At 70.4% G+C, this 109626-nt stretch carries 84 protein-coding genes; 27 read left to right on the forward strand and 57 right to left on the reverse strand.

Annotated features, from left to right (window positions below; translation table 11 throughout):
* Window positions 1-204: 204 nt before the first annotated feature.
* Both J2851_RS29115 and J2851_RS29120 read left to right on the forward strand, forming a co-directional pair.
* The gene (locus tag J2851_RS29115) at window positions 205-1017 is read left to right on the forward strand and encodes a CbbQ/NirQ/NorQ/GpvN family protein (RefSeq protein ID WP_209770782.1); all 813 of its coding nucleotides are present in this window, start codon (window positions 205-207) and stop codon (window positions 1015-1017) included.
* Window positions 1018-1036: 19 nt separating this feature from the next.
* Window positions 1037-2947 carry a nitric oxide reductase activation protein NorD gene (locus tag J2851_RS29120; RefSeq protein WP_246501005.1) on the forward strand — a complete coding sequence of 637 codons (1911 nt, stop codon included), beginning with the start codon at window positions 1037-1039 and terminating at the stop codon, window positions 2945-2947.
* 81 nt (window positions 2948-3028) lie between these two features.
* On the opposite strand, the gene J2851_RS29125 is transcribed toward J2851_RS29120, so the two are convergent.
* The 26 genes from J2851_RS29125 to J2851_RS29250 all read right to left on the reverse strand — a co-directional run bounded on the left by J2851_RS29125 (window position 3029) and on the right by J2851_RS29250 (window position 39719).
* Window positions 3029-3337, reverse strand: a complete 309-nt coding sequence (locus tag J2851_RS29125; protein ID WP_209770784.1) for a DUF2249 domain-containing protein — start codon at window positions 3335-3337, stop codon at window positions 3029-3031.
* Between the two features lie 256 nt (window positions 3338-3593).
* The gene (locus J2851_RS29130; protein WP_209770786.1) at window positions 3594-3749 is read right to left on the reverse strand and encodes a hypothetical protein; all 156 of its coding nucleotides are present in this window, start codon (window positions 3747-3749) and stop codon (window positions 3594-3596) included.
* 85 nt (window positions 3750-3834) lie between these two features.
* Window positions 3835-5034 (reverse strand): MFS transporter, encoded by a 1200-nt coding sequence (locus tag J2851_RS29135; protein ID WP_307420951.1) that lies wholly within the window; start codon window positions 5032-5034, stop codon window positions 3835-3837.
* Window positions 5035-5357: 323 nt separating this feature from the next.
* Window positions 5358-6530 carry a porin gene (locus J2851_RS29140; RefSeq protein WP_209770788.1) on the reverse strand — a complete coding sequence of 391 codons (1173 nt, stop codon included), beginning with the start codon at window positions 6528-6530 and terminating at the stop codon, window positions 5358-5360.
* A 35-nt stretch (window positions 6531-6565) separates the two neighbouring features.
* Window positions 6566-7300: a hypothetical protein gene (locus J2851_RS29145; RefSeq protein ID WP_209770790.1), complete on the reverse strand. Its 735-nt coding sequence runs from the start codon at window positions 7298-7300 to the stop codon at window positions 6566-6568.
* Window positions 7297-7710: an SET domain-containing protein gene (locus tag J2851_RS29150; RefSeq protein ID WP_209770792.1), complete on the reverse strand. Its 414-nt coding sequence runs from the start codon at window positions 7708-7710 to the stop codon at window positions 7297-7299. The genes J2851_RS29145 and J2851_RS29150 overlap by 4 nt, the downstream gene beginning before the upstream one ends.
* A complete protein-coding gene (locus J2851_RS29155; protein WP_209770794.1) occupies window positions 7710-8876 on the reverse strand; it encodes an SDR family oxidoreductase in 1167 nt (388 codons plus the stop codon). Before J2851_RS29155 ends, J2851_RS29150 begins: the two co-directional genes overlap by 1 nt.
* Window positions 8877-8929: 53 nt before the next feature.
* Window positions 8930-10591, reverse strand: a complete 1662-nt coding sequence (locus tag J2851_RS29160; protein WP_209770796.1) for an ATP-binding cassette domain-containing protein — start codon at window positions 10589-10591, stop codon at window positions 8930-8932.
* Window positions 10592-10598: 7 nt separating this feature from the next.
* Complete coding sequence (locus J2851_RS29165; protein WP_209770798.1) at window positions 10599-11945, reverse strand: prohibitin family protein; 1347 nt, start codon at window positions 11943-11945, stop codon at window positions 10599-10601.
* A gap of 1 nt (window position 11946) precedes the next feature.
* A complete protein-coding gene (locus J2851_RS29170; RefSeq protein WP_209770800.1) occupies window positions 11947-13680 on the reverse strand; it encodes an ATP-binding cassette domain-containing protein in 1734 nt (577 codons plus the stop codon).
* Window positions 13677-14435 (reverse strand): substrate-binding periplasmic protein, encoded by a 759-nt coding sequence (locus J2851_RS29175; protein WP_211114476.1) that lies wholly within the window; start codon window positions 14433-14435, stop codon window positions 13677-13679. The genes J2851_RS29170 and J2851_RS29175 overlap by 4 nt, the downstream gene beginning before the upstream one ends.
* An 8-nt stretch (window positions 14436-14443) precedes the next feature.
* Window positions 14444-14629 (reverse strand): hypothetical protein, encoded by a 186-nt coding sequence (locus J2851_RS29180; RefSeq protein ID WP_209770804.1) that lies wholly within the window; start codon window positions 14627-14629, stop codon window positions 14444-14446.
* Window positions 14630-14671: 42 nt separating this feature from the next.
* Window positions 14672-15172 carry a YcjF family protein gene (locus J2851_RS29185; protein ID WP_209770807.1) on the reverse strand — a complete coding sequence of 167 codons (501 nt, stop codon included), beginning with the start codon at window positions 15170-15172 and terminating at the stop codon, window positions 14672-14674.
* 389 nt (window positions 15173-15561) lie between these two features.
* Entirely contained in the window at window positions 15562-18801 is a 3240-nt protein-coding gene (locus J2851_RS29190; RefSeq protein WP_246501006.1) for a type VI secretion protein IcmF/TssM N-terminal domain-containing protein, read from the reverse strand.
* Window positions 18789-19514 carry a DotU family type IV/VI secretion system protein gene (locus J2851_RS29195; protein WP_209770809.1) on the reverse strand — a complete coding sequence of 242 codons (726 nt, stop codon included), beginning with the start codon at window positions 19512-19514 and terminating at the stop codon, window positions 18789-18791. The genes J2851_RS29190 and J2851_RS29195 overlap by 13 nt, the downstream gene beginning before the upstream one ends.
* Window positions 19511-19981 carry a hypothetical protein gene (locus J2851_RS29200; protein WP_209770811.1) on the reverse strand — a complete coding sequence of 157 codons (471 nt, stop codon included), beginning with the start codon at window positions 19979-19981 and terminating at the stop codon, window positions 19511-19513. Before J2851_RS29200 ends, J2851_RS29195 begins: the two co-directional genes overlap by 4 nt.
* A 2-nt stretch (window positions 19982-19983) precedes the next feature.
* On the reverse strand, window positions 19984-20352 hold the full coding sequence (locus tag J2851_RS29205; RefSeq protein WP_209770813.1) for a hypothetical protein: 369 nt from the start codon (window positions 20350-20352) through the stop codon (window positions 19984-19986).
* A gap of 14 nt (window positions 20353-20366) precedes the next feature.
* Window positions 20367-23450: an ABC transporter substrate-binding protein gene (locus tag J2851_RS29210; protein ID WP_209770815.1), complete on the reverse strand. Its 3084-nt coding sequence runs from the start codon at window positions 23448-23450 to the stop codon at window positions 20367-20369.
* Between the two features lie 196 nt (window positions 23451-23646).
* Window positions 23647-25002 (reverse strand): HlyD family type I secretion periplasmic adaptor subunit, encoded by a 1356-nt coding sequence (locus tag J2851_RS29215; protein ID WP_209770817.1) that lies wholly within the window; start codon window positions 25000-25002, stop codon window positions 23647-23649.
* Complete coding sequence (locus tag J2851_RS29220) at window positions 24999-26675, reverse strand: ATP-binding cassette domain-containing protein (protein WP_209770819.1); 1677 nt, start codon at window positions 26673-26675, stop codon at window positions 24999-25001. The genes J2851_RS29215 and J2851_RS29220 overlap by 4 nt, the downstream gene beginning before the upstream one ends.
* Window positions 26672-28018: a TolC family protein gene (locus J2851_RS29225; RefSeq protein ID WP_246501007.1), complete on the reverse strand. Its 1347-nt coding sequence runs from the start codon at window positions 28016-28018 to the stop codon at window positions 26672-26674. Before J2851_RS29225 ends, J2851_RS29220 begins: the two co-directional genes overlap by 4 nt.
* Window positions 28019-28217: 199 nt before the next feature.
* Window positions 28218-36986, reverse strand: a complete 8769-nt coding sequence (locus J2851_RS29230) for a hypothetical protein (RefSeq protein WP_209770821.1) — start codon at window positions 36984-36986, stop codon at window positions 28218-28220.
* Between the two features lie 227 nt (window positions 36987-37213).
* Window positions 37214-37714 carry a DoxX family protein gene (locus J2851_RS29235; protein WP_209770823.1) on the reverse strand — a complete coding sequence of 167 codons (501 nt, stop codon included), beginning with the start codon at window positions 37712-37714 and terminating at the stop codon, window positions 37214-37216.
* The gene (locus tag J2851_RS29240; RefSeq protein WP_209770824.1) at window positions 37624-38478 is read right to left on the reverse strand and encodes an HvfC/BufC N-terminal domain-containing protein; all 855 of its coding nucleotides are present in this window, start codon (window positions 38476-38478) and stop codon (window positions 37624-37626) included. The genes J2851_RS29235 and J2851_RS29240 overlap by 91 nt, the downstream gene beginning before the upstream one ends.
* Entirely contained in the window at window positions 38468-39349 is an 882-nt protein-coding gene (gene bufB / locus J2851_RS29245) for an MNIO family bufferin maturase (RefSeq protein ID WP_209770825.1), read from the reverse strand. The genes J2851_RS29240 and bufB overlap by 11 nt, the downstream gene beginning before the upstream one ends.
* 34 nt (window positions 39350-39383) lie before the next feature.
* Window positions 39384-39719, reverse strand: a complete 336-nt coding sequence (locus J2851_RS29250; protein WP_209770826.1) for a BufA1 family periplasmic bufferin-type metallophore — start codon at window positions 39717-39719, stop codon at window positions 39384-39386.
* 146 nt (window positions 39720-39865) lie between these two features.
* On the opposite strand from J2851_RS29250, the gene J2851_RS29255 reads away from it, so the two are divergent.
* Window positions 39866-40789: a LysR family transcriptional regulator gene (locus J2851_RS29255; RefSeq protein ID WP_209770827.1), complete on the forward strand. Its 924-nt coding sequence runs from the start codon at window positions 39866-39868 to the stop codon at window positions 40787-40789.
* A 122-nt stretch (window positions 40790-40911) separates the two neighbouring features.
* On the opposite strand, the gene J2851_RS29260 is transcribed toward J2851_RS29255, so the two are convergent.
* The 4 genes from J2851_RS29260 to J2851_RS29275 all read right to left on the reverse strand — a co-directional run bounded on the left by J2851_RS29260 (window position 40912) and on the right by J2851_RS29275 (window position 48220).
* Window positions 40912-43602, reverse strand: a complete 2691-nt coding sequence (locus tag J2851_RS29260) for an MGH1-like glycoside hydrolase domain-containing protein (RefSeq protein ID WP_209770828.1) — start codon at window positions 43600-43602, stop codon at window positions 40912-40914.
* Between the two features lie 71 nt (window positions 43603-43673).
* The gene (locus tag J2851_RS29265; RefSeq protein WP_209770830.1) at window positions 43674-45764 is read right to left on the reverse strand and encodes an FAD-dependent oxidoreductase; all 2091 of its coding nucleotides are present in this window, start codon (window positions 45762-45764) and stop codon (window positions 43674-43676) included.
* Window positions 45761-47323 (reverse strand): GMC oxidoreductase, encoded by a 1563-nt coding sequence (locus J2851_RS29270; RefSeq protein ID WP_209770831.1) that lies wholly within the window; start codon window positions 47321-47323, stop codon window positions 45761-45763. Before J2851_RS29270 ends, J2851_RS29265 begins: the two co-directional genes overlap by 4 nt.
* A 48-nt stretch (window positions 47324-47371) precedes the next feature.
* A complete protein-coding gene (locus J2851_RS29275) occupies window positions 47372-48220 on the reverse strand; it encodes an SDR family oxidoreductase (RefSeq protein ID WP_209770832.1) in 849 nt (282 codons plus the stop codon).
* Window positions 48221-48622: 402 nt separating this feature from the next.
* Between J2851_RS29275 and J2851_RS29280 the strand changes: the two genes are divergently transcribed.
* Window positions 48623-50182 (forward strand): gamma-glutamyltransferase family protein, encoded by a 1560-nt coding sequence (locus tag J2851_RS29280; protein ID WP_425514329.1) that lies wholly within the window; start codon window positions 48623-48625, stop codon window positions 50180-50182.
* A gap of 19 nt (window positions 50183-50201) precedes the next feature.
* Here J2851_RS29280 and J2851_RS29285 read toward each other — a convergent pair whose 3' ends face one another.
* On the reverse strand, window positions 50202-51128 hold the full coding sequence (locus J2851_RS29285) for a LysR family transcriptional regulator (protein WP_209770834.1): 927 nt from the start codon (window positions 51126-51128) through the stop codon (window positions 50202-50204).
* A 120-nt stretch (window positions 51129-51248) separates the two neighbouring features.
* Here J2851_RS29285 and aptA point away from each other — a divergent pair, with 120 nt between their 5' ends.
* Together aptA and J2851_RS29295 are read left to right on the forward strand one after the other, a co-directional pair.
* Window positions 51249-52610 carry an omega-aminotransferase AptA gene (aptA, locus tag J2851_RS29290; protein ID WP_209770835.1) on the forward strand — a complete coding sequence of 454 codons (1362 nt, stop codon included), beginning with the start codon at window positions 51249-51251 and terminating at the stop codon, window positions 52608-52610.
* Between the two features lie 26 nt (window positions 52611-52636).
* Window positions 52637-54136: a CoA-acylating methylmalonate-semialdehyde dehydrogenase gene (locus J2851_RS29295; RefSeq protein ID WP_209770836.1), complete on the forward strand. Its 1500-nt coding sequence runs from the start codon at window positions 52637-52639 to the stop codon at window positions 54134-54136.
* A 15-nt stretch (window positions 54137-54151) separates the two neighbouring features.
* Here J2851_RS29295 and J2851_RS29300 read toward each other — a convergent pair whose 3' ends face one another.
* The 13 genes from J2851_RS29300 to J2851_RS29360 all read right to left on the reverse strand — a co-directional run bounded on the left by J2851_RS29300 (window position 54152) and on the right by J2851_RS29360 (window position 67433).
* The gene (locus tag J2851_RS29300; RefSeq protein ID WP_209770837.1) at window positions 54152-55972 is read right to left on the reverse strand and encodes a helix-turn-helix domain-containing protein; all 1821 of its coding nucleotides are present in this window, start codon (window positions 55970-55972) and stop codon (window positions 54152-54154) included.
* A 322-nt stretch (window positions 55973-56294) separates the two neighbouring features.
* Window positions 56295-57524, reverse strand: a complete 1230-nt coding sequence (locus J2851_RS29305) for an MFS transporter (RefSeq protein WP_209770839.1) — start codon at window positions 57522-57524, stop codon at window positions 56295-56297.
* Window positions 57524-58450, reverse strand: coding sequence for a 2-hydroxyacid dehydrogenase (locus J2851_RS29310; RefSeq protein ID WP_209770840.1), 927 nt, complete (start codon window positions 58448-58450; stop codon window positions 57524-57526). The genes J2851_RS29305 and J2851_RS29310 overlap by 1 nt, the downstream gene beginning before the upstream one ends.
* A gap of 7 nt (window positions 58451-58457) precedes the next feature.
* Complete coding sequence (locus J2851_RS29315; protein WP_209770841.1) at window positions 58458-59054, reverse strand: amino acid synthesis family protein; 597 nt, start codon at window positions 59052-59054, stop codon at window positions 58458-58460.
* Between the two features lie 241 nt (window positions 59055-59295).
* The gene (gene proX, locus J2851_RS29320) at window positions 59296-60336 is read right to left on the reverse strand and encodes a glycine betaine/L-proline ABC transporter substrate-binding protein ProX (protein ID WP_209770843.1); all 1041 of its coding nucleotides are present in this window, start codon (window positions 60334-60336) and stop codon (window positions 59296-59298) included.
* 45 nt (window positions 60337-60381) lie between these two features.
* Window positions 60382-61344, reverse strand: a complete 963-nt coding sequence (locus J2851_RS29325) for an ABC transporter permease (protein ID WP_209770845.1) — start codon at window positions 61342-61344, stop codon at window positions 60382-60384.
* Complete coding sequence (locus tag J2851_RS29330) at window positions 61337-62458, reverse strand: quaternary amine ABC transporter ATP-binding protein (RefSeq protein WP_209770915.1); 1122 nt, start codon at window positions 62456-62458, stop codon at window positions 61337-61339. The genes J2851_RS29325 and J2851_RS29330 overlap by 8 nt, the downstream gene beginning before the upstream one ends.
* A 219-nt stretch (window positions 62459-62677) precedes the next feature.
* Window positions 62678-62992 carry an NIPSNAP family protein gene (locus J2851_RS29335; protein ID WP_209770847.1) on the reverse strand — a complete coding sequence of 105 codons (315 nt, stop codon included), beginning with the start codon at window positions 62990-62992 and terminating at the stop codon, window positions 62678-62680.
* Window positions 62989-63384, reverse strand: coding sequence for a carboxymuconolactone decarboxylase family protein (locus J2851_RS29340; RefSeq protein ID WP_209770849.1), 396 nt, complete (start codon window positions 63382-63384; stop codon window positions 62989-62991). The genes J2851_RS29335 and J2851_RS29340 overlap by 4 nt, the downstream gene beginning before the upstream one ends.
* The gene (locus tag J2851_RS29345) at window positions 63377-64204 is read right to left on the reverse strand and encodes an alpha/beta fold hydrolase (RefSeq protein WP_209770851.1); all 828 of its coding nucleotides are present in this window, start codon (window positions 64202-64204) and stop codon (window positions 63377-63379) included. The genes J2851_RS29340 and J2851_RS29345 overlap by 8 nt, the downstream gene beginning before the upstream one ends.
* Window positions 64205-64206: 2 nt before the next feature.
* A complete protein-coding gene (locus J2851_RS29350) occupies window positions 64207-65322 on the reverse strand; it encodes an LLM class flavin-dependent oxidoreductase (protein ID WP_209770852.1) in 1116 nt (371 codons plus the stop codon).
* Between the two features lie 24 nt (window positions 65323-65346).
* Window positions 65347-66858: an aldehyde dehydrogenase gene (locus J2851_RS29355; RefSeq protein ID WP_209770853.1), complete on the reverse strand. Its 1512-nt coding sequence runs from the start codon at window positions 66856-66858 to the stop codon at window positions 65347-65349.
* A 44-nt stretch (window positions 66859-66902) separates the two neighbouring features.
* A complete protein-coding gene (locus tag J2851_RS29360) occupies window positions 66903-67433 on the reverse strand; it encodes a flavin reductase family protein (RefSeq protein WP_209770854.1) in 531 nt (176 codons plus the stop codon).
* 379 nt (window positions 67434-67812) lie between these two features.
* On the opposite strand from J2851_RS29360, the gene J2851_RS29365 reads away from it, so the two are divergent.
* The 11 genes from J2851_RS29365 (at window position 67813) to J2851_RS29415 (ending at window position 81404) form a co-directional block, all read left to right on the forward strand.
* On the forward strand, window positions 67813-69024 hold the full coding sequence (locus J2851_RS29365) for a putative DNA modification/repair radical SAM protein (RefSeq protein WP_209770855.1): 1212 nt from the start codon (window positions 67813-67815) through the stop codon (window positions 69022-69024).
* Window positions 69024-70448 carry a UdgX family uracil-DNA binding protein gene (locus J2851_RS29370; RefSeq protein WP_209770856.1) on the forward strand — a complete coding sequence of 475 codons (1425 nt, stop codon included), beginning with the start codon at window positions 69024-69026 and terminating at the stop codon, window positions 70446-70448. Before J2851_RS29365 ends, J2851_RS29370 begins: the two co-directional genes overlap by 1 nt.
* A 388-nt stretch (window positions 70449-70836) precedes the next feature.
* Window positions 70837-73092, forward strand: coding sequence for a NosR/NirI family protein (locus tag J2851_RS29375; RefSeq protein ID WP_246501009.1), 2256 nt, complete (start codon window positions 70837-70839; stop codon window positions 73090-73092).
* Window positions 73093-73140: 48 nt separating this feature from the next.
* Window positions 73141-75069 carry a TAT-dependent nitrous-oxide reductase gene (gene nosZ, locus J2851_RS29380; RefSeq protein WP_209770857.1) on the forward strand — a complete coding sequence of 643 codons (1929 nt, stop codon included), beginning with the start codon at window positions 73141-73143 and terminating at the stop codon, window positions 75067-75069.
* A 112-nt stretch (window positions 75070-75181) separates the two neighbouring features.
* Window positions 75182-76549 carry a nitrous oxide reductase family maturation protein NosD gene (locus J2851_RS29385; RefSeq protein ID WP_209770859.1) on the forward strand — a complete coding sequence of 456 codons (1368 nt, stop codon included), beginning with the start codon at window positions 75182-75184 and terminating at the stop codon, window positions 76547-76549.
* Window positions 76546-77445, forward strand: a complete 900-nt coding sequence (locus J2851_RS29390) for an ABC transporter ATP-binding protein (RefSeq protein ID WP_209770860.1) — start codon at window positions 76546-76548, stop codon at window positions 77443-77445. The genes J2851_RS29385 and J2851_RS29390 overlap by 4 nt, the downstream gene beginning before the upstream one ends.
* Entirely contained in the window at window positions 77442-78272 is an 831-nt protein-coding gene (locus J2851_RS29395) for an ABC transporter permease subunit (RefSeq protein ID WP_209770861.1), read from the forward strand. Before J2851_RS29390 ends, J2851_RS29395 begins: the two co-directional genes overlap by 4 nt.
* Window positions 78272-78850 (forward strand): nitrous oxide reductase accessory protein NosL, encoded by a 579-nt coding sequence (locus tag J2851_RS29400; protein ID WP_209770862.1) that lies wholly within the window; start codon window positions 78272-78274, stop codon window positions 78848-78850. Before J2851_RS29395 ends, J2851_RS29400 begins: the two co-directional genes overlap by 1 nt.
* A 199-nt stretch (window positions 78851-79049) precedes the next feature.
* Window positions 79050-80033 carry an FAD:protein FMN transferase gene (locus tag J2851_RS29405; protein WP_307420972.1) on the forward strand — a complete coding sequence of 328 codons (984 nt, stop codon included), beginning with the start codon at window positions 79050-79052 and terminating at the stop codon, window positions 80031-80033.
* Between the two features lie 24 nt (window positions 80034-80057).
* A complete protein-coding gene (locus tag J2851_RS29410) occupies window positions 80058-80240 on the forward strand; it encodes a twin-arginine translocase TatA/TatE family subunit (protein ID WP_209770864.1) in 183 nt (60 codons plus the stop codon).
* Window positions 80241-80339: 99 nt separating this feature from the next.
* Window positions 80340-81404, forward strand: coding sequence for a serine hydrolase domain-containing protein (locus tag J2851_RS29415; RefSeq protein WP_209770865.1), 1065 nt, complete (start codon window positions 80340-80342; stop codon window positions 81402-81404).
* 4 nt (window positions 81405-81408) lie between these two features.
* Here the strand turns inward: J2851_RS29415 and egtB are convergent, their stop codons facing one another.
* From egtB to J2851_RS29430, 3 genes are read right to left on the reverse strand one after another with little or no spacing between them, the layout of a single operon-like run.
* The gene (gene egtB, locus J2851_RS29420) at window positions 81409-82632 is read right to left on the reverse strand and encodes an ergothioneine biosynthesis protein EgtB (protein ID WP_209770867.1); all 1224 of its coding nucleotides are present in this window, start codon (window positions 82630-82632) and stop codon (window positions 81409-81411) included.
* Between the two features lie 46 nt (window positions 82633-82678).
* Window positions 82679-83650, reverse strand: coding sequence for an L-histidine N(alpha)-methyltransferase (gene egtD / locus J2851_RS29425; RefSeq protein ID WP_246501010.1), 972 nt, complete (start codon window positions 83648-83650; stop codon window positions 82679-82681).
* On the reverse strand, window positions 83586-85361 hold the full coding sequence (locus tag J2851_RS29430) for a lysylphosphatidylglycerol synthase domain-containing protein (protein ID WP_209770869.1): 1776 nt from the start codon (window positions 85359-85361) through the stop codon (window positions 83586-83588). The genes egtD and J2851_RS29430 overlap by 65 nt, the downstream gene beginning before the upstream one ends.
* A 175-nt stretch (window positions 85362-85536) precedes the next feature.
* On the opposite strand from J2851_RS29430, the gene J2851_RS29435 reads away from it, so the two are divergent.
* Entirely contained in the window at window positions 85537-86544 is a 1008-nt protein-coding gene (locus J2851_RS29435; RefSeq protein ID WP_209770871.1) for a zinc-dependent alcohol dehydrogenase family protein, read from the forward strand.
* Window positions 86545-86556: 12 nt separating this feature from the next.
* On the opposite strand, the gene J2851_RS29440 is transcribed toward J2851_RS29435, so the two are convergent.
* Entirely contained in the window at window positions 86557-87378 is an 822-nt protein-coding gene (locus J2851_RS29440) for a cytochrome c oxidase assembly protein (protein WP_209770873.1), read from the reverse strand.
* A 325-nt stretch (window positions 87379-87703) separates the two neighbouring features.
* Window positions 87704-88732: an SDR family oxidoreductase gene (locus tag J2851_RS29445; protein ID WP_209770874.1), complete on the reverse strand. Its 1029-nt coding sequence runs from the start codon at window positions 88730-88732 to the stop codon at window positions 87704-87706.
* A gap of 164 nt (window positions 88733-88896) precedes the next feature.
* Here J2851_RS29445 and J2851_RS29450 point away from each other — a divergent pair, with 164 nt between their 5' ends.
* Window positions 88897-89664, forward strand: a complete 768-nt coding sequence (locus J2851_RS29450; RefSeq protein ID WP_209770875.1) for a glucose 1-dehydrogenase — start codon at window positions 88897-88899, stop codon at window positions 89662-89664.
* A 173-nt stretch (window positions 89665-89837) separates the two neighbouring features.
* Window positions 89838-92021: an O-linked N-acetylglucosamine transferase family protein gene (locus J2851_RS29455; protein ID WP_209770876.1), complete on the forward strand. Its 2184-nt coding sequence runs from the start codon at window positions 89838-89840 to the stop codon at window positions 92019-92021.
* 4 nt (window positions 92022-92025) lie between these two features.
* Here J2851_RS29455 and kce read toward each other — a convergent pair whose 3' ends face one another.
* The 6 genes from kce to J2851_RS29485 all read right to left on the reverse strand — a co-directional run bounded on the left by kce (window position 92026) and on the right by J2851_RS29485 (window position 100071).
* A complete protein-coding gene (kce, locus tag J2851_RS29460; RefSeq protein WP_209770877.1) occupies window positions 92026-92964 on the reverse strand; it encodes a 3,5-dioxohexanoate:acetyl-CoA acetone transferase in 939 nt (312 codons plus the stop codon).
* Window positions 92965-93170: 206 nt separating this feature from the next.
* On the reverse strand, window positions 93171-93944 hold the full coding sequence (locus J2851_RS29465) for an SDR family oxidoreductase (RefSeq protein WP_209770878.1): 774 nt from the start codon (window positions 93942-93944) through the stop codon (window positions 93171-93173).
* A 160-nt stretch (window positions 93945-94104) separates the two neighbouring features.
* Complete coding sequence (locus J2851_RS29470; RefSeq protein ID WP_209770879.1) at window positions 94105-95046, reverse strand: 3-hydroxyacyl-CoA dehydrogenase; 942 nt, start codon at window positions 95044-95046, stop codon at window positions 94105-94107.
* Between the two features lie 25 nt (window positions 95047-95071).
* Window positions 95072-97711: a branched-chain amino acid ABC transporter ATP-binding protein/permease gene (locus J2851_RS29475; protein ID WP_246501011.1), complete on the reverse strand. Its 2640-nt coding sequence runs from the start codon at window positions 97709-97711 to the stop codon at window positions 95072-95074.
* Between the two features lie 10 nt (window positions 97712-97721).
* On the reverse strand, window positions 97722-98597 hold the full coding sequence (locus J2851_RS29480) for a branched-chain amino acid ABC transporter permease (protein WP_209770881.1): 876 nt from the start codon (window positions 98595-98597) through the stop codon (window positions 97722-97724).
* A gap of 193 nt (window positions 98598-98790) precedes the next feature.
* Window positions 98791-100071, reverse strand: coding sequence for an ABC transporter substrate-binding protein (locus J2851_RS29485; RefSeq protein ID WP_209770882.1), 1281 nt, complete (start codon window positions 100069-100071; stop codon window positions 98791-98793).
* Between the two features lie 202 nt (window positions 100072-100273).
* On the opposite strand from J2851_RS29485, the gene J2851_RS29490 reads away from it, so the two are divergent.
* Window positions 100274-100981: a GntR family transcriptional regulator gene (locus tag J2851_RS29490; RefSeq protein WP_209770883.1), complete on the forward strand. Its 708-nt coding sequence runs from the start codon at window positions 100274-100276 to the stop codon at window positions 100979-100981.
* Here the strand turns inward: J2851_RS29490 and J2851_RS29495 are convergent.
* Complete coding sequence (locus J2851_RS29495; RefSeq protein ID WP_209770884.1) at window positions 100953-101210, reverse strand: tautomerase family protein; 258 nt, start codon at window positions 101208-101210, stop codon at window positions 100953-100955. The two genes, J2851_RS29490 and J2851_RS29495, sit on opposite strands and share 29 nt — an antisense overlap.
* A 40-nt stretch (window positions 101211-101250) precedes the next feature.
* On the reverse strand, window positions 101251-101961 hold the full coding sequence (locus tag J2851_RS29500) for an SDR family NAD(P)-dependent oxidoreductase (RefSeq protein ID WP_209770885.1): 711 nt from the start codon (window positions 101959-101961) through the stop codon (window positions 101251-101253).
* 169 nt (window positions 101962-102130) lie between these two features.
* Between J2851_RS29500 and gcvA the strand changes: the two genes are divergently transcribed.
* The 6 genes from gcvA (at window position 102131) to J2851_RS29530 (ending at window position 109495) form a co-directional block, all read left to right on the forward strand.
* Window positions 102131-103036: a transcriptional regulator GcvA gene (gene gcvA / locus J2851_RS29505; protein ID WP_209770888.1), complete on the forward strand. Its 906-nt coding sequence runs from the start codon at window positions 102131-102133 to the stop codon at window positions 103034-103036.
* An 86-nt stretch (window positions 103037-103122) separates the two neighbouring features.
* Window positions 103123-104274, forward strand: a complete 1152-nt coding sequence (locus tag J2851_RS29510; RefSeq protein WP_209770891.1) for a winged helix-turn-helix domain-containing protein — start codon at window positions 103123-103125, stop codon at window positions 104272-104274.
* A 185-nt stretch (window positions 104275-104459) separates the two neighbouring features.
* On the forward strand, window positions 104460-105497 hold the full coding sequence (locus tag J2851_RS29515) for a TRAP transporter substrate-binding protein (RefSeq protein ID WP_209770895.1): 1038 nt from the start codon (window positions 104460-104462) through the stop codon (window positions 105495-105497).
* A gap of 98 nt (window positions 105498-105595) precedes the next feature.
* Entirely contained in the window at window positions 105596-107533 is a 1938-nt protein-coding gene (locus tag J2851_RS29520; RefSeq protein WP_209770898.1) for a TRAP transporter large permease, read from the forward strand.
* A 33-nt stretch (window positions 107534-107566) separates the two neighbouring features.
* Window positions 107567-108610 carry a LacI family DNA-binding transcriptional regulator gene (locus tag J2851_RS29525; protein WP_209770901.1) on the forward strand — a complete coding sequence of 348 codons (1044 nt, stop codon included), beginning with the start codon at window positions 107567-107569 and terminating at the stop codon, window positions 108608-108610.
* Window positions 108611-108733: 123 nt separating this feature from the next.
* On the forward strand, window positions 108734-109495 hold the full coding sequence (locus J2851_RS29530) for an SDR family NAD(P)-dependent oxidoreductase (RefSeq protein WP_209770904.1): 762 nt from the start codon (window positions 108734-108736) through the stop codon (window positions 109493-109495).
* Window positions 109496-109626 lie beyond the last annotated feature (131 nt).

Here is a 109626-nt window from a genome sequence, read left to right on the forward strand (position 1 = left end):
GGGGGCCCGGGTGGCCCCCCGGCCGGGGGGGGGCCCCCCCCCCCCCCCGGGGCGCGCCCCCCCAAATACGCCCCCCCCCCCCGGGGGGGGGGGGGGGGGGGGGGGCCCATGCCCGTGGGCCGGACGTCCGGCAAATGCGGGACCCCCTCACCCCAACCCTCTCCCCAGGGGGGAGAGGGGGATCGATCCGTACAGGAGATTCCCATGCCTCTCAGCGCCTTGAAGGCCGTCGCGGACGACCTCGACATCCCCTACTATCAGGCGGTCGGCGACGAGTGCGAGCTGTTCGAGCACGCCTTCCGCCACCGCCTGCCGCTTTTGCTGAAGGGCCCGACGGGTTGCGGCAAGACCCGTTTCGTGTCGCACATGGCGGCCCGGCTGGGGCGGCCGCTCTACACCGTGTCGTGCCACGACGACCTGACCGCCGCCGACCTGACCGGCCGCTACCTGCTGAAGGGCGGCGACACGGTGTGGGTGGACGGCCCGCTGACCCGCGCGGTGCGCGAGGGCGCCATCTGCTACCTGGACGAGGTGGTGGAGGCGCGCAAGGACGTGACCGTCGTGCTGCACCCGCTGACCGACGACCGCCGCCTGCTGCCGCTGGACCGCACGGGCGAGCTGCTGGAGGCGCCGGAGGGCTTCATGCTGGTGGTGTCCTACAACCCCGGCTACCAGAATGTCCTGAAGGCGCTGAAGCCCAGCACCCGCCAGCGCTTCCTGGCGGTCGAGTTCGATTTCCCGGCACCGGAGGCCGAGATCGCCATCGTCGCCCGCGAGAGCGGCCTGCCGGAAGGCCGCATCGCCCCGCTGGTCCGTCTGGCCGGCGCGCTGCGCGACCTGAAGGGCCAGGACCTGGAGGAGGGCGTCTCGACCCGCCTGCTCGTCTACTGCGCCACGCTGATCCGCTCCGGCATTCGGCCGGAACGCGCCATCCGCACCGCGCTGATCGAGCCGCTGACCGACGATGCCGACGTGCGCCAGGCGCTGCTGCGCGTCGCCGACATCGCGTTGGGCTGAGAAGCCGAAAGGATCCGCCATGCTGCTGTCGCTGTTCGAACCCGAGGAGACCATCGGCCGCCACTGGCACCGCCTGATGGGCGGCCGGGCGAGCTACCCGCGCCATCCCGACGCCGCCGTGGCGCTGGAGACGATCCGGCCCCGGCTGGGCGTGTTCTTCCGCGGGCTGGGCGGCGACCGCGGCGTGCGGCTGGCCGCCGCGGCGCGGACCAGCTCCGGCCACCGGCTGGCCCTGCTGGAGCGCATCGGGCTCGGCGCCGAGGCGATGGAACGGCCGACGCTGGACGGCGACGTCCTGGCGCTGCCCGCGGTGTTGGACGTCTTTCCCGACGCCGCGCTGAACGAACGGCTCTACGAGTGGCTGGCTGCCTACTTCGCCCACGCGGAGTCCGCGGGCGAGCCGCCGCCCGATCCCTTGCAGGCCGATGTCCGGGCGCTGCGGCAGGCGCAGGCAACGACGGCGCGCGTGCTGGCGCGCTGGCCGGGGCTGGCGCGCCTCCATGATGAGCTGTGCGCGGCGCTGCTGATCGTGCGGCCGAAGCGCGCCCTGCCGAAGGACGAGGCCGCCGTGGAAGCCGCCGTTCTGGCGCTGCTGGGCGCCGGGGAGGGCGGAGCCATCCTGGACCCGACGGTGCCGCTGGAGCGCTTCACGGCGCCGGTCGGCTACAAGCCGTTCCTGCCCGTGCCGCTGTGGGGCGAGGTCGCCGGACCCGCGCCGGCCGGCTCCGCCGCCGCAGCGGGGGACGGCCCCGAGGGGGACGCCGCTGAAGCGGCCGAAGGGGACGGCCAGCGCCGCAAGGCCAAGCGGCGCGACAGCGACCAGACGCAGCGGGAGGATCCGCTGATCCTGAACCGGTTCGAGAAGCTGCTTGGCCTTGCGGAGATGATGAACATCCCACGCTCGGTCGAGGACGACGACGAGGGCGGCGCCAAGCAGGCCGCCGACGACATGGAGGAGATCGCGCTGGCCGAGCACCAGCGCAAACCCTCCACCCGCCTGAAGATGGACCTGGACCTCGCCCCCGCGGCGGTGGACGCGACGCCGCTGGTGGCCGAGCACAGCTACCCGGAATGGGACCACCGCCGCCGCGCCTATCATCAGGCCCACTGCCGCGTGATCGCGGAGCCGGCGCCCGATGACGGCGAGGACTGGGTGCCCGACGAGGCGGCGCTGCGCCGCATCCGCCAAGTGCGCCGCCAGTTCGAGGCGTTGCGGCCGAAGCGCACGCTGTTCACCGCCCAGCCCGACGGCGACGAGCTGGACCTGTCCGCCCTGGTGCGCAGCCGCGCCGACCACAGCGCGGGTGGGGCCGGCAGCGACCGCGTCTACCAAGCGGTGCGCACGGCGGCCCGCGACCTCGCCGTCGCGGTGCTGGTCGATGCCTCGCTGTCCACGGACGGCTGGGTTGACGGCCGCCGCGTGCTGGACGTGGAGAAGGAAGCGCTGCTCGCCCTGTCCAACGGGCTGAACGCCTGCGGCGACGACCACGCGATCTTCGCCTTCACCTCCAACAAGCGCAGCTGGGTCCGGGTGCAGACCGTGAAGGACTTCGACGAGCCGCTGTCGTCCAAGGTGCAGCGCCGCGTTCAGGCGCTGAAGCCCGGCCACTACACCCGCATGGGCGCGGCGATCCGCCACGCGACCGCGCGGCTGGCCGAGCGGCCGAACCGCCACCGGCTGCTGATCCTGCTGTCCGACGGGAAGCCCAACGACGTCGACCATTACGAAGGGCGCTACGGCATCGAGGACACCCGCGTCGCCATCCAGGAGGCCCGCCGGCAGGGGCTGGCGCTGTTCGGCATCACCGTGGACGCCGAGGCGCGCGACTATTTCCCCTACCTGTTCGGCCGCGGCGGCTACGCCATCTTCCCGCATGTCGCGCACCTGACCAAGGCGCTGCCCGCGCTGTACCGGCAGGTGGTGGGGTAAGCCGAAACACGAAAACCCAAACACGAAAAGGGGGACCGGCGCCGGCCGGTCCCCGTGCTTTTTGCGCGTCTGCCTTGCGGCTCAGCCGCCGCACATGCCGCCGCAGCAGGAGCCGCTGCGGTCCTCCACGGGTGCCGCCTGCGCCGACTTTACGATCCGGACGCGCCACGTTTCCGGCCCTTGCTCCAGATACTCCCAGGTGAAGGCGTTCCCGAAGAGCGTGCGCAGTTGCAGGTGCAGGGGGCGCGGGTCGTGGTCGTTGACCAGCGTGAAGGAATCCCCCGGAGGGAGGCCGTGCACCGCCTCGATGATGATCTGGTGGCGCTGGTAGGGCGCGATGGCCTGGATGTCGATGACGGGCTCGGTCCGCTCGGCGGAAGTGGTCGGCATGGCTTCGGGATCCTCTGTCAGGGATGGAAGGATTGAGGGAAGTGCGAAGGGAGCGGTGGCTCAGCGGAGGAGGCCGGCGGCGTAGGCACCCAGCACCGCCCAGGTCCAGGTGCAGGCGCTGTCTGCCGCTGACATGGTCTTGGTCCCGATGGTCCGTTCGCTGTCCTTGCCCGTCAAAAGTTGACTGATTTGGTCTGGCTATCCTTGACGGCGGTCAAGCCGGTGCGTCCGGCCGGCCTGAAGGACAGGCGATGTCCTATTGGGTGAAGAACATCCAGGCGGCGGCACCCAGCGACGCCAGCGAGGCGAGCACCACGCCGCCACGCGACATCACGCCCTGGCGGTGCAGCAGAAACGCCACCCCGACCAGCATCGGGGTGACGATCAGCAATCCGACTTGAGCCTGGTTCATGGCGCCCGCCTCCCGTGTGGCCTGTGCCGGGAAAGTCGGCGCAGGCCGGCCGGGCGTCCTTGACCGTGGTCAAAAGGTTCCGGCGTCACGCCACAGCCGCGCGCGCCATCCGGTGCACCGACACCGCCATTCCCAGCCCGAGGGTCGCGGCGAGGCCGCCGATCAGGAACACCGCCGCGTAGCCCGAAGAGTCGGCCAGCAGGCCGACCAGGGGGCCCGTCGCTCCGTAGGCGAGGTCCTGGAAGGCGGCGAACCCGCCGACCGCCGTGCCGCGCAGATGCGGCGGCACCCGCTTGACGATGTCGGAACCCATGGCCGGAAACACCATCGAGCAGCCGAGCCCCGTCAGCAAGGCGCCGGCCAGCGCCCACCCGGGACCGGGCGCCAGCCACAGCAGGTACTGCCCGCAGGCCTCCACGGCGAGCGAGACGATGGCCACGGGCGTCCCGCCGATCCGGTCGGGCAGGTGGCCGCAGAGCAGCCGGACCAGGACGAACCCGACGCCGAAGAAGGTCAGGCCCAACCCCGCATAGGGCCAGCCGCGGCTGAGGAAGTAGAGGGAAAAGAAGGCGCCGAGGGCGGCGAAGCCGACCCCCTGGAGCCCGACGGCGGCCCCGGCCCGCCAAATTCGGCCGATGATCCGCCAGAAGGACTCGCGCTGGCCGGCGTGGGGCGTCACGGCCGGGATCGGGTGGATGGCGGCCAGTCCCAGCAACGGCAACAGCGTGCACACACCCATGAGACCGGCGAAGCCCACCCAATCCAGCAGCGCGAGGCCGAGCGGGCCGCCGGCCGCGAAGGCCCCGTACATCCCCGCACCGACCAGCGACATCACCTTGCCGGACCGCGCGTGGCCCATCAGCCCGATGGCCCAACTGATCATCCCCACCATGGCGAGGCTTTCGCCCAGGCCGAGGAGCAGCCGCCCGACGATCAGCACGGCGTAGGCACCCGCCACGGGCAGCTGCGGCCAGCTCGCCAGAAGGCAGATCAGCCCGGCCGCCGCGTAGACGACCAAGCCCTGCCGCATGCAGACCTTGCCGCCGATCCGGTCGGCGCGCGCGCCGGCGAGGTTGCGCGTCAGGATCGTCGACAGGAAGGCGATGCCGACCGTCAGCCCGCCGAAGGCGTTGCTGAGACCCAGCCCCTGCACGACATGCACCGGCACAGCCGGCAACGCCATCGCGACCGCGAGATAGGAGAGGAACAGCGTCCCCGTCAGGGCGACCACGCGACGGTAGGCCGGATCGGGCCGGTCCGTGACAGGGATATTGGGGGCAGGCACGTTCACGCACTCCGCATGAGGACCGTCGCTCGATCGGATGCGGGATGTGCGGACAAACGCACCCGCTCCGCCCGGACGGCGGTCGATGGGTGCGTTGGTTGACGTGAACGCTTACGGCCGGAACGCTTCGGAGAGCGTCATCCGGCGATGAAGAACCTTAGCCGAAGCGTCGCGGCAGCGTCAACATGGGCGACCGTTCGACCCTCTCCCCTCTGGGGAGAGGGCAGGGTGAGGGGGGCCCGCCACCTTGGTACGTCCGGCAAACGCGCAACCCCCTCACCCTAACCCTCTCCCCAGAGGGGAGAGGGGATTTTGGCCGCCGGTCAGAACGCGATGCGCGTGTCGAGCATCAGGATGTGGGCGCGGTCCGTCAGGTCGCCGCCGCCCACCGCTCCGCCGGACAGGGTGGAGCGGACATAGTCGTACTCCAGGCCGGTCGTCAGGCCGGGGGCGACGGTCCAGGTGATGCCGCCCTGCCAGATGTCGGCCTTGGCCGGGGTTGTCATGGTCGCGCTGTCGTTGCCGAGCGCCCGCAGATAGTTCGCGGCGAACAGCAGCGGTCCATAGGAATACTGCGCGCCGACAATCAGGTTCTGCTGCGCGCGGGACTGGGCGAGGCCTTTGGCGTAGCCGCTGTCGCCGCTGTAGGCGTAGCTGGCGCCCACCTTCACGGGGCCGTAGCCGACGTTGGCCCCGACGTGTACGGACCGCAGATCCTCGAATTCCTGGCTGAGGACGCCGTCGGTCTGCCCGTTGGCCTGGCCGGTCTGGTAGAAGGCGCTGGCCTCGATGGTCAGGTCGTCGACGTTGCGCAGGTAGGCGGCGCCGAACTCCACGATGTCGTGGAAGGACGGGGCGTTGCCCAGCGGATCCCGCTTCAGGCGGTTGACGGTGTTGTTGGCGTCGCCGAGGCGCGGCGTGTAGGACACCGCCGCCGACAGGCCGGCGAAGGACGGGGTGATGTAGATGAACTTGGTGCCGGTGTCGTAGGCCACGAGCGTGCGCAGGCTGGTCGCCGGAAGCGGCAGGGCGCCCAGCGTGGAGGAGCCGTTGAGGAACAGGATCCCGTTGCTGTCGGGGCTGCCCGCCACGCCTTCGACGTTGGGGCCGATCATGCCGTATTCGTCAGACAGGCCGTTGATCATGCCCGCCTGCACCGTGCCGAACCCGCCGTTGACGAAGAGGAAGGCACGGTCGTTCTCCAGACTTGTGCTCGACACCGCCGGGTTGCCGTTGCCGGCCACGATGCGCACGCGCGCGCCGTAGGTCAGCCCGTTGTCGGCGGTGGCCGACGGCGTGACGACCAGCCGGAAGCGGTTGGCGAACTCGGTCGACCGCAGGCCGCTGTCCTGCTTCTGGTTGACGTAGGCGCCCTGGACATAGGCGTCGCCGCCGATGGTGACGTCGAAGGCGGACTGCGCGGCGGATTGCGCGGCGGCCGGGGCGGACAGCGCGAGACAGGCGAGGGCGGCGGTGGCGGGAGCGGTCGGGCGCATGGGGGTGGTCATTCCAGACTGTGTGAGTGTGGGTGTCAGGCGGCTTGGCGCGCGGGGAACCAGCGGCGGGCGAAGGGGGTCAGGTTGTCGTCGTGCAGTTGGGCCTGGCAGAGGATCTCCACGCTGTCGGCCCAGCGCGGGTTGAGGCGGCGGAACAGGGCGAGCGCCGGGCTGTCCAGCTTGGCCTCGCTGATCGCGCGGGCTTCCTCGGTCAGGCCGTAGCCCTGCCAGTTCCAGTCCACGGTCCCGGTCTCGTCGTCGTAATACTGGGCGAAGCATTCCCGCCCGACCCAGTCGCGCACCGATCGGTCGAAGTCGCCCAGCGGCGCCTCGGCGTGCGGCGTGTGGCGGAGGAACAGCATCGGCATGTAGCGGTAGGAGCGGTAGCCGACCGCGCTGTAGCTCCAATACCAGACGCGCCCCGACCGGTCGGCGCGCGCGCGGTCCAGAAGCTCGGCGACCATCGACCGCACCAGCCCGTTCGATCCCCAGTAGCGGCGCTGGAGGATGCAGTGGGCGGTGTGGTAGACGCCGACCGTCCGGCGGTCGATCTCCGACTCCTGCCGGTAGACGGTGGCGAAGCCGACCAGCTCCCCGGTCTCCGCGTCCCGTTGCAGGACGCAGTGGTCGAGGTCGGCCAGCTCCTCGTTGAAGTAATCCTCGCCGTAGCCCTCGAACCAGACGCTGAGCAGGACGAACATCGCCGCGCGCAGTTCAGGCGTCAGGGCGGTGGGGCCGACGACGCTGGTCAGCAGGGGGCGCGGGTTCATCCAGCGTTCCCCGACAAGTAAGCGGCCGCCCCGGCGTCGCGGACGTCGGCGCAGATGTCCTCGTAGTTGCAGGTGATCTCCTCGCCCGCGGCGATGGCGCGGCGGGTGACGAACAGCCGCCAGTCGGCCGGGTCGGCCCGGCCGACCGAGGCGTCGTCGGCATGGTTGAGGAAGCGGGCGTCGTCGCCGGGCAGCAGGACGCCGACCCCCTCGATTACGCAGCCGTGGAAGTCGATCAGCCGGGCGACCTGCGGATAGTCGGCCAGCACGGAGTCGTCCGGCGCCAGCAGCCGGTCGATGCGGGCGTCGAACGCCCACATCGGCGTGCCGGCCGGCACCGCCTTCTCGGCGAACAGCCCCAGCCCGTGGATCGGGCTGGAGCCGACGCGAGTCGCGATCAGCAGGGGCATCAGGCGGCCACGGGCGAGGTCACCGGTGCGGCCGTCAGCGCCTCGTCGAACTCGAAGCTGGCGGCGTCGTCGACGAACTGCTCGGCGATGGTCGTGTTCGGCTTCGTCAGGCAGACGCCGATGTAGTCGGCGAAGCGCGGCGGCGGGGCGAAGCCTTCGGCCAGCAGGCGGCTGTTGTCGAAGGCGATGTCCTGCGCGGTGAAGCGGTGGTACTTGCGCCCGCCGGCCGCCATCGTCCGGTGCAGGATGTCGCGCTGCGGGAAGGCCGCGCGGAAGGCGCGGTCGAAGGGACGCCAGCCCTCCGGCCCCTTCGGGTCGAAGAAGCTGTAGGGGCGCTTACCCTCGTGCCCGTGCGCGGCGAAGGCCTCCTCGAAGTCGGCCCAGGTCGTGCGGCTGCCGATGCCGGCGGAGATGTGATAGAGGTTGTGCTTCAGGTCGGGCTTGCGCAGCAGGTCGTGCAGGCGGGCGGACGCCCAGTCCACCGGCACGATGTCGATGAAGCCGTCGGGCGAGCAGGGCAGCACGCCGGTGCGGTCGACCAGCCGGAAGAACCAGAAGATGCTGGCGCTCGGCCGCACGCCGAGCGTGGTGTGGCCGACCACGATGGACGGGCGGCAGACGACGATCGGCAGGTCCGGGAATCCGGCGGCCAGCGCCCGCTCCGCCGCGGCCTTGCTGCGGGTGTATTCGACGATGTGCGGCGTGTCGTGGCCGGGGGCCGGCGCCTCCTCCACCATCTCCAGCCACGGCGTCTCGCCGCAGCAGAAGGCGGTGCCGATGTGCAGGAAGCGCTGGAGGTGCTTCATCCGTCGGGCGCGGCCGGCCAGCGCCAGCGTGCCGTCGACGTTGATCTGCCACACCGAATGGCGGCTGTCGAAGGAGGTGTCGGCGGCGACGTGCACGATGTGGGTCACCGCGTCCAGCCGCGGGTCGGTGCTGGTCGCCAGCGATTGCAGGTCGCCCGGCAGGATCTGGCACAGGCCGGCGTAGGCCTCCGCCGTCGCGCGGTCGACGCAGCGGGCGAGGTTGGAAGCCAGGCGGGCGCGGCAGGCCGCCTCGTCCGCGCCGCGGATCAGCAGCAGGCAGTCGGCCGCGGTCCCGTTCTTGACGGCGTCGAGATAGAAGGAACCGCCGAGGAAGCCGGTGCCGCCGGTGAGAAGGATCATGGTGAGCCTCTGTCTCGCGTCTGGGAGAAATGGATGGAGTGGGGGGTGCCGCCTTACGGGGCGGGGATGAGGTCTGGGGCCGGGACGCCGGGCGCGTCGGCCCGGCGCAGGCCGCCGCGCTCCACCTGGAGCTGGACGTCGGCGGCGTCGAAATAGGCGTCGTCGTGGGTCACCGCGATCACGGTAATGCCGCGCGCCTTCAGCCAGGGAAGGATTTCCCGGTAGAACTTGCGCCGGAAATAGGGGGACTGGTCGGCCGCCCACTCGTCCAGCACCAGCACCGGCTTGCGCTCCAGCAGGGCCGCCACCAGGGCGAGGCGCTTGCGCTGGCCCTGCGACAGCTCGACCGTGGTGAAGGCGCGGCCGTCGATGGCGACCTTGTCGGACATCTCCAGCCGGTCCAGCAGCTCCTCCGCGAAGCCGTCGTCCAGCGACACCGCGCCGTAGAGTTGGCGGGTGATGTCGCTGTCGGAGAAGACGACGGCGAACAGGTCGCGGTATGACGCCAGCGCGTCGGCCGGCACGGGTGCGCCGTCCACCAGCAGGGACCCGCGCTGGGCCGGGTAGAGGCCGAGCAGCATGTGCACCAGCGTGCTCTTGCCCGCCCCGTTGTGGCCGGTGATGAAGACGGTGCTGCCGCGCTCCACCGTCAGGTCGACCGGGCCGACCGTGAAGGAGCCGGAGCCGTCGCGCCCGGCGTGCCGGAAGGTGGCGCCGTCCATCCCGAGGGTGGCGAAGCCGGTGTAATCCACCGTCGGCGCGCCCTTGCGCCGGGGAAGCTGCGGCGTCGCCCCAAGGTCGGCCTCAACCGCCAGAAAGGAACGGGCCGCCGTCTCGGCGGCGATGTAGGAAGGGTAGGAGGCGACGATGGTGATGACCGGGTAGGCGATGAAGGCCGCCGCGTGGCCGGCCAGCACGACGGTCGCGACGTCGGTGGTCGTGATCGCCGGCAGCAGGAAGATGATTCCGGCGAGCGCCATGTAGTAGGTCAGCTCGCTGACGGTGAAATAGTGGCTGTACTCCGCGCCGAACTTGTGGCGCTCGCGGCGCAGGGCCTCCGCGCAAGCGGTGGCGTCGGCGAGCGCGTTGGCGCTGCGCCGGCGGTTCAGCTTGCACTCGCGCAGGGTGCGCAGGATGTGGTCCGACCGTTCCGACAGGGCGCCCTCGGCCTCGTGGATCGTCTCCGACAGCGTCTCCAGCCGGATCACCGAGCGGCCGATCAGGATGCCGCCGACCGCCAGGAAGCCCAGCACGATCAGCACCGCGGCCTGCGACAGGGTGGCGAGGTAGAGCAGGCACAGCAGGATCGCCGCGACCGACTGGAAGCTGATGACCAGCGTCGGCACCGCCTGGGCCAGCAGTTGCAGCTCCGGCCCCGCGACCTGGGAGAGGCGGCTGGTGCCCACCGCCATGGAGTCCGGCAGGTCGGCCGCCAGCGCGCGGCGCAGCAGGTCCACGCGCAGCACGGCCAGCGCCGCCTGAAGGCGCTTGGACGCCGCGTTCATCATCCAGCCCTGGGCCAGCCGCCACAGGAAGGACGACAGCAGGAAGATGATCAGCAGCCGTTGCAGCCCGTTCGGGTCGTCCAGCAGCAGAAGCGCGTCGTTCAGCGAGGTCAGCAGGGCGAGGTTGAGCGCGGCGGCCAGCACGGCCAGCAGCATCAGCGGCTGGAGGTTGCGCAGCGCGTCGCGTCTCAGAAGGCGCCAGAGGTCCATCGCCGGCTCACTTCGGCTGGATGAGGTCGAGCAGGCGGGACGGCGACATCTTCGACAGGATCGGCGCCGACGCCGCTGCCTTGCCATCCCTGGGCGGTTCCGGCTTGGCGGCCGGGGTCGGCGGGGTGGCGGCCGGATGGCTGCCGGCCGGGGCCGCGGCGCCGGTGTTCAGGCTGGGCATCTGGCTGGGCGGAGTCTGGTTGGGGTTGCCGTCCCCGCTCAGCGACGGAAGCTGGGCGGCCGGCGGCACCGGGACGCTGGTCGGCACGGCGGCGAGCGCGGTGCCGGGGATCGCCGGGGGCGCGCCGGGATGAGCGCCGGGATGGACACCGGGAGGCAGCGCGGACAGCTCCGCCGGACCCGTGCCCGGGGCCACCGCCGTGGCGGCGTTCTGGCCTGAAGCGGCGTCGAGGATCAGCGGCAGGCCGCCGCTGGCGGCGTTGCCGATCACGACGATCTTGGCGTTGGGCGAATGGGCCAGCTCCAGCGTCGCCTCGATGCCGCGCCAGCGCAGGTAGTTCTCCGTCAAGTTGGCCTGCACCGTCTCCTGGAAGGCGCGGATGCCCTGGCCTTCCAGCTGCTTGCGCTGGCTCTCGAACAGCTCGCGCTGCAGGCGGAACTGGTATTCCTGCGCGGCCTGGTCCTGCTGAATCTTGCGTTCGATCGACGCCATGATCGCGTCGGGCAGCGAGACGTTGCGGATCAGGATGTCCTGGATCAGCAGATAGCCGGTCTTGGTCCGCCCGTCGGGCTTCGGCGCGTCCTCGGCGCCGACGATCTGGGCGTACATCACGCGGTCGGCGACCTGCTCGAAGGCCTCCGTCTGCACGCGCAGGCGGCGGTGGGCGTACAGCTCGTCCGCCTTGAAGCGCGACACGATCTCGCGCGAGACCGAGCCGACCTCCGGCACCAGCAGCACCTCCAGGTAGTTCGGCCCGACGTTCTTGTGCAGGGCGGCCAGCATCTCCGCGTAGGGGCGGTAGCGCACCGTGATCTCGATGCTGACGTTCAGGCCGTCGTTGGCGATGGCCGAGTAGGAGCGGGTGTCCTCCTGGAGGCGCAGGTCGTACACCTCGATCTTGTCCCAGGGGAAGATGACGTGCACGCCTTCCGCCAGGGCCGGCGCCATCTGGGTGCCCTGGTGGAAGCGCTTCCACAGCACGCCGCCATGGCCGGCCGGAATGAAGACCACGATCGACGGGGCGAAGTAGAGGAAGATCAGGATACCGACCAGCAGCGTGCAGAGCAGGGACCGGCGGTGCTCGTCGTACCAGAGCGCCATCAGCGACCGCAGGCGCGATTTCGGCTTCGGCAGGTCATCAGTGTCGTCGGTGGCGAAGGCCTGGGCAGCCATGTCAGGCGGTCTCCTGCGGGCATTCCATCTCCAGGACCGCGGGGCGGGCCGTGGAAGGGGTCGTGTCGGGGCGGGGCGCGGCGGTTTCGGCCGGCAGGCTCATCCGCCCGTTGATCATGCGGATGGTGACGTCGCAGACGGACGAGACGTCGCCGTCGTGCGACACGAAGATCACGGTGCGGCCCAGCGACTGGAGCTTGCCGATGATCTCGTTGGTGAAGCGGGTGCGGAACTCGGCGTCCTGGTCGGACGTCCATTCGTCCAGGATGATGACCGGCCGCCCCTCCGCCACCGCGATGGCGAGCGCCAGGCGCCGGCGCTGCCCCTTGGACAGGTCGCGGTTCAGCAGCCCGTCGCCGGTCTCCGGCACCAGCCGGTCGATCTTCAGGTAGGCCAGCATCTCGCGGAACAGCTCCTCGTCGAAGCTGGTGCCCTGCGGCAGCCGGGTGAAGATGTGGTGGTCCTGGAACACGGCGCAGAACAGGTCGCGGTAGGACTCAAGCCGGTCGGTCTCCACCGCCTGCCCGTCGAGCAGCACGTGGCCCTCCTCCGGGCGGAACAGCAGCGGGATGACCCGCAGCAGGGTGGACTTGCCCGACCCGTTCGACCCCATGATGCCGACGACGCTGCCGGCCGGGATGGTCAGGTCGACCGGGCCGATGGTGAAGGGCTCCGGCCGCAGGCCGGCGGGGTAGGTGAAGCGGACGCCGCGCAGTTCGATGCTGCTGAAGCGGCGCGGCGCGCGGGCGTGGCGCGACGGCGCGTACTCCGCCGCCGGCATGGTGGCGAGGAGCGTCGCCAGCTGGCCGGCCGCGTCCTCCGCCGCCACATAATCGGGCACGGCGTTCAGGAACTTCGACAGCGGGCGCGCCAGGAACAGGATGACGGAGGTCACCAGCGGCAGCTCCGCCACCGACATCGCGCCCATGCGCGGGAAGATGAAGACGAAGACGGCGGAGAAGCCGATGATGATCGTCGCGATCCAGGAGAACAGCTCCCCCAGGTTGCGGCCGTGGCGGCGCTTCAGCTCCTCCCATCCCGCGATGTCGGCCTCCACCGCCTGGGTCAGCTCGTCGCGCCGCGCCTTGCCCAGCTTGATCTCGGCGTTGCCGCCGACCAGCTCCGAAAAGCCCTGGAGCATGCGCAGCTCGCGGTCCTTGGCGTCGCCGAGCAGCGCGCGGGTCCGCTGCGCCTCCCGCACGTACCAGCTGCCGACGAAGACGGCGGCGACCAGCAGCAGCGTGGCGCCGACGGTCGACAGCGTCCACAGGTAGAGGTAGGCGACGCCGGCCACCAGCATCATGTTGGCGGCGATGGACAGGTTCGGCAGCAGCGCCGCGATCCGCTCCAGATGGTAGTTGCCGAGGTCGAAGGAGCGCTTGGCCTGGAGGTCCAGGATCTCGGCGTGGCTGCCCAGCGTGACGTGGCGCAGGAAGCGCCGCCGCACCTCGGCCAGCGCGCTGAAGGCGGTGGTCAGCAGCAGCCCGACGAAGCGCTTGCTGAAGGCGTAGCCGACCAGCAGCGACAGGCAGAAGATCAGGAAGGGGGTGTCCAGCACCTCGCCCCGCATCCAGCCGCTCAGCTCCGCGCTGAGGCTCATCAGGCTGATCAGGTTGGCGGCGGCGGCGGTGCAGCCGGTCACGAACAGCCGGGTCAGGATGGGCCGGTCGGCCAGCCCGATCAGCGGCAGCAGCGCCGACGCGGGTTTGCTGACGGGAGGTTTACGCTTGCTCATTGCGCCAGCCAGCTGTCGACGATGCGCGTGATCGTGCCGTTGTCGCGCAGCTTGACGAAGGCGGCCTGCAACCGCTCGGCCTTCTCCTTGCGCGCCTTCGGCAGGGCGATGTAGCGGGGGATCAGGCCCACCGGCTTGGGCAGGACGCGCACGGTCTTCAGCCGCCCATCCTGCTTGGCCATGTGGTTCAGCACGTGCAGGTCGCCGACGATGACGTCCACGAGGCCGAGCGTCAGGCGGCGGAAATTGACCACGTTGCTGCTCGCCGGGACTTTTTCCAGGTAGGTGGCGGCGTCGAAGTCCGGCGCGTAGGAGAAGCCGTCGACCACGCCGATCCGGTAGGGCGCCAGATCCTCCAGCCGGTCGAAGGTGATGGCGGAATCCTTGCGCACCATGAAGACGGTCGTGCCGGTGCGGAACGGGCCGATCATGTTGTACTGCGCGAAACGGGCGGGCGACGCGATGAACTGGAAGCCGATGTCGGCGGTGTTCTCGTCCATCGCCTGCACGACCTCGGTCCAGGCCAGCGGGCGGTGGACCGGGGTCACCCCCAGCTCCTTCAGCAGGGCGTTGACGATCTCGGTGTCGATGCCCGTGCGTTTGCCGTTGGTGGTGTAGTTGTAGGGCGGGAAATGGTCCTCGGACGCGATGGTCCAGTATTCGGCGTGCGCCTGGGAGGCTGTGCCGAGAAGGACCAGCAGCAGCGCCGGAAGCAACCGCCGGATCGCCCTAAAAACTTTGGATGCCTTGGCCATGCCCGCCGTCACGCCTTCGCCGGCTTGGGCATTTTCGCCGGCTTCTTGCGGCGGTAGGTTAGGATCATGACAAGGAGGGCGCCGGGCGGCGTCAGCACCACCGCCAGGAAGGCGTAGAGCAGGAACCCGCCCCAACGGCCGATTCCCAGAAACCCGACCAGCAGGCAGAGTCCGATGTAGATCAGCTCGAACACGGTGATGGTTCCTTATTCGCCCGGCGTCCTGCTTTGGAAAGATCAGCCGGCCTTCTGGGCGGGCTGCCCATCCATCTGCGGAGCATCGACGGCGGCGTCGACGTTCTCCGCCTTGGCGGCCTCGTATTCCTTGCGGAAATGCTCGCGCATCGTCTCGACGTCGAAGTCCAGCAGCGTGCCGCCGGTCTCGAAATGCTGGGCGAACACGCGGCCGAGCGCCTGGGTCGCCGCCAGCGACAGGGCCGGCATCACCGCCATGCCGAGGACGGAGCCGACGAACGGCACGGCCTTCACGGCGGAGCCGAGCACGCTGGAGCTGAGCGCGCCGGGCATCACGCCGCCCAGCAGGGCGCTGACGATGGCGCGGGTGCGCTCCTGGGCGAACTCGACCTCGTACAGCTTGGCCAGCTTGTGGATCATGTTGAGCTGCGCCGCGCTGACCGCGGCGACGTCGGCGCCGGGCACGGGGATGAGGCCGAACGCGCCGGAGGCGTAGCTGTGGTACTTGATCAGGTCCTGGGCGCGTTTCTTGCGATCTACCATGATCCGAAGCCTTTCAGGGAACGGTTGGTGGTTGCGATATGAGACAAAAGCGAGACAAATTACACGTATTGCGTCATGCCGGTCGGGAGCGCAGCGCCCCCGCGGGAAACGCTTTGCCAATCATCAATTAAACATCGACCGATTGGCAAAAGAGTTGCCTTTTCCCGAACACAGGTCAGGGCGAAGAACATCGTCCTCATTGTGCTTCAAATCGGATTGAATGACTCCGCCCGACCCAGTTCGGAAATTTAACTCATTGATATAGGTCAAGTGTTTAACAACGAATTAAACGATTCTTCAAAAGCGCGGCGCCATGTGCAACGAAACAGTATTTTGCAACGGTTTGTAACATTCCTTTTCAGTAGTTTTTCTTTATGAAAAGAGATTTGCTACCATGACGGGAAGCGCGCCGGCAGGTCGGGCAGCGCCAGGGGGGCGGAGGGGCGTCCGCCGACGCGGACGGAGGCCGCCATGAACAGCACCGTGTCGCGGGCGGGTGCCCCGCCGATGGTCTGCGTGGGCAGCGCGATGCGCAGGACCGACCCGTCCCGGCCTGCACCCGATCCTGCGGTCCGGCCCTTCAGCAGGCGCAAGAGGGCCCACGGGCCGCGCTCCACCAGCGTCAGCGTGTCGCCGGCGGCGGCCTCGGCCGCGTTGGCGGCGGCGCTCTTCGGGCGGTAGGGCGAACCGGCGGCCCAGCGGAAGCTGAGCAGGACCGGCTGCCCGGCCTTCCAGACCAGCGGCTCGGCATCGGCCGCAGCCCCCACCGCGCTGGCGCCGGTGCGGACGGACCAGTCGATGATGTGCTCCGCCCCGATCTCCTGGCCGCGGTTGACGCCGTAGGCGAGGGAGACGCTGACCGGCGCCGCCTTGGCGACCGCCTCCAGCAGCGGCCGCGCCGCCTCCATCTTCTCCAGAAAGCCGGTCAGTTCGGCGCTGGCGTGCCGGGCGAGGGCCGAACGGTTTTCGTCGAGCGACTGGTAGAAGCGGCGCACGTCCTGCGGGTCGGCGTCGGGCGCGCCCCGCGCGAGGTCCGCGCGCACGAAGGGGAAGCGCCCGGCCAGCGTCTGCGAAAAGCCCGCCGCGAGCTTCGCCACGGCCGCCTCGCCGTCCGGGACGGCCGGAACGGTCGGGGCCGGAAGCATCGCCACCGCGGGCGCGGTTACGGCCCGAACGGGCGGCGGGGGAGGGACGATGGGTGCTGGCGCCGGGACTTCCGCCACGGGTTTGGGGGGAGCGGGCGCCGGCTTGGCCGGTTCCGGCGCGGGGGCTTCGGCCTTGACCGGCTCCGCCTTGGCGGGCGGCTCGGCGACCGGAGCGGCGACCGGTTCCGGCAGGACCAGGGCAGCCAGGACGGTGGGCAGCTCGGCGAGCGCCGGGACCGGCACCGGGTTTCCGCCGTCGTCCGGCAGGGTGAACAGGCGGCCGACCGGCGGCGCCTCCAACGCGGCCAGTGCGGCGCGGGAGTCGGTCGCGGCTGTCGCCAGCGCCTCGGTAATCCGGTCGACGGGGTCGCGGCCGGGCAGCTCGGCGATGGCGGCCTTCTGCAAGGCGACCTTGACGGCGTCGGGCAACCCGTGGGAGGGCGCACGAAGCGCTGCGGCGATGGGCCAGCCGGCGGCGTCGGTCACCGCCTCCACCAGCCGGCGGATCTCGGCGACGTCGTCGGCGGAGGGGGGCTGCGGCAGGTCGCGCAGGCGGTCGGCCAGGGCCTGGGCGCGGACGCGCAGCGGGTTGCGGGCGTAGAGATCCTCGGCCAGCGGGGTGGCGAGCCGCACGGATTCCGCGCGCACCGCCGCCGCGATGGTCCGGGCGTCCAGGTTCGGCAGATCGGCGCCCGCCGCGATGCGGGTGATGAAGCCGTCGGTGGCGACCGTCGCCGGCTTGGGCACGGCGCCGAACACGCTTTCCGACACGGCCAGCAGTTCGTCGAAGCCGCTCGACCGGCGGAAGCGGTCGTAGCGTTCCAGCGCGTCGCGCCGGCCGCCGATGCGGTCGAACTGGGCGGCCAGCCGGCGGAAGCTCGGCAGGTCCTCCACTTGACGCGCATCGGCCGCCGGTGGCAGGTCGGCCAGCACGGGGCTGGGCAGCAGGGCGTCGCGGATCGGTCGCAGCACCGCCCGGCGCACGGTCACCGAGGCGAGCCGCCGCTTGTCCTCGTCGAAGCCGCTGAGCAGCGAGGTCGGCAGCAGCGGCGTGGCGAGGCGGTCCCGTTCCATGCGCACCGTGGCGGCGATCACCCGGCCGACCGTTTCCGCGTCCGGGGCGGCGTCGCGCGACAGCAGCGCCCGGCGCAGGTCGTCGGTCGCCCCGGCGACGGCGGGCACCCCGGCCGACACGCCGGACACGCCCTGCCACGCCGCGAGCGACAGCCCGACGACGGAGGCGGCCAGCGCGCCCTGGGCCTGCCGGCGTCGGGTGCGCGCGCGCAGGAAAGCGGCCTCCGACGGGCGGCCGTAGCCGGATTCCGCGAAGGCGCGGCCGGGGAGCAGATCCCGCGCGAAGGCGGGGCGGCGCCCGCCGGTGATCGTCGTGTGGGTGCCGGTCAGGGCGATGCCGCGCAGCGGGAAGGGCTCCGCCCCCTCCTCGCCGCCCAGCGCCCCGTCGAGGAAGAGCGCCAGCGGGTGCCGCAGCGTCTCCAGACTGGCCGGCAGCAGAGGCAGCCGGATCCCGGCGGTGCCGGCGGCGAGCGCGTCGGCCTCCAGCAGCGCCAGATCGGCGCGCAGGGAGTCGAAGGCCTCGTCCACCCGGCGCGGGTCGAAGGGCAGAGTCCAGTCCTGCCGGTTGGTCCAGCCGAGCACGCTGTCCAGCATGGCCGAGGGCACCGTTGCGCACAGCTCCGCGAAGCCGTCCAGCGCCTCGGCCCGCACGACCACCACATGCACCGGGCAGACGACGCCCAGGTCGTCGCGCAAGGACCGCAGCCGCTCGCGCAGGGCCGCCGCCCGCTTGGCGAGCGCGCTGCGCGGCGCCTCCCGCTCCGCGGCGGCGCGCAGCTCGTCGGCGCCGACCATCATGAGGATGCCGTCCAGCGGCCGGCGCATCGGCCGGGCGCGCATGGCCGACGCCAGCGACGGCCAGGATTCCGACAGCTTCGCCCCGTCGGAAGAATCGGTGCCGGCGTGCAGGATCGCCGCCCCTTCGCAGAACCACCAGGCGCCGAACTCGCCGTTGCCGTCCTCCGGCCATCGGACGTGGGTGGGATCGGTGGCGAGCAGCGCCGGCCCGCCGACGCCGAAGGCCAGGAACCACGGGATCTCGCCGCGCAGCAGCGGGCCGCGCATCTGCCGCTTCAGGATGTCCAGCCCCTCGCCGTAGACGCGGGCGAGCGGCAGCGTGTCGTTCGCCGCGCGCGCCGATGGCGGGGCCTCCGCCCGCACCTGCAACGTGGTTGCTGGCCGGGGGCGGTGCGTCGCGGCCGCCTGACGGATGGACGGCTTGGCCTTGGGCGCGCGCCGGAACCGCCGGGTCAGCTTGGGCCAGCGCGCGCGGACGACACGGTAGAGGATGTAGAGCGGTAGCGCCGCCAGAGCGTAGGGCAGGATGAAAACGGCGAAGGAGGCGATCGCGGCGATCGCCGCCCCGATGGAGGAGAACAGCAGCTCCACCGCCAGCATCAGTAGGACCATGACAGCCCCATATCCTCGACCGCGGCGCGGGCGCCGCGCAGGTCACGCTGGATGCCGTCGACGGCACCGGTCCACAGCAGGTGCGAGGCCACCAGGAAAACCGCCACCGTCCCGCCCAGCGCCCACCACCAGCGCCGCGCCGTCGGCCAGGACAGGCCGGGCACCGCGCCGGCCGGCGGGTCGTAGGCGCCCGGGCTGGCATGGGGGCTGGCTTGCTGCGTTTCACCGCGTTCACCGACAACGATGCGGTGGAGCGCCGGGCGCCGCGCCGCGGCCTCCGCGTCCTCGGGGAAGCCCAGCGACAGGGTGGCGAGGTAGACGGTGACCAGCTCGCGGTCAGCCTTGCTGCCCAGCCGGATCAGGTCATCGGTCTGCACGAACAGGGTCTGCATGGTCGCGTTGGCGCCGAACAGCCGGGACGCGACCACCGCCTCGGCCGGCCTGACCGGGGCCAGCGCGCGGTCGGCCAGCATCGCCATGGCGAAGGCGGCCTTCACCACCGCGCCGTGGGCGGCGGGTCCGTGGGAGGTCGCCGCGTTGGTCATGCCGTGCAGCGCCGCGACCAGACGGTCGGCCGCCGGTCCCGCCGCCGGATTCTGGGACGGCGCGCAGCAGGCGTTCAGGTCGGCGAGGAAGGCGCGGAACTGCGCCAGGATTCCCGGCTGCGCCGCGTTCATGGACACAGTGGGTCGGGAGGTGAGCATGGCGGTCACGGCGTCTCCCCCATGGCGTTTGGTTGTGCCGTGAAGCCGTCCCGCTCCAGCCGGATCTCCAGCGCCGGGGCGCCGGGGATGGTCCGCCGGTGCGGCCCCGGGGTGGCGTAGCGCGCGTAGATGACTGTGACGGCTGGCTTGGCGGCGAAAGGCGGCAGGCTGTGCAGTTGGACGGTCTGGCCCGGCACCATCTCCCAGGAGGTGACGGCGAGGCGGCCCGCGCCCTCCTTCACCAGCGCCGTCCGGGTGCGGAACCAGGCCGCCGCGTCCAAGGCGTCGAGACGCCCGGCCATGTCCGCGTCGGCGACCCGCACCACGTCCAGCGCCACCGGCCGGCGCCCGTTGGCGTCGGCGTCGGCCAAGATGCGCAGCGCCGGCTTGTCCGTCGCTGCGGTGGGCGTACGATCCGGAGCGTTTAAGGCGCACCCGCCGAGCAACAGGGCCATGACCATCGCGGCACTCTTCACCGTCAGCCCCCCGCGCCGGGTGCGGCGGCGCAGACGTAGCCGGCCGGCGTGTGGCGGTACCAGTTGCCAGTCCCCTCGCCGCAGGGCGCCAGGACGCGGTCGTTCCGCTGCGGGGCCGCCGGCTGTGCCGGTTCGGGAGAAGCGTCCTCCTGGCCGCGTCCGGCCGGGCGGTTGGTCAGGGCCAGCGTCTCGTCGTCGCTGTCCACGATCATCACGTAACGGGTGCGCTTGGACGGGTAGCGGATGCCCACGTCGTAGTCGCCGTCGGCGACGCGCTCCAGCACCCCCGACGGGTCGGTGGAGCCCAGCGGCGCGCAGGCGCTTGCAGCCAGCAGGACCAGGGCGAAGGACACACGGATGGGGCGGTTCATCGGACGGGTCTCGCTTATGCCGGGATCGGAGTGGGCTGGCCGCTGGCCGCAATCATGGCGCCGCCGGCTTCCATCAGGTCGGGCGGGGTCGGGTCGATGCCGGCATCGGCCAGCGTGCGGTAGACGGACCGCCAGACCAGTTCCGGCACGACAAAGCTGGCGTCGTGGTCCTGGACCCAGAAGAACAGGTTGTACTTGCACAGCCACTGGCCGTTGACGCCGCGGAACCCGTCGTAGCGGACGAAGGGCAGGCCGCCGGTGGCGCTGGGCATCACCTTGTCGGTGGCGCGCAGGGCGCTGGTCAGCAGGCCGCCCAAGCGGCCGGGGTCGTGGCGTGCGTCGGCGAAATACTCCAGCCGCATCGACACGCGCTCGACCGCGCTGAAGTTGACGACCGTCGCCTCCGACACCTTGGCGTTGGGCATGGCGACGATGAAGCCGGCGACGTTGCGCACCCGCACCGTGCGCCAGGTCATGTCCACCACCACGCCGCGGACGACGTCGGTGATCTGGATGCTGTCGCCGATCTTGAAGGGCCGCTCGATGTTCAGGATGATGCCGGAGAAGACGTTGGCGATGTTGGCCTGGATGGCGAGGCCGACGACCATGCCGACGAGGCCGGAGGCGGCCAGCAGGCTGGTGATCGGCTGCTTCAGCACGAAGGCCATGATGCCGCAGCCGGCGAAGCCGAAGACAATCAGGCTGGAGAAGCGGCGGACGATGCCGGGGATCTTGCGCTGGGTGCGGATCTCCAGCGGCGTCCAGACGAAGCGTTCCATGGTGCGGTCGACCAGGATGGCCGGCACGATCCACCACAGCACCTCGAACCCGTTCACCACCATGGCGATGCCGCTGGCCGGCAGCGTCGCCACCGCCTGGTCCAGCGCGATGTTGCCGACCGACATCAGCAGCAGCGGCCAGGACAGGATGCGCATGAACAGCGTCTGGATCTTCCAGAACTGGCCGCGGTCGCGCCGGTCCATGAACGCTGCGAAGACCGCCAGCACGACGCTGAAGATGGCGATGTAGACGAAGAAGTCGCGGTGGATGAAGTCGCGCGCCGCCGGGGCGTCGGGGGTCGCCACCACGCCGAAGTCGACGCGGGAGAAGTCCGGCTGCGGCCGGCCGAAGCCGACGTAGTTGGGGTCGCCCTCGCTGCTGACCGTGGCGACGTCCTGGGAGATCCAGGCGCGCGACAGCCGCCAGCCGGGCGACGGCGCCAGCACCCGCCGCGCCCGCAGCTGGTCGAGCAGGGTGGAGCTTTCGCTTTCCCCCTCCAGCGCGCGGCCCAGCCGGTCCATCAGCCCGGGCTCCGCGATGGAGGCGGCCTCGGCGGCGGCCATCGCCTTCAGCTTCTCCGCGAAATCGTTGGTGTCCACCAGCGACATGCCCAGCACGTCGGTGACGAACATCACGTTGTTCCGGTTCTGCGTCCGGTGGCGGAAGCTGACGCCGACCGCGTGGCTGCCGTAGGGCGGCCGCTGGTCGGAGAAGTTCAGCGCGAAGCGCCCCTCGACCTTGTAGGCGACGTAGGTCGTGACCTCGCCCCGCTCCTCGCGGTAGGGCTTGCCGAGGTCGATCGGCTTGACCGCGTTGGTGAAGACGACGTCGGCCGGGTTGAAGGCGCCGCGGTAGCGGAACCAGACCGTGAAATTCAGCGTCGCCTCGTTCTTGTCCGGGCTGAGGTCGCGGATCTCGTGCAGCTGGACGCCGGTGTAGATGACGTCCGTCTTGTACATGAAGCGGTCGTTGACGTAGAGCGCCCGGCCGCGCGTAACCTCCTCCAGGAAGTTCGACACGCCGGCCTCGCGGATCGGCTGCAGTTGGGTCAGCGCCGCCACCGGGTTCAGGCCGTTGTAGGTCGCCATCATCACCGGCAGGGTCGCCTGCCCGCGCGCGTCGAAGGTCCAGGTGCCGACGGTGCCCTGGAAGGCGGTCTCCGCCCGGCCATGGTCGCCCATGGCGCGGCGGAGATCCTCGCCGTCCGGCTTTCCGCTGGCGGGAAGCGTCTTGCCGATGGCCCCGGCGATCAGGTCCACGCCATCGGCGCCCAGCGCCGCCGCCCAGTCCGGCACGGCGTTGAAGCGCTTGACGTATTGGCCGTAGAAGCGCTGCGCCCGCTCGTTCGCCGTGTCGAACAGCACGGGCGAGGACACCAGCAGTCCGTGCCCGTAGGCCTCTGGGGTCAAGGCTTTGGGATTCGCTTGCGCCTGCGCGACGATCTCCGCGCGGAAGGCGGCCGTGGCCATCTCCGACGTGCCGGCGATCAGGTTGCGCAGGCCGGCGTCGCGCAGCGCCACCACCACGCGCGCGCTGTCCACCGCCGATCCGATGACGACCACCGCGCCGGTCGGCATCTTCTCCTTCACCGTCTGGGCGAGCGCCGGCAGGGCCCCGGCCCCGCCGCGGCCCGGCGCGAAGGTCCATTGGCCGACCAGCTTCGTGCCGAAGCGCTGGAGGATGGTGTCGAACTGGCCGGCCAGCGCCGCCGCCTGCTCGCTGTCCTCCCGCACGACGGCGACGGTCGGCTCCCCCACCACGTTGCGGACGTAGTTGGCGAGGAAGCGCGTCTCGTTGGCGCGGTTGAGGTTGATGCTGAACAGCCAGGGGCTGGCTGCGGCGTCGGCCGGGCGGACCAGCGGGCGCGGGGCGACCAGCGGAATGCGCTTCTGGGCGTAGATCGCCGTCGCGCTGTCGGTCGCGTCCGGGGAATGGCCGATCACCGCGATGACGGCGGGATCGTTGGCGATGCGCTGGGCGATCTCCAGCGACTTGCCCTTGTCGCCCTCGTCGTCGAACGGCTTCAGCACCACCGGCCGGCCGCCGATGCCGCCCGCCGTGTTGATCGCGTCGGCGCGCAACGCCGCCCCCTTGCGCAGGGCCAGCCCCAGCGACGCGTCCGGCCCGCTGAGCGGCCCGACGACGGCGAGCGTCAGCGGCTCCCGGTTGCGGTCGCCCAGGAAGCCGGCGCGCACCACCAGCGACACCAGCACCGCGACGAGCACCGCTGAGGCCAGGATCAGCGCAAAGCGCGCCTTCTTGGTCAGGTGCGACCAGCGCAGCGGCGGCCGGGAGCGGGGCTGGAGCGAACTCAGCATGGGATGGGCCTCGGGCGGTCCGTGTCGGGAAGGTGGGTGGGCGTGCCATCATCCCCTCTCCCCTCTGGGGAGAGGGTTAGGGTGAGGGGGTTGCGCTTCTGCCGGACGTACCAGCGAAGCCGGGACCCCCTCACCCCGACCCTCTCCCCAGAGGGGAGAGGGAGAAACAGGCAAGTCGTCGTTGCCGCGGCCATCCTCAGCGCTCCTGCATGGCGTGCTGGAGGCCGTTCAGGACCGGCGAGAAGACGTAGTCGAGGATCGTGCGCCGCCCGGTCAGGATGCTGCAGGTCACGCGCACGCCGGGGAACAGCTCGTAGGTCTTGCCGCCGTAGTCGAAGCGGGTCACCGGCAGTTCGACGCGGACCTTGTAGTAGGACTGCTTGTTGGCATCGAGCAGCGTGTCGGGGCTGATCGTCCGCACCCGGCCCTCGATGTGGCCGAAGCGGGAGGCGTCGCTGCCGGCCAGCGTGACGACCACCGGCTGGTCGGCGCGGACATAGCCGATGTCCTGCACCGGCAGCCGGGCGTCGATGACCAGCTTGCCGTCGCGCGGCACCAGCTCCACCACCGTCTCGCCGGCCTTGACGACGGCCCCCTTGGTGGAGACGGCCAGCGTCTTGACGATGCCGTCCATGGGCGCGCGCAGGCTGCTGCGGTCCAGGCTGTCCTGGTAGCGGGTCAGGCGTTGCGACAGTTCGCTGTGGTTGCGCCGCGCCTCGTCCAGCGCGTTGCGGCTCTCTTCCTCGTACTTGCGGCCGATCCACACCAGCTTGCTGCGCGCCTCGCCCAACGCCGCCTCGGCCTGGGCGAGCGTCGCGCGGTCCTCGGCGATGGCGCCGGTGACGCGGGCGTCGTCGCGCAGCAGCTCCAGGTGCTTCATGCGGTTGGTGATCTCGCGCTTCAGCAGGGTCTCGCTGATGGACAGCTGCTCGCGGATCAGCCCCTGCGCCACCTGCGAACCGGCGATGCGCGCCCGCACGGCGGCCACCTGCTGCTCGCGCTGGAGGATGTCCTGGCGCTGGATGTCGAGGTCGGAGGCGAGACGGTCGCGCCGCGCGCGGAACAGGTCGCGGGTCTGGGCGATCAGGTCCGGCCGGTCGCGCAGCAGCGCGTCGGGGAAGGCGCCGGGGAAATCAATGGTGTCGCGGCGCGCCACCTCGGCCTCCAGCCGGGCGATGTCGGCGGCGAGCGAGCCCAGCCGCAGCTTCAGCTCCTCCAGGTCGGCGCGGGTCTTGGTCTGGTCCAATTCGACCAGCACCTGCCCGGCCTTCACGGAATCGCCTTCCTGCACCAGGATGTCGCGGACGATGCCGCCCTCGAAATGCTGGACGCTCTGGTTGTAGGCGAGCGGCACCACGTCGCCGGGGGCGCTGCTGGTGACGTTCAGTTCGGCAAAGGCGCTCCAGCCGACCGCCGCGGCCATGGCCGCGAGGCCGACCGCGAACAGCCCGTCGCCGAAACGGCCTTCCGGTTCGTCCAAGAGCGGTCCGGGGACCGGCAGCGCAGGGGCGGCGGCCGGGGATTTGGCGGCGATGCGCGGAAACGGCTTCATGACATCACCAGCCCTGGTTCGGCCCTTACCGTGTCCTGGGGATGGTCGAGGTCGAGCACCAGCGAGGCGCCCTGGAGGATGCGCGGGTCGTGCGACGCGATGACCACCGTGTGGCCGGTGCGCGCCAGCTCGATCAGCGTGCGGTAGACGACGGCGGTGCCTTCCGAGTCCAGCCCGTCGGTCGGCTCGTCCAGCAGGATCAGCCGGCCGCCCACCGCCAGCGCGCGGGCCAGCGCCAGCCGGCGGCGGTGCCCGACCGGCAGCTCGTGCCCGAAGTTGCGCAGCGGCGTGTCGAGCCCCTGGGCGCAGTCGGCCACCGCGCGGTCGGCACCGGCGCGGTGCAGCAGGGCGTGCAGCTCCGTGTCCGACAGGCGCGGGTTGGCGAGCAGCAGGTTGTCGCGGATGGTCCGATTGAGGAAGGTTGGCTCCTGCGGCAGCAGGCCGATCTGCTGGCGCCACCAGCTTGGCGCGAACTTGCGGATCTCCACGCCGTCGGCCAGGACGGCGCCCTCCTGCGGGTCGGCGAGGCCGGCGATCAGGCGGATCAGCGTCGTCTTGCCGGATCCGTTGCGCCCCTTCAGCGCCAGGATGTTGCCGGCGGGGACCGTCAGGTTCAGGCGCCGCAGCAGAGGCGTGACGCTGCCCGGCGGGGTGTAGGTCAGGTCGCGCAGCTCCAGCGTGCCGGTGTAGCGCGGCAGCGTGGTGCCGGTCGGCGCCTCCACGGCGGTGCGGGCGAACTGCTCCAGCCGGGCCTGGGCCTGCCGGGCCATCGCCCAGGACTCGCCGACCTGCGCCAGCCGCGTGAAGGGGGCCAGCGCGCGGCCGACCAGCAGGTTGACGCCGATCAGGGAGCCGACGTCCAGTTCCCCGCGCACGACCAGCACCGCGCCGGTGGCGATGACCGCCACGCCTTGCAGGGCTTGCAGGCTCTGCGCCGCCGACTGGGCGCGGCCCTGGCGCATGGACATGCGTTCGCGCAACGTCCGCAACGCCTTCGCCGCCGCCTGCCAGTCGCCGAGCAGCGGCTTGGCGCCGCCGAACAGCGCCACCGCGTCGCGCCCGACGATGGCCGAGGTGACGAGGCTCTGGGCGTTGGCCCCGGCCTGGGCGAGGTCGCGCCCGACCGCGCGCATGTCCGTCTGGGCCAGCAGCCCGGCGCCGATCGAAAGAATCGTAAAGAGGACGCAGATCGCCGCCAGCGGCCAGGAGATCAGCGCCACCACCAGGATGAATCCCAGCGCGAAGGGCAGGTCGAACAGGGTTGCGAGGTTGGCGGAGCCGAAGGCGGCGTCGATCTGCTCCGCCGCGCGGACCGCCTCGCGCCGCGCCGCGTCGCTCTCGGCGGACTCGGCGCCGGACCGTGCCGTCAGCAGGATGCCGAAGGCGCCGGTGGACAGCCGTTCATGCTCGGCGCGGCCGATGCGCCCGGCGATGCGCAGCCGGACGTGGCGGAACAGATGCTCGAAGGCGATGGACAGCACCACGCCGACGGTCAGCGCCGCCAGCGTGGAATCCACACCGTGCGTCACGTACCGGTTCAGCACCAGCATCGTGTAGAAGGACGACGCCAGCCCCAGCAGGTTCGCCGCCAGCGACGCCGCGAAGACGCGCCCGGTCAGCCGCAGGTTGGACCGCAGCCGCAGGGCCAGCAGCCCGATGGCGCCGCCGCTCATGGCTGCCTCCGCGAACCGGAACCGCGCCGTGCGGGCGGCGCCGGGTCCGGCTTGCCCAACGCGTCGAAGGACCCACGGCCCATGCTGGTCAGCTTCGGCGCCGGCCGTGTCTGGATGTCCGCGCTGCTCAGCCGGCCCATAGCGGCCAGCAGGCGGTAGCCGGCCAGCACCAGCTCCGTCTCCGCCGCGGCGGCGTCGCTGCGCGCGTTGATCAGCGTGGTCTCGCCGGTCAGGATGTCGATCAGGGAGCGGGTGCCAAGCTCGCGCTCTGACCGCGCCACGTCGAGGAAGCCGGCGGCGAGGCTGGCCTGGTCGTTCAGCAGCGCCACCTGGGCGCGGGCGCTTTCCAGCCGGCTCCAGCTGTTGCGGACCGTCTCCAGCACCGTGCGCTCCTGGTCGGCCCAGGTGGCGTCGGCGGCGCGCAGGTCGGCCTCGGCCAGCCGGATGCTGTTGATCGCGGTCAGGCCGGTGTTCAGCGAGAAGGTGACCTGGAGCTTGAACAGCAGCTCGTTCTGGACGCCGGGCTGGCCGGCGACGTCGCGCTTGTGGTTGCGCTCCACATAGCCCTCGATGCGCGGGTACAGCGTGCGGCCGCGCACCGCGGTGATGGATTCCTGGGCGGCGGCGGTGTTCAGCGCCAGTTCCTGAAGGCGCGGGTTGTGGCGGCGCGCCTCGTCCACCGCGGCCTCCAGCGTCGGCGGCAGCGTGGCGCGCGCCGTCGCCAGCATCTGCGACCCGTCGAGCTGGAAGGGGACGTGGCCGAAATAGGCCTGGAAGCGGTTCAGCGCGTTCTGCATCGCCTCTTCCGCCGCGACCCGGCGGGCCTGCGCGCCGGCCAGCTGGCTCTTGGCCTGCAAGACGTCGGTGGTGAAGCCGAAGCCTTCCTGGAGCCGGACCTCCTCCAGCCCGGTCTGGCGGCGGATGTTGTCCTCGGACTGGCGGGCGAAGGCGAGCAGCCGGTGGGCGCGGACGAGGTTGGCGTAGGCGGTCAGCCCTTCGACCAGCAGTTCCTGCCGGGTGCGCTCGACCGCGATGTCGGAGCGGACCACCGTGATCTGGGAGCGACGGATGTCGGCGTTGGTGGCGTCGAAGTCCCAGATCAGCTGGGTCGCCCGCACCGAGACCTGGGCGGCGTTCATGTCGGTGTTGGGCAGGCCGGCGGGCTTCGTCGTGTTTTCCCGTCCGCCGTTGGTCGACAGGCTGACGGTCGGGTACCAGCCGCCGTAGCTGACGCGCAGCGCGTTGCGGGCCGCGTCGGCGGCGGCCTCCGCCCCCTTCAGCCGGTCATGGGATTCCGTCGCCTTGGTGATCAGCGACACCACGTCGTCGCGCGGAGACGCCATTACGGGTTGTGTCGCGCCGACCAGGAACGGAAGCGTGATCGCAGCGATAAGGGAAAACTTATACATGAAGACCCTGATTTGGCCATCAGCTCAAGCGCTGCTCTCACCATTTCGGCGACTATAGCTGACAGCTTGGATCTGCATTTAAGACAAATCAGCGCCTTGATTTCCAGGGGAAAGTTCTAAGCAAATAAAGACCTTAAGAATGTATTGATGGGTGTGTCCCATTCGGCTCGGCCGATTGTGTGTGATGCAGATTGGGGTCGTGAGCAGTCGAATCCCAGGCCGTTCCGTGGAATTCCACCCCGGATTGCGCAACCGAAGCGTGCCCAGAGGCCGGCAGGCCGAGGCCGGAGGCCAGCATGGCGGCGAAATCGGTGCCTCCGGCGGCCGGCTGGCTCTGCACCTGTGCCGAAATCGTGGGCACCGACACCGCGGCCTTGACGTCGAAGGCGACGCCCGCCGCCATGTGGGCGCTGCCGTCCGCCATTGTGACGCTGGTGGTGCCGAGGATGCGGTTGCCGGCAACCGTCGCGTCGCTCGGCGTCCCGGTGGCGGCGATCGAGCGGACGCCGGCCTCCGTCAGCGTCCGCAGCTCGCCAGCCTGGCTCACCCCGTCGGTGTTGGCGTCCTGCCAGACCTTCAGCGTCGCGAAGGACAGGTCGGCCGCGTCGATCCGGCCGTCGTGGTTGTCGTCGAGCGAGGCCAACGCCTCCAGGCTGCTGCCGAAGCCTTTGCCGAACTGCTCCGACACCAGCTCCCGCGCGTCGTCGATCCGGCCGTTCCGGTTCTCGTCGCGCACCAGCAGGGCGTTGCCCGTGCCGATCCAGCCGGTCTGGTCGGCCACCCCGTCGCCGGTCACGTCGAAATGGACGCCGTCGGACAGCGGGCGCAGCGACAGCCCTCCGCCGGCCAAGTCCAGCACGATGGGATCGCTCGCGACGGTGGTCAGCTTGATGTTGTCGACGCGGAGGATCGGGTTCACGGAGTTGTCGCTGGTGTCCGACGTGCCAAACCCAAGCGACAGGGTGGTGTTGGCCGGGATCACCATGGTGAAGGTGCCGCTGGCGCTCGCCTCCTTCGCCAGCAGCTTCACGACGCCGTTCACGCTGACGAAGGAGAAGTCGTGGTAGCCGGGGTCGCTGAAGGTGAAGGACCAGCTGAAGGTCAGCACCGTGTCCTGCGTCACGGTGACGGTGCTTGCCAGCTTCATGGCGTGCCCATAGGACGGCACCGTCCCGGTCGCCGCGGCGATGGAGCCGTGCGCGAGGCCGAGGAAATCCTCCAGCTGCGTCGGCGTCTGGCCGCCGGCCGAGGTGATCGTCCCCTCGTGCCCGTCGCCGGTCGCCCCGACGGAGGCGCCGCCGGTCGCGGTCCAGCCGGTCAGCCCAGAAGCGAAGGACCCGTTCGGCAGCAGCACGCCGGGGTGCAGCGTCAGGCTGTCGGTGGCGGCGGAAAAGGCGCTGCCGTCGCTGTGGTCGACCGCCACCTTGGTGCCGTAGGTCCCGCTCGTCTGGTCCCAGGCCCGGATGGTCAGCGCGCCGCTGACGGTGCCGGGGACCGCGGCGTTGGGCTGGAAGTAGAGCCGGTCCGTCGAGCGCAGCAGCAGGGCGGAATCGCTGTCGTTCACCGTGCCGACCAGCTTCCAAGTGGCGCCGTTGTCGGTCGAATACCACCAGCGGCCGTAGCTCTCGTTGGCACCGATCAGCGCGATGCCGGTCACGGCCTCCTTGTCGTCGTCGGTGACGTTCGCCACCCCGGCGCCGTTCAGCCCGACCAGCTTCGACACCGTGAAGCCGGCCGTGCCGGCGGCGGGCTGGGCCAGGGCTTCCGCCGCGACGGTCAGTTGCAGGTCGGTGTCCTTCAGCACCGGCGAGGCGTTGGGCGGAACCACGGTGACGCCGATGGTGCCGCTGGCCGTCAGCGCCCCCCCGGCCCCGCCGCCGTCCTGGTCGTTCACCAGGATCGAGATCGTGTCGGGGCCCGCGTAGGGGCCGGAGAAGTAGAGCAGGCCGTTGGCCGCGGCCAACAGGCTGTTGAGGGTAGCCAGCGTCGCCAGGATCGTCACGCTGCCGGTGCCGTTGCCGGTGATGACCGCGTCGGACGCTGTGTTGGTCAAAGTCAGCGTGCCGTGCCCGGCCGTCAGCGTGACCAGCAACGGCGTGGACCCGGCGTCGATGTCCGACACCGACAGCCCGGTCACCGCCACCGCGTTCCCCTTCAGCGTCGTCAGCGAGGCCGTGGCGACGGTCAGCTGGGGCGCGTCGTTGACGGCGGTGACGGATCCGGCCAGGGCGATGGTCCCGGCGCTGTAGGGCGTGGCGCCGCCGACACCGCTGGTCAGGTCCAGGTGGGCGCCGGAAACGACCGGTGCCGCGGACTGCTCGACCAGCCGCACGGTGAGCGCCGGGGTGGTGCCGTTCCAGTTGGCCGCCGGGACGAAGCGCAGCTTGTCCGCCGCCGCGACGACCAGCGCGAAGCCCTCCGACACCGTACCGACGGCCGCCCAATTGGTGCCGGTCCAGTATTGCCACACACCCTGCGCCGCGCTCGCCGCGTTGCCGACGATGGCGATGCCAGCGAAGCCGTTGGCGGACGAGCCGCCGCTCACGGCGTCCGCGGCATCGGAAAAGACGGATCCGAACAGCGAGGTGACCGTCGCCCCGGCGGGGTTCGCCGTGTCCTCGGCGATGGCCGCCATCGTGGCGGTCGTGCCGGTCGCTACGGGAGCGTCGTTCACGGCCGTGACGGCCCCGGTCAGGGCGACGGTTCCCGCGCTGTAGGCGGTCGTCCCGCCGACGCCGGCGCTGAGGTCCACGCGGTCCCCGCTGGACAGCGTTCCCTGGGAGTCGTCCACCAGCCGCACGGTGAGCGCCGGGGTGGTGCCGTTCCAATCGGCGGCTGGGACAAAGCGCAGCTTGGCGTCGGCGGCCAACAGCAGGGCGGAGCCATTCGACACCGTTTCCACCGCGGTCCACGCCGATCCGTTCCAGTACTGCCACGTGCCTTGCACCGCGCTTGCCGGATTGGCGACGACGGCGACCCCGGCGAAGCCATTGGCAGCGGAACCGCCGGTCACCGTGTCCGCGGTGTCGGAGAAGAGGGATCCGAACAGGGCAGAGACGGTTGCCCCCGCCGGGTTGGCCGTGTCTTCCGCAATGGCCGCCATCGTGGCAGAGGTGCCCACGGCGACCGGGGCGTCGTTGACGGCGGTGACGGCTCCGGTCAGCGCGATCGTCCCCGCGCTGTAGGCGCTCGTCCCGCCGACACCCAGGCTCGTCAGGTTCACCCGGCCACCGTTGACGACGTTGCCGGCCGAATCGTCGACCAGGCGCACGGTCAGCGCCGGGGTGGTGCCGTTCCAATTCGCGGCCGGCACGAACCGCAACTTGGCGTCTGCGGCGAGCAGCAGGGCGGAGCCATCGGACACCGCACCCACCGCGGTCCAGGCGGTTCCGGTCCAGTATTGCCACGTTCCCTGTGCCGCGCTCGCCCCGTTGCCGATGATCGCGATGCCGGCGAATCCATTGGCGGACGAGCCGCCGCTCACCGCATCTGTGGCGTCGGAGAACAAGGCACTAAACAGGGAGGTGACGGTCGCGCCGGCTGGATTGATCGTGTCCTCGGCGATGGCTGCCATCGTGGCGGTCGTGCCCATCGCCACGGGAGCGTCATTGACGGCGATGACAGATCCCGTCAGGGCAATCGTACCGGCGCTGTAGGCGGTCGTTCCACCGACACCGGTACCGAGGTCGACCCGTCCGCTGGACAGCGTTCCCTGGGAGTCATCGACCAGCCGCACGGTGAGCGCCGGGGTGGTGCCGTTCCAGTTCGCCGCGGGCACGAAGCGCAGCTTCGCGTCGGCGGACAACAACAGGGCGGAGCCTTCCGACACGGTCCCGACGTCCACCCACACCGATCCGGTCCAGTATTGCCAGACGCCTTGCGTCGCGGTTGCGGCGTTGCCGACGATGACGATGCCGGCGAAGCCGTTGGCAGCGGAGCCGCCACTCACCGCGTCGGCCGCGTCCGAGAAGAGGGCTCCGAACACGGCGGAAACCGTGGCGCCCGCCGGGCTGGCCGTGTCTTCCGCAATGGCCGCCATGGTCGCGGCGGTGCCGAGCGCCACCGGGGCGTCGTTCACGGCGGTGATGGTTCCGGTCAGGGCGATCGTGCCGACGCTGTAGGGGGTCGTCCCGCCGACGCCGGTGCCGAGATCCGTCCGGTCACCGCTTGACAGCGCGCCCTGAGAGGCGTCGACCAGCCGCGCGGTGAGCGCGGGGGTCGTGCCATCCCAATTCGCCGCGGGCACGAAGCGCAGTTTGGTGTCGGCGGCGAGCAGCAGGGCGGAGCCGTCCGACACCGCTTCCACCGCGATCCAGTTCGTTCCGGTCCAGTACTGCCACACACCTTGCGCCGCGGTCGCCGCGTTCCCGACGATCGCGACACCGGCAAAGCCGTCGGCAGCGGAACCGCCGGTGACCGCATCCGCGGCGTCGGAGAACAGGGTGGCGAACAGCGCGCTGATGGTTGCCCCGGCCGGGTTCGCCGCGTCCTCGGCGATGGCTGCCATGGTGGCGGAGATGCCCACGGCGACCGGGGCGTCGTTGACGGCGGTGATGGATCCGGTCAGCGCGATCGTTCCGGCGCTGTAGGCGGTCGTGCCGCCGACACCCAGGCTCGCCAGATCGACCCGGCCGCCGCTGGTGACGTTCCCAGCGGAATCGTCCACCAGCCGCACGGTGAGTGCCGGGGTCGTGCCGTTCCAGTTGGCGGACGGGACGAAGCGCAGCTTGGCATCGGCGCTCAGCAGCAGGGCGGAGTTGTCCGACACCGCCCCGATGGTGCTCCAAGCCGACCCGGTCCAATACTGCCAGACCCCTTGCGCCGTGCTCGCCGCATTTCCGACGATGGCGATGCCGGCGAAGCCGTTGGCGGACGAACCGCCGGCCACCGCGTCGGCGGAGTCGGAGAACAGGGCGCCGAACAGGGCCGTGACCGTTGCTCCGGCGGGGTTCGTCGTGTCCTCGGCGATGGGCGGCAAAGTGGCGGTCGTGCCAATCGCCACCGGGGCGTCGTTCACCGCGGTGACGGCTCCGGCGAGGGCGATGGTCCCGGCGCTGTACGCGGTCGTTCCGCCGACACCGGTGCCGAGGTCCACCCGTTCGCCGCTGGACGGCGTTCCCTGGGAGTCATCCACCATCCGCACGGTGAGGGCCGGGGTGGTGCCGTTCCAGCTCGCCGCCGGCACGAAGCGCAGCTTGTCCGCCGCCGCGACGACCAGGGCGGAGTCCTCCGACACGTTTCCGACGGCCGCCCACGCCGACCCGGTCCAGTATTGCCAGACGCCTTGCGCCGCGCTGGCGTCGTTGCCGACAATGGCGATGCCGGCGAAGCCGTTGGCGGACGAGCCGCCGATGACCGCGTCGGCCGCATCGGAAAAGAGGGAGCCGAACAGGCTGGAAACCGTCGCTCCCGTCGGATCGGCCGTGTCTTCCGCAATGGCCGCCATCAGGACCGCGGTGCCGGTCGCCACCGGAGCGTCATTGACGGCGGCGACGGTTCCGGTCAGGGCGATGGTCCCGGCGCTGTAGGCGGTCGTGCCGCCTGCGCCCGTGCTGAGGTCCACACGATTCCCGCTCGCCGGCGCCCCCCGGGAGTCGTCCACCAGCCGCACCGTGAGGGCGGGCGTTGTGCCGTTCCAGTCGACGGCCGGGACGAAACGCAGCTTGGTGTCGGCGGCGAGCAGCAGGGCGGAGCCCTCCGACACGGTCCCGACCGTGGCCCATTCCGCACCGGTCCAATATTGCCAGTCGCCCTGCGCCGCGGTGGCAGCGTTGCCGACGACGGCAACCCCGGCGAGGTTGTTGGCAGCGGAACCACCGGTCACCGAGTCCGCGGCGTCGGAGAACAGGGCGCCGAACAGAGCGCTGACGGTCGCGCCGCTCGGGTTTGCCGCGTCCTCGGCGATGGTCGGCATCACAGCCGTGGCACCGATCGCCACCGGGGCGTCGTTCACGGCGGTGACCGTTCCGGTGAGGGTGATGGTGCCGGCGCTGTAGGCGCTCGTGCCGCCGACACCCAGGCTCGCCACATTCACCCGATCGCCACCGGCAAACACACCGGCCGAATCGTCGGCCAGCCGAACGGTGAGTGCCGGGGTCGTGCCGTTCCAGTTGGCGGACGGGACGAAGCGCAGCTTGGCATCGGCGCTCAGCAGCAAGGCGGAGTTGTCCGACACCGCCCCGATCGCGGTCCAAGCCGACCCGGTCCAGTACTGCCAGACACCCTGCGCCGCGGTCGCCGCGTTGCTGACGATGGCGATCCCCGCGAAGGCGTTGGCGGACGATCCGGCGTTCGCCGCGTCGGCCGTGTCGGAGAACAGCGCACCAAACAGCGCGGTGACCGTCGATCCGGCCAGATCGGTCGTGTCCTCGGCAATGGTCGCCATCGTGGCAGCCGTGCCGGTCGCCACCGGGGCGTCGTTGACCGGCGTCACCTCCAGCGACACCTGCGCGATCTCCTCCGACAGGGAAGAGGTTCCTCCGGTCCCGCCCAGGGCGAACAACCGGTGCGCGGAGTCGCTGAACCCCCCGACCCAGCCCTCGTTCACGGCGCGCAGGCCGAGCGCCGGGGCGCTGCCGAAGGCGTCGGCGGCCGGAAGGAAACGGAGCAGGGCGGTGCCCGGCAACAGCAGCGCCGCCGCGTCGCTGACCGTTCCGACCTCCGTCCACGTGGCGCCGTCAACGCTGTATTGCCAGACGCCGAGGGCCGAACCCGCGTTCGCCACCACCGCGACGCCGACCACGCTGCTGCCGGCCTCGCCCGGCCGGAACATCGCCTCGATCAGGTGGAACACCGTAAAGCCGGCGGGCGCCGCCGTGTCCTCCGCCACCGCCAATGCCTTGGCAAGGGCCGCCGCATCGAAACCCGGCGCCATGGTCGGGGCCTGCACCTGGTGCTCGGCAACGGGAGGCGTCGTGGTCTCGGCCAGCCGGGCGAGGGCTTGCGCGACCCGTTGCTGGGTCTGCGCGGTCGTGGCGAAGGGGTCCGTCGTTCCAACCTTGCTGATCGGGCTGGTGCTTGCCGGCTGGGTGGCGGATGCGGCCGTGCTCCGACCGCCGCCGTCGGCGGGAGAACCGCTTTTGCCGCCGGTGTCGGGCGGGGAAATCGTGACGGGCGTCAGCGAGCTGTTGGCCATGCCGGCGGATTTGCTTCCCGATTCCGAGCTCGGGGACGGGGCGTCCGGCGCCGAAGAATCGGACACTGCGGAGCCTTCGGCCGCCTTGTCGCCCGCGGCGTCCTTCCCATCCTCGGCGCCGTCCTTGGCGCCATCCTTGTCCGCGCCTTTATCGGTGGCCTTTTCCCCGTTGTCGGCCACCTGTTCGGCGCCCTTTCCTTCGGCCTCGGCTTCCTTCGCGTCCTTGCCGTCACCCGCGTCCTTTGGGCTTTCCTTCGACCCGGAGTCGGCGGACCCGGCGTCGGCGTCCGTGGTCTTGTCCGCCTTGCCGCCGTCGGCCGCCGCGGACTTTTCGGCGGCGCCGCCGGGTGTGGCGAGGTCGGCGAGGGCCTTGTTCTCGGGCGAGATGGGGACTTCGCTGCTCTGGCTGTTTCGCTGCACGGTGTCGGTCGACTGCCGCGCGGCGGCGAGCGCCTGCCCCGGCGAGCGACCCTCGGCGAGCGCCTGGCCCAGGGCGGCGCTGAACGCGCCACCGGCGCCGCCGACGGCCTGCACCGCCTGCTGCACGTTCTGCCCGCTGGCGAGCGCGGCCACGAGGCTGTTGCCCTTGACGCCCTGTGCCGCCGCCGACGCCATGGCGGTCGCCGCGAAGACATCCTGGCGCGCCGCGCCGAGCGCGCCGGCCGCCTCCTGGCCGGACGACAGGGCGTTGCCCAGGGCCTGGCTGAAGCCGCCGGCCGCCTTCGGGTCGATGCCCGTGGCCGCGGCGAAGGACTTGACCGTCTCGGCGACGTTGTGACCGGAAGCGAGCGACGCCAGCAGCGTATCGGCAGGCTTCGGCGGCACGCCGGCCGCGCTTACCCGCGCGGTCATGTCGGCCTGCGCCCTGGCGGAGGCGCCGAGCGCCGCGTCCGGGGCGCTTCCGTGCGCCAGCGCGTCGCTCAGCACCGTGGTGAAGGCGGCGCCGTCGCCGACCCCGCGCACGGCGGCCGATCCGCCGACGGCCAGCGCCGACACCAGGCGGTCGCCGTCCGACTGCTCGACCGCGGCGGCCTGGGCCTGCGCGCCGCCTTGGGCCGTCCGCTCGGTCGCGGCGGCGACGGCGCTGGCGGCATCCTCGCCGCTGGACAGCGCCCGCTCCAGGGTGGCGGCGAACAGCCCGGTACCGTCCGGAGCAACGGCTTTGACGGCGTCCGGCAACGCCACGCCGGAGGCCAGGGCCGCCGTCAATTTCTCGATGGGCGACGGATCGGCCGCCGGCGGGAGGGGAGCGTGGCCGACGGGCTGCGTCAGCGCGCGCGACAGCGCTTCCATCGGGTGAGCCGATCCGGCGGGAGGGGCCATCACCCCGTCGAACAGCGCCCTGTTCAGGTCGGCGTTCAGATCGGCCGATCCGCGCCCGTTGGCTGCTGCGGCCTGTTCGATTCCCTGCCCTTGCGCCAGGGCGGCGGCCAAGCGCTGTTCCCCGGTCATGGCGCCGGAGTCCTGCAGCGCCTGCGCCATCCGCGCCGCCGTCCCGGCGGTGATCCGGTTCGCTTCCGCGATGGCCGCGTCCGGCGAGGCGGCGTTTTCCATACCCGCGGCGAAGCTGCGCACCCAGCCCTCGGCCGCCCGGCCGGCGTCGCTGCCCGGCAACCCCTGGTCGGCGAGCGCCGCCGCGAGCTTTGCCTGGACGGCCTTCAGCCCGCCGACGTTGCCCCCCAGCAGCATGGCCGCCGCCTCGGATGTCAATGCATCGGGAATGGTCAGAAGCGGAGTCGGGGAGGCAGTGTCGTGAAGGTCAGGCACGTCGTCCCTTTCGCCAGTGCGGCGGCCGTAAGCGGAGTTGATTTATTTAGACTCTGAGTTGTTGAAGAAATTCTGAACTTTTCGGCAAATTTTGCTGCCGAATTTGAAAGTTAGTTGACGAAGAAAGATGTTCTTCTCTGAATGAGGGTGGCGGCGCGAGGACTCTGGACGAAGCGGCTTCCCCTTCCTTTTTTGGTGTATCGACCCTGGGTTGTGTATGGATTTGATCAGCGGGAACGGGGTGCGCAGCGGGCGGCGATCAGGCGGTCGAGCGACAGCGGGCCCGGGCCATGCACAATGATCGCCAGCAGCAGGACCATCCAATAGACATGCTCCACGGAGTCGTAGGCGGGGTTGGCGGCTCCCAGGACGAACTGGATCACCAGCGACATGCCGAGCAGCGGCAGTGCCGCGAGACGGCTCGCCAAGCCCAGGACCAGCAGCGCCGGCATGCCGAGTTCGAAGGCCGTGCCCATCAGGGCGGCGATGTCGGGCGGCAGCAAGGGAACCCGGTACTCCTCCTGGAACAGCAGGACGGTGGTGTCCCAATCCTGGATCTTCGTCAGGCCGGACAGGAAGAACACCCGTGCGATCCACAGCCGGATCGCCAGTTGCAGCAGGGGTGCGCCCCAGCGGTTCAGCCCGTTGATGGCGGTTGCGGCAGCGGTGGACAGGTCGTGCAGCGCGCGGTGTTCGCGCAGGCGGCGCCCGATGGCGACGTGCGACATGGCTCACTCCTCGGTCGGGGGATGGTGAAGGCGGTGAAGCTGCCCAGCTGCAGGTGGGCCAGCAGCGTGGCCTGAAGGTCGAACCCGGGCTCCGTCGAGACCGCCGCCGCCGCGGCGCGCGACAAGGCGGAACCGGCCGACAGGGCCATCAGAAAGGTCATCTCGCCCGGTCCCAGCGTGACCGCCTGCACCTCCAGCAGCGGACGGACGATCAGAAGGTGCTGCGTGCCGGCCGTTGCGGTGGGTGCCTCTCCGCCGCGACGCAGGGCGTTCCACAGCTCCAGCACCGGATGCGCGCAGGTCAGCAGGTGGGCGGACGGATGCAGCGCCAGCCGCAGCGCCGGATAGCGCTCGGCCGGCAGGGCGCGCAGCGCGGCGATGTCCAGGACCGGCGCGTCCGCGGCGAAATAGGCGGCGTTCCACGCCCATTCCAGCCGGGCGAGGTCGGCGGCGGCCGGACGCTCCGGCACGCGGCGGGCGAGGTGGTCGGGAAACCCGTCGCCGTAGGCCAGGAGCTGCGGCGCGCCGGGCGGGTGGCGCCGCACGAAGGCCAGGGCCCGGGTCCGGAACACAGCACCGCCGAGCAGCCGCAGCGTCGCCGGGAACGCGGCCTCCAGCGCTTCGACAAGAGAACCGGCGACGTTGTTTGCGTAGATGGCGAAGCGGAAGGACGCGGGGATCGCGTCGCTTTCGATGCCCGGCGGCAGGCCGGTTCCGGCGCGGAGCAATTCGCAGCGCATGGCGGCCTGGAGGTCATGCAGCATGGCGGTCCTCGTCCCTGGCGGCCTGGATTCGCCGGTCGGCGCGTTCGGCCTCGGCGAGAAGGACCGGCAGCTCCGGCACGCGGGTGTCCCATTCGACCAGAACCGGGCGCGGGCCGACGCGGCGGAGCGCCTCGTCCAGCAGGGTCCAGACCGGATCGGCCACGGCGCTGCCGTGATCGTCGATCAGCAGCGTGCCGCATCCGGTGTCGTGCACCGCGTGGCCGGCGACGTGGATTTCGCCCACGGCCTGCGCTGGAAGAGCATCCAGCCAGGCGCGCGGATCAATTCCCACATTGTGGGCGCTGACGTGGAGGTTGTTGACGTCCAGCAGCAGGCCGCAGCCGGTCCGGTGCGACAGCTCCGCCAGGAACTCCGCCTCGGGGATCGTGGATTCGGCGAAGTTCAGGTAGCGGGACGGGTTTTCCACCAGGATCGGGCGTTTCAGCGCCTCCTGCACCCGCTCGATGTTGCGCCGGACGGTGTCCAGGGCCTCCTCGGTGTAGGGCAGGGGCAGCAGGTCGTTGAGGTAAGCGCCGCCGATGCTGCTCCAGGCCAGGTGGTCCGACACCAGCTCCGGCTGGAGGCGGGCGTAGAGGGCGGCAAGGCGGGTCAGGTGAAGGGGATCGACCCCGTCGGCGGAGCCGAGCGACAGGCCGACCCCATGGCAGCTGAGCGGATAGTCCCGGCGGATCGCCTCCAGCGCCCGCAGGCGGGGGCCGCCGGCCGCCAGATAGGTCTCGCTGTGCACTTCGATCCACGCAATGGACGGATGCGTGGTCAGGAACTCCGCGACGTGGCGGTGCCGCAACCCGACACCGGCCCGTGCCGGGAGGGGAGAGACGGTGCGGGGGGTGTCGGGCGCGGGGTGCATGGCGGGAACCTCCGGCAATAGGCGGTGGTCCGGATCAGCTCTTCTTCTGAGAAGGCGTGTCGGCCTTGGTCATGTCCTTGGGCATGCCGACGCCCTGGAAGGCCGTCAGCTTGCCGCCCATTTCGGCGCAGACGCCGGCCCGGACCGCCCGCCACTCGCCGCCGTCATAGTCCTTGGTGGACTGCCCGGCGCAGGAATGGGTGCCGGCCTCGTTGGCGCAGCTGTTCTGCCCCGCCTTGGAAATGCCGTAGCACTTCTCCAGGCCGCCGGCCTCCGCCGCGGCCGCGCTGGTGGCCGGCAGGAGCGCCGCCAGCGACAGGGCACCGGCCAGAGCGGCGGCAATCGTCAGGCCATTGGTCGTTTCGGTCATCGGTCATCTCCTTTGGTTGTCTCTCCCGCCAAGGGGAGTGGTTGACAAACCCAAAGTATTCGTTGATCGCACTGCTCTGAAATGCTTTGGTCCTATTGTCTGCATAGCCGCCGGCTATGGCCGACCCAAGGCGTCCGGAGGTTGCGATGGAGATGCACCAGATCCGCTACTTCCTGGCTGTTGCGGACACGCTGAACTTCACGCGCGCGGCGGAACAGTGCAACGTCACCCAGCCGTCGCTGACCCGCGCCATCCAGAAGCTGGAGGAGGAGATGGGCGGCCTTCTCTTCAGCCGGGAGCACCACAACACCCACCTGACCGAACTGGGTCGCCTGGTTCAGCCGCATCTGGAGGCGATCTACAGCACCAACGCCGCCGTGCTGGCGGAGGCGAAGCAGTACCGCTGCATGGACCGCGCGCCCCTGAAGCTCGGCGTCATGTGCACCATCAGCCCGGCGCGGCTGGTCGGCTTCTTCGAACAGCTGAAGACCCGCGTTCCCATGCTGGACCTGATGATCCGGGACCTGCCGGCCAGGCCGCTGGTCGAGGCGCTTCTGGCCGGGGAGTTGGACGTGGCGCTGGTCGCGCTGCCCTCCTTCCCGGAGCGCTGCACGGTCAAGCCGCTGTTCCGGGAACGTTACCTGATCGCCTTCCCCCAGGGGCACCGCTTCGAGGCGATGAACGCCATTCCCCTGGGCGAGCTGGACGGCGAGGATTACCTGCAGCGCGTCCATTGCGAGTTCCGCTACCATTTCGAGGCGCTGGGCCTGCCGAAACGGCACAACGTGAACGTCCGCTATCACAGCGAGCGCGAGGACTGGGTGCAGGCCATGATCGCCGCCGGCATGGGCTGCGCGGTGATGCCGGAGCATCTGGCGCTCCTGCCCGGCATCACCACGCGCGTGATCATCGAACCGGAGGTGACCCGGACGGTGGCGCTCGTGACCGTCGCGGGCCGCCGCTTCACCCCGGTCGAGCAGGTCGCCATCCGCATGGCCCAAACCTACCGCTGGGACGCCACCGAGCCGCGGGGCGGGGTGGGGTGGTGCGATGTGGAGGTGGGTGGGTGAGCGATGCCCCCTCCCTGACCCTCCCCCGCTGACGCAGGGGAGGGGACATCTCCCTCCCTTGCGAAGCGGGGGAGGGAAGGGGCCCACGCGTAGCGTGGGAAGGGTGGGGGCAACGGGCTCGGCTACGCGTCCACAACCTCACCCCCGCTCCGCTCCTTCCAGTAATCCGGAATGTCGGTCCGGTAGCGCCGCATCACCAGGTTGGCGAGCAGCCCCGTCCAGCCGGTCTGGTGCGCAGCACCCAGGCCCTGGCCCGTGTCGGCGTGGAAATACTCGTAGAACAGCAGCAGGTCGCGCCAGTGCGGGTCCTCATGGAAGCGCGGCTGGGTGCAATAGACCGGGCGTTGGCCGGTGTCGTCGGTGCGGTAGAGCGATACCAGACGGTCGGCGATCAGCGTCGCGATCTCCTTCAAGGTCAGTTCCCGGCCGCCGAGGCAGGGCACCGGCACGCGGTAGGCGTCGCCCAGGAAGCGGTGGAACTTCTCGATGGACTGGACCAGCGTGTAGTTCACGGGCATCCACACGGGCCCGCGCCAGTTGGAATTGCCGCCGAACAGGCCGGAGTTGGACTCGCCCGGCACATACTCGATCAGCGCCTGCCCGACGCCGGGCAGGTCGCCCAGGTGCCGGTGCTCCGCGTGGATGCGGCTGACGCTGCGGATGCCGTAGTCGGACAGGAACTGGTCCCGGTCCAGCAGCCGTTGCAGGATGCGCGGCAGCATCGTGTGGTCGACCAGCGCCAGCAGATGCTCGCCCCGCTCGTTCTCCCAGTCCGGGCAGGCGCAGACGTAGCTGCCCTGAAACTTGCCGCCCTTGTGTGCGGTCAGCATGCGGCGGAAGCGGGGCACCCGCTCCAGCAGGCGGCGGTCCACCACTTCCGTCGCGAAGAGCGGGATCAGCCCGACCATGGAATAGACGTCCACGCGCGAGACCTTGCCGTCCGGACAGACGATCAGGTCCTTGAAGAAGCCGTCCGCGTCGTCCCACAGCGACACCGCGCCCGGCGCATGGCCGCCGATGGCGTTCGCGATGCTGAGGAACTGCTGGTAAATCTGGATGGCGATGTCCTCATAGTCCGGGTCCTCCGCCGCCAGCTCCAGCGCCATCACGACCATGTTCAGGGCGAACATGGCCATCCATCCGGTGGCGTCGGCCTGCTTCAGGCTGTAGCCGGCGGGCAGCGGCTGCGAGCGGTCGAAGACGGAGATGTTGTCGAGCCCGAGGAAGCCGCCCTCGAACACGTTGTGCCCGTCCGCGTCCTTGCGGTTCACCCACCAGGCGTAGTTCAGCAGCAGCTTGTGGAAGACGCGGTGCAGGAAATGCGTGTCGCCCTCGCCGCGCTGCACCCGCTCCGCCCGGAAGACCTTCAGCGCGGCCATGGCGTGCACCGGCGGGTTGACGTCGCCAAAGGCCCATTCATAGGCCGGAATCTGGCCGTTGGGGTGCAGGAAGCGCTCTGACAGCAGCACCTCGATCTGGTCCTTGGCGAAGTCCACGTCCACCAGCGCCAGTGCCCCGCAATGGTAGGCGAGGTCCCAGGCGGCGAACCACGGATACTCCCAGCTGTCGGGCATGGAGATGACGTCGGACGACTTCAGGTGCTTCCAGGACCGGCTGCGGCCCCCCTTGCGGCTGTCCGGCGGGGGCAGCCGGTCGCCGGCCAGCCAGCGCTCCACGTCGTAGTGGAAGAATTGCTTGCACCAGATCATGCCGGCCAGCGCCTGCCGCAGGATCGGCTTGTCCTCCGCGTCCGCGTCGGGCAGCAGCGCGTTGTAGAAGGCGTCGGCCTCCCGGCTGCGAGCAGCCAGGACGGCGGCGGTGCGGGCGAAGGGCTCGGCCAGGGGCGCGGCGGAGAGCACGAGGTCGATGAAGCGCGCCTCCCCCGCCGGCACGTCGAGGACATACCAGGGCGCGGCCTTGGTGCCCTCCAGCGCCGGGTTGACCGCCCCGGCCTCCCCCTGGATCACGCGGCGATGGACGCTGTCCTTCACATGGGGCGTGGCGTTGGGAATGCCCCACAGCCGCTCCGCGTTGCTCTCGTTCTCGGTGAACAGCAGTTCGACCGGGGACGCGCCGTAGAGGTGATAGGCGCCAAGCTCCGGATGCTCCGCCCGGATCGCCCAGGCGGCGCCGGTCGGCGGGGCGATGGCGCGGAGCTTGGGCCGTTCGCCGTCGTCGGACCAACTCCACGTGTTGCGGAACCACAGGGTGGGCAGCAGGTGCAGGGTGGCCGGGTCGGGACCGCGGTTCGCGGCCTCGATGCGGATGTGGATTTCGTTCGGGCCGGCCTTGGCGTAGGTGACCTCCACGTCCCAGCTGCGCCCCCCGTCGAACACGCCACTGTCGAGCAGCCCGAAGGGCGGGTCGGTGCGCCCGCGCATGCGGTTCTCGAAAACCAGCCGGCCGTAGGGGAACTCGGCCTGCGGGTATTTGTAGAGATAGCGCAGCCAGGAATGGCTCGGCGTGGCGTCGCGGTGGAAGTAGAACTCCTTCACGTCCTCCCCGCGGTTGCCCTCGTTGCCGGTCAGGCCGAAGGCGCGCTCCTTCAGGATCGGGTCGCGGCCGTTCCACAGGGCGAGCGCGAAGCACAGCCGCTGCTGGTCGTCGCTGATGCCGCCCAGCCCGTCCTCGCTCCAGCGGTAGGCGCGGGACCGCGCCTGGTCGTGGCTGAAATCCTCCCAGGCGGTGCCGTGGGGGCTGTAGTCCTCGCGCACCGTGCCCCAGGCCCGTTCCGACAGGTAGGGTCCCCACAAGCGCCAGTTCTCGGTGCCGGAGCGCTGGGATTCGAGCCGTTGCCGTTCTGCGTTTCGCATGGTTCAGATCCTCCCGTTCGATGGTTTCTCTGGCTTGGGCGAGCGCTGCGTCGGTCAGGTGGCCTTCCACTCTATGAGGCGCGTTCGAGCGCGGGGGCGGTCGGGGCGGCGGCACGAGTGGGCACCCGATCGATCGGGCCGGTGATCAGGCGGGTCCCCTGGCGCAAGGTCAGGTAGGCCCAGAACCACTCCACGGCCACACCCAGCCGGTTGCGCATGCCTGACAGGAACAGCACGTGCACCACGCCCCACAGCCACCAGGCGGCGGCCCCGGTCAGGCGGACCCGGCCGAAGTCGGCGACCGCCGCCTTGCGCCCGATGGTGGCGAGGCTGCCCGCGTGGCGGTAGCGGAAGGGCGCCGGGGCGGGCCGGCCCTCCAGCCGGGCGCGGATGACGGCGGCGACATGGGCGCCGCCCTGCTTGGCCGCCGGGGCGAGGCCGGGCACCGGCTGGCCGTCCCAGCCGTGGCTGAGCGCCGTGTCGCCGATGGCGAAGACCTCCGGCAATCCGGGCACCGACAGGTCGGGGGCGACCGGCACCCGGCCGGCGCGGTCGGCCGCCACACCCAGCCAGCGCGCGGCGGGCGACGCGACGACCCCGGCCGCCCAGAAGACGGTGCGCGCCGCGATGCGCGTGCCGGAGACGGTCACGCCGCCTTCGTCCACCGCCTCCACAGCACGTCCGGTCAGCAGGGTGACGCCCAGCGATTCCAGGGACGCGGCGGCCTCGGCGGACAGCGGTTCCGGGAAGGTGGGCAGGATGCGCGGGGCGGACTGCACCAGCAGGACGCGCGCCTCGGCCGGGTCGATGGCGCGGAATTCACCCGCCAGCCCGTGGCGGGCCAGTTCGGCGATGGCGCCGGCCAACTCCACGCCCGTGGGCCCGCCGCCGACCACCACGAAAGTCAGGAAGGCGCGGCGCAGGTCCGGGTCGTCGCTGTTCTCCGCCTCCTCGAAGGCCAGCAGCAGACGGCGGCGAATCTCCGTGGCGTCCTCGACCTTCTTCAGGCCGGGGGCGAAGGGCTCCCACTCCTCGCGGCCGAAATAACCGTGCCGGGCACCGGTGGCGAGCACGAGATGGTCGTAGGGGACCGCGCGCCCGTCCTCCAGCCGCACCGCGCGGGCGTCGGTGTCCACCCCGACCACGCGGCCGAGCAGGACCCGGGCGTTCGCCTGGTCGCGCAGCAGGCTGCGGATCGGCGTGGCGATGTCGGCGGGCGACAGGCTGGCGGTCGCCACCTGGTAGAGCAGTGGCTGGAACAGGTGGTGGTTGCGCCGGTCGATCAGCGTCACCCGGCAGGAGGCTTGCGCCAGCCCCCGCACCGCCGCCAGCCCGCCGAACCCGCCGCCGACCACGACCACGCGCGGCGCGTCCTCCGGCAGCGGCGGCGTGATTCCGGCCAGCCGTGGCCAGCGGCGGGCGATGGCGTGGGACATGAGACGGTCAAGCGACAGAGGCCCCGGCCCGAACACGGCGATCACACTCAGCATCAGGGGCCAGGAGAGGGTCGCGACGACCGGCATCAGCCCGATCAGCGACAGCGCCACCAGCCGCGTGCCCAAGCCGACGGACAGAAGAAGCGCTCCCACGATTCCGGCCGGGTGGCCGGAGCGCAGGACGATGCCCGCGACCAGCAACCTCAGCGCCCATTGGACCAGCGGCCCGCCAAGGCGGGTGATGGACCCCAGAAGGCGCGCCGCCGGCTTGGCGAAGGGCAGGGCGCTGCCGGGCAAGCCGCGCGCCAGACTCTGGTCCAGCGACAGCGGCCCGGCGCCCATGACCACCAGCCACGCCAGCAGCGCCGCCTGCACGAGGTGCGCGTCCAGCGGCCGGTAGGCGAATTGCGCGACCAGCACGAGCGCCAGCATCGGCAAGGCCGCAAAGCGCGTGGCGAGGCCGAGCACCAGCAGCGGCGGGCACAGCAACTCGACCCCCGCGCCGACCCAGGCAGCGGTCACTGGGCTGAGCCACGACACCGGGTATTCGTATTGGGCGAGGTAGAGCGCCTGGTCCCAGTCGTGCAGCTTGACGATGCCCGACACCCAGAAGGCCTGCGCCAGCCACAGCCGGACGGCGAAGTCCAGCGCCGGCCCGGCGGCCCGTTGCGCGACGTGCAGCGCGTCGCGCGCTGCGATGGAAGCGCGGAGAAGGCGGTCGGTCATGCCACACCCCCCGCAGCATGGAGCCGTTCGATCAGGTGGTCGCCGACGCGCAGCGCGTTGGCGATGATGGTCAGGGTCGGGTTCACCGCGGCGCTGCTCGGGAAGAAGCTCGCGTCCACGACGTAGAGGTTGTCGAGGTCGTGGGCCTTGCAGGTCACGTCCAGCGCCGACGTCTCCGGGTCGTGGCCGAAGCGGATGGTGCCGTTCTGGTGGCCGGTGCCGGCGATGGGGATGCGCTTGCCGAAATAGGCTTCGCGCGGGATCAGCGTGCGCTCGCAGCCGATGTGGCGCAGCAGCTGCTTCAGCTTGGCGGTCAGCCGGTCGTGCGCCTCGACGTTGTTGGGCGTGTAGCGCAGGGTGATGCGCCCGTCGCGGCCGACCTCCACGCGGTTGTCGGGATCGGGCAGGTCCTCCGACGTCAGCCAGAAGTCCAGCGCGTGGGAAGCGAAGCGTTCCGCCGCACCGGCGGGCAGAAGGCCGTGGCTTTCCGCGGAGACCATCGCCGCGTCGGTCTTGCCCAGCATCTGGATGTGGCCGAGCGGGAAGTCCCAGTCGTCGGCGCCGAAATAGAAATCGTTGAGCCCCAGCGTCTTCTGGAAGTGCGTCGGGTTCGGCCGCCGCGACACGGCGATCAGGGCGGAGTTCAGGTGGCACATGTAATGCCGCCCGACCACCCCCGACCGGTTGGCGAGCCCGCCCGGATGCCGGTCGCTGGCGGAGCGCAGCAGGAGTGCGGCGGAGTTGATGGCCCCACAGGACACCACGACGATGTCAGCCCGGTGCGTTTCCTCAACGCCGTCGCGGCGGACCACCACGCCGGTGACCTCCCGCCCCGATGGGCTGGTTTCCAGCCGGTCCACATAGGCACCGGTCAGCAGCGTGACGTTCGGGTGCTCCAGCGCCGGGGCGACGCAGGTGACGTGTGCGTCGGCCTTGGCCTGGACGAGGCATGGGAAGCCGTCGCAGGTGGAACAGCGCACGCAGGCGCTGCGGTGGGGGGCGGATTCGTCCAGGCGGATGCCGACCGGCAGGGGGAAGGGGCGCTGGCCGGCGCGTTTCAGGTCGTCGAACAGCGCCTGGATGCGCGGCTCGTGGCTGACCGGCGGGTGCGGGTAGGGATCGTCGCAGGGTGGCTCGGTCGGGTCGGTGCCGCGCTCCCCATGCACGGAATAGAGCCGTTCCGCCCGCGTGTAGTAGGGGGCGAGGTCAGCGTAGGAGATCGGCCAGGGCGGGGAGATGCCGGCTTTGTGGTGCAGCGGGCCGAAGTCCTGCTCCCGCAGGCGGAACAGCACGGCGCCGTAGAACTTCGTGTTGCCGCCCACGCAATAGTGGATGCCGGGGTGGAAGGGGCGGCCGTCCTTGTCGTACCAGGTTTCCGGCGCCTTGTACTTGCCCTCCACCACCACGGCGCGGGAGTCCCAGTTGTCGCGCTCGCGGGGCAGATGCTCGCCGCGCTCCAGCAGCAGGATCCGCTTGCCGGTCGGGGCGAGGTGATGGGCCAGCGTTCCCCCGCCGGCGCCCGAGCCGATGATGATCACGTCATACCGGTTCGTGGGCATGGGGTCTCTGGACATGTGGTCTGTGGACATGCACTCCTCCCTGTTCGCTCAGCCTCCGGCTTCGAAGCCGGGGTAGAGGGTCATGCCGCCGTCCACGAACAGCGTCGTGCCGGTGATGTAGTCGGCGGCGTCGCTGGCCAGCCAGACCACGGCGTGGGCGATGTCCTCCGGCTCCCCGATGCGCTTGGCCGGGATCAGCTTCAGAAGCTTCGCGTGGGCCTCCGGCGTTTCCCACGCCGCGCGGTTGATGGGGGTGCGGATGGCGCCCGGCGCCACGCCGACGACCCTGATACGGTCCGCCGCCAATTCCTGCGCCAGCGTCTTCATCATCAGCATCACGCCGCCCTTGCTGGCCGCGTAGTTGACGTGCCCGGCCCAGGGGATCACCTCGTGGACGGAGCTGACGCAGACGATCTTGCCCAGCGCCCGCGACACCTCCGGCCGGAAGCCCTGCCGCTTGAAGGCGCGGACGGCGGCGCGGGCGCACAGGAACTGGCCGGTCAGGTTGACGTCGACCACCGTGCTCCACTGCTCCAGCGTCATCGCCTCCAAGGGCGCGTCCCGCTGCAGGCCGGCGTTGTTGACGAGGATGTCCAGCCCGCCGAAGGCGTCCACGGCGCGGGCGAACATCGCCTCCACCTGCTCCTCCCGCGACACGTCCGCCTTGACCGCCAGGGCGCGGGCGCCGAAGCCGCGGATGCTCTCCGCCACGCTGTCGGCCGCCTCGCCGCCGGAGACGTAGTTGACGACGACGTCCGCCCCGGCCTCGCCCAGGGCCAGCGCGATCGCGCGCCCGATGCCGGAGTTGCCGCCGGTCACCAGCGCCCGCTGCCCGGCGAGCGGACGCAGTTTCCCTGTCGCCGGCCCGCGCAGGGCCAGCCCGAAATCGTCTTCCATGTCTCTCTTCCTTTGGGGTTAAGCGGCTGTCACAGCAGCCACGTGGCCGGCGAGACCACCGCCAGAAGCACGAAGACCACGGCGGCCTCGCGCTCGGCCTTCGACCAGCGGGCCCAATCGCGGGCGAAACTGCGCAGGATGCTCATGACGCCCTCCTGTGGCGGCCATTCGTCATGCCTGCAGGGTAGGACGGGGAGGGCGCCGTTGTGAAATCGCCTTGGTCAATGGGTTCGATGCAGGGCGGCTATGCCCATGCCCGGCCTCTATCGCGACCATACCGCCGATCGATGCGACGTCGCATCGAAAGGGATGACCGATGGGGCTGATCGGTTATCATGCCGGCACACGGAATCGACGCGTTAGGGCTCCATCATGTTGAATACGCCGCGTAGCCGCCGGGGCATGGTCACCTCCCCGCACCACCTCGCCAGCCAGGCGGGCCTGCACGTCCTGCGGGACGGCGGCACCGCGATCGAGGCGGCCGTCGCCACGGCGGCGGCCCTGGCGGTGGTCTACCCGCACATGACCGGCATCGGCGGCGACGGATTCTGGCTGATCGCCGAGCCGGGGCGGGAACCGGTCGCCATCGACGCCTGCGGCGGCGCCGGCCATGCGGTGTCGCTGGACCTCTACCGCCGCCATGGGCACGCGACGGTGCCCTGGCGCGGGCCGCTGGCCGCCAACACCGTGGCCGGCACCATCGACGGCTGGCGCGAGGCGCTGGCCATCAGCGCGCGCTGGGCGAATCCGCTGCCGCTCGCCCGCATCCTGGAGGAGGCCGTCGCCCACGCCGAGGGCGGCATCCCGGTGACTGCGAGCCAGGAGGCGCTGACCCGCGAGAAGCTGCCGGAGCTGAAGGACGTGCCGGGCTACGCCGACACCTTCCTGACGGGCGGGGAGCCGCCGCGCGAGGGCAGCCTCCTGAAGCAGGCGGCGCTCGGCCGGACGCTGCGGCGGCTGGCCGCGGAGGGGCTGGACAGCTTCTACCAGGGGCCGCTCGCCGCCAGCATCGCCGCCGACCTGGAACGCGCCGGCAGCCCGATCACGGTGGCCGACCTTGCCAAGCACGCGGCGCGTCCGCGCACGCCGCTGTCGGTCGGCATCCGCGGCGCCCGGCTGTTCAACCACCCGCCGCCCTCGCAGGGGCTGGCCTCCTTGATGATCCTCGCCCTGTTCGACCGGCTGGGCGTGACGGAGGCGGAGGGCTTCGCCCACATCCACGGGCTGGTCGAGGCGACCAAGCAGGCCTTCCTGGTGCGCGACCGCGACGTCGGCGATCCCGCCTTCATGGCCGCCGAGGCGCAAAGCTACCTGGACGCCGGGCTGCTTGACGATCTCGCGGCGCGCATCGACCCGGCCCGCGCCCTGCCCTGGCCCTATGTGGCGCAGCCCGGGGACACGGTGTGGCTCGGCGTCGTGGACGGGCAGGGCCGCGCCGTCAGCATGATCCAGAGCGTCTATTTCGAGTTCGGGTCCGGCGTCGTGCTGCCGGACACGGGGATCACCTGGCAGAACCGCGGCGCCTCCTTCCGGCTGGAGGAGGACGGCTGGAACGCGCTGTCGCCCGGCCGCAAGCCCTTCCACACGCTGAACCCGGCCTTCGCCCGCTTCGACGACGGCCGCAGCATGGTCTACGGCACCATGGGCGGGGAGGGGCAGCCGCAGACGCAGGCCGCCGTCTTCTCCCGCTACGCCATGTTCGGCCAGGGACTCCAGGCCGCGGTGACGGCGCCGCGCTGGCTGCTCGGCAAGACCTGGGGCGACGCCAGCGTCTCGCTGAAGCTGGAAAGCCGCTTCGACCCCGCCCTGGTCGCCGCGCTGCGCGACGCCGGGCACGAGGTCGAGATCCTGGAGCCCTTCACCAGCACCATGGGCCACGCGGGCGCCATCGTCCGCCACCCCGACGGGACACTGGAAGGGGCGACCGACCCCCGGAGCGACGGCGCGGTTGCCGCCTGGTGACACGCGGCGGCGGACGCGGTCAGGCCGGCGCGTCCGCCGCCATCTCCTCTTCTCCGCTCAGGATTTCCATGAAGCGTTCCAGGACGAGGTTGGGCTGGGCGCCCTTCTTCGTCACGGCGTGGAATTCCAGGGAGTGGCGGTAGTCGTCCGGCCGCAGCGCGCGCATCATGCCGCGCTCGACCCACTGCCGGGCGTAATGGGTGGGCAGGAACCCGACGTAGCAGCCGGTGAGGATCAGGAAGGCCACGCCCTCCCGGTCGGTCGCGGTCGCGGTGTTGTTCAGCTCGTGCCGCAGCTGCGCCTGGGTCGGCGCCACGGCGTCCGCCGACTCCACCTCCGCGCGGGTCACCGCCTCGGGCGGCCGTTCGAACAGCGGGTGCCCCCGGCCGCAGTAGAGCAGCGACTCCTCCTCGTAGAGCGGAAAGCCGCCGAGGCCGGGCAGGGCGCGCCGCGCCGGCACCACGCCGATGTGCAGGCGCCCGTCCAGGACGCCGCGCTCGATCTCGTTGGGCGGGATCATGCGGATGTTCACGCGCACCTCCGGCGCCATCCGCTTCAGGCCGCGGAGCGCGTGGGTCACGCGCATGCGCGGCATGGTGACGAGGTTGTCGGTGATGCCGATGTTCAGCTCGCCGCGCAGGCGGCCGTGCACCGTGGCGATCTCCCCGCGGAAGCTCTCCAGCCCGGCCAGCAGGCGCATTGCCGCCTCGTAGGCCAGCCGCCCCTCGTCGGTCAGCCGGAACCCCGCGCGGCCCCGCCGGCACAGGGTCAGGCCGAGCCGCCGCTCCAGGTCCGCCATGTGCAGGCTGATGGCGGCCCGGCTGATGTTCAGCTCCACCTCCGCCGCCGAAAAGCCGCCGCATTCCACCACGGTCCGGAACACCCGCAGCAGCCGGATGTCGACGTCGGTGATGGGGGACAGGAGGCGCGCCGGCTTGGTCGTCATGGGTCCGGGATAGGTAAGCAAAGGCTTGCGTGAAGTTTGGATGGTTTGGATTTAACCATGGCCGGCGGCCCGGCACACTCGCTTTCTCACGGTCCCTTCACCACGCGCGGAGAGCAGCGGATGGCCCCCCTCGACAATGACCAAGCCCAGTCCCGCGACAAGGCCGCCGGCCTGACGCGCGCGGAACTCGACGCGCACTGGATGCCCTTCACCGGCAACCGCCAGTTCAAGAACAACCCGCGCATGATGGTGAAGGCGGAAGGCTGCTGGTACTGGGACGCCGAGGGGCGCAAGATCTACGACAGCTTGTCCGGTCTGTGGTGCTGCGGCGCCGGCCATGGCCGGCGCGAAATCTCCGAGGCGGTCGCCCGCCAGATCGCCGAACTGGATTACAGCCCGGCCTTCCAGCACGGCCATCCAGCGGCCTTCAAGCTGGCGCACAAGCTGGCCTCCCTGACGCCGGCCGGGCTCGACCACGTCTTCTTCGTCGGCTCGGGGTCGGAGGCCGCGGACACCGCGCTGAAGATGGCGCGCGCCTACTGGCGGATGAAGGGGCAGCCGGCCAAGACCAAGCTGATCGGCCGGTCGAAGGGCTATCACGGAGTCAATTTCGGCGGCACCAGCCTGGGCGGCATCGGCGGCAACCGCAAGCTGTTCGGGGCCGGCGTCGACGCCGACCACCTGCCGCACACGCTGCTGCCGCAGAACCTGTTCGTGAAGGGCATGCCGGAGGAGGGCGCCTTCCTCGCCGACGCGCTGGAGGAGCTGGTGGCGCTGCACGACGCCTCCAACATCGCCGCGGTGATCGTGGAGCCGCTGGCCGGCTCGGCCGGCGTGCTGCCGCCGCCCAAGGGCTATCTCCAGCGGCTGCGGGACATCTGCACCAAACACGACATCCTGCTGATCTTCGACGAGGTCATCACCGGCTTCGGCCGCATGGGTGCGCCCTTCGGCGCCGACGCCTTCGGCGTGGTGCCGGACATCATGAACGTCGCCAAGGGCCTGACCAACGGTGCCGTGCCGATGGGCGCGGTGGTCGCCAAGCACGACATCTACCAGGCCTTCATGGACAACGGCGGGCCCGAGTACATGGTGGAGTTCCCGCACGGCTACACCTACTCCGCCCACCCCGTCGCCTGCGCGGCCGGGCTTGCGGCGCTGGACATCTTCGAGCGGGAGGACCTGCCCGGAAAGGCCGCCGCCCTGGCCCCGCATTTCGAGAACCTGATCCATGGCCTGAAGGGGCTGAAGAACGTCGCCGACATCCGCAACTACGGGCTGACCGGCGCGGTGACCATCGCGCCGCTGCCCGGCGAGCCGGCCCGCCGCCCGTACGAGATCGGGGCGAAGTGCTGGGAGGCCGGCTACTACGTGCGCTTCGGCGGCGACACCCTCCAGTTCGGGCCGCATTTCCACAGCGATCCCGCCGACCTCGACCGCCTGTTCAACGTGGTCGCCGACGCCATCCAGGCCACGGCCTGACCGAAGGACAACGGGAACTCCCTGACATGACCCTCATTCCCCACCTGATCGGCGGCAAGACCGACGCCCCCGCCGGCAGCCGCACCGCCGACATCGTCAACCCTGCGACCGGGGAGGTCGCCGGCCAGGTGGCGCTCGCCGGCCGCGCCACGGTCGAGGAGGCGATCGCCGCCGCCGAGGCCGCCTTCCCCGCCTGGCGCGCCACCCCGCCGGCCAAGCGGGCGCGCGTCATGTTCCGCTTCAAGCAGCTGCTGGAGGAGAATGCCGAGCGCGTCTGCGCCCTGATCACGCGGGAGCACGGCAAGGTCCTGGACGACGCGCTGGGCGAGCTTGGGCGCGGCATCGAGAATGTCGAGTACGCCTGCGGCGTGCCGGAGCTGCTGAAGGGTGAATTCTCCAAGAACGTAGGGCCGGGCATCGACAGCTGGTCGGAGTTCCAGCCGGTGGGCGTCGTCGCCGGTATCACGCCCTTCAACTTCCCGGCGATGGTCCCCTTGTGGATGTACCCCATCGCCATCGCCTGCGGGAACACCTTCGTCCTGAAGCCGTCGGAGCGTGACCCCAGCGCCGCCCTGCTGATCGCGCAGCTGGCCGAGGAGGCCGGCCTGCCGACGGGCGTGCTGAACGTCGTGAACGGCGACAAGGAGGCGGTGGACACGCTGCTGACCGACCCGCGCGTGCAGGCCGTCAGCTTCGTCGGCTCCACCCCGATCGCCGAATACGTCTACGCGACCGCCACCGCCCATGGGAAGCGGGTGCAGGCGCTGGGCGGGGCCAAGAACCACGCCATCGTCATGCCCGACGCCGACCTGGACAACGCGGTCGGCGCGCTGATGGGTGCCGCCTACGGCTCCTGCGGGGAGCGCTGCATGGCGATCTCCGTGGTGGTCGCGGTGGGCGACGAGGTGGCGGACCGGCTGGCGGAGCGGCTGTCCACGGCGCTGCGCGACCTGAAGGTCGGCGCCGGCACGTCGGCGGGCTGCGAGATGGGGCCGCTGGTCACCCGCGCCCATTACGAGAAGGTGAAGGCCTACGTCGATCAGGGCGTCGCCGAGGGGGCGGAGCTGGTGGTGGACGGCCGCGCCCTGGTGGTGCCGGGGCATGAGAACGGCAACTTCCTGGGCGGCTGCCTGTTCGACCGCGTCACGCCGGACATGACCATCTACCGGGAAGAGATCTTCGGCCCGGTCCTCTGCCTCGTCCGCGTCAAGACGATGCAGGAGGGCATGGACCTGATCGACGCGCACGAGTACGGCAACGGCACCTGCCTGTTCACCCGCGACGGCGAGGCCGCCCGCTATTTCAGCGACATGATCAAGGTCGGCATGGTCGGCATCAACGTGCCGCTGCCGGTCCCGGTCGCCTACCACAGCTTCGGCGGCTGGAAGCGGTCGCTGTTCGGCGACCTTGCGGCCTATGGGCCGGACGGCGTGCGCTTCTACACCCGGCGCAAGACCGTTACCCAGCGCTGGCCGGCCGGCGGGGTGCGCGAGGGCGCGCAGTTCGCCTTTCCGTCCATGAAGTGACCGCAGCGAGCGGGGTCACGGTGCACGGTCGATGACCCCGCTGAGGTGCACGGCGAGTTCGACGGAGAAGCGCCGCTCCGGGTTCTCCACGTCGATGCCGAACAGCTCGGCGATGCGGGCCAGCCGGTAGCGCAGCGTCGTCACGTGCAGGCCGAGCTGGTCGGAGCAGGCCTTGGTCCGGCAGCCGGTCTTCAGGTAGGCGGCCAGCGTCTCCATGTAGGGCGTGCCGTGCCGGCGGTCGTACTCGATCAGCGCGCCGATGCTGTCGGCGACGTAGCCGCGCACCTCGTCGGTGCTGGCGGCGGCGAGCAGCATCGGCAACGGGCCGAACTGCCGGGCGTCGAGGATGCCGGACCGCCCGAACTCCTGCGCGATGCGGATCATCCGCCAGGAGCGGTCCCACGCGTCGGCATAGTCCGGGGGCGCGTCGCATCGGTTGGTGAGCACGACGAAGGGCTCCGCGTGCAGGATGTCGGCGACCGCCCGCGCGATCTGCGCCATCAGCCGCTTCACCGGCCCCTGGCCGCGCTCGCCGGGGGATGAGTCCACATAGGGAATGATGCAGACCAGCCCGGTCGGGACGGTGACGAGGGTGCCGGCGACGCCGTGCAGCGGCAGCAGGCGCTGCACCGGAAGGTGAAGGTCGGCCGCGGCGCTGACCGCCTTCGGCCCGCGGTCGGGCAGGCCGACGACGATCATCTGGGTCGGCCGGTCGAGGTTGAGCCCGAGGCGCAACGCGCGCTGCCCGATGTCGCGGTGGTCGCGCCAGCGCCGCTCCACCAATTCCAGGAACAGGTCGGTCAGCGTCCGGTTCTCGTAGCGGAAGCGGATGACGTTGCGCAGCATCTGGATGCTGAGCGCGTGCTTGATGCCGTCGAGCAGCAGCAGGTCGGCCTGCCCATAGGGCTGCGGGCCCGGAAAGATCATCAGCGCCCCGACCGCCTCGCCGTCGGCGGTCAGCGGGTCGATGCGCGGTGCGGTGCGGATGCGCGTGCCGCCGACCTCCCAGAACAGGGTGGGCGCGGTGGCGGTGGGGTGGTCGCCGATCGGATGGTCGATGGCGTCGCGCGCCGCTTTCATGATGGTGGGGCCCAGGCCGGCCGACACCGCCGCCTGCCACGCGGCGTCGGTGATGCCGCTGCCGCAGGGGGCGCGGTCGGCGGTGACGAGGTTGGCGGTGAAATCCACGATGACGAGGGAGTAGGGCAGCAGGTCGCGGATCCGCGGCAGGAGCGTGTCCATCGCCCCGTCCTCCAACGCCTGGCGCAGCAGCGAGGTGTTGACCTCCAGCGCCCGTTGCAGGCGCTCCGCGGACAGGGTCTCGGCGCGCAGCCGGTGCTGGCGCTCCACGGCGATCTCGCCCAGCTGGACGATCATGCCGATGAAGGTCAGGTCCTCCTCGGTCACGTCCACGATGCTGCGGGACACGACGCTGAGCACCAGGGGCCGGCCCTCGTCGTCGGTGCAATTCATCGGCACGACCAGCACGCTGTGGTAGTCGCGCTCGAACGCCTCGCGGCGGTAGCCAGGGAACTCCTCCGACACGCGGGCGTCGCGGATGAAGACCGGCTCGTTCCGCCGCAAGGCCACCAGCGACGGGCTGGTCGCCAGCTCCCACCGGTCGGACAGCGGGCGCTGGATCAGCGTCGGGTCGTGGCGGACGACCACGAGGCCGTAGCCATGCTCGACGTCCACCGCCATGATCGACCCCATCGACCAGTTGGCGTGCCGACAGGCGGCCAGGACGAGCCGCTGGAGCACCGTCGCCAGATCCCCGCCTGAATTGATCAGGCTTGCCACCACCCGCAGAGACTGGATTCGCGACGTCTCGACCACGTTTCCTCCGCCAGCGGCCCCAATGGCCCCAATGGCCCAAGCCCCGCCCGCATCCCGTGTCCCGCCCCACGCGTTGCCCAATGAAACATCGTGCAACGTTTTTTTCGCGGATGTCGCACGGGCGGACAGCGCCGCTTCTTATGACTGCAATCCTATCATGCCCGGTGGTGGGGGCGTCAACGCCTAATCCCCTCTCCCCTCTGGGGAGAGGGTTAGGGTGAGGGGGTTGCGCTTTTGCCGGACGCACCGAGAAGGCGGGGCCCCCTCACCCTCCCCTCTCCCCAGAGGGGAGAGGGTTAAACGGCCAGAGGCGATGGCGCCCTCAGCGCCCCTCCTCCGGTGCGGGTGCCGTGCGCGGGTCGGGGATGGCCGCACCCGTCAGGCCGTCGGGGCGCAGCGGGCGGAAGGGCAGGCGCAGGGGATCGGGGGTTCGTGTCCGGACCGCGCGGCGGATCAGGACGAAGCCGGTCAGCGCGGCGCAGCCGGCGGCGGCGAAGGTGAACAGGCCCGGCGGGCCGAAGCGGTCGAGCAGCAGGGCGCCCGGGACGGGGCCGGCCATCGCTCCGGCGGCCCAGACGATCAGCAGGCCGCTGACGGTGGGCACGATCCGGCCCGGCGGGACGACGTCGCAGGCGTGGGCGACGCACAGGGCGTAGAGGCACAGGATCTGGCTGCCCCACAGCGCGAAGCCGACCCACACCGCCCAGGCCGGGCTGCCAGCCGGCAACAGCGCCAGCCCGACGGACAGGACGGCCCCGTTCCCGGCCACCGCGGCGATCACGACGCGCCGGTCCCGCCGGTCCGACAGCCAGCCGAGCGGCCATTGCGCGAGCAGGCTGCCGCCCTGGAGCGCGATGAGCAAGGCCGCCGCCGCGGTGTCGGACAAGCCCACGCGCAGCCCGTACAGCGGGGCGAGCGCCAGCACCGTGCCGGACACGACGCCAACCACGAAGCAGCCGACCAGGGCGGACGGCGCCAGCCGGAACAGCCCGCGCAGGTCCAACGTGACGGCGGTCGGGAGCGCCGGGGTGACCGGCCGCGCGACGGCAACGGGAAGGATGGACAGCAGGACCAGCAGGATCAGGGCGCGGAACGGCTGGTCGCCGCCGGGCTCGACCAGGAGGGGGCCGGCCATCAGCGCCAGCTTGGTGGTGACCATGTAGGCCGCCAGGACTCGTCCGCGGTTGCCATCCTGCGAGCCGGAGCCAACCCAGCCCTCCACCACCGTGAACAGGCCGGCGAAGCCGGCGCCGGTCAGCGCGCGCAGCAGCATCCAGCCAACAGCGCCGCCGGCCAGCGGCAAGGCCAGCGCCAGGATCGCCATGAACGCGGCCAGCCCGGCGTAGGCCCGGACGAAGCCGAGCCGGCGCACGACCCTGGGCGCCGCCAAACAGCCGGCGGCGAAGCCGACGCCGTAAGCCGACGCGACCATGCCGATGTCGGCCCCCGACAGCCCCTGCGCCTGCATCCGCAGCGGCAGCAGGGCCTGGAGCAACCCGTTGCCCGCCTGAAGCAGGACCGCGGCCGACATGACCGGCAGCAGCGGAGGCATCAATAGCCGCGCCCCCGGTCGATCACATTCGCCAGGGGCCGTCCCTCCCGGAAGGCGGTCACGGTCGCCACCACCTGCTCCACGGCCTGGGACGGGTGGGTGGCCGCCGCGCTGTGCGGGGAGACGCGGACGCGCGGGTGGCCCCAGAAGGGATGACCGGCCGGCAGGGGCTCCTCGCTGAACACGTCCAGGCTGGCCCCGGCCAGATGGCCGCGGTCGAGCGCGTCCAGCAGGTCGGCCTCATTCAGATGCGCGCCACGTCCGGCGTTGATCAGGACGGCACCGGCCGGCAGGCGGTCGAACAGGCGCCGGTCCAGGATGCCCTGGGTGTCGGCGGTCAGCGGCAGCAGGCAGACCAGCTGGTCGCACTGTGGCAGCATCGCCGCCAACCCGTCGGGTCCGGCGAGGCTCTCCACGCCGGCCAAGTGCTTCGGCGACCGGCTCCAGCCCAGCACGCGGTAGCCCAGCGTGGTGAGGACGCGGGCGGCGGCGCTTCCCAGCTCCCCCAGGCCGAGGAGGCCGATGGTGACCTCGCGGGCCGGCCGGTAGGGCAGCCATTGCCAGACGCCGGCCTTCTGCGCGGCGTCGAACGCGTCGGAATGGCGGTGCCAGCGCAGCACCTGGAGCGCCACGAAGCCGGCCATGTCGTCGCTCAGGCTGTCCGACACCATGCGGACGAGCGGCACGTCGGGCAGGGTCGGGTCCCGCAACAGGGTCTCGACCCCGGCGCCGAGCGACATCACCAGCCGCAGGTTCGACAGGCCGGCGAAGACGCCCTGCGGCGGCTGCCAGACCAGCGCCATGTCGATGTCGGCCGGGTCGCCGACATCGGGCCAGACGCGCATTGGCAAGCCGGGCAGGCGGCGGCCCAGCGCGTCGCGCCACAGGCCGGCGTTGTCGATGTTCGAACAGAAGAGCAGCGTCATGGAGGGCTCACGCCTGGGCGGGGGCCTTTTCGGCCTCCATTTCCGCCATGTCGAGGAAGCGGTCGCCGATGCGCGGGTGGGCGCGGCTGCCGTCCGACGCGCCGATGGCGACCAGCAGCTCGTCCGGGCCGGGGGCGTCGGGAACCTGGAAGTTGGCGGTCAGGAAATGCGCGCGCTTGCCGGTCTCCGTCTTGTGGATCATCGGCAGGGCGAGCAGCGCGCCCGCGGCGTTGCGCGTGTTGGTGAAGCTGAGGAAGGTGGTCCCGCCCGCCGCCTCGCGGAACATGTTGCCGAAGCGCAGCGTGTGGATCAGGGCCGAGGCGTGCTCGATCTCCCCGTTCACGCCGACGGAGGCCGCCTTGCCGTAGGCCTCGATGCGCTCGGCCGGCATCAGGGCGGTGAGGCGCCGGGTCATCTCCGCGCCCAGCACCGGCGCGATGCGCAGGATCTCCGGCCGCAGGTTCTCCACGAAGCCCTGGCCGGCCCAGGGGTTGCGCAGCACCGCGGCGACCACGACCGACGTGATCGGCCGCTCCGCGGCCTTGCCGCCCTCGACGATGGTTTCCTCGATGAAGGTGGAGATCTTGCGCAGTCCGATGTCCATAATGTCCCGTCCGGTTGTGTTCATTGCGATTGCGGCGCATGGCAATGTCTTTCCCTCTCCCCTCCGGGGAGAGGGTTAGGGTGAGGGGGCAGCACAGGCATCGCCTGTGCCAGGGGATGGCGAAGGGGCAGTATGCCCCTTCGCGGCGCGCGAAGCGCGCCGGCCCCCTCACCCTTCCCACGCTTCGCGTGGGCCCCTTCCCTCTCCCCGGAGGGGAGAGGGAAGTCACTGTGCGCCTGCCTCAGCTCGCGGCCTTGGCGCTGGCGACCCACTGGTCGAAGGTGGGCTTGTTGGCGGAGAGCCATTCCTGGGCAAGGGCGCGGATGTGGCTGTCGCTGGCGCCCTTCTCGCTGATGGCGCGCTCCCAGCCGGCCCAGGTCTGCAGCGGGAAGCCGATGTTTTCGACCAGGGCCTTCACCGCGGGGTTGGCGGCGATGAAGTCGCGGTTGGCGACGGTGTTCCAGTTCCAGGAGGCCATCGCCATGCGGCACGGGTCGGCGCCGCCGGCGCAGCCCGTCACGCCGTTGACCAGCGCGGTGCCCTTGTTGGGGACCGACGGGGGCAGGGCGTCGAAGGGAGTGGGCAGCCAGACCACGTCCTTGCCGGGGATCAGCGTGTTGGTGACCCAGGACGGGCTCCAGGCATAGAAGAAGGCGGGCTCGCCGCGGCGGACGCGGGCGACGGCCTCCACCATCAGAGGCTCGTACTTGCCGCGGACGGAGTTCACCGTGTCCTTCAGGCCGAACTTGTCGAGCTGGAAGTCCACCACGTCGCCGCAGCTCCAGCCCGGATCGCAGTTGACGAGATCCGCCTTGCCGCCCTTGCCGAACAGCGCGGCGATCTTCGGATCCTTCATCTGCTCCAGCGAGGTGATCTTGTGGGCGTCGGCCGTCTTCTTGTCGATCAGGTAGCCGTTGACGCCGCCCTCCTTGATCAGGCCGCCGCCGACGATCGTCGCCTGCTGTTCCACCTTGCGGAAGGCGGGCTCGCGCTGCGGGAAGTTGATGTCGGTGGCGATGTCCAGGTCGCCCTGCGCCGCCGCCTGGAAGAACAGCGTGGTGCTGAGGGTGCTGAGCTTGACCGAGTAGCCAAGCTCCTTGAAGGCGGCGGAGACGATCTGGGCGGTGACGTAGTTGGCGCCCAGGCTGTCGGATTGGGCGTAGCGGATGGTCTTGCCCTTGCCGGGCTGGTCGGCGGCCAGCGCCGGCTGCACGCAGGCCGCGGCGAGGATGGCGGCGGCGGTCAGCGTCTTCGCAATGGATTTGGGCATCAGGAAGGACATGGCGGACTCCTGGAACGGGGTCGGGACGGAAGCGGGGAGGGGGAGTTACTGGTCCGGGTTGGCGACGGCCGGGCCGCCGACCGCATTGGCGCCAACCGTCTTGCCTTCTATCGCGCGGTCGGGGCGAAAGAGGCCGCGCAGGCTGCGGAGCAGCGGGCGCCCGCCGGGGCCGCCGGGCTGGGCGAGCTTCTGCGTGATGCGGTCGAGCACCATGGCGAGCAGCACGATGGCGATGCCGCCGACCGCGGCGCGGCCGACGTCGAGCCGGCCGAGGCCCTGGAGGACCACGAGGCCGAGACCCTCCGCGCCGATCATGGCGACGACGACGGACATGACCATGGCGGTCAGCACGGTCTGGTTCAGGCCGCCGAGGATGGTGGGCACGGCCAGCGGAAGCTGGACCTCCCACAGAAGCTGCCGCTTGGTGGCGCCGAAGGCGAGACCGGCCTCCACCATCTCGGTCTCGACCATGCGGATGCCGAGGTTGGTGAAGCGGATCAGCGGCGGGGCCGCCGCGGTCACCACGGCCACCTCGCCCGGCACCGTGCCGACGCCGAACAGCATGACCACCGGCACCAGATACACGAAGGTCGGGGTGGTCTGCATGATGTCGAGCACCGGGCGGACGACGCTCCACATCCGGTCGCTGCGGGCGCAGCCGATGCCGATCGGGATGCCGACGGCCGCGCAGATGACGATGGCGGTGGTGATCAGCGACAGGGTCGTCATCGCCTCCGACCAGACGCCCAGCGCGGCGATGGCGACCAGCGCGATGGCGGTGAAGGCCGCGACCCCCAGGCTGGCGAGGCGCCAGGCCAGCAGCACGGCCACCGCCACGAAGGCGAGGAAGGGGATCTCGTGCAGCAGGTAGATGTTCAGGTTCAGGACATACTCGACCGGCCATTTGATGGCGAGGAAGAGCGGGCGCAGGTTCAGCGCGAGCCACGCCACGCCGTCCTGGATCCAGCTGTCGACCGGGAAGACGGCCAAGTCGTCGGCGTCAAGCATGCGGGCCTCCCGCGGGTTGGGGGGGAGGGGCGGAGGCGATGCCCGCCAGGATGCGGTCGGCGGCGAGCGTGCCGGTCAGCCGGCCCTCGGTGTCGACGACCGCCATGGGCCGGCCGGCCCGGTGGGCGCGGGCGGCGTCGAGCAGGCTGTCGCACTCGCGCACCGTGACGACGTCCTTGCGCAGAAGGTTGCCGAGGCTGGTGCCACCGTTGCGCAGGGTGCGCAGCGTGTCGGCGTCCAGCGCCCCGACGACGCGGCCGGCGTCGTCCAGCACCAGCCCGCCGCCGTCGCCGGTCTCCGCCAGGGACAGGCCGGCGGCCAGTGGAACAGGGGCGACCGGGTTCATCGCCGAGCGGGCGTCGAACAGGCGGGAGCGGTCGACCTCGCGGGTGAAGGCGGCGACATAGTCGCTGCCGGGGTCGAGCACGATGGACTGCGGCGTGCCTTCGCGGACCAGTTCCCCGTCGGCCATGATGGCGATGCGGGTGCCGAGCTTCAGCGCCTCCTGGAAGTCGTGGGTGATGAACAGGATCGTCTTCTTCAGGCTGCGCTGAAGGCGCAGAAGCTCGTCCTGCATCTCCGTGCGGATCAGCGGGTCGAGCGCGCTGAAGGCCTCGTCCATGATCAGCACGTCGGCGTCGGTGGCGAGCGCGCGGGCCAGCCCGACGCGCTGGCGCATGCCGCCGCTCAACTCGTGCGGGTAGTGGTTGCCCCAGCGGGCGAGTCCGACGATGGACAGCACCTCCTCCGCCCGCTGCCGCCGGACGCGCGGCGCGACGCCCTGGAGCTTCAGGCCGAACTCCGTATTCTCGGCGACGGTGCGGTTGGGCAGCAGGGCGAAATGCTGGAACACCATGGAGATGCGCGTGCGGCGGATGTCGCGCAATTCCGCCTCGCCGGCGGTGACGATGTCCTGGCCGTCCAGCAGGATGCGGCCGGCGCTGGGTTCGTTCAGGCGGTTGATGCAGCGCGCCAGGGTCGACTTGCCCGACCCCGACAGGCCCATCACCATGTAGATGGCGCCGGTCGGCACCGACAGTGAAACGTCGTTCAACCCTACTACGATTCCGGTTTTTGCCAGCACTTCGGCCTTTTTGGCGCCCTGGGCCAGCATCCGAAGGGCCGGTTCGGGAGATTTGGAGAAGACTTTATAGAGATTCTCTACCCTCAGTCGTTCGGTCACAACCGTCTCCCATCGTTGTGGTCGGTGGGCTTTCCCTGTCTCTTGAGTTTTTTACTTCTTGCCATTAGGACGCCCTGGGCGTCTTCCTGTCTTCCGTCGAATCGGCGGAATTGACGGATTATCGTTCCTGCGAAACGCAGCAAGGTGCGGTCACTTCAGCGGCGAAAAGGATGTGGGCAGCAGGATGCGGTTTTCCGCCGTCTCGATCAGCGCCGTCAGCTTCGGGATGAATTCCTGCCAGCGCGGATCCTCGGAAAGCCGCTGGCGGCGGGTCGTCCGGTCCTCGAAATCGGCGTAGCCCCACATGTGGACGACGTGGTTGAGCGGGCCGATCTCGCTGACGAAATAGCCGATCAGGTTGCCGAGGATCGGTTGCTGGATCGCCAGCCCTTCGTTCTGCACCAGCGCCAGATACTCGCGCAGCTTGCCGGAACGGATGCGGTAGTTGCGTTCCTCGACGATCATGATCCGGCTCCCTCCCCTTCGGCGATTTCCTGGCGGACCTTGCGGGCGATGCGGAAGCACTCCACGCCGGCGGGGATGCCGCAATAGACGGCGATCTGGATCAGCGCCGCCTGAAGCTCGGCGTCGGTCAGGCCGTTGCGGATGGCGCCGCGCAGGTGCAGCTCGAACTCGTGCATGCGGCCGAGTGCGGCAATCATGCCGAGGTTGAGCAGGCTGCGCTGGCGGCGGTCGAGCGCGTCGTCGGCCCAGCACTGCCCCCAGCAATACTCGTTGACCATCTGCTGGAAGGGGCGGGAGAAGTCGTCCGCCGCGGCCATCGCGCGGTCGACGTAGGCGTCGCCGAGCACGTCGCGCCGCACGCGCTCCCCGGCCTGTTGCAGGTCTTCATCCATGGCGTGCGATCTCCGTCGGCTGGGAGGATTCAGTCAGGAAGCGTCCCATCAGGCCGGCGACGGCGTCCGGCGCCTCGTTCAGGATCGAATGGCGCAGGCCGGGCAGGATGTGCAGCTCCGAACCGGGGATGCTGTCGTGCATGGCGCGCGCCATGCGCGGGTTGGAGCCGATGTCCTCCTCCCCCGTGGCGATCAGGGTCGGGCAGCGGATCTGGTCGAGGAAGCCGCCGAAATCCGTTTCCGCCAGCACGCGGTAGGCGGCGGCGTAGCAGTCCGGATCGTTCTCCGCGTTGCGCCGGCGCAGGGTCTGGATCAGGTCGGGGTTGCGTTCCTGAAATCCTTCCGTCAGCCAGCGCGACAGGGAGGCGTCGTAGTGCGAGCCCGGCTGCCCGGCCTGGAGCGCGGCCAGACGGTCGAGCACCCGCCGCCGCTCCTCCGGGTTGCGGTTGGCGACGGTGGACAGCAGGACGAGACGCTTCACCCGCTCCGGATGGGTCAGCGCCAGGCGCTGGGCGATCAGGCCGCCGAGCGAGAATCCCGCGAGGTTGAAGCGGTCGAAGCCGACATGGCCGGCGAGCGCCAGAGTCTCGCGCACGAAATCGTCGATCTCGTAGCGGCCCTTGATGCGGCTGGACCGGCCGTGGCCGCGCAGGTCGAAGGTCAGGATGGTGAAGCGGTCGGCGAGCCGTTCCACCACGCCGCTCCACGCCTCCAGGTAGGAGCCGACGCCGTGGACGCAGACCAGCGGCTCCGGCCCCCGGCCGTCGAGCCGGTAGTTCAGCGTCACCGCGCCGACGGTGAATGTCTGGGAGTCCGCCATGGTCAGCGCCCCGTCGCGGCCATGCGCAGCGGCATTGCGGCGAGGCGGCGTTCCTCCTCCCGCTCGCGGTCGCGTTCGCGGGCGGCGAAGACGGGCAGCACTTCGCGGGTGAAGAGGTCGAGCGTCTTGCGCTGAAGCGCGACCGGCAGGTTGAAGGACAGGCCGAGCGAGAACTGGTCGACGCCGGCGGCCTCATAGTCCAGAAGCTTTTCGATGATCTCGTCGGGCGTGCCGAACATCAGGTTCTTGCGGATGTTCTCCGGCTTGTAGTTGTCGCGGCCGGCGACGCTTTCGTAGGAGACGGCGGTCGGGAAGCCGTTGGTCACCGTGCCGATGTTCTGGAACAGGTTCTCGAAGCTGCGGCCGTAGTCGATGCTGTGCTGCACGGCCAGATCGGCCTCTTCCGGCCGGTCGTAGCAGCAGGTGCGGCGCTGCATCATGAAGCGCGGGCGCGGCACCTCCGGATGGTCGGCCACCGCCTTGCGGAACTTCTCGCCCAGCACGGCGATCTCGGAGGCCGGGGCGGCCAGCGGCGTGGACAGGATGCTGGCGCCCATGCCGACCGCCCAGTCGAAGGTGCCGGGGTCGCGCGCCGCCACCCAGACGCGCGGGTGCGGTTGCTGAAGCGGCTTCGGCACGGAGGTGGCCAGCGGGAACTTCCAGTAATGGCCGTCGTGGGCGTAGTCGCCGGCCCACAGCTTCTGCACCGCGGGCAGCAGCTCCTTCATGTAGGCGACACCCTCCTGCTGGGGCATGCCGCCGGCCATGCGGTCGAACTCGTACTGGTAGGCGCCGCGGGCGATGCCGAACTCCAGCCGGCCGCCGGTCAGGTGGTCGCACAGCGCCGCCTCCCCGGCCAGCCGGATCGGGCTCCAGTAGGGGGCGACCACCGTGGCGGTGCCCAGGCGGATGCGCTCCGTGTGCTGGGCCAGCCAGGTCAGGATGGTGAAGGGGTTGGGGGAGATGGTGCACTCGATCGTGTGGTGCTCGGCGGTCCACAGGGTTTCGAAACCGCCCTGGTCGGCCATCTTCACCAGTTCCAGCATGGTGCTGGTCACGTCGCTCATCGGCGTGTCCGGCGAGAAGCGCTCCATGGAAAGCGCGACGGCGAACTTCATGTCCTGGTCCTTTCTAAGGGAGGATCAGCGCAAGCGGATGACGAAGGGGTCCTGCATGGCGCCGGAGTAGTCGATGACCACGTTCTTCGACCGCGAGAACTCGCGCATCACGTCGAAACCGCCGCGCCGGCCGTAGCCGCTCTGCTTGAAGCCGCCGTTCGACGACATGTAGGCGGCGGCGCGGTAGGTGTTGATCCAGACGGTGCCGGCGTCGATCCTTGTGGCGAAGCGCATGGCGCGGTCGATGTCGCTGGTCCAGACGCCGGACGCGAGGCCGTAGCGGGTGTCGTTCGCCATGGCGATCATCTCGTCTTCCGACGCGAAGGGCACGACGCCGACCACGGGCCCGAAGATCTCCTCGCGCATGAAGCCCATGTCGTTGCGGGCGTCGGCCAGCACGGTGGGCTCGAAGTACCAGCCCTTGTCCAGCCCGGCCGCCTGGGGCCGCTTGCCGCCGGCCGCCAGTCTTGCGCCGTCGCGCAGGCCCGAGGCGACGTAGCCCTCCACCTTCGCCAGCTGCGCCGACAGGGCGAGCGGGCCGATGTCCGTCGCCTCCTCCATCGGGTGTCCCACGGCGATGCGCCCGGTGCGGGCGACCAGCGCTTCCACGAAGCGGTCGTAGATGCTGGCCTCGACGAAGCAGCGCGAGCCGGCGACGCAGGTCTGGCCGGCGGCGGCGAAGACACCGGCGACCACGCCGTTCACCGTCCGCTCGATGTCCACGTCGCCGAACACGACGTGGGGCGACTTGCCGCCCAGCTCCATCTGGCAGGGCACGAGGTTCTTCGCGGCGTTGGCGGCGATGCGGCTGCCGGTTTCGGTGCTGCCGGTGAAGACGAACTTGGCGATGCCCGGATGGCGGGTCAGCGCCTCCCCGGCGGTGGCGCCATTGCCGGTCACCACATTGACCACGCCGGCCGGGAATCCGGCCTCCGCGACCAGTTCGGCGAGCGCCAGGGTGGAGGCGGTGGCGTGCTCCGACGGCTTGATCACCACCGTGTTGCCGATGGCGAGGCAGGGCGCCAGCGTGCCGGTCAGCAGCATCAGGGGCGAGTTCCAGGGAGTGATCATACCGACGACGCCCAGCGGTTCCCGCAGGTTGAAGTTCAGCATATCCAGCTTGTTCACCGGGATGGTATCGCCCTGGAGCTTGTCCGCCATGCCCGCGAAGTAGGTGTAGCTGTCGGGCATGGCGCGCATCTGGGCGCGCATCTCCTTGATCAGCTTGCCGTTGTCGCGGGTCTCCATCAGCGCCAGTTCCTCGGCGTTGGCGAGGATCAGCTCGGCCAGCCGGCGCACCAGCTTGCCCCGGTCGCTCTGGGTCATCCGCCGCCAAGCCGGGTCGGTGAAGGCGGCGCGCGCCGCGGCGACGGCGTCGTCGACGTCCTCAGGCCCGGCGTCGGCCAGCTCGTACCAGGGCTCGGCGGTGGTTGGGTCGAAGCTCGGGATGTAGCGGCCGCTCTTCGGTTCGACGAACCGTCCCCCGATGTAGAGGGCGCGGCGGGTGCCTTCGAGCGACCTGCAGGTGGTGTGCATCGCGGTTCTCGTGTCCTGTGAGGGGGCGGGCGGCCTGGGGCCGGTCAAGCGTTTTCGGCGGCGCGGAACAGGGGCGGCGTGTAGCGGCCGCGGCAAAAGCCGAGCGGGGCCGACGGGCTGGTGCCGAACGCCTGCACGCGGCCGATCAGGACCAGATGGTCGCCGGCCATGACCCGGTCGTGGACCGTGCAGTCGAACCAGGTCAGGCAGTCGTCCAGGATCGGCGCGCCGGTGCGGCCCTGCCCATAGGCGACGGACTGGAACTTGTCCGGCGTCTTCGACGCGAAGAGGGTGGAGACGTCGGCCTGCCCTTCGTGCAGCAGGTTGACCGCGAAGGAGTCCGTCTCGCAAAAGGCCGAGAAGCTGAAGGACCGGTTCCCGACGCACACCAGAAGCAACGGCGGGTCGAGGGAAACGGAGGTGAAGGAATTCGCGGTGATCCCGCGAGGATTGCCGTCGCCGTCGATCATGGTGACGACCGTCACGCCGGTCAGGAACGTGCCGAAGGCGTTGCGAAGCTCTCGTTCATTGATGAGCGGTGGTTCATTCACGGAGAATGTCACGTCGAATGTCACGTGTGCCTCCCTTCCGTAACGAGGGAAAGGCTACGCGGGACCGGCCCGGCCATCTTCCTCCGGGAGGACGGAGGGTGCGACAAATTGTCTCCGCCGGAACGGAGGAAGGGGCGCGACTGGCGTTCCCTCTCCCCTCCGGGGCTCGAAGCCGACGGCCGCAGGCCGGTTGAGCGCCGAAGGCGATCAAAGGCGGAGAGGGGGAGCGAGACTTGCGAGCGACCCGGTTAGGGTGAGGGGGTTGCGCTTTTGCCGGACGTATCAAGGTGGCGGGACCCCCTCACCCTCCCCTCTCCCCAGAGGGGAGAGGGTTACATTCCCTGTTGCTTTTCCGCAGGGTAAGAACATATAGAGAACATTTCCGCAATCAGGGGCACATCCTGTGGACGACGCTCTGCTCGACAAGCTGGGCATTCTGGCCGATGCGGCGAAGTACGACGCGTCCTGCGCGTCGTCTGGCGCCAAGGGACGCAAGGGTGGGGCGGCGGGGCTGGGCTCCACGACCGGGGCCGGGATCTGCCACGCCTACACGCCGGACGGGCGTTGCGTCTCGCTGCTCAAGATCCTGCTGACCAACTATTGCCTGTTCGACTGCGCCTACTGCATCAACCGCCGTTCCTCCAACGTGCGGCGGGCGCGGTTCAGCGTGGCGGAGGTGGTGGCGCTGACCATCGGCTTCTACAAGCGCAACTGCATCGAGGGGCTGTTCCTGTCCTCGGGCATCATCCGCTCGCCCGACCACACGATGGAGCAGATGATGCTGGTGGCGAAGACCCTGCGGCAGGAGCACGGGTTCGCCGGCTACATCCACCTGAAGACCATCCCGGAGGCCAGCCCCTGGCTGATCGAGCAGGCGGGGCTGTGGGCCGACCGCCTGTCGATCAACCTGGAACTGCCGTCCGACCGCAGCCTGGAGCAGCTGGCGCCTGAAAAGGACGGCGCCAACATCAAGGCGGTGATGGGGCAGGTGAACGAGCGCATCACCGAGGCCAAGGAGGAGCGCCGCCGATTCTCCCCCGCCGGGCAGAGCACGCAGATGATCGTCGGGGCGGACGCGGCGACCGACCAGTCGGTGCTCCAGACCAGCAGCACGCTGTATGGGCGCTATGGGCTGCGGCGCGTCTACTACTCCGCCTTCAGCCCGATCCCGGAGGCAAGCGCCGTCCTGCCGGTGAAGCCGCCGCCGCTCCAGCGCGAGAACCGGCTGTACCAGGCCGACTGGCTGCTGCGCTATTACGGCTTCACGGTGGAGGAGATCGCCGAGGGCGGGGAGGGCGGGATGCTCGACCTCGGCATCGACCCGAAGCTGGCCTGGGCGCTGAAGAACCGCCACCGCTTCCCGGTGGACGTCAACCGCGCCGACCGGGAATTGCTGTTGCGCGTGCCCGGCCTGGGCGCCCGCGCCGTGGACAAGATCCTGGAGGCGCGGCGGCACACCCGGCTGCGCATGGAGGATTTGGGGCGGCTGTCCGCCGGGCTGAAGCGGGCGCGGCCCTTCCTGATCACCGCCGACCACCATCCGGGCGGCCTGACCGACCGGCCGGATCTTCGGCAGCGCTTGGTTGTGCCGGCGCAGCAGCTGAGCCTGTTCTGATGGCGTTCCACCGCGTCGCGCTGGGGGAGGGGGCGGACATCAAAGGGTTCCGCCGGGCGGTGCGCGGGCTCGCCGCCGCCGGGGCCGCGCCGGAGGAGGTGCTGTGGACGGCGGGCGACGCGCCGTCGCTGTTCGGCGGGTCCACGCTGCCTGACGGCGACACCGCTCCGCCGCTGTCGCTGCCGCGCGCGGTGGGGGAACTGGTGGAGGCGGTGGTCTGCCATCGGGAGCCGGAACGCTACGCGCTGCTCCACCGGCTGATCTGGCGGGTGCTGCATGGGGAGCGGGAGCTGCTGAGCCACCACAGCGACCCGCTGGTGCACCGGCTGGCCCTGCTGCACAAGGCGGTGCGCCGTGACCTGCACAAGATGCACGCCTTCCTGCGGTTTCGGGACGTGCCCGACCCGGACGGCGGCGAGCGCTTCGTCGCCTTCTTCGAGCCCGACCACTTCATCGTCGAGGCTGCGGCTCCCTTCTTCGTCGAGCGGTTCCAGAGCATGGTCTGGTCGATCCTGACGCCGGTCGGATCCCTGCACTGGGACCGCCATGCGCTGACGGTCGGGCCGCCCGCCGCGATGCCGGAAGGGTTGGGAGACGACGCCGTGCTGGCCGGCTGGCGGCGCTATTACGAGAGCACCTTCAACCCGGCGCGCGTCAACCCGACAGCGATGCGGGCCGAAATGCCGAAGAAATACTGGGCCAACATGCCGGAAACGGCCTCCATCCCGCGGATGATCCAGGAGGCGCCGGCGCGCGTCCGCGCGATGATCGAGCGGGAGGCCGCCGCACCCATCCGCCGCAGCCCGGACAAGGCGGTCGCCGCCATGGCGACGAGCCGCCCGGCGACCCTGGCCGACCTCAACGCGCTGATCCGGCGGTCGCCGCCGCTGGTGCCGGGCGCGACGCAGGCGGTGTTGGGAGAGGGGCCGGAGGGGGCGGCCATCGCCTTCGTCGGGGAGCAACCGGGCGACCAGGAGGATATCCAGGGGCGCCCCTTCGTCGGACCGGCCGGGCAGCTGCTGACCCGCGCGATGGCGGAGGCGGGCATCGACCGCGACGCCGCCTACATGACCAACGCGGTCAAGCATTTCAAATTCACGCCGCAGGGCAAGCGCCGCATCCACCAGTCACCGACCGCGGGCGAGGTGAAGCATTACCGCTGGTGGCTGATGGAGGAACTGCGCTTCGTCCGCCCACGCCTCGTCGTCGCGCTGGGGGCGACGGCGGCGCTGACGCTGACCGGGCGCAGCGTGTCGGTGCTGCGCGAGCGCGGGCCGGCCGGCTTCGGCGACTGGAACGGCTTCGTGACCGTCCACCCCTCCTACCTGCTGCGCCTGCCCGACGGGGACGGCGCGCGCGACGCCTACGACGCCTTCCTCGCCGACCTGCGGCGCGTGCGGGACCTTGCGGAGGGTCTGACTTGACGAAGAAAAGCCCCTCTCCCCTTGGGGGAGAGGGGTTGGGGTGAGGGGTCGCTTACGGGCAACGGCCCGGAAAAGACTCTCTTAGGGTTGAATCATAACGAAGTTCCTGGCCGTCCGGGGCCGGCTGCCACCCTCACCCCAACCCCTCTCCCCTCAAGGGAGAGGGGCTACTCGCCTCCTGACACACATATCCTGTGCGAATACGAAACGCGCTTGCGAAATGTGTGAATCCCGTAGTCCTCATCGTGAGGGGCTATGTCATAGCGTCATAGTGGGTGTTTTTCGCGCCACTTGACGGTGGTCAAGAACTGGGCAGGTCGCCTGCGCTTTCATCACCCGGCCGACGATTGTCGGCCGCCCTTCGGGCGATGGACACGAGCGCAGGGCGATGGTGATGATCGCACACATCAGGCGAGGAGCGCGCGCGGCGGTTGCCGGGTTGCTGATGCTGCTGGCCGGCATGGGAATCGCGGACGCTGCCGCCGAGGCGAAGCTGGGCCAGTATCTCGGCACCGTGACGCCGGGCGCTCTCGTCGCCGGGGCCGACCGATTCGGCGCCGTCCAGGCGAACGCGCCGCTGGTGCCCGTCTACAAGGGCGACGCGCTGGTCGGCCACGCCTACCTCACCTCTGACTTCGTCAACACGACGGGCTATTCGGGCCGGCCGATCCATGTGCTGGTCGGGCTGGCGCCGGACGGCACGGTGGTGGGCGCCAAGCTGGTGGACCACCACGAGCCGATCGTCCTGATCGGTATCCCGCCGGCCAAGATCAACGCCTTCATCAACGGCTACGTCGGCAAGAACGTGCTGGCGCTGGCCTCGCAGAGCGCCGCCACCCCGCCGGTGGACATCGTGTCGGGCGCCACGGTGACCGTGATGGTCATCGGGGATTCCATCATCCGCTCCGGCAAGAAGGTCATGCAGGCGCTGGGCGCTGGTGGAGCCGCCGCCGCGGCCGTGCCCGCGGTGACCAAGAGCATCGACATGTCCAAGACGGCCGTGGAGGACTGGGCGACGCTGGTCGGCGACGGCTCCGTCCGCCGCCTGACGCTGACGGTGGGCGAGGTGAACGCCGCCTTCGAGCATACGGGCAAGGCCGAGGCCATCGCCCGCGCGGAGCCCGGCGAGCCGAACGACACCTTCATCGACCTGTACGCCGCACTCGCCACCATCCCCGCGGTCGGCCGCTCCCTGCTGGGCGACGCGGAGTACGAGGCGATGGTGCAGCGGCTGAAGCCCGGCCAGCACGCCATCGTCGTGGCGGGGCAGGGGCGCTATTCCTTCAAGGGCTCGGGCTATGTGCGCGGCGGCATCTTCGACCGCATCGAGCTGGTGCAGCACGAGGGCTCTGTCCGCTTTCGCGACAAGACGCACAAGCGGCTGGGCTCGCTCGCCGCCGCGGGCGCCCCGGACTTCCCGGAGATCGGGCTGTTCGTCATCCCCGAAGGAACGGAGTTCGATCCGGCCGAGCCCTGGCGCCTGCAACTTTTGGTGCAGCGGGCGACGGCCGCGCTGGACAAAGCCTTCGTCACCTTCGACCTCGGCTACCAGCCGCCGGAGAAGTTCCTGAAGGTCGAGCGCGCCCCCGTCGCCGCCCCCGTCGTCCAGCCGAAGGCCGATCCGGTGGAGCCGGAGGCGACCGGCGAGACGCCGCTGTGGCAGCGCATCTGGCAGAACCGGCTGGTCGACATCGCCGTGCTGACGGCGGCCATCACGCTGCTGACCGGCATCTTCTTCTTCCAGGACCAGCTGACCAAGCGCCCCGCGCTGTACGAGCGGGTGCGGACCGGCTTCCTCGTCTTCACGCTGGTCTGGCTGGGCTGGTACGCGTCGGCCCAGCTGTCGGTGGTCAACGTGCTGACCTTCGCCAACTCGCTGCGCACCGGCTTCCGCTGGGACTATTTCCTGATGGACCCGCTGGTGTTCATCCTGTGGTTCTCGGTCGCGGCGTCGCTGCTGTTCTGGGGCCGGGGCGCCTTCTGCGGCTGGCTGTGCCCGTTCGGCGCCTTGCAGGAGCTGGCGTCCAAGGCGGCGAAGCGGCTGGGCGTCCGGCAGATCGACGTGCCCTTCGGGCTGCACCAGCGGCTGTGGCCAATCAAGTACATGATCTTCCTGGTCCTGTTCGGACTGTCCTTCTATTCGCTGTCCTTCGCGGAGAAGACGGCGGAGGTGGAGCCCTTCAAGACTGCGATCATCCTGCACTTCGTCCGCGACTGGTGGTTCGTCCTGTTCGCGGTCGCGCTGCTCGCCGCCGGGCTGTTCATCGAGCGCTTCTTCTGCCGCTACCTGTGCCCGCTGGGTGCTGCGCTGGCCATTCCGGGCAAGCTGCGGATGTTCGACTGGCTGCGCCGCTACCGCGACTGCGGCAACCCCTGCCGGCGCTGCGCCAACGAATGCCCGGTGCAGGCGATCCACCCCGACGGGTCGATCAACGTCAACGAATGCATCCAGTGCTTGCACTGCCAGATGCTCTACCACCACGACCACAAGTGCCCCGTGCTGATCAGGAAGCGCGAGAAGCGCGAGCGCCGCGGCGGCACCACCCCATTCGCCGATGCGGCGGCCGAGGCCAAGGGCCGCGCCGCCGTGCTGACCACCGATCCTGCGACCGGACACCTGTCCATCCGGCCGGAAGGAACCTGACCCCAACCGGGTCACAGAAGAGCCCCAAAAGGGACAAAGGAGCAGAGCATGTCGAACGAGAAGGCTGAGCGGGCGGGCGTGAACCGTCGCGACCTCCTGGGCGGTACGGCCAAGGCCGCGGCGCTGGCGGGCATCGCCGGCGCGGTCGGTGGTGGTGCGGCGAGCAACGCGCTGTTCAGCGCGTCGCCGGCCCAGGCCGCGGGGGCGGGCAACCAGAAGTACGAGGTGAAGCCGGGCGATCTCGATGAATATTACGTCTTCCACTCCGGCGGCCATTCGGGCGAGCTGCGCATCCTCGGCCTGCCCAGCATGCGCGAGCTGCACCGCATCCCGGTGTTCAACCGCTGCTCCGCCTCCGGCTGGGGCCTGACCAACGAGAGCCGCAAGATCCTGACCGAGGGGCTGTCGGCCGAGACGAAGGCGTTCCTGGAAAGCCGCGGCGGCACCTGGCTGAACGGCGACCTGCACCACCCGCACATGTCGTTCTCCGACGGCACCTACGACGGGCGCTACATCTTCGTCAACGACAAGGCGAACACCCGCGTCGCGCGCATCCGCTGCGACATCATGAAGGTGGACAAGGTCATCGAGATCCCGAACGTCTCGGCGATCCACGGCCTGCGCCTCCAGAAGTACCCGCGCACCGGCTATGTCTTCGCCAACGCCGAGCAGCTGATCCCCGGGCCGAACGACGGCAAGAACATCGACCCGAAGAAGTACCGCACGCACTTCTCCGCCATCGACGGCGACAGCATGAAGGTCGCCTGGCAGGTGCGGGTGGACGGCAACCTCGACAACACCGAGGCCGACTACCAGGGCAAGTACGCCTACTCGACCTGCTACAACTCCGAGGGCGGCGTCACCACCGCGGAGATGACGGCGAACGAGCAGGACTGGATCGTCATCTTCAACCTGAAGCGCATCGAGGAGGCCGTGAAGGCCGGCAAGGCGCAGATGGTCAACGGCGTGCCGGTCGTCGACGGCGGCCACGGCTCGCCCTTCACCCGCTACGTGCCGATCCCCAACAGCCCGCACGGCATCAACGCCGCCCCGGACGGCATCCACGTCACCGTCAACGGCAAGCTGTCGCCCACCGTGTCGGTCATGGACGTGCGCAAGCTGGACGCCCTGTTCGACGACAAAATCAAGCCGCGGGACGTCATCGTCGCCGAGCCGCAGCTGGGCCTCGGCCCATTGCACACCGCCTATGACGGGCGCGGCAACGCCTACACCACCCTGTTCCTGGACAGCCAGGTGGTGAAGTGGAACATCGACAAGGCCAAGCGCGCCTACGCCGGCGAGAAGGTCGACCCGATCGTCCAGAAGCTGGACGTGCACTACCAGCCGGGCCACCTGCACTCCTCCATGGGCCAGACCAAGGAGGCCGACGGCAAGTGGCTGGTCGTGCTGAACAAGTTCTCCAAGGACCGCTTCCTGAACGTCGGCCCGAGCAAGCCGGAGAACGACCAGCTGATCGACATCTCTGGCGACGAGATGAAGCTGGTGCACGACGGCCCGACCTACGCCGAGCCGCACGACACGCTGATCGTCCACCGCTCCAAGGTGAACCCGAAGAGCGTCTTCACCCGCGACGACCCGATGTGGGAAGAGGCGCGCCAGCAGGCCAAGAAGGACGGCGTGAACCTGGAGGAGGACGCCAAGGTCATCCGCGACGGCAACAAGGTCCGCGTCTACATGTGGCAGCGCGCCCCGGCCTTCGGGCTGGAGGAGTTCACGGTCAAGCAGGGTGACGAGGTCACCGTCTACCTCACCAACATGGACGATGTGGACGACCTGACCCACGGCTTCACCCTGACCAACCACGGCATCGCCGTGGAGATCGGGCCGCAGCAGACGACCTCGGTCACCTTCACGGCCGACCGTCCGGGCGTGCACTGGTACTACTGCCAGTGGTTCTGCCACGCGCTGCACATGGAAATGGGCGGCCGCATGATCGTCGAGCCGCGCGCGGCGTAAAGGGCGCTGACGTTGGGTTGCGCTGCGCTCCACCCAACCTACGGGCGACCTCGTAGGTTGGGTGGAGCGGAAGCGCAACCCAACAAGGCCTCTCCTGATCAGGACCTGTCGAATGCCCCACCGCCTTCCGCTTCTCCTCACCGCCGCGGCCATCGCCTTCGCCGCCGCCCCGGCCTGCGCCGCCACGGTGACGGTGGCGCCGGGCGAACTGGCGGGCGCGCTGGCCGCCGCGACGGCGGGCGACACGCTGGTGCTGGCCCCCGGCACGCATCCGGGGGGGCTGGCGGTCAAGACGCCGGTCACGCTGGTCGGCCAGCCGGGCGCCGTCGTCGAAGGGCGCGGCGAAGGCAACGCGCTGACCATCTTCGCCCCCGACGTGACGGTCCGGAACGTGGAGATCCGCAGCTCCGGCCTGTCGCTGTTCGACCAGAACGCCGGCATCTTCATCGGCAAGGAAGCGCACCGGGCGGTGATCGAGGACAACCGGCTGCGCGACAACCTGATCGGCATCTATGTCTGGGGCGCCAACGACGTGATGGTGCGGCGCAACGACGTGGCGGGGCGCACGGACCTGCGCGTGTCGGAACGCGGCAACGGCATCCAGCTGTGGAACGCGCCGGGCACGCAGGTGGTGGACAACAGCGTCCGCGACGGGCGCGACGGCATCTTCACCACGACGTCGAAGAAGAACCTGTTCGCCCGCAACCGGTTCGAGCGGGTGCGCTTCGCCGTCCACTACATGTACACGAACGACTCCGAGGTCTCGGACAACGTGTCGGTCGGCAACGGCGTCGGCTACGCGATCATGTATTCGAACAACCTCGTGATCCGGAACAACCGCTCCCAGGGCGACCGGGAACACGGGCTGCTGCTGAACTACGCCAACAGCGCGACCATCGACGGCAACGTGATCGACGGCCGCCTGTCGGACGAGCAGGCCGCCCCGGTGGAGATGGCCGCCGACAAGGATATGCCGGTGGCGAGCGACGGCCCGGTGGAGGGCAAGCGGACCGGCACCTGGAAGTGCGTCTTCATCTACAACGCCAACAAGAACCGCTTCACCAACAACCGGTTCGAGGGCTGCGAGATCGGCGTGCACTTCACCGCCGGGTCGGAGCGCAACACGCTGACCGGCAACGCCTTCATCGGCAACCGCACGCAGGTGAAGTATGTGGGCACCCGCTTCCTCGACTGGTCGGAGAAGGGGCGCGGCAACTACTGGTCCGACAACGCCGCCTTCGACCTGAACGGCGACGGCGTCGCCGATGAGGCCTACCGCCCCAACGACGTCATCGACCGCGTGATGTGGGCCTACCCGTCCGCGAAGCTGCTGATGAACAGCCCCGGCGTGCAGGTGATCCGCTGGGCGCAGAAGCAGTTCCCGGCGCTGCACCCCGGCGGGGTGATCGACAGCGCCCCCCTGATGAACCCGCCGCCACGGCCGGCGACCGCGCAAACGGCGCAGAGGAACACGCCATGACCGATACAGTCACCAGCCATGGGGCCACCATCGTCGTGGAGGGAGTCTCCAAGCAATACGGCGACGCCTTCGCCGTGCGCGCGGTGGATCTGACCATGGCCCCCGGCGAATGCGTGGCGATGGTCGGCCACAACGGCGCCGGCAAAAGCTCGCTGATCAAGCTGATGCTGGGGCTGACCACGCCGACCGAGGGGCGCATCCGCGTTCTGGGCGGCGACCCGGCCAGCGCCGCCGCCTCGCACATCCGCCGGCAAGTCGGATTCCTGCCGGAGAGCGTGGCCTTCCACCCCAGCATGACCGGGCGGGAGACGCTGGACTTCTACGCCAAGCTGAAGGGCGTTCCGCGCACCGGCAACGACGCGCTGTTCGAGCGGGTGGGGCTGGAGCCCGCCGCCGTGAAGCGCCGCGTCGGCACCTATTCCAAGGGCATGCGGCAGCGGCTCGCCTTGGCCCAGGCGCTGCTCGGTGGGCCGAAGGTGCTGTTCCTGGACGAGCCGACCACCGGCCTCGACCCCGCGCTGCGCCAGAGCTTCTACGAGATCGTGCGGGACCTGCGCGACGCCGGCACCACCGTCCTGCTGTGCAGCCACGCCCTGACGGAGCTGGAGGGGCAGGCCGACCGCGTGGTGGTGATGAGCCGCGGGCGCAAGGTCGCCGACGGATCGCTCGCCACGCTGCGCAGCCTCGCCCAGCTGCCGATCCGCATCCGCCTGACCATGCCGGACGGCAGCGTCATCGAGACGACCTGCGCCAACGACGACAAGGTGGCGGCGGTTCGCCGCGCGACCTGCGCCATGGATTGCAAAGGCGGCGTTGACGTCACCGACATCGAGATCGTCCAGCCGAGCCTGGACGACATGTACGCCCACTTCCTGCGCCGGGAGGCTGCGGAATGAACACGCTTCTGATCATCGCGGGCAAGGAGGTCCGGGACGGCCTGCGCAACCGCTGGGTCGTCGCCACCACGCTGCTGATGGCCGCACTCGCCCTGACCATGAGCTTCCTGGGCGCCGCCCCGACCGGCACGGTCGGCGTCGGGCCGGTGGAGGTGACCATCGTCAGCCTGTCCAGCCTGACCATCTTCCTGCTGCCGCTGATCGCGCTGCTGCTGTCCTTCGACGCGGTGGTGGGGGAGATCGACCGGGGCACCATGACGCTGCTGCTGTCCTACCCCGTGGCGCGCTGGCAGGTGCTGCTGGGCAAGTTCCTGGGCCACGCGGCGATCATCGCCTTCGCCACCGTGCTGGGCTACGGCGCCGCCGGCGTGGCGCTGGCGATGGGCGGGACGGAGATCGGGGCGGAGAGCTGGCGCGCGTTTGCCGCCATGATCGGGTCGAGCGTGCTGCTGGGTGCGGCCTTCACCGCCATGGGTTACCTGGCGTCGTCGCTGGTGCGCGACCGCGGCACGGCGGCGGGCATCGCGGTGGCGGTGTGGCTGGCCTTCGTCCTGCTGTACGACATGGGCCTGCTGGGCCTGCTGGTCGCCGACGGCGGCAAGACACTGAACGCCGAGGTGCTGAACTGGGCGCTGCTCGCCAACCCGGCGGACGCCTACCGGCTGTTCAACCTGACCGGCTTCAAGAACGTCAGCCTGTTCGCCGGCACCGCCGGGCTCGCCGCCCACGCGCAGGTGTCCGCCCCGGTGCTGCTGGGCGTGCTGGCTGGCTGGGTCGTGGCGCCGCTGGCGCTGGCCGCCACCCTCTTTTCAAGGAAGCAGATCTGATGCGCACCTCCCTGAAGGCCGCCCTGCTGGCGGCGACCCTGCTCCTGCCGCTTTCCGCCTGCAAGGAGGAACGCGCGGAGACCGCCCCGCCGGCGCCCGTCGCCATCACCGCCGACGCCATCGGCCACTACTGCGGCATGAACCTCGCCGACCATCCCGGCCCCAAGGGGCAGGTGCTGGTGAAGGGGCGGGAGCGGCCGATCTGGCTGTCCTCCGTCCGCGACACCTTCGCCTTCACCATGCTGCCGGAAGAGACGAAGGACGTCCGCGTCATCTACGTTACGGATGTCGGCAAGGCCGCCGACCCGCAAAAGCCGGACCTGTCGGCCTGGGTCGAGGCGCGCAAGGCCTGGTACGTGCTGGGCAGCCGCCAGCGCGGCGGCATGGGCGAGGCGGAGCCCTTCCCCTTCGCCGACGAGGGGACCGCCCGGACGTTTGCTGCCGCCAACGGCGGCACGGTCAAGCGCTTTGCCGAGGTGAAGGAGGACGAGATCCTCACCCCGCCGGCCCCGCTGGCCCCATCGGAGGACCACATCGCCCACACCGCGGCGGCGGGTCATGGGGGGCATCGTCAATGATTGCGCTCAAAAGCCCTTCTCCCCTCCGGGGGAGAAGGGTTGGGATGAGGGGGAGCCCCGCCAGGGGCTGAAAACGCTGATGCCAAAGAATTTTTCCGGTCTGCCGACCGTAACGACCCCTCACCCCAACCACGCTTGCCGACGAACGCCTTCGGCGTCCGTCAGCGGCGCGCCCCCAAGGGGAGAGGGGCTACAGGGGGTGAACCGCCGGCGTTTCCTGGGCATCGCCGCGGCGGCGACCGGGCTGTCGCTGCTGCCGGCGCGGCTGCGGGCCGAGGGCGTGCCGATCCGCACATGGCGGGGGGTTGCGCTGGGCGCCGACGCCTGCCTGCAATTCGCCCATCCGGACCCCGCGGAGGCCGACCGGCTGATCGGGATTTGCCTGGAGGAGGTCGCGCGCCTGGAGCGGGTGTTCAGCCTCTACCGGCCGGACTCCGCCCTGTCGCGGCTGAACCGGGAGAGCGCGTTGGACGCGCCGCCGGCCGACCTCGTCCGGCTGCTGGCGGAGGCGGTGGGCATCGGCCGTCGCACGGACGGCGCCTTTGACCCGACGGTGCAGCCGCTCTGGCAGCTCTACGCCGGCCATTTCGGACGGTCGGGTGCCGATCCGGACGGACCGCCGGCGGTGGCCGTGCGCGGGGCGCTGGGGCTGGTGGATTACCGGAGCCTGCGGGTCGAGCCCGGCCGCGTGGCCTTCGCCCGCCGGGGCATGGCGGCGACGCTGAACGGCATCGCCCAGGGCTACGTCACCGACCGCGTGGCGGAGCGGCTGAAGGCCGAGGGGATGGGCGACGTGCTGGTGGACATGGGCGAAATCCGCGCGCTCGGCCACCATCCCGCGGGGCGGCCCTGGACCGTGGGGTTGAAGGACCACACCGACGAGGGGCGCACCGTGGAGACGCTGGAGGTCGCCGACCGGGCGGTCGCCACGTCCGGCGGCTACGGCACGTTGTTCGACCCGGCCGGGCGCTTCACCCACCTGTTCGATCCCGCCAGCGGCGGCTGCGCGTGGGAGTGGCTGGCCGTCACCGTGACGGCGCCGGACGCCACCACGGCGGACGCCCTGTCCACCGCGCTGTCCGTCGTGCCGGAAGACCGGGCGCGCACCATCCTGAACCGCTTTCCGGGCGTCGCCGCCCGCTTCACCCGCCGCGACGGCAGCGTCATCGCGCTGCGGGCCTGACCCTTTTTCCCTCTGGAGGACATCATGGGTAGTTTCAGCGTCATGCATTGGGCGATCGTTCTGCTGCTCGTCCTGCTCCTGTTCGGGGCGGGCAAGCTGCCGAAGGTCATGGGCGACCTTGCGAAGGGCGTGAAGTCCTTCAAGGCCGGCCTGAAGGACGAGGACGCGCCGCTGCTGAACGAGGAACGGTCGGGCGGCACCCGGTAAGGCGCCCGGCGTTTTCCTTGCGATTTGTGGATTATTTGTACGACATTGGAGGGGCATTCGAAATAACCATGCGGCGGCCGTGGCATGATGACCCGGGTGATGTCCTTGATCGTCGCCTCCCTGCTGTTGCTGCTGCCGGCGATTCAAGCCCGCGCCGAGACGGTCGCGGATCAGGTCCTTCAGGGGATTTTGCAGCGGTATAGCGCGCCCGGCGGCGTTCTGCTGGTCTCCGGTCCCGATCGCCGGGAACTGGCGGTGGCCGGTGTCGCGGACCGCCGCAGCGGCCGGCCCGTCACGCCGGACACCCGGTTCCACATCGCCTCGACGGGCAAGATGCTGACCGCGGTCGCCACGCTCAGTTTGGTGCAGGAGGGGCGGATCGCGCTCTCCGACCCGGCCCTGCCGCTGGTCGGCCACCCCGGCGCGGGGCGCTTGGCCAACCTGGGCCGGGCCACGGTCGCCGACCTGCTGGACCACCGGTCCGGCGTGCCGGACTGCCTGCGCAACAGCGCGACGGTCACGCAACGGCACCCCGGCCCGCGCTGGACCAGCGACGAGGTGATCCGCCTCGCCCCGTGCCGGGGGCCGACGCCGCCGGGGCGCTACGCCTATTCCAACACCAACTACATCCTGCTGGGTCACATCCTGGAACGGGTGGACGGCCGTGCTTTCGCCGACGCGCTCGCCCAGCGCGTGCTGATCCCGGCGGGCATGGACAGCACCAGCGTCGGGGCCGACCCGAACGATCCGGGGGTGGCGCGCGGCTATCGGTCGCCGAATGCCGCCGGCAACCGGGCCGACGCCAGCCTGTACGCCTATTCCAGCCCGCTCGGCGACGCGCCGGTGACCACCACGGCCGCCGACCTGGAACGCTTCGTCTTCGCCCTGTTCCGCCAGCCCGGCCGCCTGCTCGCCCCGGAGATGGTGGGCGCCATGGTCGAGGACCGCTCCGTCGAGGACGAGGAGGGCTACGGCTACGGCGTGGTGGTCGAGCACTCCGACTGGGGGCCGCGCTGGGGGCATTCCGGCCGCTACGCCGGCTTCCGATCCGAGCTTTGGTACTATCCGCAGCGCGACACGCTGACGGTGCTGATGATGAACGGCGACGAGAACACCGACGATGACGTCGGCGACCTCATCGCCCGGCCCGTTTTCGCGCCATAGCGGATCAGGCGTCGCGCGCCAGACGCAAGCCTGAAAACTGCCACCGCGCGGAGGGCGGGAAGAAGTTGCGGTAGCTGGCTCGCGAATGGCCGTCCGGCGTGGCGCAGGAGCCGCCGCGCAGCACGAATTGCCCGCACATGAACTTGCCGTTGTATTCGCCGACGGCGCCGGGGCTGGGCGCGAAGCGCGGGTAGGGGGCGAAGGCGCTGCGCGTCCATTGCCAGGCGTCGCCGGACAACTGGCGCAGTCCCCGGCCGGCGGGGGAGGTGGCGGCGTGCTCCCACTCCGCCTCGCCGGGCAGGCGGGCGCCGGCCCAGTGGGCGAAGGCGTCGGCCTCGAAATAGCTGACATGGACCACCGGTGCCTTGCGGTCGACCGGCTGCATGCCGCGCAGGGTCATCGTCCAGTACTCGCCGTCGCGCTCCTCCCAATAGAGCGGGGCCCGCCAGCCGTCCGCCTGGACCTTCGCCCAGCCTTCGGACAGCCAGAGCAGGGGATCGCGGTAGCCGCCGTCCTGCAGGAAGGCGATCCACTCCCCGTTGGTGACCAGCCGGTCGGCCAGGGCGTAGGGCTCGATCAGGGTGCGGTGGCGCGGGCCCTCGCAATCGAAGGCGAAGCCGTCCCCGCCATGCCCGATCTCGACGATTCCGCCGCCGAAGGTGTGGAAGCGCGCCGGTTCCGCAGCGGCTTCTTGGGTGGCGTCCGCCGGTTCCGCAGGACGGTAGGCCGGCCGAAGGGGGTTCTGCGCGAAGAGGTGGAGGATGTCGGTCAGCAGCAGTTCCTGGTGCTGCTGCTCGTGGTGGCAGCCCAGTTCGACCAGATCGAGGACCTCGGCGGACGGTCCGGATTCCAGCAAGGTTTCGACCGCGGAATCGACGTGGCTCCGGTAGGCCGCCACCTCCTCCAGCGTCGGCCGGGTGAGCATCCCGCGCAGCGGCCGGGGCTGGCGCGCCCCGACCGTCTCGTAATAGGAGTTGAACAGGAAGCCGTAGCGGTCGTCGAACAGGCGGTAGCGGGGGCTGTTGGGGACCGCCACCATCGTTTCGAAGAACCAGGTCGTGTGCGCCAGATGCCATTTCGCCGGGCTGGCGTCGGGCATGGACTGGACGGTGGCGTCCGCGTCGCTGAGCGGGGCCGCCAGGCGCGCCGTGTCCGCGCGGACGCGCCGGTACAGTTGAAGCAGGTCCAGGGGATCCGCAGGCCGGCGGGCGGATGGTGCGGTGGGCATGCGGTGGCTTTCGCTCTCGTTGTGGATCCGGCGCGGCGGCCGCGGGTCACGCATCGGGGGCGGCGAGGAGGAAGACGCCGAAGGGGAAGTCGGCGTCGGTCCAGGACGCCTGGACGCGCCACCCCGCCTGTTCGGCCAGCGCCGTGAAGCCGGCAACGGTGAACTTGTAGGAATTTTCGGTGTGGATCGACTCGCCCGCGGCGAACGTGATCGTGCGCCCGGCGATCTCCACGGTCTGGTCCTGCAGGCTGACCAGATGCATCTCGATCCGGCTGTCGGTGGCGTTCCACACCGCCCGGTGCCGGAAGCGGTCCGGGTCGATGGCGGCGCCGAGTTCCCTATTGATGCGGGCCAGCAGGTTCTTGTTGAAGGCGGCGGTGACGCCCTGCGCGTCGTCGTAGGCCGGGACCAGGACGGACGGGGATTTCACCAGATCGGCGCCGACCAGGAACTGCGCCCCTTGTCCTAACAGGGTCCCTGCGCTGCGCAGCAGATCGACCGCCGCCGCCGGGGCGAAATTGCCGATGGTCGAGCCCGGGAAGAAGCCGACCACCGGGCGCTGCCGCACCGGCTTCGGCAGCGCGATCGGGGCGGTGAAGTCGCCGAGGAGCGGCAGCACCGTCAGCGTGGGGTAGGCGGCGTTGAGTGTGCGCGCCGCGTCGCCGAGCGCCGCCTCGCTGATGTCGATGGGCACGTAAAAATCCAGCTGCGGTGCGGCGTCGAGCAGGAGACGCGTCTTGACGCTGGCGCCGCTGCCGAACTCGACCAGCGCCGCCCCTTGCGGGATGAGCGCCGCGACCTCCGGGACGATGCGCGTCAGCAGCGCCGTCTCCACCCGGGTGAGGTAATATTCGGGAAGCTCGCAGATCGCCTCGAACAGGCGGGAGCCGGCGGCGTCGTAGAAATACTTGGCGGGCAGCGACTTCCGCCGGGCCGTCAGGCCGCGAAGGACGTCAGTGCGGAAGCTGGAACTTTCCAGCTCCTGTTCGCTGCGCGTGAGACGCTGTGCGTTGGACAAGCGATCCTCCGTCGGGTGTCCCACCATGGGCTTCACAATGTCGTTCGCCATCGCCGCCCGGCAAGTCGCCGGCCGGATTACGTCCCGGCCGCGCCTGCGTGGCGGCCCGGACGAGATGGACGACCGCCGCGCACAGGGCGATGACGCCGACCGCCACCGACGCGCGCAGGAAGCGCGAGGCGTCGCCGTGCAGGGCGAAGTGCCACCACAGCTCGTCGTTGAAGGCGACGTGCTTGTAGGAGAAGAGGCCGAGCCAGAAGGCGCTTCCCAGCGCCACGCCGATGGCGACGAACCAGCTCGACGGCAGGGGGTTGCCCAGGAGGTTGCCCCGCCGGTGGAACTCGCCGCGGGCGGGAAGCAGGGCGAGGAAGATCAGCCCCGGCACGATCGCCTCCTGCCAGTCGCCCCCCTTCAACAGGGACGACACGGAGCCGACCGCCAGCAGCACCAGCGACAGGACCCAGGCGGCGTGCAGCCGGCGCTGGATCGCGTGCGCCAGCAGGATCAGCAGGATGCCGACCACGCTGCCCGTGAAGTGCGACATCTCCACCAGCGGCAGGGCCGCCACGTCGAAGGGGGCGGGCAGGCTCTCCTCCGGCGTGGCGCGCGAGAACAGCAGGAACGCCCCGGTGATGAAGGTGCAGGCGGCGAGCACCAGCGGCACGACGGGGCTGACGGGTGCGGACAGGCTGCGCGACACCCGCGAGATGCGGTGCCGCGCCTGGAACGCCTCCATCGCCCCGAACATCAGCCCGGCGAGGATCAGCGGCGCCAGATAGTAGATGAGGCGAAACACCAGCAGCCCCGCCATGACGTCGTTGCCCGGCATCTCCGGCGTCAGGCTGACCAGCACGATGGCGTCGAACACGCCGAGCCCGCCCGGCACGTGGCTGATGATGCCCGCGACCAGCGCCAGCCCGAAGGCGACGACCACGTCCATGTAGGTCACCGCATCCGACGCCGGCAGGCAGAAATAGAGGACCGAGGAGGCCAGGGCGAGGTCGCACAGCCCGAGAAGCAGCTGCCCAACCGCGATGGACGGGCGGGGAAAGGCGATGGCGTGGCCGAAGATCCGCAAGGGCCGCCGCAGCCAGAGGCCCGCGGCCGCGTAGGCGGCGAGCAGAGCCAGGGCGGAGAGGCCGAGCAGGACGCCGCCCCGCGGGGGGACGTGCAGCGCCTTCAGCGCGGTCGGGTCGACCAGCATCACCACCGGCATCACCGCCGCCAGCCCCAGCGTGAAGGTGGTGACCACGAACAGCGTGACCTGCGCGACCTCCACCGCGCCGAGGCCGCGCGGCGCGTAGAGCCGGTAGCGCACGGTGGCGCCGATGATGCTGGCGAAGCCCAGGCTGTGGCTGAAGGCGTAGCTGGTGAAGGCGGTGAAGGCGACCCAGCGGTAGGGCACGGCGCGCCGGAGATGGCGCAGGGCCAGCAGGTCGTAAAGCGTCAGCAGCCAGTAGCTGACCGCGGCGGCGGAGACGGCCATCAGCAGCTGGCGGGCGTCGATCCGCCGGATGGCTTGCCGGATGTCCTCCACGCTGGTGTGTTCGAGCCAGCGGTTGAGGATCAGCAGCGCGCCGGCGAGCAGCGCCAGGATCAGCAGCCCCGTCCCATAGCGCACGAGCACCGCGGTTCGGGAGGTGGTTCCCGCCTCCGGCACGGCCGGCTCGGCGCCGGGGTCGCGGTCGCGGTCGTGATCGTTCTGGACCATGTCGGGGGGCGTCTTCGGGGGCTGATGAAGGGACGGCCGGATGGAAGGGAAACAGCGGAAGGGCGGATTCGGCGTCACGCCCCCGTCGCCCTTATGGTCAACGAAAAGGCCGCCGGGCTGTTGGTTGGTGGGAAACCCACGCACCAATCCCAAGCACCGATCGAAAGGACAAGGCATGAAGGGCATCGCGCTGCGCGCGCCCGGTGGACTGGACCGGCTGGAGCTGATCGACATGCCGGAGCCCGGCGATCCGGGACCGGGGGAGATCCGGGTCCGGTTGCACGCCAGTTCGCTCAACTACCACGATTACGGCGTGGCGTCCGGACGGATGCCGACCGCGGACGGGCGCGTTCCCATGTCCGACGGCGCCGGCGTGGTGGAGGCCGTTGGTGAAGGTGTGGCCGAGTTCGCCGCGGGTGACCACGTCGTCTCCTGCTTCTTCCCGATGTGGCAGGACGGCCCGGCGGTGGTCGGCGACTTCTCCGGCGTGCCGGGCGACGGGATCGACGGCTACGCCCGCGAGCGGGTGGTCCGCCCCACCTCCTGGTTCACCCGCGCCCCCCAGGGCTATTCCCATGTGGAGGCGGCGACCCTGGCGACGGCCGGCCTCACCGCCTGGCGCGCCCTGGTGGAGGTGGGCGGGCTGAAGGCCGGCGACGTCGTGCTGGTGCTCGGCACCGGCGGAGTCTCGATCTTCGCCTTGCAGATCGCCAAGGCGATGGGGGCCACGGTCGTCGCCACCTCCTCCTCCGACGCCAAGCTGGAGCGGGTGCGCGCGCTGGGCGCCGACCACACGATCAACTACCGGCAGCACGAGGATTGGGGCGCCCGCGTGCGGGACTGGACCGGCGGGCGGGGCGTCGACCATGTGATCGAGGTCGGCGGGCCGGGCACCCTGGCGCAGTCGATCACGGCGGTGCGCGTCGGCGGCCACATCGCGCTGATCGGCGTGCTGACAGGGGGTGCTGGCGAGGTTCCGACCGCGGCGCTGATGGCGCGGCAGGCGCGGCTGCAGGGCATGATCGTCGGCAGCCGGCGCCAGCAGACGGATTTCGTGCGGGGAATCGAGGCGACCGGCCTGCGCCCCGTTATCGACCGCACCTTCCCGCTGTCCCAAATCGCCGACGCCTTCCGCCACGAGGAGTCGGGGTCCCACCTCGGCAAAATCGGCCTGGAATTCTGAGTTAACCGCGGGTCAGCCGCGCTCCAGCGCCCGACCCCGGCCGGAGGCCGACAGCCAGCGCGCCAGCGCCCACAGGGCGGCGACGAGATAGGCGAGGCCTCCGGGAACCCACATGATCAGGCCGCCGAGCTGCTGGTCCTCCAACGGGCTCAGCCCCCAGGGCTGGGTCGTCGTCAGGTGGTAGGGGAACAACGGTCCCTTGGCGAAGACGAGGAGGAAGGACAGCAGGACCAGGTGCATGGAGGTGCCGAAGGCGGCGAAGGCGGGGCGGCCCGCCGCCGCGCCCTCGCTGCGCAGCAGGGTGCGCCACGCCGCCACCGCGGTGACGAGCATGGACAGGTGCATCGCCCAAAGCACGGCGTCGTCGGCGAGTGCGGCCATGTAGGGGCCGGGGAGATGCCACGTCCAGATGGTCGCCCCATGGAGGATCCAGGCGATCTCCGGATGCTTCACCGCCCGCCGCGCGGTGCCCGGCCACGCCAGCACCAGGAGCGGGGCGGCCAGCTGGATCATCAGCAGGTGCTGGGCGACGCGCGCCGAGAACAGCGCGGAGGTCAGGTTGCAAAAGGGCGAGACGAGCGCCGCGAACAGCACCAGCCACGCGCCGGCGAAGCAGGACGCCCGCCTCCATCGCCGGTCGGGCTGCCCTCTTTTGGATTGCCTATGCCGGACTTCGAACCCGGCGTAGGCGACCGCGGCGAGGGCGAACCCGGCCAGAAGGACCGGGTCCCAGTTCCACGCCTGCCACAGCCCCTCGGGAAGCGGGGGCGCACCGCAATAGGGCACGAAGGGCAACCCGGCGGACAGCCCCGCAGCTTGAGCGCTCGACGTCATGGCACGCTCCGTTCCAGCCTTCGCCCTTACAATTGGTGAAGGCCGGTTCAGTTCCCTGGGACCCTGGGCTCGGGCGCGCCGACATGCGCGATTGGGTCAGGTGTCGACGCGTTGGAACCCACGATACACGTCTCTTAACCGTCATTCCCGCGAAGGCGGGAATCCAGCCGTATCAGGCGCTTAGCGTCAACGTTCTGGATCCCAGCCTTCGCTGGGATGACGAAGAAAGACCCTTTCCAAGCAATGGCTTGGGAAATGTGTGCATACCGTAGCGCCTTCGCGGGGATGACGGTGAAAAGTCCTCGCCTAAAAGCTTCGTCAACTCTCAGGGCTGGCCCTGGCCGCCGGCGGAGCCGTAGACGCTGCCGGTGGCGAAGCCGGCGTCGGCGGCGGCGAGCTGGACGTAGATGCCGGCGAGTTCGGCCGGCTGCCCGGGCCGTCCGAAGACGGTCGTGCTGCCGAACTGCTTGTACTTCTCCTCCGACGCGCCGCCGCTGATCTGCAGGGGGGTCCAGATCGGCCCTGGGGCCACGCCGTTGACGCGGATGCCCTTCGGCCCGAGCTGCTTGGCCAGCGACTTGACGTAGTTCATCGTCGCCGCCTTGGTCTGGGCGTAGTCGTAGAGGTCCGGCGAGGGATCGTAGGCCTGTTCCGACGTTGTGCCGATGATGCAGGCGCCCGGCTGGAGGTGGGGCAGGGCCGCCTTGATGATCCAGAAGGGCGCGTAGATGTTGGTCTTCATCGTCGCGTCGAACTCCTCGGACGTGATGTCGAGGATCGATTGCTTGGCCTGCTGACGGGCGGCGTTGCAGACGACGATGTCGAGCCCGCCCAGACCCTGCACCGCATCCGCCACCAGCTTCTGGCAGAAGGCCTCGTCGCGCAGGTCGCCGGGGATGGCGATGCCTTTCCGCCCGGCCTCCTTGATCAGCTGGATGACCTCCTGGGCGTCCGGCTCCTCCGTGGGGAAGTAGTTGATCGCCACGTCGGCGCCTTCGCGGGCGTAGGCGATCGCCGCGGCCCGGCCCATGCCGGAATCGCCGCCCGTGATCAGCGCCTTGCGGCCGGCGAGGCGGCCGGAGCCGCGGTAGCTGGTTTCGCCATGGTCCGGCTTCGGGTCCATGTCGCGCGCCAGGCCCGGCCAGGGCTGCGGCTGCGAGCGGAACGGGGGCTTCGGGTACTGGGTGCGCGGGTCCTGCATGGTCGGTTCGCTGCGTTGAGTGGTCATCTGCATTTGCTGTTGCTGCTGATTCTGCTGCGCGAAGGCCGGTCCGGCCGCCACCGCGGTCACGCCGATGCCGATCCCACCGACCACCTGCCGGCGGGACCACGCGCTGCGCTCGTCCTTGTCCATGAATGTCTCCAAGACGTCGTGCCCGGAGAACAGCAGCCGGTGCGTTTCGTTACCCCGACACGGGAACGTGAGGGCGGCGGCCAGCGCGTGATCCCAAGACGCCGATCCTGGCGTATCATGGTCGACGCACTGTGCAGCGAACCAAGAATTCCAAGGGAGGGGGCATGAGCGTCACCATCGACCTCAACGGGAAGACCGCGCTCGTCACCGGGGCGTCCAGCGGGCTGGGCCGGCATTTCGCGGGGGTGCTGGCGCGGGCCGGCGCGCGGGTGGCGCTGGCCGCCCGGCGGGCCGACGCGCTGGCCGACACGCGCGCGGCCATCGAATCCGCGGGTGGCAGCGCCGTCGCCGTCGCCATGGACGTCACCGACCCGGACTCGGTGCGCGCCGGTGTCGCCGAGGCGGCCACGGCGCTGGGGCGGATCGACATCCTGGTCAACAACGCCGGCGTCACCGTCACCCGCTCCTTCCTCGACATGGAGGAGGAGGAGTGGGACCGCGTGGTCGACACCAACCTGACCGGCTGCGCCCGCGTCGCCCGCGCCGTCGCCCGGCGCATGCGCGACGACGGGACGGGCGGGGCCATCGTCAACATCGCCTCCATCCTCGGGCTGCGGGTGGCGGGGCAGCTGTCGTCCTACATCGCGTCGAAGGGCGGGCTGGTCCAGCTGACCCAGGCGATGGCGCTGGAGCTGGCGCGCCACAACATCCGCGTCAACGCGCTGTGCCCCGGCTATCTGGAAACCGAGCTGAACGCCGACTTCTTCGCCACCGACGCCGGGCGGACGCTGGTCAAGCGCATCCCGCAGCGCCGCCTGGGCCGGCTGGACGAGCTGGACGTGCCGCTCCTGCTGCTGTGCTCCGACGCCGGGTCCTACATGACCGGGTCGATGCTGACCGTGGACGGCGGCCACATGGTGTCGTCGCTGTGAGCGCCTGATTGCGAGCGCGGATTCCCGCTGGCGGAGCGGGCCGGGGAGGCTCCCTCTCCCCAGCGGAGAGAGGGTTGGCGTCCACGGGGCGATTGGCCTGATCGCAACGCCCGCTTGCCTTGCAAGGCGGCAGCCGATATGAGGGGCCGGCTTGATAAGACAAGGACGGCCGGATGGCGACGGTTGAGGAAGCGCTGGCCCTTGCGCTCGACCACCATATGGCCGGGCGTTTCGCCGAAGCGGACATCCTCTATGGCCGCATCCTTGAGGTCGATGCCGACAACCCGCACGCGCTGCACCTCCACGGCGTCCTGTGCGCCCAGACCGGCCGGCTGAGCGAGGCCGTTCCGCTGCTGCGGCGCGCGGTCCGGCAGAGTCCTTTGATCGCCGATTTCCAGGTCAACCTTGCCAACGCCCACCGCGCCGCCGGCCAGGCCGGGGAGGCGGCGGAGGCTTATCGCCGGGCCATCGCGCTGGCGCCGGATCGTGCCGACGCCTGGAACGGCTTGGCGGCGGCGCGGCAAAGCGGCGGGGATCCGGCAGCGGCGCTGCGGCTCTACGACCGGCTGTTGCGGCTGTGCCCTGAGGATGCCGAAGCCTGGATCGAGCATGGCCTGCGCCTGCGGCGCGCGGCCCGGCACGCGGACAGCGCCGACGCGTTCCGCCGCGCGGCGGCGCTGCGGCCGGCGCAGGTCGAGGCGCATGGCAACTTGGCGCTCGCGTTGCGTGATCTCGGCCAACCGGAGGCGGCGCTGCGGCACGCCCGCATTGCCGTTGCGCTCGACCCCGCCCGGCCGGACGCGCTGTACAATCTGGCGGCGGCGCTGGAAACGCTCGACCGGCCGGGGGAGGCCGTGAGTGCGCTGCGCCGGGTGGTGCGCGCGGTTCCCGAGGATGCCGAGGCGTGGTCGTTCCTCGGCGGCATGCTGCGGCGGACGGGGCGCATCGCCGCCGGCCGGGACGCCTGCGACCGCGCGCTGGCGCTCGACCCCGCGCTGCTCAACGCGCTGGTCAACCGCGCCATCGTCCTCCAGGATTTCGGCGCGGTGGAGGACGGCGTCCGCTACAACCGGCGCGCCGCCGCCCTGGCCCCGGACCGCGCCGACCTGCATTCCAACCTGCTGCTGTCCCTGCACTACAGCGACCGCGTCGGGCCCGCCGCCCTGCTGGCGGAGCATCGGGCCTGGGACGCGCGGCACGGCCGTCCCTGGGCGCCGCGGCCGGGCTGGCGCCACCCCAACGCGCCCGATCCGGAGCGGCGCCTGAGGATCGGCTATGTGTCGGCCGACTTCGGCTACCACCCCGTCGGCTATTTCCTGGCGCCCGTGCTGCCGGCCCACGACCGCGCGGCGGTGGAGGTGTTCTGCTATTCCGCCAAGACGCGCGAGGACGGGATGACGCGGCGGCTGCGCGCCGCGGCGGACCAGTGGCGGTCCATCCTCGGCATGGACGACGCTGCGGCCGCGGCGCTGGTCGCCGCCGACGGCATCGACATCCTGGTCGATCTGGCCGGCCACACCAGCGGCAACCGGCTGCCGCTGTTCGCGCGCAAGCCGGCGCCGGTGCAAGTGACCTGGGCCGGCTATGTCGGCACGACCGGGCTGTCGGCCATGGACGCGCTGATCGCCTGCCCGCGCCACATGCCGCCCGGCAGCGACGAAACGGCGGTGGAGCGGGTGGTGCGCCTGCCCGACGACTATGTCTGCGTCCTGCCGCGCGAACAGGCGCCGGAGGTCGGGCCGCTGCCGGCGCTGGAGAACGGCTTCGTCACCTTCGGATGCTTCAACAACCGGATCAAGCTGTCCGGACCGGTGCTGGCCCTGTGGGCGCGGCTGCTCGACCGCGTACCAAAGGCGCGGCTGCTGCTGAAGACGCACCAGTTCGACGACGCGCGGGTGCGGGACGGCCTGCTGGCGGAGTTCGCGGCGCTGGGCGGGGACCCGGCGCGCGTCGATCTGTCGGGCAGCGCGCCGCATTTCGACTTTCCGGCCTGGTACAACCGCGTCGACGTCGCGCTCGACCCCTTCCCCTATTCCGGCGGGCTGACCACGCTGGAGGCCTTGTGGATGGGGGTGCCCGTGGTGACGCTCGGCGGCGGCGACCGGTTCTGCGCCCGGCACTCCGTCGGCCACCTGACCGCGGCGGGGCTGGCGGAGATGATCGCGCCGACCCCGGACGCCTACCTCGACATTGCGGCGGGGTTGGCTGGCGACCTGCCCGCCCTGGCGGCGCTGCGCGCGGGGCTGCGCGGCCGGATGGCCGCCTCGCCCCTGTGCGACGGGCCGCGCTTCGCCCGGACCCTGGAGGCGGCCTACCGCGACCTGTGGCGAGGATGGTGCGGTGCCGCACAGGCGTGAGGCGTCAGAAATTCACGTCGTGCCCGCCTTTCAGGCTGAGCATGGCGCGGGCCTCCTCCGGCGTCGCGACCTCCAGCGACAGGCCTTCGATGAGGGAGCGGACGATCCGCACCTGCTCCGCGTTGGAGGTGGCCAGCCGCCCTGGGCCGGCCCACAGGCTGTCCTCCAGCCCGACCCGCACGTTGCCGCCGAGCGCCAGGGACATGGACGCCACCGGCATCTGGTTGCGCCCGGCGCCGAGCACCGACCAGACATACTGGTCGCCGAACAGCCGGTCGGCGGTGCGCTTCATGTGCATCACGTCCTCCGGGTGCGGGCCGATGCCGCCCAGGATGCCGAAGACCGACTGCACGAACAGCGGCGGCGTCACCAGCTTGCGGTCCAGGAAGTGCGCGAGGTTGTAGAGGTGGGAGATGTCGTAGCACTCGAACTCGAATCGCGTTCCGTTGCCGGAGCAGGTCTTCAGGATGTGCTCGATGTCCTTGAAGGTGTTCTTGAAGACGAGGTCGCGGCTGTTCTCCAGGTGCTGGCGCTCCCACTCGTGCTGGAAGGTCTGGAAGCGGTCCAGCATCGGGAACAGGCCGAAGTTCATGGAGCCCATGTTGAGCGACGCCACCTCCGGCTTGAAGTGGGAGGCGGGGCGCAGGCGCTCCTCGATGGTCATGTGCGGGCTGCCGCCGGTGGTCAGGTTGATGACCGCCGCCGTGTTCTGCTTGATGCGCGGCAGGAATTGCTGAAAGGCCGCCGGGTCCTGCGTGGGTCGGCCGGTCTGCGGGTCGCGGGCGTGCAGGTGGATGACCGTGGCGCCGGCCTCCGCCGCGGCGATGGCGTTCTCCGCGATCTCGTCCGGGGTGACCGGCAGGTGCGGCGACATGGAGGGTGTGTGGATGGCGCCGGTCACCGCGCAGGTGACGATGACCTTGCGGCCGCTTTTCGAAGCCATGAGCGTGTCCTTCCCTGGAGCTAGTCTTTAAAGCAGTTCCGTTCAGCTTGAAGCCCCTCTCCCTTGATGGGAGAGGGGTTGGGGTGAGGGTGGCGCCGGCTTTGCCGGCCGGAAACTGTTTTCCCGCCTATCGGCGGTAACGACCCCTCATCCCAACCCTTCTCCCACAAGGGGAGAAGGGCTAAACGTGGATCCGAGTAGTGGCTTCAGAGCGCGACGACGTTGCCGTCGACGCTGATGGCCTGCCCGCTGATGTTCCGGCCGGCGCTGGAGCACAGGAACAGGATGGTGTTGGCGATGTCCTCGGCCGTCACCATGCGGTCGAGCGAGGCCTTGCCGCGGTATTCGGCCTCCATGGCATCAACCGTGACGCCCAGCGTGGCGGCGCGGGCGGCGATCACCGCCTGGATGCGCGGGCCCTGCACCACGCCCGGCAGCACCGCGTTCACGCGGATGCCGGCGGATCCCAGCTCGATGGCGAGGCTCTTGACCATGCCGACCACCGCCCATTTGGTCGCGGCGTAGGGCAGGCGGTAGGCATAGCCGAGCCGCCCGGCGATGGAGGACAGCGCGATGATGCAGCCGTCGCTCGTCGCCTTCAGCATCGGCACGGCGCGGGTCAGTCCGTAAAAGTGGCTGTCGAGGTTGACGGCGATGGTGCGGTGCCAGTCGGTGTCGGCGATCTCCTCCACCGGGGCGGTCGGGCCGGCGATGCCTGCGTTGTTGACCAGCACGTCAAGCCCGCCCCACAGGCCGTACACCTCGTCGAACAGCGCGTCGATCGAGGCGCGGTCGGCCACGTCGGTGCGGGTGGCGCTGTGGTCCGGGTGCGTGGCGCGGAAGTCGGCCAGCGCCTCCTCGGAGATGTCGCAGACATGGACGCGGGCGCCTGCGGCGATGAAGCCGTCGGCGATCGCGCGCCCGATGCCCGCCGCCCCGGCGGTGACCAGCACGCGCCGTCCGATTAGGCCGAAGTCCATTCCCTGTGTTCCCAGCATGCTTTGTGTTCCTGGCATGGATGGCGGTTTCGATGATGGCGGGCGTTTGCCCCCTCCCTAACCCTCCCCCGCTTCGCGGTGGAGGGAATGAAGCCCCCTCTCCCGCGCGAGCGGGGGAGGGTTAGGGAGGGGGCCACCGCATTCATTCCCCGCGCGCGGCGCGGTCCTTCTTGTGGGCGAGCAGGCCCATCAGGCGGCGGTCGCGCCAGAGCTGGCGGGCGGTCAGCGCGTCGGTGGGCAGGGCGGCGCGGCGGTCGGCGTCGATGCGCTCCACCACCGGGTGGCCCCAGCCGGCGTCCGGCAGCGGCTGCGCGGCCAAGCGGTCGTAGAAGCCGCCGTAGCGGGCGGCGTAGTCGGCCACGCCTTCCGGCGCGTTCAGGTCGATGGTCTCGAACGGCCCCATGAAGGACCAGCGCAAGCCCAAGCCGTCGCGCACCGTGCGGTCCAGATCCTCCGGTGAGACGTAGCCGTGCGCGACCAGCCGCAGCGCCTCGTTCAGCAGCGCGCCTTGCAGGCGGTTCAGAACGAAGCCTTCCACCTCGCGCTCCACCGTCACGGGGACCTGCCCGACCTGCTCCATCAGGGCGCGGGCGCGTTGCACCGCGTCGTCGGATGTCCAGGGCGTGCGGCAAAGCTCCACCAGCGGCACGAGGTGCGGCGGGTTGACCGGGTGGGCGACGAGGCAACGTCCGCGTCCGGCCAGTTCCTCCGTGAAGGCCGAACCGGGAATGGCGGAGGTGGAGCTGGCGAGGATCGCGCCGGCGGGGGCCAGCCGGTCCAGTTCCGCGAAGATGGCGCGCTTGAGGTCCAGCCGCTCCGGCAGATTCTCCTGCACGTAGTCCGCCGCGCCGACCGTCTCGGCGAGGTCTGCGCCCATGGCGATGCGGCCGAGGATGCGCTCCGGCGACTCAATCAGCAGGCCAGCGTCGGCGAGGTCGCGCAGGCCCGTGCGGATCAGGCCGAGCGCTGCCTGCGCGGTGTCGTAACTGGTGTCGACCAGCCGGACCTCGCAGCCGCCCCGCGCGAAGACGATGGCCCAGGCGCGGCCGATCAGGCCGGCGCCGACGATACCCACTCGTGTCATGAAGGCACTCCCTGCGTTTCGCGCGTCACAGCCACAGGACCTTCCGCCGCAGGTCGAAGTCCTCCAGCAGCGGCCGGCTCGGCCCGCTGTGGACGACGCGGCCCCGCTCCAGCGCGTAGGTGCGGTCGGACAGCGCCAGGACGAGGTCCAGGTTGTGATCGACGATGATGATGGCGATCTCCCGGCGCAGCCGGTCGAAGACGGTGAACAGTTCCTCCGTCACCGCGGGGGACAGGCCCTCGAACGGCTCGTCCAGCAGCAGGACCCGCACGTCGCCGTGCAGCGCGCGGGCGACGGCGACCATCTGCTGCTCGCCACCCGACAGGCAGTCGGCGGGGGTGTCCAGCCGCTCCCGCAGGCGGGGGAAGAAGTCGAAGATGCGGTCCTCGTCCCAGTGGATGCCGGCCCCGGTGCGCCGCTTCAGCCGGCCCAGCATCAGGTTCTCCGCCACCGTCATGCCGGCGAACAGCCCGCGTCCCTGCGGCACGTAGCCGATGCCGAGCCGGGCGATCTGCGGCGCGCTGAGCCCGGCGAGGTCGCGCCCTTCGTAGCGCAGCGACCCGCTGGCCGGCGGCGCGGTGCCGATGATGCCCTTCAGCAGCGTGGACTTGCCCGCCCCGTTGCGGCCGAGCAGGGCGACGATCTCCCCCCGGTGCACGTCCATGGAGACGTCGTTGATGATGTGGCTCTTACCGTAGAGGACGTTCAGATTCGCGATGGACAGCACCACCTCCGGCGTGGCCGCCGTCTCCCGCGGGCGCGCCGCGATGGCCGAGGTGCCGGAGCCGATGTAGACCTCCTGCACGCGCGGGTCGCTGCGCGCGTCCTCCACCGTGCCGTCCACCAGCACGCGGCCCTGGTTCATGACGGTGACGGCGTCGGCGAAGCCGAAGACGCGGTCGATGTCGTGTTCCACGATCAGCACGGGGATGTGTCCGGCGATGCGCTGGATCAGGGCGGAGATGCGCTCCCGCTCCGCCGCGGCGAGGCCGGCCAGCGGCTCGTCCAGCAGCAGGATCGACGGCTTGGAGGCCAGCGCGATGCCCATGTCCACCAGCCGCTGCCCGCCGTAGGACAGGCTGCCGGCCAGCGCCCGCTCCGTCCCGGTCAGGCCCATGAAGTCGATGACCGCGCGCGTCTCCGCGTTGATGTCGGCGAAGCGGTCGGCGCTGCGCCACGCGTTGAAGCGCGAGGCGTGGCGGGCCTGGGCCGACAGGCGGATGTTCTCCTCCACGCTGAGGTCCGGGAACAGGTTGGTGATCTGGAAGGAACGCGCCAACCCGGCCTGGCAGATGCGCGCGGGGTCGAGGCCGGCGATGGTCCGTCCGTTCAGGCGCACCGTCCCCTGGTTCGGCGGGAACATGCCGGAGATCAGGTTGAACACGGTGGTCTTGCCGGCCCCGTTCGGGCCGATCAGCGCGTGCAGGCTGCGATTCCCAACCGTGAAGGTCACGCCGCCGACCGCCTGGATGCCGCCGAAATTCTTCGCGATGCCGTTGCAGGCGAGTTCCGTTCCAGGCCCGGCCGCCGCCGCGGCCAGGAAGGGCGGCACCGCGGAGGGCGCGGCGGAGCGGGCGGAGACGCGGTTTGCCATGGCCGCTTCCTCCGTCGCCTCCTTGCGGACAAATCCCAGCAGGCGCTTCCCGATGCCGACGAGGCCGGTGGGGGAGAACAGGATGAAGCCGACGAACAGCAGGCCGAAATAGAGCAGCCAGTTCTCCGTCCACATGGACAGGAACTCGCGGAACAGCACGTAGAACACCACGCCCAGCGCCGGCCCCAGAAAGGTCCGCATGCCGCCGATGACCACCATCGCCAGCAGCTCGCCGGAGAAGGACACGCTGGTCGGGTCGGCCGAGGCGAAGCGGTGGTGCAGCACGAACAGGGCGCCGGCGAAGCCGGTGATGGCCGACGAGATGGTGAAGGCGACCAGCTTGTACCGGCGCGTGGCGTAGCCGACGAAGGCCGCCCGCTGCTCGTTCTCGCGGATCGCCACCAGCGTGCGGCCGAGGGGGGAGCGGACCAGCACCCACAGCAGGGCCGCGACGCCGAAGGCCAGCACCCCGACCACGGCGTAGAAGGCCACCCGGTTGTTGAGGTCCAGCCCCAGCAGCACCGGCCGCTCGATGCCGCCCAGCCCGCTTTCCCCGCCGGTCAGCGCGGTCCAGCGGAAGGCGACGGCGTAGGTCATCGCCGTGAAGGCCAGCGTCAGCAGGGAGAAATAGACGCCGCGCCGGCGCAGGAACAGGAAGCCCAGCGCGAGCGCCATGACGGTGACCAGCGCGACGGTCCCGACCACCGGCAGCAAGAAGCCCTTCGGCGCCCAGTTCAGTTGGATCAGCGCCGCCGCGTAGGCGCCGATGCCCAGCCACGCGCCGTGCCCGAAGGACACCAGACCCGTGTAGCCGACCAGCAGATTCAGCCCCAGCGCCGCGATGGCGAAGATCAGGCAGTCGGTGGCCGAGGTGATGGTCAGCCCGATCCCCTCGAACAGGAAGGGCAGGGCCAGGATGCCGGCCACGGCGATGACCAGCGGCCAAGGGAATTGCCCTGGCGCGGCACCGGCAACCGGGCGGCGGAGCGGGCCGGCGGCGCCGGCGCCCGGCGCCGCGCGCCCGCCGGGCATGGGGTGGGAGCCCTCGCGGGCGAGCTTCTTGGCGACCATCGGCCGGTCCTCACTCGAAACGCTGGATGCGCTCGCCCAGCAGGCCGCGCGGGCGCAGCAGCAGGACGGTCAGCATCAGCAGGTACATCGACGCCTCGGCGGCCGGCGGCATGAAGTAGACCGCAAGGCCGCGCACGATGCCGACCAGCACGGCGGCGATCACCACGCCCCAGAAGCTGCCCAGGCCGCCGATGACGACGACCACGAAGGCGGCGGTGATGATCTCCGTCCCCATGGCCGGGTGCACCCCGGCGATGGGGGCCAGCAGCACGCCGGCCAGCGCCGCCAGCCCGATGCCCAGCGCCACCACAGCCGTCATGACCGGCGCCAGCGAGATGCCGAGCACCGCGACCATGTCCGGGTTCTGCACCCCGGCCTTCACCACCCGCCCGAAGGCCGTCTTGTTCAGCAGAAGCCACGTCCCGCCGACCGCCGCCGCGGCGACCGCCAGCATGGCAAGCCGGTATTTGGAGTAGATGAAATCGCCGACGAAGACCTGCCCCTTGATGAAGCCCGGCATCGGGAAGGGCAGGGGCGCCGCACCCCAGATGATGCGGATCGCCTGCTCCACCACCATGGCGAGGCCGAAGGTCAGCAGCAGGCTGTAGATCGGGTCGGTGCGGTAGAAGCGGCGCAGCATCGTGCGCTCGATCACGATGCCGATCGCCGCCACCAGCAGCGGCGACAGGACGAAGGCGCCGCCGAAGCCCAGCCGCTGCTCCAGCTCGATCGCGAAATAGGCGCCCAGCGCGTAGAAGGCGCCGTGGGCGAGGTTGACGACTCCGCCCAGGCTGAAGATCAGCGACAGGCCGAGCGCGATGAGCAGGTAATAGGCGCTGACGACGAGGCCGTTCAGCACCTGCTCCAAGATGAAAAGCAGTTCCACCGGCACCTCTCAGCAAAGGGCCTTTCGAACACCCCCTCTCCCTGCTCCGCAGGGAGAGGGAGGGGCCCACGAAGTGGGAGGGTGAGGGCAAGGCTATCCCGAGAAACCAAGCCCTCACCCTCCCGCCTGCGGCGGGTCCCTCCCTCTCCCGCCGGGGGCGGGAGAGGGGGTTTTTGAGGGCGACCGTCGCGCCTCAGGTGAAGGTGCAGGCGTTCTCCTGCTTGGTGGGTTGGATGACCTCCAGGTCTTCGCCGGCGCCGGGGACCGCGGTGCCGAGCAGCAGCATGTCCCACTTGTCCTTCTGCTCGGCCTTCGGCTTGGGCGTGATGGTGTACATCTCCGCGATCAGCTGGTGGTCCCAGTTGCGGAAATAGCCCTCGCGGCCCTTCAGGACGTCGAACTTGGCCTGGGATTCCAGGTGGGCGATGATCGTGTCGCTTGTCGTCGACTTGGTCTCGGCCATCGCCTGGGCCAGCACCTTGGCCGCCAGATAGTCGCCCCAGGCCTGGTTTTCCGGCGGCTTGCCCCAGCGCTTGATGAAGGCCTGGGTGAAGGCCTGCGCGCTGGGCGACTGCACGGTGTGGTGCCAGATGCACGGCCATGTGCCGGTGAAGGTGTCCGAGCCGGCGCCCCAGGCCGCGGCCGTGTCGAAGCCGCCGCCGGCGATGGGGAAGGGCAGGCCGTATTCGTTGTACTGCTTGATGAAGTTGGTGATCTGATTGCCGGCGAGGTTGGAGACGACGAGGTCCGGCTTGGCCTGCCGGATTTTCAGGATGAAGGGGCTGAAGTCGCTGGCGTCGGTCGGCACCAGCTCGCTGCCGGCGAAGCTGCCGCCGTTGTCTTCCGCGAACTTCTTGGTGACCCGCAGCAGGTCGTGGCCGAAGGCGTAGTCGGCGGTCAGGCCGAACCACTTCTTGCCCTTCACCATGCCGTCGCGCAGCAGGGCCTGACCCACCGCCTTGACGTAGGCGGTGTTGGACCCTTCGATGTGGAACATGTAGCGGTTGCAGGACTTCCCGCGCAGCTCATCCGAATTGCAGCCGGTCTGGATGAACAGCGTCTTGTTGCGGCCGGCCACCTGCGAGATCGACAGGCCGGAGGCGGAGCTGATCTCGCCCAGGATCGCCGCGACCTTCTCGCGCTCGATCATGCGCTCCGCCTTGGTGGCGGCGGTGGACGGGTTCACGCTGTCCTCGGCCAGCAGTTCGACCTTGCGGCCCAGCACGCCGCCGGCCGCGTTGATCTCCTCCACCGCCAGGGTGACGCCCATCACGGCGTATTCCCCCAGCGGCCCGAGGAAGCCGGTGCGCGGCGTCAGGTGGCCGACGCGGATGACGTCGGATTGCGCCCGGGCCGATTGCGCCTGGAGGATGGCCGGGGCGCCGATCGTGCCGGCGACGGCGAGGCCGGCGGTGGAGGTCAGAAGGGTGCGGCGCGTCAGTCCTGTTTTGGCATTTGGGCCTGTGCTGGTCATTGGGTCTGTCTCCTCCCATGGAGTCCGTGCGGCTTCTCGTTGGAAGCCTGGTCCGCCCCGTTTTCTGGGGCGGGCGGTTCCTGCCGTTTTTCCGGATTGTCATTCTCCGGGGCAGCCGCGATATGTTATCACAGTTCCAGTCCGCCGCCGCGGCGTCAAGCCGCGCAATCGGGCGAAGGGTTACGACGATGGGCCAAGGACCATGGGCTTAGGCGGTGTGAGTGGGGGCGGGATCGGCGCGCTGGACAAGGTCGACCGGGAGACGATGGGCGCGCGGGTCTACCGCGACCTGCGCAGCCTCATCATGGCCGGGCAGGTGTCGCCGGGCGACCGGCTGACCATCCGGACTCTGGCCGCGGCGCTGGGCACCAGCATGATGCCGGTGCGCGACGCCATCACCCGGCTGGCGGCGGAGCAGGCGCTGGAGGTGCTGCCGAACCGCACGGTCCGCGTGCCGATCATGACGCGCGCCCGGTTCGAGGAGGTGCGGACCATCCGCCTGATGCTGGAAGGCCACGCGGTGGAAACCGCGGCCGGCATCGTCACGCCCGAGGCGCTGGCGCGCCTTCGCGCCCTGCACGAGGAGTTCACGGCGGAGCACAACACCGGCGATCCCGATCCGGCGGCGCTGATCCGCATCAACAAGGACTTCCACTTCGGGATCTACGAGGCCGCGGCGATGCCCGCGCTGCTGCAGATCATCGAGGGGCTGTGGCTGCAGATCGGGCCGGTGCTGAACTTCGACCTGCGCTCCAAGTCGAAACGCCTGTCGGAGCGGGTCGCCCTGCGCCACCACGGGGACCTGCTCGACGCGCTCGGCCGCCGCGACGGCCCGGCGGCGCGCGCGGCGCTCGCCGGGGACATCGTCAGCGCGGGCGATTTCATCCTTCGCTGCGGGTCGCTGGTTTGACGCCCGCCGCCAGCCGGCGGCGGTATTCCGCCACCGGCAGTCCGCCCTGGCCCCAGTTTTCCAGGGGCACCTCGTCGATCACGACGAAGGTCACTTCGGGCGGCTTGTTCAGCACCTCGTACAGCAGGTCGCTGACGCCCTTGATCAGGGCCGCCTTCTGCTCCGGCGTCGCGGCGGCTTCACCGGGGGTCGCACCCTCGCGGGTGATCTGGATGTTCACGTAGGGCATCGGAGCGTTCCTGTCTGTTCGGGGTGCTTGTCCGGGGTGCCTACCAGCGGCCGGCGTGCTGGCCGCCGTCGACGTGCAGCGTCTCGCCGGTGACGAAGCCCGCCCCGTCGAGGTAGAGGACCGCGTCCACGATGTCCTGGATCGAGCCCATGTGGCCGACCGGGTGCAGGGCGGACAGGAACTCGTACGTCTCCGGGGCGTGCATCGGCGTCTTGATGATGCCCGGCGACACCGCGTTCACGCGGATGCCCTTGCCGGCGTATTCGATGGCGAGCGAGCGGACCACCGCGTCCAGGCCGCCCTTCGACAGCGAGGCCAGCGCCGCCGGCACGCCGGCCACGGGTTGCTCGACCAGCGTGGTGGTGATGTTGACGATGTGCCCGCTGCCTTGGGTCAGCATCTGCGCGGCGGCCAGCTGGGAGACGTGGAAGAAGCCGGCCACGTTGGTGGCCATGACCGCCGCGAAATCGTCGGCGGTGTATTCGGTGAAGGGCTTGGCGACGAAGATGCCGGCGTTGTTGACCAGCGTGTCGATGCGGCCGAACCGCTCGCGGGCGGCCGCGACGACGCGCTTGGCGGTGTCCGGGTCGGCGATGTCGCCGGCGACGGCCAGGACGTTCGCGTCGCCGCTCGGCTGGATGGAGCGCGAGGTGGCGACGACGGCGAAACCCTGCTGGCGGAAGCCCGCCACCAGACCGGCCCCGATGCCCTGCGACGCGCCGGTGATCAGCGCAACCTTCTGCGTGCTCATGATGGGTCCTCGATTGATGAGTTGAACTTGCGTTGGCGGGGGCGACAGGGCCGTTGGAACCTTGCTGCCGAAGCCGTGTATCTGCCCCGCTTTCCCGTTGAAAAATGCGCCGGAACGCGTAGAACGGCAAACGAGCTTTCCTCATCGAATCGACAAGGTGGATTTGTCGATGTCGCGACCCTTGCTTCCGCTCGGCGGCTTCCGCGCCTTCGAGGCCGCCGCCCGCCACCTGAGCTTCGCCCGCGCCGCGGAGGAGCTGCGCGTCACCCCGGCGGCGATCAGCCACCAGGTGCGGACGCTGGAGGACTATCTCGGCGTGGCGTTGTTCCGGCGCAGCGGCCGGCGCGTGCTGCTGACGGAGGCGGGGCAGATCATGCTGCCGGACCTGCGGCGCAGCTTCGACCTGATGGAGGCGGCCATGGCGCAGGCCAAGCGGCTCGCGGCTGGCGGCATCCTGACGGTCAGCATGTCGCCGTCCTTCGCCGCCAAATGGCTGATGCCGCGCATCGAACGGTTCCGGGCGCGCCATCCGGACATCGACCTGCGCATCGACGCGGACGTGCGGCTGGTGGACTTCGCCGCCAACGAGGTGGACATCGTCATCCGCTATGGCCCCGGCCGCTATCCGGGCCTGGACAGCGTGCTGCTGTTCGAGGAGGAGCTGTTCCCGGTGTGCAGCCCGCGGCTGCTGTCCGGGCCGACGCCGCTGCGCACCCTGGCCGACCTGCCGCAGCAAATGCTGCTGCACGACGAGACGATCAACTTCGCGGGGCCGATCCCGTCATGGCGGGTCTGGCTGCAACGGGTCGGGCTGGAGCAGGCCGTCGACCTCTCCCGCGGCTTGCGCTTCACCGCCACGGTGACGGCGACGCAGGCCGCGGTCGACGGGCACGGGGTGCTGCTGGGGCGCAGCCTGATCGTCGCCGACGACCTCGCGGCCGGGCGGCTGGTCCGCCCCTTCGCGGAATCCTGCCCCGCGGGGTTCGGCTATTACCTCGTCCACCCGCCCCAGGCCGCGGCGCGGGCCAACCTCCGCGCCTTCGTCGACTGGATCATGGAGGAGGCGCGCGGTTGACGGGCGCGCCGGGTTCGATTACGTCCCGCAACACGCCGACCCATAGGACGGCCCACGGGGCGGCGGCCGGCGAAAGGGACAGCGACGTGAGCCTTTCCTCCTTTCCGATATCCGGGCAGCAGGCGCGGGCGATCTGGCTGCGCGCGCAGCGCCTGGACGAGGCGGCGCCGTTCGGCTCCGGCCCCGAGGCGGCGTGGCGGGCGGTGGAGCATCTCGGCTATGTGCAGATCGACGCCATCAACGTCATCGAGCGCAGCCACCACCACATCCTCTACACCCGCATCCCGGACTACCGGCCGTCGGACCTCGACCGGGCGCAGGCCGCCGACAAGACGGTGTTCGAATACTGGACCCACGCCCTGTCCTATGTCTCCGTCGGCGACTTCCGCTTCTTCAGGCCGGCGATGGCCGCCTTCCGGGCCGGGCCGCCCAAGCCTTACGACTCCCTGGACCCGGCCGACTACGCCGCGATGCTGAGGCGCATCGAAGCCGAGGGGCCGATCGCGATCCGCGACATCGACGACGACGTCCTGGTGGAGAAGACCCACCCCTGGGGCAGCCGCAAGCCGTCGCGGCGAGCATTGCGCTACGGCTTCTTCGCCGGCGACCTGGTCGTCAGCAAGCGGACCGGCATCGAGAAGACCTACGATCTGACGGGCCGCCATTTCGGCTGGGCGGAAGCCCCGCAGACGGCCACGGAGGAGGAGGTCGCGGCCTATCTGCTGGACCGCGCCCTGCGGTCGCAGGGTCTGGTCAGCCTGGATTCCGCCAGCTACGGCGTCACGCGGGCGAAGGCCGCCCTGTCCCGGATCATCGACGCTGGCGTCGCGGCGGGCTCGCTCGTCCCGATCCACCTCGACGGGCAGGAGAAGCTGCGGCACTGGACCACGCCGGAGGCGCTGGATGAGTCCCGTGACCGCACCGCCACCCGGCGCGTCCACATCCTGTCGCCCTTCGACCCGCTGGTGATCCAGCGCAAGCGCTTCAAGCTGTTCTTCGGCCACGAGCACCGTTTCGAGGCCTACGTGCCGCCCGCGCAGCGGGTCTACGGCTATTTCACCCTGCCGGTGATCGTCGGCCAGCGGCCGGTGGCGGTCCTGGACCTGAAGATGGACCGGCCGTCGAAGACCCTGCTGATCCAGAAATGGTCGTGGCTGGTCGACCCCAGCCCGTCCCTGAAGGGCCGGATCGACCGGGAACTCCAGCGCTTCGAGGCGTTCCAGCGCGGCGGCGCCTGACCCGGGGAGCGGCATCGGTCGCGATCCCGCCTGATGGCGCCCGGCATCCGTCGCATGGCTATGCGTTCGGCTATGCCTTCCTCCGATGGTGCAACGTTACACTTCGCCCCTTTTCATTCGTGGGAGGTTGGTGTAACGATGCACCAAATGGTTTCGCATGAAAGAACCAGATTGGAGGAGGGTCCATGAAGAGCCTGTCACGCCGCCAGTTCGTCGCCACCGGAGCGACCATCGGAGCGGCCCTTGCGTTCGCACCGGCGCTGAAATCCGCGCAGGCCGCACCGGCGGTCAAGCTGCTGGTGTCGTCGTCGATGCAGAAGGACGCCCAGACGAGCGCGCACTACGCGTGGTTCGAGCGGTTCGCGTCGAACGTCCAGTCGAGCCTCGGCGACAAGGTCGAGCTGACCTACTTCCCCAACGGCCAGTTGGGCAAGGAGGCGGACGTCATCCAGCAGGTCAAGTCGGGGGGCGTCGACATGGCGGTCACCGGCTCGTCCAACCTGGCGACGATCTGTCCCGAGTTCGGCATGCTCGACTACGGCTACGTGTTCGACAGCTACCAGCACGCGGCCAAGGCCCTGGATTCCGGCGTCAGCGAGCAGCTCGGCAAGATCATCCGCGACAAGACCGGGGTGAGCGTCGTCGGTTGGGGCTTCCATTTCGGCGCGCGCAGCGTCTACACGAAGAACAAGCTGGCCGCCATGGCCGACCTGAAGGGCGTGAAGCTGCGCGTCCTCCCGGCCCCGGCCTTCCTGCAGACCTTCTCGCTGCTCGACGCCATCCCGACCCCGGTGCCGGTCAACGAACTCTACACCGCCCTGCAGACCGGCGTGGTGGATGGGTTCGAGCATGACCCGGGAACCGCCATCGACGGCAAGTTCTACGAGGTCGCCAAGAACTGCCTGCTCACCGAGCACCTGTTCAGCCCGATGTGCGCCATCATCGGCAAGCGCGCCCTGGCCAAGATCCCGGCCGACCTGCAACCGGCCTTCCTCCAGGCGGCGCGCGACGCGACCATCGGCCAGCGCGACTACGCCGTCGGCAAGGCCAAGGAAACTCTCGACAAGCTGGCGCAGCTCGGCGTGGCGATCACGCCGGTCAGCCCCGCCGAGCGCAAGGCCGCGCAGAAGGTCATCGCAGACCAGCTGTGGGCCAAGTTCGGGGAGCAGTACCCGGCCACCAAGCCCGCCTTCGCCGTCATCGACCAGACGCGTAGCGCGTAGGCATCCCGCAAACGCCGACTGACTCCGAGGCGCCCTCGGGTCGCGGATCCCGGTCCGCGCCCCGGGGGTGCGCGTGAAGCCCGCGCGAGAGGTGAGCCATGGCTCCGAGCAATCCCACCCACAACGCGTCCACGGTCGACCTCGCGACCGTGCCGCCCGCGTTCGACCACTCGGCGCCGCATGACGCGGCGTCGTTCCCATTGTCCGGAAAAGCCGGCGACCTCCTGGCCAAGGTGGTCCGGGCCACGGAGCTGTTCTCCGCCGTGGCGCTGGCCGTGGACGTCGTCATCGTCTTCACGTCCGTGGTGCTGCGCTACTTCCTTCATTCACCGGTCAGCTGGGCGGAGGAGGTGGCGAGCGCCCTCATGGTCGTGCAGGTCTTCCTCGGCGCCGCGACGACGCTGGCGCGCGGTGGGCATTCCGGCATCGACGTCTTCCGCGGCCACCTGCCGGCCTCCTGGCAGGCCTCGATCGTCCAGCTCTGCTACTGGATCGTCCTGGCGGTCTCAGTCGGCCTGTTCCTGTCGATGGCCGAACTCACCCTCGACACGATCGAGGACACCACCCCGTTCGGGCTGTCGACCGGGATCTTCACCTACCCGGCGCTGGTCGGCAGCCTGTTCATGGCCGTCTTCGCCACGGCGAACGCGCTGGCCGGGCCGGCGCGGACGGTGTGGGCGACGCTGGCCGGGGCGGTCGCCCTCGTGGCCGGCGTGTGGGCGTGGAACAACGCCGTCCCCGACCACGCGGTCGCGCCCGGCCTCCTGCTCTGCGGCGGTTTCGTCGTCACCCTGCTGATGGGCGTGCCCATCGCGTTTGCGCTGGCCTTCGCGGCGCTGCTGTACTTCCTGACGAACCCGAACCTGCCGATGCTGATCTACGCCCAGCAGATCCTGTCAGGGTCGGAGCATTTCGTCCTGCTGGCCATTCCCTTCTTCGTCCTGGCCGGCCTGGCCATGGAGGTCAACGGGATGTCGCTGCGGCTCATCGAGCTGCTGCTCCGGCTGATGGGGCGCGTGCGCGGCGGGTTCAACCTGATCCTTATCATCGCGACCGCGATCTTCTCCGGCATTTCCGGGTCGAAGCTGGCGGACGTGGCGGCGGTCGGCGGCATCCTGATGCCCGCCATCCGCAAGACCCGCCAGGATCCCAACGACGCGGCCGGCCTTCTCGCCTGCACCGCGATCATGTCGGAGACGATCCCGCCCTGCGTGAACATGATCATCTTCGGCTTCGTCGCGAACATCTCCATCGGCGGGCTGTTCGCCGCCGGCCTGCTGCCCGCCGGCGTGCTGCTGGTGGCGCTGGCGGTGGTCGCCGTCTATTTCGGCAAGCGCGTCAATCCCGACGAGGCGTTCGAGGTCCGCACGCCGTGGCCGTCGCTGATCGCCGGCGCGCTGGTCGGCCTCGTCATGATCGTGATGATCGGGCGCGGCGTCATGGCCGGCATCGCCACCTCCACCGAGATCTCCGCCTTCGCCGTGGTCTATGCCCTGGTCATCGGCGGCCTGGCCTTCCGCGAACTCACCTGGTCGTCGGTCGTCGCCCTGTTCGTCCGCGCGTCGTCGCTGACAGGCGCCATCCTGTTCATCGTCGCCGCGGCGTCCAGCGTGTCCTTCGCGCTGACCATCGAGCAGATCCCGCAGCAGCTGTCGGCGCATCTCGTGTCCTTCGGCACCAGCTACGGCAAGGACGTGTTCCTGGTCGCCGCGTCGCTCATGATGATCGTCTTCGGCGCTGTGCTGGAAGGCGCGCCGGCGCTGATCATCTTCGGCCCGCTGCTGACGCCGATCGCCGCGCAGCTGGGCGTCGACCCGCTGCATTTCGGCACGATCATGGTCATCTCCATGGGCCTTGGCCTGTTCTCGCCGCCGGTGGGGCTCGGCCTGTTCGCCACCTGCACCATCACCGGGACCCAGCTGAAGGACGTCGTCCGGCCGATGGGCAAGTACCTGGCGGTGCTGTTCCTCGCCCTGCTGGTTCTGATTTTCGTGCCGACCTTCTCGTTGCTTCTGCCGCGCCTGTGGGGATTCTAGAATGCGGACCGGCCGAGACGCGGAGGAAGCGCCATGAGCACCATACAGGACGTCGCCCGGCGTGCGGGGGTTTCCAACAGCACGGTGTCCAACGTGCTGAACGGCCGCACCAACCGCATGCGCGCCGACACGCTCGCCCGCATCGAGGCCGCCATCCAGGAACTGGGCTTCCAGCCGAACCGGGCGGCGCGCCTGCTCAAGACGGGGCACACGCCGCTGATCGGGCTGCTGGTGCCGTCGATCGCCAACCCCAGCTACGCGGCGCTGGGGCAGGAGGTCGAGACGGCCGCGCGCCAGCAGGGCCATCGGGTGCTGATGGGCAACACCCACCGCAGCCCCGAGAACGAGATGGAGTTCTTCGCCGACCTGCTGTCGCACGGCGCGCGCGGCGTGATCGTCTTCTCGTCCCTGCTCGACGACAGCTACTTCCAGCAGTATGTCGAGCGCGGCCTCGTGGTGGTGAGCTTCGACAGCCGGCCGGGGCATGACCGGACGCCGGTGGTCGACTATGTGTCGATGGACAACTTCGCCGCCGGCCGGCTCGCCGTCGATCACCTCCGCGGCTTCGGGCACAGCCGTCTGGCCTTCCTCAGCGCCAGCGGACAGACGACCAGCCGCCGGGAGAAGATCGCCGGCTTCCTGGCGGCGGCGCAGGAGGCCGGAATCGCGGACAGCGTCCAGGTGCTGTCCGGCCGGACCTGCTCGGAATACGGCGACGCGGAGATGGCCGAGGTCGGCCGTGCCCTGGCCGGGGAGGTGGCGGCGTCCGCGGCGCCGCCGACCGGCGTCGTCACCATCAACGACATGCTGGCCATCGGCTTCATCGCCGGCCTGGCCGAGCGTGGCCTGAGGGTTCCGGAGGACATCTCCGTCGTCGGCATGGACAACATCCTTCTCGCGACCCTGGTCAGCCCGCCGCTCACCTCGATCGGCGGACCGCTGACGGAGATGGCCCACACCATGATCGACCGCGTGGTCCAGCGCCTTGCCGACCCCGGGATCGCGCCGGCCGAATTCCTCTTCGCGCCGGCGCTGGTCCCGCGCGGATCGGTCGGGCCGCCGCGCATGGCGCGGTAAGGCCGCGGGCCGAAGACAGCACACACAGCGGAACGGACAGTCCCCCGGCGCGCGATGGCGGCGCCGACGGGAGGCGTCTGCCCGCGGACCAACGACAACCGATACACTCTGAAGGAGCAAACCATGGGTTCACTGGTTGGCAAGCGCGCTCTCGTCACGGGAGCCGGGCATGGCATCGGCAAGGCGGTCGCTGAGGGGCTCCTCCGGGCGGGCTGCGATCTGGCGATCCACTATCGCTCGGGTGAGGAAGGGCCGCTGGAACTCGTCGCCCTGGCGGAGTCGCTCGGCCGCCGGGCCAGCCACTTCCAGGCCGACCTGACCGACGAGACGGCCGTGACCGCCCTGGTGACGCAGGCGGTCGGCTTCCTCGGCGGCCTCGACGTCCTCGTCAACAACGCCGGCGGGCTGGTCGAGCGGCGCCGCCTGGAGCAGGTGGACCTGCCGTTCTGGCAGAAGGTCATCGACATCAACATGACGACGACGATGCTGATCACGCGCGAGGCGGTGCCGCACCTCGCCGACGCCGGTGGGGCCTCGATCATCAACCTGTCGTCCCTGGCCGGGCGCAAGGGTGGGCACGCCGGCTCGCTCGTCTACTCCATGACCAAGGGCGCGATCCTGACCCTGACCCGGGCGCTGGCCGCCGAACTGGCCCCCCGCGGCATCCGCGTGAACGCCGTGGCGCCGGGCCTCATCCTCGGCACGCGCTTCCACAACACGCACACGACCAAGGAGTCCGCTGACGAGACCATCCGCGGGATTCCGCTGGGACGCGCCGGCGACGTCTACGACGTCGCCCGGCCGATCGTCTTCCTGGCGTCCGAATACGACGGCTTCATCACCGGTGAGACGATCGACATCAACGGCGGCGTGTACTGCGCCTGACCCTGCGATGATGGTTCGCCGCTCTCCGCCGTCCCACTACGGTATGCACACATCTCGCGGATGCGATAATGCATTGAGCAGCATGGAAAAAGCCCCTCTCCCCTTGGGGGAGAGGGGTTGGGGGTGAGGGG

The sequence above is a fragment of the Azospirillum rugosum genome, assembly GCF_017876155.1.
Lineage (GTDB): Bacteria > Pseudomonadota > Alphaproteobacteria > Azospirillales > Azospirillaceae > Azospirillum > Azospirillum rugosum.

Excerpts from the sequence above, each read along its gene's own strand:
- J2851_RS29455 (WP_209770876.1), top strand. The coding sequence starts at position 89,838 with ATGGCGACGGTTGAGGAAGCGCTGGCCCTTGCGCTCGACCACCATATG.
- J2851_RS29125 (WP_209770784.1), bottom strand. The coding sequence starts at position 3,337 with ATGCCGACCACTTCCGCCGAGCGGACCGAGCCCGTCATCGACATCCAG.
- J2851_RS29145 (WP_209770790.1), bottom strand. The coding sequence starts at position 7,300 with ATGAACCCGCGCCCCCTGCTGACCAGCGTCGTCGGCCCCACCGCCCTG.
- J2851_RS29150 (WP_209770792.1), bottom strand. The coding sequence starts at position 7,710 with ATGCCCCTGCTGATCGCGACTCGCGTCGGCTCCAGCCCGATCCACGGG.
- J2851_RS29235 (WP_209770823.1), bottom strand. The coding sequence starts at position 37,714 with ATGTCGCACGTCGCCATCGGGCGCCGCCTGCGCGAACACCGCGCGCTG.
- J2851_RS29310 (WP_209770840.1), bottom strand. The coding sequence starts at position 58,450 with ATGACGCTGCTCTTCTGTTCGAACATCGACAACGCCGGCCTGTGGCGC.
- J2851_RS29470 (WP_209770879.1), bottom strand. The coding sequence starts at position 95,046 with ATGACACGAGTGGGTATCGTCGGCGCCGGCCTGATCGGCCGCGCCTGG.
- J2851_RS29350 (WP_209770852.1), bottom strand. The coding sequence starts at position 65,322 with ATGAAGTTCGCCGTCGCGCTTTCCATGGAGCGCTTCTCGCCGGACACG.
- proX (WP_209770843.1), bottom strand. The coding sequence starts at position 60,336 with ATGTCCTTCCTGATGCCCAAATCCATTGCGAAGACGCTGACCGCCGCC.
- J2851_RS29140 (WP_209770788.1), bottom strand. The coding sequence starts at position 6,530 with ATGCGCCCGACCGCTCCCGCCACCGCCGCCCTCGCCTGTCTCGCGCTG.
- J2851_RS29210 (WP_209770815.1), bottom strand. The coding sequence starts at position 23,450 with ATGCTGAGTTCGCTCCAGCCCCGCTCCCGGCCGCCGCTGCGCTGGTCG.
- J2851_RS29520 (WP_209770898.1), top strand. The coding sequence starts at position 105,596 with ATGGCTCCGAGCAATCCCACCCACAACGCGTCCACGGTCGACCTCGCG.
- J2851_RS29355 (WP_209770853.1), bottom strand. The coding sequence starts at position 66,858 with ATGCACACCACCTGCAGGTCGCTCGAAGGCACCCGCCGCGCCCTCTAC.
- J2851_RS29500 (WP_209770885.1), bottom strand. The coding sequence starts at position 101,961 with ATGAGCACGCAGAAGGTTGCGCTGATCACCGGCGCGTCGCAGGGCATC.
- J2851_RS29170 (WP_209770800.1), bottom strand. The coding sequence starts at position 13,680 with ATGAGCAAGCGTAAACCTCCCGTCAGCAAACCCGCGTCGGCGCTGCTG.
- aptA (WP_209770835.1), top strand. The coding sequence starts at position 51,249 with ATGGCCCCCCTCGACAATGACCAAGCCCAGTCCCGCGACAAGGCCGCC.
- J2851_RS29475 (WP_246501011.1), bottom strand. The coding sequence starts at position 97,711 with ATGGTCGCCAAGAAGCTCGCCCGCGAGGGCTCCCACCCCATGCCCGGC.
- J2851_RS29395 (WP_209770861.1), top strand. The coding sequence starts at position 77,442 with ATGAACACGCTTCTGATCATCGCGGGCAAGGAGGTCCGGGACGGCCTG.
- J2851_RS29330 (WP_209770915.1), bottom strand. The coding sequence starts at position 62,458 with ATGCTGGCCCAGGGCGCCAAAAAGGCCGAAGTGCTGGCAAAAACCGGA.
- J2851_RS29515 (WP_209770895.1), top strand. The coding sequence starts at position 104,460 with ATGAAGAGCCTGTCACGCCGCCAGTTCGTCGCCACCGGAGCGACCATC.
- J2851_RS29495 (WP_209770884.1), bottom strand. The coding sequence starts at position 101,210 with ATGCCCTACGTGAACATCCAGATCACCCGCGAGGGTGCGACCCCCGGT.
- J2851_RS29260 (WP_209770828.1), bottom strand. The coding sequence starts at position 43,602 with ATGCGAAACGCAGAACGGCAACGGCTCGAATCCCAGCGCTCCGGCACC.
- J2851_RS29115 (WP_209770782.1), top strand. The coding sequence starts at position 205 with ATGCCTCTCAGCGCCTTGAAGGCCGTCGCGGACGACCTCGACATCCCC.
- J2851_RS29435 (WP_209770871.1), top strand. The coding sequence starts at position 85,537 with ATGAAGGGCATCGCGCTGCGCGCGCCCGGTGGACTGGACCGGCTGGAG.
- J2851_RS29285 (WP_209770834.1), bottom strand. The coding sequence starts at position 51,128 with ATGACGACCAAGCCGGCGCGCCTCCTGTCCCCCATCACCGACGTCGAC.
- J2851_RS29130 (WP_209770786.1), bottom strand. The coding sequence starts at position 3,749 with ATGAACCAGGCTCAAGTCGGATTGCTGATCGTCACCCCGATGCTGGTC.
- J2851_RS29410 (WP_209770864.1), top strand. The coding sequence starts at position 80,058 with ATGGGTAGTTTCAGCGTCATGCATTGGGCGATCGTTCTGCTGCTCGTC.
- J2851_RS29205 (WP_209770813.1), bottom strand. The coding sequence starts at position 20,352 with ATGAACCGCCCCATCCGTGTGTCCTTCGCCCTGGTCCTGCTGGCTGCA.
- J2851_RS29530 (WP_209770904.1), top strand. The coding sequence starts at position 108,734 with ATGGGTTCACTGGTTGGCAAGCGCGCTCTCGTCACGGGAGCCGGGCAT.
- J2851_RS29370 (WP_209770856.1), top strand. The coding sequence starts at position 69,024 with ATGGCGTTCCACCGCGTCGCGCTGGGGGAGGGGGCGGACATCAAAGGG.
- egtB (WP_209770867.1), bottom strand. The coding sequence starts at position 82,632 with ATGCCCACCGCACCATCCGCCCGCCGGCCTGCGGATCCCCTGGACCTG.
- J2851_RS29400 (WP_209770862.1), top strand. The coding sequence starts at position 78,272 with ATGCGCACCTCCCTGAAGGCCGCCCTGCTGGCGGCGACCCTGCTCCTG.
- J2851_RS29165 (WP_209770798.1), bottom strand. The coding sequence starts at position 11,945 with ATGGCTGCCCAGGCCTTCGCCACCGACGACACTGATGACCTGCCGAAG.
- J2851_RS29120 (WP_246501005.1), top strand. The coding sequence starts at position 1,037 with ATGCTGCTGTCGCTGTTCGAACCCGAGGAGACCATCGGCCGCCACTGG.
- J2851_RS29295 (WP_209770836.1), top strand. The coding sequence starts at position 52,637 with ATGACCCTCATTCCCCACCTGATCGGCGGCAAGACCGACGCCCCCGCC.
- J2851_RS29525 (WP_209770901.1), top strand. The coding sequence starts at position 107,567 with ATGAGCACCATACAGGACGTCGCCCGGCGTGCGGGGGTTTCCAACAGC.
- J2851_RS29225 (WP_246501007.1), bottom strand. The coding sequence starts at position 28,018 with ATGGCGTCTCCGCGCGACGACGTGGTGTCGCTGATCACCAAGGCGACG.
- gcvA (WP_209770888.1), top strand. The coding sequence starts at position 102,131 with ATGTCGCGACCCTTGCTTCCGCTCGGCGGCTTCCGCGCCTTCGAGGCC.
- J2851_RS29185 (WP_209770807.1), bottom strand. The coding sequence starts at position 15,172 with ATGGTAGATCGCAAGAAACGCGCCCAGGACCTGATCAAGTACCACAGC.
- J2851_RS29415 (WP_209770865.1), top strand. The coding sequence starts at position 80,340 with ATGTCCTTGATCGTCGCCTCCCTGCTGTTGCTGCTGCCGGCGATTCAA.
- J2851_RS29450 (WP_209770875.1), top strand. The coding sequence starts at position 88,897 with ATGAGCGTCACCATCGACCTCAACGGGAAGACCGCGCTCGTCACCGGG.
- J2851_RS29375 (WP_246501009.1), top strand. The coding sequence starts at position 70,837 with ATGGTGATGATCGCACACATCAGGCGAGGAGCGCGCGCGGCGGTTGCC.
- J2851_RS29190 (WP_246501006.1), bottom strand. The coding sequence starts at position 18,801 with ATGGTCCTACTGATGCTGGCGGTGGAGCTGCTGTTCTCCTCCATCGGG.
- J2851_RS29390 (WP_209770860.1), top strand. The coding sequence starts at position 76,546 with ATGACCGATACAGTCACCAGCCATGGGGCCACCATCGTCGTGGAGGGA.
- J2851_RS29485 (WP_209770882.1), bottom strand. The coding sequence starts at position 100,071 with ATGACCAGCACAGGCCCAAATGCCAAAACAGGACTGACGCGCCGCACC.
- J2851_RS29155 (WP_209770794.1), bottom strand. The coding sequence starts at position 8,876 with ATGATCCTTCTCACCGGCGGCACCGGCTTCCTCGGCGGTTCCTTCTAT.
- J2851_RS29175 (WP_211114476.1), bottom strand. The coding sequence starts at position 14,435 with ATGGCCAAGGCATCCAAAGTTTTTAGGGCGATCCGGCGGTTGCTTCCG.
- J2851_RS29430 (WP_209770869.1), bottom strand. The coding sequence starts at position 85,361 with ATGGTCCAGAACGATCACGACCGCGACCGCGACCCCGGCGCCGAGCCG.
- J2851_RS29465 (WP_209770878.1), bottom strand. The coding sequence starts at position 93,944 with ATGGACTTCGGCCTAATCGGACGGCGCGTGCTGGTCACCGCCGGGGCG.
- J2851_RS29305 (WP_209770839.1), bottom strand. The coding sequence starts at position 57,524 with ATGCCTCCGCTGCTGCCGGTCATGTCGGCCGCGGTCCTGCTTCAGGCG.
- J2851_RS29250 (WP_209770826.1), bottom strand. The coding sequence starts at position 39,719 with ATGACCGAAACGACCAATGGCCTGACGATTGCCGCCGCTCTGGCCGGT.
- J2851_RS29315 (WP_209770841.1), bottom strand. The coding sequence starts at position 59,054 with ATGGACATCGGACTGCGCAAGATCTCCACCTTCATCGAGGAAACCATC.
- J2851_RS29440 (WP_209770873.1), bottom strand. The coding sequence starts at position 87,378 with ATGACGTCGAGCGCTCAAGCTGCGGGGCTGTCCGCCGGGTTGCCCTTC.
- J2851_RS29220 (WP_209770819.1), bottom strand. The coding sequence starts at position 26,675 with ATGAGCGGCGGCGCCATCGGGCTGCTGGCCCTGCGGCTGCGGTCCAAC.
- J2851_RS29255 (WP_209770827.1), top strand. The coding sequence starts at position 39,866 with ATGGAGATGCACCAGATCCGCTACTTCCTGGCTGTTGCGGACACGCTG.
- J2851_RS29270 (WP_209770831.1), bottom strand. The coding sequence starts at position 47,323 with ATGCCCACGAACCGGTATGACGTGATCATCATCGGCTCGGGCGCCGGC.
- J2851_RS29280 (WP_425514329.1), top strand. The coding sequence starts at position 48,623 with ATGGTCACCTCCCCGCACCACCTCGCCAGCCAGGCGGGCCTGCACGTC.
- J2851_RS29345 (WP_209770851.1), bottom strand. The coding sequence starts at position 64,204 with ATGGCGGACTCCCAGACATTCACCGTCGGCGCGGTGACGCTGAACTAC.
- J2851_RS29215 (WP_209770817.1), bottom strand. The coding sequence starts at position 25,002 with ATGAAGCCGTTTCCGCGCATCGCCGCCAAATCCCCGGCCGCCGCCCCT.
- J2851_RS29265 (WP_209770830.1), bottom strand. The coding sequence starts at position 45,764 with ATGACCGACCGCCTTCTCCGCGCTTCCATCGCAGCGCGCGACGCGCTG.
- nosZ (WP_209770857.1), top strand. The coding sequence starts at position 73,141 with ATGTCGAACGAGAAGGCTGAGCGGGCGGGCGTGAACCGTCGCGACCTC.
- J2851_RS29445 (WP_209770874.1), bottom strand. The coding sequence starts at position 88,732 with ATGGACAAGGACGAGCGCAGCGCGTGGTCCCGCCGGCAGGTGGTCGGT.
- bufB (WP_209770825.1), bottom strand. The coding sequence starts at position 39,349 with ATGCACCCCGCGCCCGACACCCCCCGCACCGTCTCTCCCCTCCCGGCA.
- kce (WP_209770877.1), bottom strand. The coding sequence starts at position 92,964 with ATGGCTTCGAAAAGCGGCCGCAAGGTCATCGTCACCTGCGCGGTGACC.
- J2851_RS29385 (WP_209770859.1), top strand. The coding sequence starts at position 75,182 with ATGCCCCACCGCCTTCCGCTTCTCCTCACCGCCGCGGCCATCGCCTTC.
- J2851_RS29490 (WP_209770883.1), top strand. The coding sequence starts at position 100,274 with ATGGGCTTAGGCGGTGTGAGTGGGGGCGGGATCGGCGCGCTGGACAAG.
- J2851_RS29335 (WP_209770847.1), bottom strand. The coding sequence starts at position 62,992 with ATGATCGTCGAGGAACGCAACTACCGCATCCGTTCCGGCAAGCTGCGC.
- J2851_RS29160 (WP_209770796.1), bottom strand. The coding sequence starts at position 10,591 with ATGGACCTCTGGCGCCTTCTGAGACGCGACGCGCTGCGCAACCTCCAG.
- J2851_RS29325 (WP_209770845.1), bottom strand. The coding sequence starts at position 61,344 with ATGCTTGACGCCGACGACTTGGCCGTCTTCCCGGTCGACAGCTGGATC.
- J2851_RS29340 (WP_209770849.1), bottom strand. The coding sequence starts at position 63,384 with ATGGATGAAGACCTGCAACAGGCCGGGGAGCGCGTGCGGCGCGACGTG.
- J2851_RS29275 (WP_209770832.1), bottom strand. The coding sequence starts at position 48,220 with ATGGAAGACGATTTCGGGCTGGCCCTGCGCGGGCCGGCGACAGGGAAA.
- J2851_RS29240 (WP_209770824.1), bottom strand. The coding sequence starts at position 38,478 with ATGCTGCATGACCTCCAGGCCGCCATGCGCTGCGAATTGCTCCGCGCC.